The sequence below is a fragment of the Pseudomonas sp. GW821-FHT02A11 genome (assembly GCF_059421985.1).
This window is the reverse complement of sequence record NZ_JBWKWB010000024.1, coordinates 1-81,545: the sequence shown is the minus strand read 5'-3', so window position 1 is coordinate 81,545 and position 81,545 is coordinate 1. Positions and strand designations below refer to the sequence as shown.

Sequence of the window (81,545 nt, the reverse complement as noted above, 5' to 3'; positions counted from 1 at the left end):
CGATTGCGGTGTGTCAGCGAAGTATCCGGTGACAGGCAGATCGCAATCGCGGGCAAGCGCGCTCCTACAGAGAGAGCGCAGGCTACTTAATCTTCCAGCAGCTCTTCAGCCGTGCTGATGATGTTCTCCAGCGTGAAGCCGAACTCTTCGAACAGCAGGTTGGCAGGGGCCGACTCACCGAAGGTGGTCATGCCGATCACGCGGCCTTCCAGACCGACGTACTTGTACCAGTAGTCAGCATGGGCAGCTTCGATGGCGATACGGGCGCTGACTTCCAGCGGCAGAACCGACTGCTTGTACAGAGCGTCCTGGCCTTCGAAAACGCTGGTGCACGGCATGGACACAACGCGCACGTTCTTGCCTTCAGCAGTCAGCTTGTCGAACGCCTGAACGGCCAGACCGACTTCGGAACCGGTGGCGATCAGGATCAGGTCAGGCTCACCGTTGCAGTCACGCAGCACGTAGCCACCACGGTTGATGTTCTCCAGCTGCAGGGCATCACGCGCCTGGTGAGGCAGGTTCTGACGGGAGAAGATCAGCGCCGACGGGCCGTCGTCACGCTCGATTGCGTGTTTCCAGGCCACGGCCGATTCCACGGCGTCGGCTGGACGCCAAGTGTCCAGGTTCGGCGTGGTGCGCAGGCTGGTCAGTTGCTCGATCGGCTGGTGAGTCGGGCCGTCTTCGCCCAGACCGATGGAGTCGTGGGTGAACACATAGATGACGCGCTTCTTCATCAGCGACGACATGCGCACCGCGTTGCGGGCGTATTCCATGAAGATCAGGAAGGTTGCGCCATATGGCACGAAACCGCCGTGCAGGGCGATACCGTTCATGATCGCGCCCATGCCGAACTCACGCACACCGTAGTGCAGGTAGTTGCCGCTGGCGTCTTCGCCGGTGATGGACTTGCAGCCTTTCCAGATGGTCAGGTTGGACCCGGCCAGGTCAGCCGAACCGCCGAGGAATTCAGGCAGCAGCGGGCCCAAGGCGCTCAGGGCGTTCTGGCTGGCTTTACGGCTGGCGATGGTTTCGCCCTTGGCGTTCACTTCAGCCACGTACGCAGCGGATTTTTCAGCAAAGTCGGCAGGCAGCTCGCCGCTCATGCGACGGATCAGCTCGTTGGCCTCGGTCGGGAACGCGGCGGAGTAAGCCGCGAAACGCTGGTCCCACTCGGCTTCGGCCGCCAGGCCTTTTTCCTTGGCGTTCCACTCTTTGTAGATGTCAGCCGGGATTTCGAACGGACCGTGGGTCCATTTCAGCGCAGCGCGGGTCAGGGCGATTTCGTCGTTGCCCAGTGGCGCGCCGTGGCACTCTTCCTTGCCTTGCTTGTTCGGCGAGCCGAAACCGATGGTGGTCTTGCAGCAGATCAGGGTCGGCTTGTCGCTCTTGTGAGCGGTGTCGATGGCGGTCTTGATTTCGTCGGCGTCATGGCCGTCGACATTGCGGATCACCAGCCAGCCGTACGACTCGAAGCGCTTCGGGGTGTCATCGGTAAACCAGCCTTCGACTTCGCCGTCGATGGAGATGCCGTTGTCATCGTAGAACGCAACCAGCTTGTTCAGACGCAGCGTACCGGCCAGCGAGGCGACTTCGTGGGAAATACCTTCCATCATGCAGCCATCACCCATGAACACGTAGGTGTGGTGGTCAACGATGTTGTGGCCTGGACGGTTGAACTGTGCAGCCAGCGTCTTCTCGGCGACAGCGAAACCGACGGCGTTGGCGAAACCCTGACCCAATGGGCCGGTGGTGGTTTCAACGCCTGGGGTGTAGCCGTATTCAGGGTGGCCCGGGGTGCGGCTGTGCAGTTGACGGAAGTTTTTCAGGTCATCGATGGACAGGTCGTAACCGGTCAGGTGCAGCAGCGAGTAGATCAGCATCGAGCCGTGGCCGTTGGACAGGATGAACCGGTCACGGTCGGCGAACAGCGGATTGGCCGGGTTATGTTTCAGATAATCGCGCCAAAGGACTTCAGCGATATCCGCCATGCCCATTGGGGCACCGGGGTGGCCGCTGTTGGCCTTTTGCACGGCATCCATGCTGAGTGCACGAATGGCATTGGCACGCTCACGACGGCTTGGCATCGCTGATCTCCTGGGGCAGAAAGAAGTGGGATCTGAAAAAGGCGGCCATTTTCCCTCAGGCACTGCTTCGGGGCAATGACAGATACAGGCTGATGCGCGATTTTCCTGCGTTGCGCAGGTTTTTTGCCTGCCCCTGAGGGCCTTTGGCGCGCAAACGGCTGAATCACGGTGGTCCACGGTCGCCGCCCATCAAGCAATATCAAAACTTTTTGATATTGGTCTTGCGGCTCGCGCAGTCGATAACTAGACTGCCTGCCTTATGAATATCAGCGCGCCCACTTTCAGTGTCGACCAAAGCGACGAACTGGCGGCCTTGTGCAAGGCCGGCGGCGACCCGTTGCGGCTGAATGTCTTGCGCGCGCTGTCCAACGACTCGTTCGGGGTGCTGGAGCTGGCGCAGATCTTCGCCATCGGCCAGTCGGGCATGAGCCACCATTTGAAGGTACTGGCCCAGGCCGATCTGGTAGCGACCCGGCGCGAGGGCAACGCAATTTTCTATCGCCGCGCCCTGCCTCACACCGAGCAGACCGGCGGCAAGCTGCACGCAGCCCTGCTTGAAGAGGTCGACGGCCTGACGCTGCCTGACGACGTACAGGCCCGTATCGGCCTGGTGCATCGTCAACGCGCCAACGCCAGTCAGGACTTTTTCGCACGCACTGCAGAGAAATTTCGGGCTCAGCAGGACCTGATCGCAGGACTGGCCCAATACCGCGACAGCCTCTTGTCGCTGCTGGACAAACTGAGCTTCGATGCCGACGCCACTGCGGTGGAAGTCGGCCCCGGCGACGGCGGCTTTCTGCCCGATCTGGCGCAGCGTTTCCGGCATGTCACGGGGCTGGACAACAGCCCGGCCATGCTCGATCTGGCACGCAGCATCTGTGAGCACAAAGCACTGGGCAACGTGGAGCTGATACTGGCCGATGCGTTGACAGAGGCTAATGTCACCGCCAACTGCGTCGTCCTGAATATGGTGCTTCATCATTTCGCAGCGCCAGCCGAAGCAATGAAACAACTCGCCAACCTGTTGCAGCCGGGCGGCAGCCTCCTGGTGACAGAGTTGTGCAGCCACGACCAGAGCTGGGCCAGGGAGGCCTGTGGCGATCTTTGGCTGGGGTTCGAACAGGAAGACCTGGCCCGTTGGGCCATCGCTGCGGGGCTGGTCCCCGGAGAAAGTCTGTATGTAGGTTTACGTAATGGTTTCCAGATCCAGGTTCGCCATTTTCAGCGGCCGGCTGGCAACACTCACCATCGGTAACACTCAGGAAAATCGTCGAGATGAGCGAATACTCCCTTTTCACCTCCGAGTCCGTGTCCGAAGGGCATCCGGACAAAATCGCCGACCAGATCTCCGATGCGGTGCTGGACGCCATCATTGCTCAGGACAAACACGCGCGCGTCGCGGTTGAAACCCTGGTCAAGACCGGTGTTGCCATCGTCGCGGGCGAAGTCACCACCAGCGCCTGGGTCGACCTGGAACAGATCGTTCGTGACGTGATCAGCGACATTGGCTACACCAGCTCCGACGTCGGCTTCGACGGCGCGACCTGCGGTGTGATGAACATCATTGGCAAACAGTCCCCTGACATCAACCAGGGTGTGGACCGCGCCAAGCCTGAAGATCAGGGCGCTGGCGACCAGGGCCTGATGTTCGGCTATGCCAGCAACGAAACCGCAGAGCTGATGCCTGCGCCAATCGCCTTCTCGCACCAACTGGTCAAGCGCCAGGCTGAAGCGCGTAAATCCGGCCTGCTGCCCTGGCTGCGTCCGGACGCCAAATCCCAGGTCACCTGCCGCTACGAAAACGGCATCGTGGTGGGTATCGACGCGATCGTGCTGTCGACCCAACACAACCCGGAAGTCTCCTACGCCGACCTGCGTGAAGGCGTGATGGAACTGATCGTCAAGAACGTGCTGCCCGCCAACCTGCTGCACAAAGACACCCAGTTCCACATCAACCCGACCGGCCAATTCATCATTGGTGGCCCGGTGGGCGACTGCGGCCTGACCGGTCGCAAGATCATCGTCGACAGCTACGGCGGCATGGCCCGTCACGGCGGCGGCGCGTTCTCCGGCAAAGACCCGTCCAAGGTTGACCGCTCGGCAGCCTACGCGGGTCGTTACGTCGCCAAGAACATCGTCGCTGCCGGCCTGGCCGAACGCTGTGAGATTCAGGTGTCCTACGCCATCGGCGTCGCACAGCCTACGTCGATCTCGCTGAACACCTTCGGCACCGGCAAGATCAGCGATGAGAAAATCATCAAGCTGGTCCGCGAGCACTTCGACCTGCGCCCTTACGCAATCACCAAGATGCTCGACCTGCTGCACCCGATGTACCAGGAAACCGCAGCCTACGGCCACTTCGGTCGCACGCCGCAAACCAAGACCGTGGGCGAAGACACCTTCACCACGTTCACCTGGGAAAAAACCGACCGCGCCGACGCCCTGCGCGCTGCTGCCGGTCTGTAATACGCGTTAGCTGTACAGCGCGTCAGGAAAAGCCTCTGGCGATGTGAGTCGTCAGGGGCTTTTTTCATTCTGTTGAGACATCAGCCGGTATCAAATAAACGCGTCAACACCGCAAAGCACCTGTGGGAGCGAATTCATTCGCGATACGGTTTTGCACTCGACGAAGATGTGTCGGATGTACCGGCGTCTCGCGAATGAATTCGCTCCCACAGGTCTGGATTGCATTCTTTAAAGGAGTCAATCGTCGCAACTGCCGACACATTCCCCCACAAAACAAACCAGATCCTGTAGGACGCTTCTGAAATTACTCGCTATCCTCCCCGGCGCGTTGCGGCTGCGTGGTTGACGGCATAGGCTCCGGTCCGTCGCTGATTCTCAGCGACCGGTTTTGACAGGCCGATCAACAACTCTGAAACGTAACGCCCCGTGCTCCATCAGATCTGGATCTGTTGGTGTGCTATGGCGGCTGTACGCGGGGCACCTTCGGGTGCGCCAGTTTTGGGGTGTTGCTGGTCTGTCAACCCTCGTACAGCCGCCACCTTTCTGATTGACAGCAGAGGGTGTCGGCTCTGACCGAAAAGGAACCCCCATGATCAGATCCACGCCACACCCACCCGAAATCCCTGTCACCAAATCCATCCCCTTCGGCGTCAACTTCGGCAATCGCAGCCTGTTCAGCGTCCAGCCCGGCATCAACGTCGAAGACGCGCTGGTCCTCGTCTCCGAATACCTCAACTGCGCCGCAGCCACCGCCTACGAATCAGCCGACAACGCCTCCAGCGAATTCCGCCCTCTGGCCCGCTCCGTCGTGCATCAGATCGAAGCGGCAAAAGCGTTGGTGGAAGCCTCCATCGCAGGCCTGAGCGATATCCTGCGAGATCCGCAAAAAGCCTGAATCGGCTGCTGAAGCAGCACGGCTTGCCGGCGGGTGCGATCTCACGCACGCCGCCCGCTGGCCGGACTGCAACGGGTTAGCGTCACGATCAAAACCTGACCGGATATAGCGATTGGCAATCGCCCCTATCGCGAACTCAACTAGCCTGCGCGCTTCAAGCCCTACCCCCCGCTGCTAGTCTTTTATGCGAGACCCAGCACACCGCTTATCCACCGAGCGCTATGCCTGCCTGGCCGTTCATGGATAACGCCTTCTCGCCCGAATGCAAAGGACAGCATCGTCATGACCACTACGAACACGCCCGCCGTCGCACCTGAAGCCGCCACCTACGCCAAACTGTTTCCAGAACAAATCGCCGACCGCTGCGGCCCCGACGCCCTGGAATCCAACAGCGGCCCCATTGCCTATCTGCACGCGCTCTACCAACAGGCGCTGGCACTGGAAGCCACAAGCACATCGAACAAACGCTTCACCCTCGCCAATCGTCGCCCGGACATCGGTGAACTGTTGCTGGATGAAGCAGGGCTGGAAACCAGGGTCGCGCCCCTGACGCTGGCGATCAACGCCCTGACCCGCCAGGCCAGGACCCACATTGGCGAAGGCAAAAGCCTGACCGAGGTCATCAGTGAATCAACGCAGCGCGCCGGGCTGCCGTTTCATTACCCGCTCGAGCAGATTCAAGCTGTGCTCAAACACAAGAAAATTCCGCTGTTCGACTTGCTGCAACAAGCGGAATACAGCTACCCCAACTTCTGCTACGGCAACTTGCGCACTGAAGAACTTCGGCAAGTCATGCGCACTTCCACCGGCTTCAGCCCGGCGCTGCAAAACCTGCTGCTCGATAACAGCGCCGCAAGTACCGCAGGGTTTCTGAGCAAACGCTTCGGTGTTTCCGGCACCGATGCTAAGGTCTTGGAACAGCTGAGCAACGTCGAATTCTTCTGTCTGAAAACCGGCCTGACACCCGAAGAGGTGCAGGACATGTTGGCCATCGAAGGCGTGGACGACAACGCGGCCAAAGGCTTCACCAGCGTCAGATGTTCAAGCGCCTACCAGCCCTCGGGCACCAAGACAGTGGATGGCAGCGTCTATGGCGCGTCGTTCATCAACAACGGCATGGCCGCAGTGTCATTGGAAGACACATTCGCTGAGTCCGGCATCACGCTTGGCATCAAGGACGCCACGGCGGCGCACTTTGGCCGCATGAATCAGATCATCCACTTGCGCCACGCCCTGAAACTGTCTTTCGCCGAAACCGACCTGCTGGTGATGGCCGCGCTGCGAGCCGAAGGGCAAACCGAGGATTTTCACCTCACGGCCAACACCCTGCGTGCCATCGGCGTGTTCCGTTACCTCAATGAGGTGCATCAAGTCACCGCCGAACAGTTCGCAGCCCTGATCCACGAGGTCTCGCCCTACGCCGTTTCGGGCAAGGTGCCGCTGCTCGATCGTGTGCTCGATGGCCCCGGTGCGGGCGCGTTGGCGAAGACCGAAGCCGGGCTTGTCATTGACGACCGCGAGTTCGAACTGGCGGGCACCGCTGATGAACAGGGTAGAAGCCCGTCCAATACGATCATCGGTCATTTGAGCAGCGCCATGGGCACCACCGAGCGCCTCACTCGGCGCTATGTGGCTCAGGCCACCAAAGCACTGGGACAGGAAAAATCCAGCTTTTCACTGCCGCTGATCTCCGCGCTTTACCGCCTCAATCGCCTGCCGCGCTTGCTGGATCTGAGCGCGAATGAAGGCGCCGACCTGATCGCACTGGTGGCGCTCGACAACCCGCAGGTGCAGAGCATCGTCGCGGGCAAGGGGCGGATCAGCGACGACCCGGACCAGGCCGACACCCTCGACGTGCTGATTGCCCTCAGCAACGTCCGGCAATGGCTGAAACGCAACAACCTTTCCCCTTCCGCCGTCCTTGCTGTGCTGACTGTGCCTGAACAAACAAATGCTGACCTGCAGATGATTGAAAAAACGCGCGAGAACCTGCGTGAGGACAAGCCGTTCGACGTGGCAGGCGCCTGCCTGACTGAAGACCAGATCGAGAACGTGCTGCCAGCCGGCGACGCCCCTGCAACGGGCACCTGGCTGGCGTTGCTCAAGGACTACGTGTCGGAGCAGGGGCTTATCAACGCCGACCTGCCTGCGGAGGGCGATATCACCACAGCGTTGAAAACGCTGCTGGCAGACAAGCTAGAAGCCGCCAATGCAGACACAGACACAATCGCGCAAAGCCTTGCATCAGCCCTCACCAACGCCCGAATCGCACAGGAAGACCTGACCAAAGGGATTTTCGGCAAAGCATTCGGCGAGCTGCTGGGCAATGCCGCGACAGCCTCAGCTTATGCCCTGCCGCTACTGAAATGGATCGGCAAACGTCCTGATGATTTGCTCGCGGATTATCAGGCGTCTGGCGCTGTCAACACGCAGACCTTTGAATTGTGGAGAGACATGACGCGCTATGCGCTCGCGATTCGGCTGACGGGGTTGAGCCCTGCGGGGCTTGAAGCGCTGATCAGCCATCCGCAGCGATTTGCCCTCGAAGAAAACACCCGACCCAAATCGGATATAAATACAGAAAATACCAGTCCCGCAACTACACTGTCCATCGACCTGATGTACCAGTTGATGCGCTATCGCGACTGGGTCGGTATATGCCGTGAAAATAAATTTGAAGAAGATAAGGCACTCACCTACCTGACCGGATTGCGTCCCAGCCAAAAAACCGAAGACGCGGACGCGGCGGCCGCACAACTCGGCCGGTTGATCGGCTGGAGCACCAGCGAAACGTTACTTGCAACGCCCTACGTCACTCAAACAATCCGTATTAAAAAGCCGACAGAAAAAGGCTCTTTGGAAGACTTCATGGAGTTGCTGGACTCCGACGAACGCCACTATCACAACTATTGTGATAAAAACGTGGATATGAAAGGCCTCGGCGTCCTCATTTATAAATTCAACAAATCCAGCACCAGTTATCCGAACGCCAACAGTGCTTATACTAAGTTTGTAAAATTCCTCAAAGACAATCCCGGCCCGCTCAAAGTTGAAGCCAAGGACTACCTGCCCGAGACCCAGCCGGCAACATGGAAACTTCTGACTACTAACTGCAGAGCCAATCAGCCACTACTGGAGCTGCAGAAGTACGAGGCAACCGAAGAAGTGGCTGAACAGATCCTCGACGCTTATTCAACCGTAACCGATGTGGACTTTGCACTGCGGCTACAGAGCCTGAGCAAATGTACAAGCCTCTCATGCCAGTCTTTGCTCGACTTCGCCTGGTTGAACGAAGAGTCCAGCCTTTCGGAATTCCAGACTGTCGCTCAGGTGCTGGTGGGGGCTTGCTCGGACGAAGCACGTGAGGCAATCGAACCTGATCTAAACGCTAAATGGCGCGACGCACTGGCCGATTACCTGCTCGGTTATTGGGCGCCGGCGGATACGAGTCGCCAGGCTGAACTGAAAACGGTCGACGATCTTTCCAGTTACTTCCTGACCGATATCGGCCCTACGTGGGAGGCGATGCAAACAACGCCCATCACTCAGGCCATCTCCAGCCTGCAGCATTATTTGTTCCGCCTGTTCTCACACCTTGAACCCGGCTACGAAGCAGCAAAAATGCCCGAGCACGCCAACAGCGCCTGGGAGCAATACCTGAGCCAATACGGCAGTTGGAAAGTCTGGAAAGCGCAGTTCAACCACCCGGAAAACCTCATCTACTACGCCAACCGCCCCAAAAAGAGCAAAGCGTTTGAAGAGCTTGAGGTTGAAGTCAATCAGGGCAAACTGGACACCGACATTCTGCAGGCCGCGATTTGTAATTACCTGACCAAGTTTGAAAGGCTCAGCAACCTGCAAATCGTCAGCGGTTATCTGGATGGCCGCGACCCCAAGAACGATACCTATTACCTGGTAGGTAAAACCAACTCAACCCCGACCGAATATTACTGGCGTTCGGTGGATATGGGGTTGCGCGATGACCAGCAGCGGCTGAGCCCTCTGGCGTGGAGCGAGTGGCAGAAGATTGGATTGACAACCACCGGAAAGATCGTGCAGAACCGCCATGAAGCCCACGACTATGATGCTGTTCGTCTCGTGGTGATCTCAGGTCGTCTTTATGTCTTTTGGGTCGAGCGGGGTACCACCGGCCTCCCCAGTACCGAGCCCAGCATAAAAGACCCCACGCCCTACAAAAAGATATCGGTTCATTACGCTTATCTACAGAGCGATGGCTTCTGGAGTACAGCGAATGAACTGATGGCACTGGACGGTTATAAGGACGGGAAGTTGCCGACAAACAATTCAAAACCCGTTAAAGATAAAGACAATAACTTTTTGAAAACCGAAGCATGGATTCCAGGCCTTATTGTATTCGTGAACACGGAGGGCGATCGGGAACACGATCCGTGGCTAACGACGATACTTTACGATTCCAATCTTAAGCCCGACGACGCTCATGTATTCGAACAAGATTACTATATCGAAATGCGCGACTTGCTCCTGATCGAGAAAAAATCATTCTCCGCTACTGAGGTCGGAACATTTTTCGATTTAAATCATCGTTCCTATAAGGATGTTCGAAGCGTTCAGCACGTCCATCAAGGAACAGCCCCTGTGGCCAGCAAGGAAATTCGGAACACGAATAAATTGGAGCACATATTCCCGGGCGCTAGGGAGGGATTCCAAGGCGGTCTAGCCACCTCTCTTAAGGCAACAGCATTGGACAATGTACGTAAACTAGTACACCTAGAATTAAGCCTTGGACCTATGTCCACCGCGAACGACGAGCCAAAAATATCGCTGAGAAATCCTCGCGCTGAGTGCACTGCGGCAATTGCAACAATAAATGGCATCACGACCACGCAGAACTTTGCAGGCCGTATCACAACTTTAGAAAATGGAAAGTACACATTCAAAGCCGACTACAGAGGCGCTGGTATCTATAAATTCACGTTCATGGTTTGGGTACAGATCGGCTTAGCGGCCAATCACTTACGACATCGAGCTTATTATACGACCTGGACGATAGACCACGAAGTCAAAATTTCACTGGGAGACGTTAACGAAACATGGAATATTCTTATAAAACGAAACAGCGAGCAGGCACACTACTTGGACTTAACTTCAGTAGAGGATGACGATCCAAAGTTCCCATCAAATAGCGTCCGCCTGAACACTCTCTTTGGCAAACAACTCGTCGCCCGGGCGAGCCAGAGTACCAAACAGGCCCTCGACTGGGACGCGCAGTTAATCAAGGAACCTACCATTGACGATGCCCACCCAAACCCGAAAGTGGACTTTCACGGCGCCAACGGTCTGTATTTCCGCGAGTTGTTCCTGCATCTGCCTGATCTGATTGCCACGCGCCTCACCGAACAGCAGCAATTCGAAGACGCCGAGGGGTGGTATCTGCGATTCCTGTTTGACCTTTATCGAGCCACGAGTGAAGACGACGGGCGTCCTGCCTACTGGAATACTCGCCCACTGGCGGAGGTCGGGACCGGCAAGTCGGAACTGAGCAAGGCCGTCGACCCCACCGCCCGTGCGTTCATACTTTCGCGCTTCTATCGGCAATCGGTATTTTTGGGCCTCGTGGAAAACTGGCAGCTGCAGGGTGATCACTATTACCGGCAGCTCACATTAAGCAGCCTTAATCATGCATGGTTGTGCTATCAGCAAGCGCTGAAACTGATCGGGCCGCTGCCAGAACGTACGGCCGTGTCGCGCTGGACACCCGTGGCGTTGTCCGACGTCAATGAGGAAAGCTTTCGCACTCCCATCAATCAACGGGTGATCGAAGCGCGGCAGACCCTCGAACGTCGTCTGTATAACCTGCGCCACGGACTGACGCTGGACGGCAAGGCGTTGCCCGACATCGGCTGGGGCGCCGAGGGGGGTGATCCTTTCGAATCTGCCAGGGGCGGCCTGAGTATTCTTCCGAACACATACAACAGTGACCGGGTTGTCATCCCGGCCTATCGCTTTCGTGAACTGCTGCCCGCTGCTCGGTCGGCTGTCCAGCAGTTGCTGGACTTTGGGCGCCATTACATGAAGCTGATGGAAGATGAGTTCAATACCTCGCTTTCCGTTTTGCTGAAATCGCAAGAGATCAGAATTTCCGATTTCACTTTGCGTCTTCAAAAAGAAGACATGAACGCTGTCATTGCCAAGAAACGCGGTCTGGACCTGAGCAGAGAAGCTGCAACGTACCGAAAAGATTTCTATGTGGGACTTCTGGAAAACGGACGTAATTCCCTTGAGGAAGCCGCCGCCGCACTCATGTGGACCGCAAGCTACTTGGATTTGGCAGCGGCGCCTCTTTCGGTGGCAGAAGGGATCACCAAATCAACGGTGCCAAGTATTTTCGGCTTCGCAATGGGGGGTAACGATGTGGCAGCCCCAACGCATGCGGCCAAAGAAATCATTGAATGCACGGCGACATCCATGAACTTCATAGCGGGCCAGCTGTTGCGAGAGTCGGATTACGAGCGCCGTGCGACAGGTTGGAACTTCGAGATGCGTCAGGCCGAGTGGGACATCAAACTCATCGATCAACAAATCGCCGAGACCAACAGCGAGTTGAACGCTGCCATTATCAGCTTGGAGGCGGCTCAACAAGAACGGATTAACCTGAACGAGGCCTATGTCGCCATGACCACCGGTTTTACCATCATTCCGATCTACAACTGGCTCGTGGCACGCCAGGAACTGATCTATGGCAAAGCCTACGACGCCGTTCTGTCCCTGTGCCTGAGCCTGGAAGCCGCCTGGCGCTACGAGATCGGCGATTACAAACGCCACGCTTTCATCAAGACCAGCGCGTGGAGTGATACCTATAAAGGGATGCTCGCCGGCGAGTCGCTGCTGGTCGATCTTCTGGAAATGGAAAACGCCTTTTTGCTGGCCAACGAACGTCGCCTGACCATCCGTAAAACGTTTAGCCTGAAAACGGTGATGACTGGTCGCCCCCTGGCGGACGCCCAAGGGTCAAACACCGACCCTTGGCTGAACGCGGTGCAGACCCTGTCTCGAGGCGAGCCGCTGTTGTTCGACTTCAAGGCTGCGGATTTCGACCGCAATTACCCCGGCCACTATTTGCGTCAGCTGCGCTACGTGACGGTGTCGTTTGTGATGGAGGACGGCGTCAGCGCCAGCGGTCTGTGCGCCATCCTCACCCAGACCGGTAGCACCACGTTGGTGGATGCCGACAAAGCAGGCGCCGATTACTTGTACAACCCCACCGAAACGCCGCCTGCGAGCATTAAACGCAACCTGCGAGCAAAACAGGCGATCGCGTTATCGTCTGCGACAGGCGAAGACGGCTTGGGCTACAACCCCGGCGAGTCGGTGCATGAATTGTCGTTGCACGACGGGCGCTACTTGCCATTCGAAGGCACGGGGGCAATCTCGCAGTGGGAGTTGAAGATCCCCGATGCCGAATTTGCCAGGACCTTGGTCAAGGCGTCGCCCGCCAAATCGAACATCAAGGACATTCAAATCAATCTGGTATACACCGCTCGCTCGGACGAGCGCCTGACGACGGACATCGAGAAAATCAGAAAGGCCGTAGCCGAAAGAACCACAACGGCTGCAACTCAATAGCTAGGTGTCAGGAAAGCGAGAAGCGACAGAGCGGTGGCGGGTCATGAACGCCATCGCTCTCTCTTTATCGGCCGCCATTAGGCCCGCCGAGCCATCCACTAAATCCAGGCCGTCCCGCCAACGTCTTCGCCCACGCGCGATAGAACAGCGATTGTCTTTGTCAGGCGCGGGTTGAAACATCATTTTGCACTTGCACCGAACCGGCTCAAGGGACAGCTATGGCGCGAAACAGGCCCCGGCTGTACTGCCTGCGGAAAAATCCGGTAACGCCAAGTCAAAGGAAGATCAGCGCCTATCGCTCTAGCCTTGCAGGCCTCATTTCCCGGCAAGGATGCTTCGATGCTGCTCTCTTCTCGCGCTGTCGCTGGTGTACTGGCTGTGCTCTGTTTCACGTTCGGTTTCAACTTCGCCCATGCCAACAACTGCCCGGACTGGTCGCCAGTCAAGGCCAGGAGCGAGATTCTGGCCCTGCAGGACCAGATCGCGGTCTGGGACGACAGCTATCACCGCCAGGGGATTTCATTGGTCGTCGATGAGCTGTACGACCAATCCGTGCAGCGGCTGTCGCAGCTTCGATCATGCTTTGTCGCCACGCCCTCTTCAGAACCCAGTCCCCTCAAAACAGCCGCCGGCAGCCATGCCCATCCCGTGCCGCATACCGGATTGATCAAGCTGCGGGACGAGCCAGCGGTGAGCGCCTGGCTGCGAGGCAAGGAAGATCTGTGGATTCAGCCGAAAGTAGATGGCGTCGCGGTGACCCTCGTCTACGACAACGGCGCGCTAGTGAAGGCGATCAGCCGGGGCGACGGGCTCAAGGGCCAGGATTGGACGGCTCACGCGCGGCTGATCGAAGCTATTCCTGCGCAGGTGCCGTGGCAGGAACCGCTGGTGCTCCAGGGCGAACTCTATTGGCGGCTCACGGACCATGTGCAGTCAAAATCCGGGAGCCTGAATGCGCGCAGCAAGGTCGCGGGGCTTCTGGCGCGCAACAGCATCAGTCAGGCCGAAGCTGCGCAGGTGGGCCTGTTCGTCTGGGACTGGCCAGACGGCCCCCAAGGCATGCGTCAGCGGCTGGCGGGGCTACGAGCGCTGGGGTTCGAGGACAGCCTGCGCTTCAGCGAGCCGTTCGAGACCATCATGCAGGCGAAGAAATGGCGCGAATACTGGTACACCCATCCGCTGCCCTTCGCCACCGACGGCGTGGTGATGAAGCAGGGCGAACGGCCGTCTGCGCAGCGCTGGCAGGCGAAGGCCCCTTATTGGCTGGCGGCGTGGAAATACCCGTTCGCTCAGGTGCTGGGCGAGGTGCGCAAAGTGCATTTCAATGTCGGTCGCAGCGGCAAGATCACGCCGGTACTGGACATCGAACCGGTACAGCTGGATGACCGAAAGGTGACGCGGGTCAGTGTCGGCTCGCTCAAACGCTGGCAGGCTATGGACATTCGCCCTGGCGATCAGGTCGGGATCAGCCTGGCGGGTTTGACCATTCCAAAGCTGGAAGGCGTGGTGAGCCGCAGCGTCGAACGAGTGGCCTTGAACGTCCCGAACGCAGCGGATTACCACCCACTCAGTTGCTGGCAACCGGTTCAAGGGTGCGAAGGCCAGTTTCGCGAGCGCCTGAAATGGCTGAGCGGCAAGAAGGGCCTGGCCATGAACGGCGTAGGACCTGGCACTTGGGACAAGTTGATCAAAGCGGGCGCCATCAACGGATTGCTCGACTGGATGCTCCTTGATCGTGCACAACTTGCGAACATTCCCGGGCTTGGTGAGCGAAGCAGCGCTAAACTGCTCGATAGTTTTCAAGGCGCGCGCGAACAAAACTTCGAAACCTGGCTCAAAGCCCTCGGTTTACCGCCCGTGGCGGACGCGAATCTCGGCGATTCCTGGGATGTTTTGTCGGCACGTAGCATTGACCAGTGGCGTGCCGAGCCCGGAATTGGCCCGGGTCGTGCGAAGCAGTTACAGGCCTTTTTCAATGACCCGCACGTGCAAGCGCTGAGCACGCAGTTGCGCGAGCAGGGTATTCAAGGTTTTTAGTCATTTTTTCTGCCCGGACGTGGGATCGACGAACGTCCAGGCTTGTGTATTGAAGGAGTATTCATGAAACGCATTTCATCACTGGCAATGGTTGTGGCCTGTGGGCTTCTGGCGGCCCCTGTTTTCGCGGCAGAACCGTTTTGCGAGGCCAAGCAGGCCGATATCCGCACCCAGATCGAACAGGCCAAGGCCGCTGGTAACAGCGAGCAGCAAGCAGGGCTGGAAAAAGCCCTGAGCGAAAACACCGCGCACTGCACCGACAAGGGCCTGCTTAAAGAGCAGGAAAGGAAAATGCTGGACGCCAAGCAGGAAGTCAGCAAGCGTCAGGCAGACCTGGACAAAGCCATGAAAAAGGGCGACCCGGACAAGATCGAAAAGCGCAAGAACAAGCTGGCTGAATCGCGCAAGGAGCTGCAGGACGAACTGCAGAAGCTGGAAAAACTGCACCCTGACGAAGATGACGAATAAAAGCATCCCCCAGCTTCAGGCCACAAGCTGCGAGCGCGGCGCACTGATCGGCTCAATTACGGCTTGAAGCCTGAAGCTGATGTTCAATGATCCCGAAACTCCTTGTGACACGCATCACAGGCATCTTCGACGTTATTCATTGGCGGGATCATGTTGGCAGGAGTCAGCTGCAGCGCTTTAGTGGCAACCACCAGTTCACCGGTCCGGGCCTCCAGCGCCTGGGCCAGCTCCTGAAAACGGGCCTGACGCTGCCAGACTGCATCCTTCGCACTGGTGTGCTCTGACTCTTTCACCGGTGGGAAATGTTTCCAGGGCTCGTGAGAGAGCGCATCGAGCTTCACCGCGCCTTCCGCGAATCTGGCCCCGTCGAACGGCAGGCGCCCGCGCAACATGCCGCCAGTGTCTTCGCTGGTCTTGAGCATCTGCTTGAAGATCGCCTTGCGCTGCCCCAGCGGCGAGTCCGGGTCGACACCTCCGCAGGCGCTCAAACTCAAGGCTGCGACCAACAACAGGCCCGTCAACGGCCACTTCCTCAACGCTACGCTCTTCGACTTCATGGCGGCTCGGCACTGGAAAACGGCGGACAGTATCTGCGCGCGCACTTAAAAAACCAAGATGGCTTGCGCTCAGACAGAGACGCCAAACAGCGCCACCACCAGCGCCAAACCGATGAACCACACCAGCGAGCGCAAGGCAGCCAGATCGGCCAGATAGAAGATGATGTACAGCAAGCGGCTGGTCACGAACAACACGGCCAGCACGTCGATGGTGACCAGCTGAGCGACCCCGGCGATGTGGGCGATGATCACGCCAGCGGCAAAGCCGGGGATCGCTTCAAAGCTGTTCTGCTGCGCGGCATGGGCGCGACGAGGCAAGCCTTCGAGCTGATCGAGGAAGTCCCGAGGGTTGTGGTTTTGCCGGGCACTGAACTTGCCGCTGCTGAACTTGGCAATCGAAGTACACACCAGCGGCAACAGAATCACGATCAACACGCACCAGAAGGCAACGGTCATTTACATCATCCTTTTCAAAATGTGAGCTTCATCAGAAGCATTCCCAGCAGAACCAAGCCACAGGCTAAGAGCCGTGGCTGGCCAAAAGGTTCTTTCAAGTAACGCATACCGAACAACACCACCAGCACCACGCTGACCTCCCGCAGCGCCGCGGCTTCCGCCACCGAGCCCAATTGCATCGCCCACAGCACCAGCGCATAGCTGGCCAGCACGCAAAAGCCCACGCTCAGCCCCAGCTTCCACTGCTTACGCCAGAACAGCGTGAACGCAGGGCGTTTGCTCACCATCGCCAGCAGCGGGAACGGCCAGGCGCTGATGAACGTCAGCCACACCAGATAATCCAGCGGCGCGACGCCTCGCTTGAGCGCCTGCCCGTCGATGAAGGTGTAACAGCCGATGCACAGGCCGATCATCCCGACCACCGGCAGCATCGACCAAGGCAAACGATCGCCACCCCCGCCTTGCCAGAGTAGACAGACCATCCCGCAGGGGATAAGCAAAATGCCGAGGATCTGCTGGGTCGTCAGGTGCTCTCCGGCAAAAATGAGCGTCAGCGCCAGCACCACCAGCGGCGAGAGGCCGCGCATTAACGGATACACGAGGCCAAGGTCACCCACTCGATAGGCCTTGATCAGCAGCACGCGATAAAGCAGTTCGAACAGCGCCGAGGCGATCAGCCACGGCCAGATGGACAGCGGCGGTGGCGACACGAAGGCCAACGCGAGAACGGCGAGCAGAAAGGCCACGACATCCATACTGGCGATGACCAGCAAGCGTTCGCCGCTGAATTTGATGAGGGTGTTCCAGGTGGCATGCAGCACCGCCGCAAGCAGGACCAACGTTGTCGCCAGCACACGCACTCCTTGGTCGTCCGGATTAGGGCTGCGGACGATTTTTCTTCCTGTCGACCAGGGCGCTGGTGACTGCCAAAGCCCCGTGGACGCTGAGGATAAAGGATTCGCGCCAGCGAGAGACACTGTGATGGGCGCTTGATTTCGATGTTTTTCGCTGCTGCCAGCGACCGACCGATTGGCTAAGATGCCAGCCATCCCAGCCAAGACTGGCTGTACCGCAATACCCCAGGAGCTTGAATGTCCAGCGAAGAAGACACCACCGTCAGTGGTGCAGCGCCCATGATTCCCGATCAGCGCCGTGAGCTGATGCTGCGTCAGTTACGCAAACACCAAGTGCTCAGCGTGCATCAGTTGATGGAGATGTTCGACTGCTCGCACATGACCATCCGCCGCGACATCGCCCTGCTCGAACAGAGCGGTCGCGCGTATTCCGTGACCGGCGGGGTGCGTATCGCAAGCCAGGTGCACAGCGAACCCAGCCATCAATCGAAGGCCGTGGTCGAGTTGCCGCACAAACAGGCCATGGCGCGATTGGCGGCAGGCCTGCTGCACCCGGAGATGACGGTGTACCTCGACGCCGGCACCAGCACCCTGGAAATCGTGCCGCACATCGTCGCGCTGGCGGGCATGACCGTGGTCACCAATGACTTTGGCGTGGTCAACGCACTGGCCGATGCCACCCACGTCAACGTGATCCACACCGGCGGCCTGCTCGATCACCCAAACCGCTCTTGCGTTGGGGGCCTTGCTGCCGCGACCTTGCGACACCTGGCAACCGACGTTGCCTTCATGTCCACAAGCTCTTGGGATTTACAGCGGGGCACCACTACGCCATCGGCACTCAAGGTCGAAGTCAAACAGGCCGCCATGCAGGCGGCTTCGCGCAGTGTGCTGCTGACCACCAGCTCCAAATACGGCACGTTCGGCATGTACAAGGTCGCCGGTCTTGAGCAATTCGACGCGATCATCAGCGACGACGGGCTCGCCCAAGCGGCGGCTGACAGTATTCGGGCGCAGGGAGTGGAGTTGATGCTGGCGTCGGTGCAGAAGCGTTGAGGTCATGACCTTCCCTGCAACGGCGCAGCTTGCCCGCGGTGAGGTTGATAGCCACCATTGGCAAGCCGCGCTGCTACAGCGAAAGCGGCGAGTCATATGCTCTCTCGTCAATTAGCCGCCTGGATTACAATACCGGCAACCACTCATTCCTCATTGTTTGGTTGAATGTCCACATTATTATTTTTAAACGGTATGTTACTTAGTTTCAACTCTTTTTCCCACGGTACTTCGTCCAAGCTGTAAGTCGACTTTTCTCCATCGCTGAACTGACCACTTGAACCTTCTTTAAATCCCAAGCGAAAATCCACCTTCTCCTCCTCTTTTCTTTCACCGTTGCCCGTCACTGCAAAAGTGTTATCGCCCGAGCCTTTCAAGGTGTATTCCAGATATGAATAGGCGCCGGTATTGCCGCCGTGCCCCAACCGCACGACAAATACGGCGTCGGGTTTGTTCAACGGCGCGCGCGCGACAAGCGTGCCGGAAAACGTATAGTCGTACGGCCCTGCCGCGCTGACCACACCCTCGAAGCGAAGCTCTGGTTTGACATTAGCATTGAGATCCAACTTGATATCCGTCATAGCAATAATCTCCGTATTAAGCGGTACTCCAACTGCCGAGAAATTCGGTCAGTCCTTTCACTATCAACCCAACCTTCAAAACATCAAGTCGAGATATAATAAATCCTGACGGACGGCGTATTAACAGGCGCATTAATGAGAAGTCGCAATAAACCGCACTGTGCATATAGCGACTCATAAAGTACATATGCATCCTGGCCAGAAGATCCTCACTTAGGGAAATGTTTGCGATTTTGGTACTACGCCATCGGCGCTGAAGCTTGAGGTCAAACAGGCACGCGAAACTCTGTAGGAGACGCCGGAGGTCACGACGGCAGCGAATGCGGCGGGTCAGGTAAACGTATATAGGCTGGCCGACCGCCTTCGCGGCCGTCGTACCTCCGACTGCTCCTACACTGAATGCGCGGCGTACCCAGCTTGATCAAAAAACGATCAATGTTAACTTTTGTTAAATCGAGAAAACACTTCACATTATACGCTCACGGGTTCACTATCTTTAACAGATCATAACAAACACCGTTCGAGTGCCTGACGTAGCGATGATGGCGCTCAACCCGAGGAGAGCTTCATGAATAACAAGAACGTCGGCGTCATTGGACTGGGTGCCATGGGTTTGGGCATCGCACGCTCCCTGTTGCGCAGCGGTTTCACTGTTCATGCCTGTGATGTGCGCGCAGCCGTTACCGAGCAGTTTGCCAGCGAGGGCGGTGTTGCCTGTGACTCCCCGGCCACCATGGCCGCGGCCTGCGACGTGATCATCACCGTTGTCGTCAACGCAGAGCAGACCGAAACCGTGCTGTTCGGCGAGAACGGCGCCGTTGCCGCCCTCAAGCCAGGCAGTCTGGTGATCGGTTGCGCCACTGTCGCGCCCACCTTCGCCATCGAGCTGGGCCAGCGTCTGACCGAAAAAGGTCTGCTGTACCTCGATGCGCCGATCTCCGGCGGTGCTGCCAAGGCCGCTGCCGGTCAGATGACCATGATGACCAGCGGCCCTGCCGACGCCTACGCCAAAGCCGACGCCATCCTCAACGGCATGGCGGGCAAGGTCTATCGCCTGGGCGACGTTCACGGCCTGGGTTCGAAAGTCAAAATCATCAACCAGTTGCTGGCTGGCGTGCACATCGCTGCGAGCGCCGAAGCCATGGCCCTGGGCTTGCGTGAAGGAGTCGACGCCGACGCCCTGTATGAAGTGATCACCAACAGCGCCGGTAACTCGTGGATGTTCGAGAACCGCGTGCCGCACATTCTCAAGGCTGACTACACGCCGCTGTCGGCGGTGGACATCTTCGTCAAGGACCTGGGCTTGGTGCTGGATACCGCCCGCGCCAGCAAATTCCCGCTGCCGCTGTCGTCCACCGCACACCAGATGTTCATGCAGGCCTCGACCGCAGGCTTCGGTCGCGAAGACGACTCGGCCGTGATCAAGATCTTCCCGGGCATCACCCTGCCGGGCGCCAAAGCAGCCAACGACTGAGGATTCGCACATGAGCACTACCACTGCGCGCCCTCTGTTGGGCTGCATCGCCGACGATTTCACCGGCGCCACTGACCTGGCCAACATGTTGGTGCGCGGCGGCATGCGCACTGTGCAGAGCATCGGCATTCCGAGCGCCGACAGCCTGGCTGAACTGGACGCCGACGCCATCGTCATCGCCCTGAAATCCCGGACGACGCCCGCTGCCGAAGCCATCGAAGAATCCCTTCAGGCGTTGCAGTGGCTGCGTGATCGCGGCTGCGAGCAGATTTTCTTCAAGTACTGTTCGACCTTCGACTCGACCGCCAAAGGCAACATCGGCCAAGTCAGTGAAGCGCTGCTGCAGGCGCTGGGCAGCGACTTTACCCTGGCCTGTCCGGCCTTCCCGGAAAACGGCCGGACCCTTTTCCGTGGCCATCTGTTCGTGCAGGACCAACTGCTCAACGAATGCGGCATGCAGAACCACCCGCTGACGCCGATGACCGACGCCAATCTGGTGCGCGTGCTGCAATCGCAGACCGACAAGAAAGTCGGCCTGCTGCGCTACGACAGCATCGCCAAGGGCGTTGACGGCGTGCGTGCGCGCATCGCCGAACTGCGCGCCGATGGCGTGACCATGGCGATTGCCGACGCGTTGTCCGATGCCGATCTGTACACCCTGGGCGAAGCCTGTGCCGACCTGCCGCTGCTGACGGGCGGTTCGGGTCTGGCGCTGGGTTTGCCGGGCAACTTCCGCAAAGCGGGCAAGTTGCGCGACATCGACGCGGCTCAGCTGGAGCAAGTCGATGGCGGCGAAGTGGTCCTGGCCGGTAGTGCCTCTGTGGCCACCAACGGTCAGGTCGCGGCCTGGCTCGACGCCAAGCGCCCTGCCCTGCGTATCGATCCGCTGGCCCTGGCCGACGGCAAACCGGTGGTTGAAGAGGCGCTGGCTTTCGCACGCGATGCGGGCCAGACCGTGTTGATCTACGCCACCAGCAGCCCGGAAGAAGTCAAAGCCGTGCAGCAGAAACTGGGCGTCGAGCGCGCAGGCGCAATGGTTGAAGAGGCCCTTGGCAAGATCGCCAAAGGCCTGCTGGAATCGGGCGTGAAACGCTTTGTGGTCGCAGGCGGCGAGACCTCCGGCGCTGTGGTTCAGGCCTTGGGCGTGCGCCTGCTGAAAATCGGCGCACAGATCGATCCGGGCGTTCCGGCGACCATCAGCAGCGGCGATCAACCGCTGGCTTTGGCGCTGAAATCCGGCAATTTCGGCGGTCGCGACTTCTTCGACAAAGCCCTGAAGCAGTTGGCTGGTTCCGTAAAAGGAGCTGCGCAATGAGTGCCGAAAACAAACTGCGCGAAGAGATCTGCGACATCGGCCGATTGCTGTTCGGCCGTGGCTACACCGTGGGCAGCGCTGGCAACATCAGCGCTCGCCTGGACGATGGCTGGCTGATCACCCCGACCGACGCGTGCTTGGGTCGCCTCGATCCGGCCACTATCGCCAAGGTCAATCTGGCCGGTGAATGGGAGTCGGGGGACAAACCGTCCAAGACACTCATGCTGCATCGCGAAGTCTACGACCGTAATCCGGGCGTCGGCGGCGTTGTGCACACCCACTCCACGCATCTGGTGGCCCTGACCCTCGCGGGCGTCTGGCAGCCGGACGACATCCTGCCGCCCATCACGCCGTATCAGGTGATGAAGGTCGGGCACATTCCCCTGATTTCCTACGAGCGCCCCGGCTCGCCGAAAGTCGCCGAACAGGTGGCGAAACTGGCGAACAGCGTGCGCGGCGTAATGCTTGAACGGCTGGGCCCGGTGGTCTGGGAGAGCTCGGTAGCCAAGGCGGCCTACGCCCTGGAAGAGCTCGAAGAAACCGCGCGCCTGTGGCTGATGAGCAACCCCAAACCCGAGCCGCTGGACGCAGCGGCACTGGAAGATCTGCGCCAGACCTTTGGCGTGAAGTGGTAATCCCTGAAGCGCTTTGATCGCAGGCCGTTCTACGGCCTGCGACGACCCGCTTTTGTCGGAAACAATAACAACAGGACGCACACTCAACATGACCCCACTTTTTCTCATGATCATCGCCGGAGCCGGCATCGCGCTGTTGCTGCTTCTGGTCCTCAAATACAAGTTCCAGCCGTTCGTGGCCCTGATGCTGGTCAGCATCATCGTCGCGCTGGTCGCCGGTGTGAAACCGGGTGATCTGGTGGCGACCATCGAAGGCGGCATGGGCAAGACCCTGGGCCACATCGCGATCATCATCGCTTTGGGTGCCATGATCAGGCGCATCATCGAGCTCTCGGGCGGCGCCGAGGCGCTGGCCAAGACCCTGATCAACCGCTTTGGCAACAAGCGCACGCCGCTGGCGTTGACCGTAGCCGGTTTCATGGTCGGCATTCCGGTGTTCTTCGAAGTGGGCGTGATTATTCTCATGCCGCTGGCCTACGGCGTCGCTCGCGCGGCCCGCAAGCCGCTGCTGATCTTCGCCTTGCCGATGTGTGCCGCGCTGCTCTCTGTGCACGCCTTTCTGCCGCCGCATCCGGGTGCTGTTGCGGCTGCCGGTCAACTGGGCGCGGACCTGGGCCGTGTGCTGATGTTCGGTATTCCGATGGTCGCGGTGCTGTGCCTGATCGGTTACGTGATCGCCGGTCGCATGACCCGCAAGACCTACCCGATGACCGACGACATCCGTAGTGAAGTCTACGGTCCGCACATCACCAACGAAGACCTGGTGGCGTGGGCGAACAACGATTACTCCAACACCAAGGAAGCTACTCACACTCAGTCACTGGGCCTGGAAGAAAGCGCCAGCAGCCTGGCAGCAAAACTGCCAAAGGCTCCGGCACCGGGTGCGGGGATCATCGTTGCCCTGATTCTGCTGCCCATCATCCTGATCCTGCTGGGCACTCTGGCGACCACCCTGCTGCCGGTCGATTCGACGCTGCGCAGTGTGCTGACCGTGCTCGGTGCGCCACTGGTTGCACTGCTGATCGACACCCTGCTGTGCGCCTGGATTCTGGGTTCGCGCCGTGGCTGGAGCCGCGGTCAGGTCTCTGACGTGATCGGTTCGGCACTGCCGGGCGTGGCGATGGTGATTCTGATTGCCGGTGCTGGCGGCGTGTTCGGCAAGGTGCTGGTCGATACCGGTATCGGTGCGGTCGTCTCCGAAGCGTTGCGCAACACCGGTCTGCCGGTTCTGGCGCTGGGCTTCATCCTGACCCTGCTGTTGCGCGCCGTTCAAGGCTCGACCACAGTGGCGCTGGTGACCACTGCCGGTATTCTCAGCCCGCTGATCGCGACCCTGAACCTCTCCGCCAACCACATGGCCCTGCTGTGCCTGGCCATGGGCGGTGGCGGTCTGGCGATGTCGCACATCAATGACGCCGGTTACTGGATGTTCACCAAGCTGGCTGGCCTGAACGTCGGTGACGGCCTGCGCACCTGGACATTCCTGGTGACCGTTCTGGGCACATTGGGCTTCCTGATGACCCTGCTGATCTGGCCTTTCGTTTAAGCCTTTCTGGAGACAAACATGCCTCGTTTCGCTGCCAATCTCAGCATGCTGTATCCGCAACACGAATTCCTCGATCGATTCGCTGCCGCGGCGGCAGACGGTTTCGAGGCCGTTGAGTACCTGTTCCCGTACGATTTCACAGCGGCCGACATCAAGCAGCGTCTGGTCGACAACAACCTGACGCAGGCGCTATTCAACGCCCCGCCCGGTGACTGGGCCCAGGGCGAACGCGGGATTGCCTCGCTGCCGGGCCGCGAAAACGATTTCCGCAGCGGCATTCAGAAGGCGCTGGAATACGCAGCGGTGCTGGGCAACGATCGCATCCACGTAATGGCGGGTCTGTTGCCAAGCGAAGACTTGCGCCAGAAGCACCACGCGGTCTACATCGAAAACCTGCGCTATGCGGCGCAGGAAGCGGCCAAGGCAGGCGTCACGATCTTGATCGAGCCGATCAATACCCGCGACATGCCGGGCTTCTTCCTGAATCGTCAGGATCAGGGTCAGGCGGTGTGCAAGGAAGTGGGCGCTGACAACATCAAGGTGCAGTTTGACTTCTATCACTGCCAGATCGTCGAAGGCGATGTGATCAGCAAACTGCGTCGCGACTTTGCAGGAGTCGGCCACATCCAGATCGCAGGCGTGCCGGACCGTCACGAACCGAATCTGGGCGAAGTGAATTATGCGTGGCTGTTCGAAGAGATCGACCGTCTGGGCTATACCGGCTGGGTCGGTTGCGAATATCGCCCGAAAGGCGATACCAGCGAAGGTTTGCAGTGGTTGCGGGACTGGAAGGCGACCAACCCGGCTTGAGCAACGCCCGAAATATGATGTGAAGACTCCTGTGGGACCTTCTGGAGCTGTGCGACAGTGGCGAAGGCGGTGTGTCAGGTATATCGCCTTCGCGAAGGCGCCCGAAATATGATGTGAAGACTCCGGTGGGAGCTACTGGAGCTGTGCGACAGTAGCGAAGGCGGTGTGTCAGGTATATCGCCTTCGCGGCTGTCGTAACCTCCAGCTGCTCCTACAGGGTTTGTGCAAGGCGCGAGAGTTACTCGTTGATCACGTCTTCCTTGAACTGGTCCTTCACATACGTGATCTCGGTCTTGCCGTGCGGTGCTGGCAGGCCATCTTCTCCCAGGTTCACGAACACCATCTTCTCGACCGTCAGAATGCTCTTGCGGGTGATCTTGTTGCGCACCTGGCAGGTCAGGGTGATCGAGGTCCGGCCGAATTCGGTCGCCGTGATGCCCAGCTCGATGATGTCGCCCTGGCGCGACGCGCTGACGAAGTTGATCTCGGAAATGTACTTGGTCACCACCCGCTGATTGCCCAGCTGAACGATGGCGTAGATCGCCGCTTCTTCGTCGATCCAGCGCAGTAGGCTGCCACCGAACAGCGTGCCGTTCGGGTTGAGGTCTTCGGGCTTTACCCATTTGCGAGTGTGGAAATTCATAAGGGGGCTCCTGGGCGTTTGGCAGATCGTGGCGTTTGTGCCCCCAAGCTTCAAGCTTCGAGCCACAAGCTGCAAGTAAAAGCAGATCTGCCTTTCACTTGTAGCTTGCCGCTTGCCGCTTGCCGCTTGCAGCTTGCAGCTTGCGGCTCAAGCCTTATAATCGGCACCGCTTCAAAAAACGGTCATCACCGCTTGATACCGTTCTCCCGCCACCTGTCCGAGGGGCGCTGCAGCAGGTCAGACCTGTCAGGCTCGGATGGGGCGTTGTCTGTTCAAGGCTCATGCAGCCGGACAGGCCTTAAACGCACAACGGCGCCCATTCGCACACTACGAATGGAGACTCTTTATGAGTGCTGTACTGACGCCCAACGATTTCAACGACTACAAGGTCGCCGACATTTCCCTGGCTGCATGGGGCCGTCGCGAAACCATCATCGCTGAATCCGAGATGCCAGCCCTGATGGGCCTGCGTCGCAAATACGCTGGCGAGCAACCGCTCAAGGGCGCGAAAATTCTCGGCTGCATCCACATGACCATTCAGACTGCCGTGCTGATCGAAACCCTGGTTGCCCTGGGTGCCGAAGTACGCTGGTCGTCCTGCAACATTTTCTCGACTCAGGACCAGGCCGCTGCCGCCATCGCCGCTGCCGGCATCCCTGTTTTCGCCTGGAAAGGCGAGACCGAGCAAGAGTACGAGTGGTGCCTGGAGCAGACCATCCTCAAGGACGGTCAGCCATGGGACGCCAACATGATCCTCGACGACGGCGGCGACCTGACCGAGCTGCTGCACAAGAAATACCCGGCGATGCTGGAAAAAATCCACGGCGTCACCGAAGAAACCACCACAGGCGTTCATCGCCTGCTGGACATGCTGGCCAAGGGCGAACTGAAGATCCCTGCGATCAACGTCAACGACTCGGTCACCAAGAGCAAGAACGACAACAAGTACGGCTGCCGTCACAGCCTGAACGACGCCATCAAGCGCGGCACCGACCACCTGCTGTCCGGCAAGCAAGCGCTGGTCATCGGCTACGGTGACGTGGGCAAGGGCTCGGCTCAGTCGCTGCGTCAGGAAGGCATGATCGTCAAGGTCACTGAAGTCGACCCGATCTGCGCCATGCAAGCGTGCATGGACGGCTTCGAAGTGGTTTCGCCGTTCATCAACGGTGAGAACGACGGCACCGAGGCGAGCATCGACAAGGCCCTGCTGGGCAAGATCGACCTGATCGTGACCACCACTGGCAACGTCAACGTCTGCGACGCGAACATGCTCAAAGCACTGAAAAAACGCGCCGTGGTCTGCAACATCGGTCACTTCGACAACGAAATCGACACCGCTTTCATGCGCAAGAACTGGGCATGGGAAGAAGTGAAACCTCAGGTACACAAGATCCACCGTACCGGCGCTGGCGAGTTCGACCCGCAGAACGACGACTACCTGATCCTGCTGGCCGAAGGCCGTCTGGTGAACCTGGGCAACGCCACCGGTCACCCAAGCCGCATCATGGACGGTTCGTTCGCCAACCAGGTGCTGGCCCAGATCTTCCTGTTCGGCCAGAAGTACGCCGACCTGAGCCCTGCTCAGAAAGCCGAACGCCTGACCGTTGAAGTTCTGCCGAAGAAACTCGACGAAGAAGTGGCCCTGGAAATGGTACGCGGCTTCGGCGGCGTCGTGACCAAGCTGACCAAGACCCAGGCGGACTACATCGGCGTAACCGTCGAAGGCCCGTTCAAACCGCACGCTTATCGCTACTGATAAGCCTGCTGGAGGGCGTGCCCCGTTGTGTCGGGCACGCCACTTTTGCAAGAACGACCGCAGCTTTGTAGGAGCGCGCTTGCCCGCGATTGCAGTGTGTCAGACCAGAAAATGTTGCTGACACACCTCAATCGCGGGCAAGCGCGCTCCTACAGGGCACGCACAAGGCTTTTGAGCTTCCAAGGTTATGACTATGTCCCAAGACCGTCGCTACAGCTTCGAGTTCTTCCCGACCAAGACCGACGCTGGTCACGAAAAACTCCTCGCCACCGCTCGCACGCTGGCCGGCTACAACCCCGATTTCTTCTCCTGCACCTACGGCGCTGGCGGTTCGACCCGTGACCGCACGATCAACACCGTGCTGCAGCTGGAAAAAGAAGTAAACGTCCCGTCCGCGCCGCACCTGTCGTGCGTCGGCGACAGCAAGTCCGACCTGCGTGGTCTGCTGAGCCAGTACAAGGACGCGGGCATCAAGCGCATCGTTGCCCTGCGCGGCGACCTGCCATCCGGCATGGGCATGGCCAGCGGCGAGCTGCGCCACGCCAATGACCTGGTCGAATTCATTCGCGAAGAAACCGGCAGCCACTTCCACATCGAAGTTGCCGCGTACCCTGAGATGCACCCGCAGGCGCGCAACTTCGAAGACGATCTGAAGAACTTCGTGCGCAAGGCCAACGCCGGCGCGGACAGTGCGATCACCCAGTATTTCTTCAATGCCGACAGCTACTTCTACTTCGTCGAGCGGGTGCAGAAGATGGGCGTCAACATCCCGATCGTGCCGGGCATCATGCCGATCACCAACTACAGCAAGCTGGCGCGCTTCTCCGACGCCTGCGGTGCGGAAATCCCACGCTGGATTCGCAAGCAGCTGGAAGCCTACGGCGACGATTCGGCGAGCATTCAGGCGTTTGGCGAACAGGTCATCACAGATATGTGTGAGCAGTTGTTGCAAGGCGGAGCCCCGGGTTTGCACTTCTACACGCTCAATCAGGCTGAACCCAGTCTGTCTGTCTGGAATAACCTCAAGCTGCCCCGCTGAACGGTTGAATCTGTCTCGGACATCCCGGTCACTATAGGGTAATGTTCGCTCGGCAGGCTGATGTCAAATAGCCTGCCCAAGCCTTACCGAGACGGATATCCAAGCAGTTGACTTCAATCAGTACGATCACCCCCCGCCCCCAGCTGGTTTATCTGGTATTCGGCGCCGAAACCTACCACCAGGAAGCCGTGTTCAGCATCGCAAGCGCTCTCGCGCAGACCGATGCAGGCATCGAACGGCCTTTCGACATTCAGGTGTTCAGCGACAATCCCGAACCCTACCGCCATTTGCCCGTGCGCATTCGCCCGCTCGACGCCGAGATCCGCCACGAATGGGGCGGGCCGCACAACTACCACTTTCGCTGCAAGCACGTCGTCGCGCGCCAAGTACTGGAAGAGTCGGAAAAAGCGATCCTGATCGACACCGACACCTTCTTTCGCGCAAGCCCCATGACGCTGTTCGACCGGGTTCGCCCGGATACCCTGCTGTGTAACGCCTTCCGCCTGCGCTATGAGGATTGCAAGGACACGGTGCTTTACACCGCTTTGGCGGGCGTGCTGGCAGAACGGGGCCTGGCTGACGACAGCATGCGCCTGGTGAATTCGGGAGTCATTGGCCTGACCCGCAACAATGTCTCGGTGCTGGACACGTCGATCGCGCTGATGGATGAGTTCTTCCCGCTCACGCCCGGTGCCATCACGCTGGAAGAGTTTTGTCTGGGCGTCGCAGCGTATCGCTCGCTGGCGCTGGAGCAGTGCCCCGACCTGATCCATCACTATTGGAGCCGCAAGCAGCTGTTCCGCGCCAAGGTGCGCGCGTGGTTGCACAAGCACGGGCATGATCCGATCAGTGCCGAAGCACTGGCCGACACCCGCAATGTCTCGCCACACTTGCCACGCCCCTCCACCTGGCAGCGGCTGGTGTACAAGAGCGCGACGTTGGCGGTGCCACGACCTCAACGTCAGTTCGTGCGCGAAGTGCTCTACGGCTGCTGCAATCACCCCAACGAGTTTGATCGTGCGTGTTCGGCCGTCTGGTGGGAAAAGGCATTCGATAATGCCCAACAGCGCATGAAGCAGCCGATAGCCCCCGACCAGCTGCATGAATGGCTGGAGCATTGGGCCGTGCGCGGGCTTCTGGGTCGTCAACGCGTGGCGATCTATCAGCATCTGATCCAGAAGCAGACCTCGCAATAACCCGCGGGCCAGAGCGGCAGGTTTCATGTTTCACATGGGCCTGCCCTCTTCTATTTGCCGAGCGCGCGTCGTACTCTCGCCCCATGCCGCTGACTTCCCGCCTATTGCTTACCCTTGTACTCGCCTGCCTGAGTTTCAGCGCGCTGGGCGAACGGATACGCATCGTCACCGAGCCTTGGGCGCCTTACGCGATGGTCGACAACGGCCAGGCTTCAGGCCTTGACTACGACACCACGGCGATCGTCTTTCAGCGGCTTGGGATCGAGGTGCAGTGGCAGTTTCTGCCCTGGAAGCGCTGCCTGATGATGCTTCAGCAAGGCGAGGCCGATGGCGCGCTGGACATCTTCAAGATCAGCGAGCGCGACGCCCTGCTGCTCTACCCCAGCGAGCCACTCTCCGACGTCAACTGGGTGTTTTTTCAGGCCAATGCCCGGCCCCATTCATTCAATACCCTTGATGACCTCAAAGGCCTGACGGTCGGCATCTCGCCCGGCTACCTGTATTCGCCGGAATTCGACAGCTCGACATCGTTCATTCGCGAACCGGCTCCCAGTCATGAAGCCAATTTCGGCAAGCTGATTCGCGGACGCATCGACCTGCTGGTCGCGGATCGCAGACAAGGGCAGCAGATGCTCGATCAACTGGGCCTGCGCGATCAGGTCAGCCAGTTGCCGACGGTCTTGAGCACCCGTGAGCAATTTCTTGCATTACGCCGCAATGCCGGTATGGATTTACTGGTACAACGGTTCAGCGCCGAACTGAAACGCTTCAAGCGCGAACCGGCCTATGCGCAACTGGTTGCGCGCTACACCGGCGAAACCGTGGCGGGGACACTAGACGCCCAACCCTCGGCCAGCGCCGAAAAAACCGTTGAGCAGCACGAAAGCAGCGCATTGTGATTGCTCTGTTATACTCCGGCGTTCCCGCCAGGCTTACGCCCGGATGCTCGGTCTCCCAGAAGACTTCTCGATCACGTCAGTGGCGCATTTTCGTTCACGCGCCCATGCCACGAGTTGAACTTACAGACCCCGGGATCACGCGACTATTCGCGCTGCGCAGCTCACTCCTATTCGGGCCCATTGGCCCCAACTTAAGACAGGATTACTCATGTCCTTTGCTTCCCTCGGTCTCTCCGAGGCTTTAGTCAGCGCCATCGAGGCCGCTGGCTATACCCAGCCTACTCCGGTGCAACAGCGGGCCATTCCCGCCGTGTTGCAAGGCCGCGATCTGATGGTCGCCGCTCAGACAGGTACTGGTAAAACCGGTGGTTTCGCCCTCCCGATTCTGGAGCGGTTGTTCCCCAACGGTCACCCGGACAAATCCCAGCGTCACGGCCCGCGCCAACCACGCGTACTGGTCCTGACCCCCACACGTGAACTCGCCGCTCAAGTTCACGACAGCTTCAAGATCTACGCCAAGAACCTCAAGTTCGTCAGCGCCTGCATCTTCGGCGGCGTCGGCATGAACCCGCAGGTGCAAGCCATGGCCCGCGGCGTCGACGTGCTGGTAGCCTGCCCTGGCCGCCTGCTGGACCTGGCCGGTCAAGGCAGCGTCGATCTGTCTCACGTTGAAATTCTCGTCCTCGACGAAGCCGACCGCATGCTCGACATGGGCTTCGTTCACGACGTGAAAAAAGTCCTCGCACGCCTGCCTGCCAAGCGTCAGAACCTGTTGTTCTCGGCAACGTTCTCGGCCGACATCACGGCCTTGGCCGGCAAGCTGCTGCACGATCCGGAACGCATCGAAGTCACGCCGCCCAACACCACGGTCGAGCGTATCGAACAGCGCGTTTTCCGCCTGCCTGCCAACCACAAGCGTTCGCTGCTGGCGCACCTGATCACTCAGGGTGCGTGGGAGCAGGTGCTGGTGTTCACCCGCACCAAGCACGGCGCCAACCGTCTGGCTGAGTACCTGGACAAACACGGCCTGAGCGCTGTGGCCATCCACGGCAACAAGAGCCAGAACGCCCGCACCAAAGCCCTGGCCGACTTCAAGGCCGGTAGTGTGCGCATCATGGTCGCCACCGACATCGCCGCGCGCGGTCTGGACATCGACCAGCTGCCTCACGTGGTCAACTTCGAGCTGCCTAACGTCGACGAAGACTACGTGCACCGCATTGGCCGCACCGGTCGCGCGGGCCGTACCGGCGAGGCGATCTCGCTGGTCGCGCCCGACGAAGAGAAGCTGCTCAAAAGCATCGAGCGCATGACCAAGCAGAAGATCGCAGACGGCGATCTGATGGGCTTCGACATCAACGCAGTCGAAGCCGAGAAGCCGGAGGTGCGCGAGCGTCCGGACGTGCGCAACCCGCGCAACGCCCGTGGCCCGCGTGGCGATGGGCCCAAAGGCGGCGGCGGTGGTCGCAAGGACAAAGGCAAAGACAAGGGCAAGGAAAAAGAAAAGCCGGCAGCTGCAGCAGCCACCGGTAGCGGCGACCGCCCTGCAAGCAATCAGCAACGTCGGCAGAAGCCTCGCCAGGGCACGCCGTCCAGCGAGTCCCGTCAGGCGCAACCGTCTGCGCCACGCGCCGACCGCGATCCGGAGGAGTTCCTGGATGACGAAGTCGACAACTTCGGTAACCGCGCCGATTACGTGAGCCCTTATCAGGGCAAGAACCAGCAGGGTCGCAACCGTCGCCCTGGTGCCCCTGCCACAGGCGCCGCTCCGGCTCCTCGCGGCCAGGCGCCGGGCCGCAGCGGCCCACGCGGTGGCTCGGGGAGCGGCACCAGCAATGGCGCAAGCGCTCCGGCCAAACGCAGCGGCCCACGCAACGGTTCCGGCCGTGATGGTCAGGCCCGTCGTGAAGACCAGCCCCGCAATCGCCGCCCGGCCCGCGACGAGCAGCCAGCGCGCCAGGAGCCAGCGGTTCGCGGTCCTCGTGACGGTCAGCCAGGACCGAAGATCATGCACAAGGAATCCAAGACCGACCGTTTCCCTTCCCCCGAGCTGCTCGATCAGCTGCCCAGCCGCCCACGCGGTGAAAAACCGGCCCTGCTGACCCGCAATCGCGAAGGCTAAGCTGCGTTAAAACAAAAACGCCCCGACTGGTTCGGGGCTTTTTATTGATGATGAGTTAAATAAAATTCCCTTTTTAGATAATAGGCACTTCCAGCAGACCAGAGGAGCAAGCAATTCCCTAACCCGAGTAAGTAGCAATGTAATTGCAGAGCCACCACTACAAATTCCCTACAGCGGTTTTGTGGCTAGCGATATGAGCCCAATAATTTAATCTCCTGGTTTACACCAGAATTTTAGTTTCTCAACAACGCGTTCGATATCGTCCATATCATCGTCACCTAGCCCGTCATCAAAAGGCTCGGAAAGAATTCTTCTGATTTTATTTAGCCGATCATTTATCCGGTTCTGATCTATGAACCGTGTGGTCTCTAGCGCATAATCGATATCTGTTTCAGGCGTCACTTGCCTATCTGGATGTACATAGTAGTAATTTGCGATATCTCTGAGTGAAATCAGGATATATTCGACCTCACAAAGAACTTCGATAACATCTTGGCCTTTGAAAGTGACTTGCTCGTTTTCTTTTTTCATCTCACTTACTAACGGTGAAGGTTGGATTTTTCAGAACCAGATCACCTTTAACGGCGAGTTCGTCTAAATGGTACTTAGAATTTATCAACCACGGCATGCGCTCCTCAAAATCACCAGTGTCAACGTATTGTTAGGAGTGCCGTTTGCAGGAGGGCCGCTTCATATATACGAGGATATCCATATCGTCTTTATGTCATGGAAGAGTTTCTTCGAACAAATCAATCGCCCAAGATAAAGCGCTGCTGAAAATCGTTATAGTCTGCAGATCCTCCAATGTCATGGAGGACAGGTAGTGCGCAGCTTCTTGGCCTGTGCATTGAAATATGTAGCTCTTCTTTTTTTTGAGATTTTCTCTTCTGTATATTGAGGCATAAAATAAACCTTCGGCTCTTCGAGAATAAATTCCTCGAACCATAGCCCTTCCAGTTTTTCAACATGCTTATCGTTATGGTATGAGCCCGACAGCGGACGCCATGTATTGAACCAAAAATATCTCTTCGTATTTAAGCCGTTTTCCTCCGCGTCGAACCTCGGTCTCCGATCAATTCTGTGCCTTATAAACTTATAGATATAGCATTTCAAAATCCTGAAGCCCGTTTCGTCATCAATTAATTTCCCTGGGTAGGAAGTCATTACGAACATCCTCTATTAAACATCTCACTCAGAAAACTAAAGGTCGGGAGTCTACGAATCGTTAATCGCCAGGCCGCTCCCAGTACTTGAGCAATTCCAGCTCCCGCTCAATATCGTCCATTTCATCGCCGCCCAACGTGCTATCAAACTTTTCCGAAACTATGCGTCTTACCTTGGCAAGGCGAGTGGTTATCAAATTCTGATCAATAAACCGCGTTGTCTCGAGGGCATAATCCATCTTTTTTTGCTCTTCTGATTGCATACATTCATTATTGTGGTAAAAGTGCTCAGCGATCTTATTCAGAGAGATTAAGATATATGCCATTTCTTTTATAACTAAAATACCTTCCGAACCGGAAAGCTCAATCACCTCATTTTCTTCAAGCATGCTGTTACCTTTTAATGAGTTTCGGGTCGCCTAGTTTTGGCCCGCTGCATCGTCAGCGTTAGTCACCAGGTTGCTCCCAGTACTTGATCATTTCCAACTCTCGCTCTATATCATCCATTCCATCACTACCCACTGTACCATCGAATTTCTGCGATACTATTCGCTTTATCTTCGCGAGACGCTGTGATATTTGCTGTTGATCTATAAAGCGGGTTGTCTCTAACGCATAATCAATAGCCTTTTGCTCCGGAGATTTTATATACTCGCCATGATAGTAGTGCTCAGCTATTTTGTTCAGGGAAATCAATATGTACTCCACCTCCCTGATAATTAAAAGAGCCTCCCCACCGGAAAGCTCAATCATTTCGTTTTTTTCAAACACGCTACTTCCTCTTTATAAACTCGGGGTTACTGAGTTGCAAATCCCCTTTTACCGTAAGTTCCAGCCTGTGATATCTAGGATTCATCACCCATTCGAGCAGCTCTTCGGGCGCGTCAGTTTCCACATAATCCCTACCCTTATTCTTCGAAATTTGGTACTTTTCTCTCACCGCGACGTCGCTGAGAGGCTTCTTGCTAGCGGGTTCAAGATACACTTTATTATTATCATTTGCCTTTATATACCCGCTCTCCTCAATTCCCCTTAAACCTTTTCTACTTGTGTAATGCCGCACCCGAACACAAGCCCACCCCCACGGATCCACCCACCCAATCGGATTCGGCGCGTACTGATATAAATTCAGCCCGCCCGCCAAGCCAATGGGATCAGGGGTCGTGAACCTTCCGACATCCGGGTCGTAGTACCTGAAGGTGTTGTAGTGCAGTCCGGTCTCGCGATCAAGGTATTGGCCCTGGAAGCGAAGGTTCTGGTTTTCGACGAAGTAGGGTTCGCGGGTTTCTTCGGTGGTGTTGCCCCAGACTTGGTAGCGGGCCTGCCAGACCAGGTGACCATCAGGTTCGGTGAGTTGTTCGGGCAGGCCGTTGAGGTCGTTGTGGTAGTAGCGGATTTTCTGGTGTTCGCCTCGGCCATCGACGCGGGCCATGGGTTCGTGGCTGTCGTGTACGTAAAGGTAAAGGCTGGAAAACCCGTTCTGCTCTTCCTGCAGCAAGCGCAGGCCATCCCAGATGAATCGGGTTTCACAGAGAACACGGCCATCGGGGTGATGCAGGGTTTTGCGGGTGCGACGACCGAGGGGGTCGTAGGTCAGGCGCACGACGTGGCGGTCAGGGTTCTGGACTTCGATGAGTCGGCTATCGGCGTCGTAAACAAACCGCTGCAGACCGCGGCGGTTGCTGTGTTTCTCGATCAGGCGGCCAAACGGGTCGTACAGGTAGCGGTTGTCCCTGTAGCTCAGGAGCCTGTTATGGCTGACTCGATCGCCCTGGCCCTGCAAACCATCCATGAGGTTGGCGGCGGGGTCGTAGGCGAACTGCTCCGACACCCCGCTCAGGCTGTCTTGAGACGCCATGATCCGGTTGCTGGAGTCATAGGCCATCAAACTTCGGGATTGCCCATGGAAACCACGATCAATGCGCCCGGTCAGATTGTCCGCGAGGTCATACTCGTAGGTTTTTTCATCTTCGGCTGGCAAGTGACCGGGACGGTTGTCCCGCCGACGGCTGCGCGAGCACAAACGACCACTTCGATCATAGGCATTGCGCGTGCGAATCTGCCCTTGGGTCCGCAGCACTTCACAATGCAGCCGATCACGCTCGACGTCGCAAATGACCAGACCGTCGAGATTGATCTGGTGCAGGTGACCGCTGCCATAGAGCACCCGATTGATCCAACGCCCGTCAGGAGTTTGGGTCTGGATCAGGTTGCCCAGTTCGTCATAACGGTGGTGAATCGCGCCCAAGGCCGTCGTTTCGCCGAGCATCCGGCCAAGGGCGTCATAGTCGAAGCAGACGCTGGTTTGCTCGCCATCGTGGGACGTGAACGTGGTCTCAACCAGGTTATCAAGAGCGTCGTAACTGTATGCCGTACGCCCGTCTTCGGTCAGTTTTGCAATCAGGCGCCCAACAACATCTCGCTCGAAGCGGTGCACGATTGCATCCGGCTCCGACAGCTGAGTTGTACTGATCACATCACCGAGCGCGTCGTACGCGTAGCACTGTTGGCTCCCGTCCAGACTCTGGTGGGCCGAAAGCTGATCCCCCGCGTCCCAGGCGAACCGATAGCGCTCTCCGTTTTCGTTGGTCAGTGTCTCCAGCCGGCCATAGGGGTCGTAGCGAAACTCAACCGCTCGTTCATGAGGGTCCAAGCGTCGATGAACACGCCCCCGCAGGTCGTACTGATATCGCGTGACATCTCCGGCGGGATTGATGTAGCCGATCAGCAAGCCACTGTCGTCACGCTGGAACCGCTCGATGCGCCCAGCGGGGTCTTCACGCTGTTGCAAGCGGCCTTGAGCGTCGGACTCATAGCGCGTCCGCTCGCCAAGAGCGTTTGTGCGCTGATCCAGAAATCCGCGCCGGTCATAGCGAAACTCGGTCTTGTAGCCCGAACAGTCGACGTAATCCGTCAGCTGCCCGAACTCATTCCAGCGCAATGTTTTGCTTTTACCGCTGGCGTCGATGACTTCGACAATGCGGCCCCGCTCGTCGAACCGGTAGCGGGTAACCTGGCCCAGCGGATCGACGTCGTGGGTGCGATTGCCCCGCGCGTCGTAGCGGTAGCGCCATTGATTGCCCGCCGCATCGATTTCCACTTTGGGCAACGACCAATGCTCCAGCCAGTGCGTTGATTCGATGCGGCCAAGGGGGTCTTCAGTCGTCGCAAGGTTGCCTGCTTCGTCGTAATCAAAGCGCCAGCGCCCCTGACCAGGATCGATAGCACCGAGCAATTGGCGCTCATCGTTCCAGGAAAACTGCCACGTCCGGTCAAGGTTGTCGGTGTATTCAGTGATCTGATGCTGGCTGTTCCAGCAGCGAGTGCTGCGACGGTCAAGGCTGTCGGTGATGATCGTCTTGCCGGCGCTCAGGTCATACGCGAACCGATAGTCGTCTCCCTCATCAGTCCAGTGATGAACGACCCGCCACTCGCGATCCTCGATCAGCGCCCATTCATAGAAACAACGCAGCCCCGTGGGCAGCTGGTGCTCGACCATTCGGCGATTAGAGTCGTATGAGAAGCGTCGCTGAACCTTGCCCAGCGCATCTCGTACTTCGCTCAGATCGCCGCAGGTGTCGTAGGCATAACTGCCCAATACGGTGTGTGATCCGCTGTCGAACACACGCTCGATACGCTCTACCCGTGTTGGCCATCGCGCCGAATACGCCAGGTTCACGCGAACGACGTCTAGCGTGTCATGCACATGAACGAGGCGCCCGTGCGCGTCGTACACCAGATGAATGCGGTTGTCGTTGCGGTCGCCCAGCTGACTCAGGCGTAACCGGAATGGATCAACCAGATTCGGCTCGAACAGCCGATAAACCCCATCCTCACTTTCGATCAATACCCGCCCATCTGCATGACGCTTGACCGCCAGCCCCTCACCGGCGCTGAACACCGCGTCGCCCAGGGCAAGCGTACCCATGTCGATCCGCCGCCCTTGTTCATCGATGTAGATCAGCCGATCATCACCTTGCGCCGAAGCTTCGATCTCGACACACACCTCAAACGCAACGCTCCAGCCCGCGCCAAACATTCCGTCACGTCGTTGATCACAGCTGCTGTAAAACCGTTGCCACTCGATCGGCAACATGCCCGGCAACACGAAATCCAGCTCTTCAGCGTTGCCGAGCACCTTGGCTCCCGTGGCCGCATGCACCGGATTTGGTGCTCCAGACACCGCTCGACCCAACGCGTCCGCCACCGCCCCGACCACATAACCCGCAGCGCCGCCCATCAATAGGCAGGGAAGATTGCTCATGAATTTCGAAGGGCGACCGCGCAGCATCATCAGCGCCGAAATGGCCAGCCCTATACCCGGCGTCTTGCCGCTGCGAATAGTCCGAACAATCGCCTTGCCGCCGCCGATGCGGACGTCGGGTGAAATCAGCCCGGATGAAACCACTGACGCATCGCAGGTGCTGCGATCCCCGCTGCGCACAGCGGGTTGGCCGTTGATGAACACGCTGCTCGACCCTTCGGCCAGATACTGGCCTGGCATGCCAGGGTGTTTGTCGCAGATGATCTGATCGTTCGGCAGCGACGATGCGCCGGGATCCGGCGTTGCTACGGTGGGGCGCCACAGCTCCGAGAAGAAGCCCTTCGCCATGTCGAGGAAGGTGCCTTCCGGGGCTGAGTCATCAGTCAGCTCAGAAGGCGCGCCCGAAATGGCACCAGCAGCGCGCGCTGCTGGTAAACCATTGATGAAGACGTTATGCGATCCGCTGGTGATGTGCGCGCAGACCGTTGGGGGGAACAGGTCGTTGGCCAGGCCCTCACAGAAGTCGCTGAGCGTGCTGTCGGCACCCGTAAGTTGGATTCCCACGGTGACAGCGGCGCCCACAACGGCGCCCAACATACAGGCGCCGAGCCCGCCCGTGGCGACAGTCAGTCCTGCTGAAGCGATGATCGCCGACGTAACCAAAGCACCGGCGGCCACTGTGGCGACCACCTCCAAGGCACCGCCAAATACATCGGCCATCACCGAACTGTGGGCTAGGGCATCGCCCTGACGAGCAGCCCAAAAGGCGTCAGACATTCCATGATCCGCGCTGAAAAAAGCGAAATCTAGAGACTGAATACGCCGCTGTCCGAGCGCTGAAACACAATAAATGAGGACTGCGAGAATTTCGGAAAGGGACTACACCAGAGAGTCTGCTAGTCCTATCCGACCAGTGGAAATTACTGACTTATTGACTGTTTACACGCGTGCCCTCTTGTAGCAGTCCTGCTTGCCGGCGGCAGCGATTTCGAAAGCGCCACCGCCGGCAAGCCGTGCTGCTACAGACAGGCGCGGACATCCGGATCAAAAAAAAACGCCGACCCCAAGGTCGGCGTTTTCGTTGTTGCAGCCTGTGTTACTTGGCTTTGACGCCTTCGAACGAGATGTCGAAGGTGACGGTGTCCGACTGTGGACCCAGGTCCATCATCTTGCCGAAATCAGAACGCTTGATGGTGGTGGTACCGTTGAAGCCCGCGCGGTAGCCGCCCCATGGATCCTTGCCTTCGCCGTTGAACACAGCCTTGATGACGATTGGCTTGGTGACGCCGTGCAGGGTCAGGTCGCCGGTCACGTCGGCAGTGTCTTTGCCGTCGGCGTTCTTGCCGGTGGACTTGACGCTGGTGGAAACGAACTTGGCGTCAGGGTAGGTCGCGACGTCCAGGAAGTCCTTGCTGCTGATGTGCTTGTTACGCTCGGCGTGGTTGGTGTCGACGCTGGCGGTCTTGATGTCGATGCTGATCTTGCTGTCTTCAGGCTTGGCAGCGTCGAAGCTGAAGGTACCGCTCCAGTCCTTGAACGTACCGGTGATGAAGCTGTAGCCCAAGTGGCTGATCTTGAAATCGATGAAGGCGTGCTGGCCTTCCTTGTCGATGGTGTAGTCAGCAGCCATTGCCTGACCGGCCGACAGCAGCGCGGTACCCAGAGCCAGTGCAGCCAGTGTCTTTTTCAACATACGTCATCTTCCTGTGTAGTGAGTCGAATTCAGGCCTTGCGGCCAAGCATGCGAATGAGTGTGGCATCACGATCGATGAAGTGATGCTTCAGGGCGGCCAGACCATGGAGAACCGCAAAGATCACCAGGGTCCAGGCCAGGTACAGGTGCACTTCGCCAGCCACGTCTGCCTGGTCGGGCAGTCCGCTGATCAGCGCAGGCACTTCAAACAGTCCGAACACCGGAATCCCGACACCTTCTGCGGTGGAAATCAGGTAACCGGCAAACATCACCAGGAACAGATCCAAATAAAGGAACGCGTGCCCAAGTGTTGCAGCAATGCGCACGAAGCGCGTGTGATTGGCCGGTGCTGGCGGCGGTGGACTGACAAAGCGCCAGACCACACGAATGAGCATGAACAAGAACAGCGTGATGCCGATGCTCTTGTGCAAGTCAGGACCCGCCTTGCGCCAGGTGTCGTAGTAACCCAGCCCAACCATCCACAACCCCAGTGCGAACATACCGAAAACGGTCAACGCGACGCCCCAATGCAGAACGATGCTGACCCAGCCATAGCGTGAAGAAGAGTTGCGTAACTGCATGCTAGCGTTCCTGTAAGAGCAGCCCGTAAAAGCTGAGAGAAGACTATCGGTTTACCTATCGAAAGAAAGCGCAAAATTTCGCTATGAAATATCGGGAAATACGATTGAAATTTCCCGTCATATTTTTCTTCGATGAGTATTAACGCAACGTTATCTCTGTCCACCAAGACAATCATGGACACCTGTGGGAATGAGCTTGCTCATGATAAGGCCGGAACATGCAGCCCCTCAGCGCCGGCAGCTCAGCCTTCGTCAGCAAGCTCACTCCCACAGGATCGCATTCGCAGCATACTTGCTGCATCTGTCTTCCCCACCTGTACAACACTCTAGACGCTGCAGTTATTCGCCAGACGAAAAAAAAGGCGCGGTATTTAAACCGCGCCTCTTTTTACTCAGCCGTCAACGATCAGTTTTTGCTGTCTGCTGCTGGCGTTGCCGCTTTATCGCTGGCGGCTTTGGCTGGCGCTTTCTTCGCGGCGTCAGCCTTGGCAGGGGCCTTGTGGGTGGCTGCCGGTTTGGCTGGGGCCTTTTTGGCAGGCTCTTTTTTGGCCGGTTCTTTCTTGGCAGGGGCTTTTTTCACAGGCTCTGCAGGCTTGGCTGGCTCGACCACCGGTGCAGGCGGCGGTGTGACAGGCGCCGGAGCAGGTGCTGGAACCGGAGCGGGCACAGGCGCAGGCTCTGGCGCTTTTTCAGCCGGTTTCGGCTCAGGCTTGGAGCCGCCGAACATGTTCGAGAAGAAGCCGCCAATGCCGCCGCTGCTTTCCTTGGCAGGCTCAGCCGCTTTCGGTGGTGCGACCTTCACAGGCTCGAACGACTTGCCCGCTGCCAGATCCTGAACTTGGCTGGCTGCGCGCTGACCGGTGCGCAAGGCGCCTTCCAGCGTACCCGGGTACAGGCTATCGGTGTGCTCACCGGCAAAGGCTACGCGCTGCAGGGGTTTTTCCCACAGACGCCAGTATTTGCTGATCTGCCCAGGACCGAACGCCAGGTAGGCGCCGCCGGTGGACGGGTCGACGCTGGAACGACGGATTTCATAACCGGTGAACGCGCCGCGCGCCTGTGGATAGAACGCGTGCAGACGAATCAGCACTTGATCGACCATCTGCTTGTCGCCAAACGCCTGCATGATGCGGGCGTTGTCGCCAGACAGGTTGATTACGGCATTGGCGCCGCCTTTCAACGCAGGCTCGATCCACAGCATGCCCAGACCGGTGTTGCTGTAAATCTCACCGGACATGCGCGCCTTGCTGTCCCAGACCGGGTTCTTGAACTTGAGCATGATCTGGTCATGCCAACCGTAGTTGGTGCTCTTGATCGCGCCCTGATGCTGAGCGTCCAGCGCCGGGGTCAGCTGGATCTTGCTCAGCGCGCGCAGCGGCACGGCGAGGACCACGTACTCGGCCTCGTAGCCCACCGATCCGACCTTGACGGTCACGCCGTCCTTGTCCTGATTGATGGCCGACACCGGGGAGTTGGTCTTGATGATTTTCAGCTGCTTGACGAACTCTTCGGCCAGCACCGCGCTGCCACCGGGCAGGCGTGCAGCGCGACGATCACGGTCATCGACGTTGCGATTGACCCGCGACTGCTGTGCGAGATACAGCAAGGAAAGGCGCGAAGGTTCGTCGTAACGGGTACGAATCTGCTGGTTGATCAGCTGACGCGCAGTCGGCGGCAGGCTCAGACGGTCCAGCCAGTTGGCGACGTTGATCTGGTCCAGCGCGAACAGCGTGCTGTTGGCGGCTGGGTTTTCCGGATCGGTGATGGATTTGGCCATGTCATCGAGCGCCGCTTCGTAGCGCTTGATCGCTTCGGCGGTGGCCGGTTGCTTGGCCGCCAGATCCGCTGCCGAGAAATACTCGCCTTCGATCAGGTAACCTGGCGTACGCACGAACTCAGGCGCGGGCACCGGCTTGAGCTTGAAACGATCCAGATACTGGTTGAGCACCGGCTGCGCCTTGGCATTGCCGATCCACTCGCTGCCGGCCAGGGCCGAACGGCCGCCCACAAGCGGTTTGGCTTCCAGCAGCGTGACCTGCCAGCCTTTGTTTTGCAGCTCATAGGCCGCTGTAAGTCCCGCCAGGCCGCCACCGACGACAATCGCCGTATGCGGCTTATCAACGGCCAACGCCTGCGCGCTGACCAGCCCAACCATCACCAGCGCACAGGCGCGCAGCCAACCAGAAAGCATTCAGCGAACTCCGGAACTAACGTGGGAATTGTCGGATTTTGTAATCCGATTCTTCAAAGAGCGCGCAGGATACGCCAGCCGTGAAAGCCCCGCCAGCAATGTCCGTCGACCTTATTTCTGGCGTCAGACAGATGAGAAAAGAAGGCGCTAAAGGTTGTCCCGTTGCCATGCAGCGCATAGGCTTGCGCGATTGTTTTGCCCTCGCCTTGCGCGAGCCGTACCTGGAGATGAGCAATGGGCCTGAATGATCAGTGGATGCAACGCGACCTCAAGGTTTTGTGGCACCCCTGCACCCAGATGAAAGACCACGAAAAGCTGCCGCTGATCCCCATCAAGCGCGGTGAAGGGGTTTGGCTGGAAGACTTCGAAGGCAAGCGTTACCTCGACGCCGTCAGCTCCTGGTGGGTCAACGTGTTCGGCCACGCCAACCCGCGCATCAATCAGCGCATCAAGGATCAGGTCGACCAGCTGGAACACGTGATTCTCGCCGGCTTCAGCCATCAGCCAGTGATCGAGCTGTCAGAGCGTCTGGTGGCGATGACGCCGGAAGGCCTGACGCGCTGTTTCTACGCCGATAATGGCTCGTCCTGCATCGAAGTCGCGCTGAAAATGAGCTTCCATTACTGGCTCAATCGCGGCAAGCCGAACAAGAAGCGCTACGTCACCCTGACCAACAGCTACCACGGCGAAACCGTGGCGGCCATGTCGGTGGGCGATGTGCCGCTGTTCACCGAGACCTACAAAGCGCTGCTGATGGACACCATCAAGGTGCCGAGCCCGGACTGCTACCACCGCCCGGAAGGGGTGAGCTGGGAGGAGCACACCCGCACGATGTTCGCGGTGATGGAGCAGACCCTGGCCGACAATCATGAAACCGTCGCAGCGGTGATCATTGAGCCACTGATTCAAGGCGCGGGCGGCATGCGCATGTACGACCCGATCTACCTCAAGCTGTTGCGCGAGGCCTGCGATCGCTATGGCGTACATCTGATTCACGACGAAATCGCCGTGGGCTTCGGCCGCACCGGGACGATGTTCGCCTGCGAACAAGCCGGTATTCGTCCGGACTTCCTGTGCCTGTCCAAAGCCTTGACCGGTGGTTACCTGCCTCTGGCGGCGTGCCTGACCACCGATGACGTCTACGCTGCGTTCTATGACGACTACCCGACCCTGCGCGCCTTCCTGCACTCGCACAGCTACACCGGCAACCCGCTGGCGTGTGCGGCGGCACTGGCGACACTGGACATCTTCGAGCAGGACAACGTCATCGAGAACAACAAGGCGCTGGCCCAGCGCATGAAGACCGCGACGGCGCATCTGGTGGACCACCCCACCGTCGCCGAAGTGCGCCAGACCGGCATGGCGCTGGCCATCGAGATGGTGCAGGACAAAGCGACCAAAGCGGCTTATCCCTGGCAGGAACGTCGCGGCCTGAAAGTGTTCGAACACGCCCTGACCCGCGGAGCGTTGTTGAGACCGTTGGGCAGCGTGGTGTATTTCCTGCCGCCGTACGTGATCACGCCGGAGCAGATCGATTTCCTGGCAGAGGTGGCCAGCGAAGGCATCGACATCGCGACCCGCAGCAGCATCAGCGTGGCGGTGAGAGCGAATTTCCATCCGGATTTTCGTGATCCGGGTTGATGCCTTCCCGCGGACAAAGACTGTAGGAGTGAGCTTGCTCACGATGCGTCGTTTCAGACAGTTGGATGTTGACTGACACTCCGCTATCGCGAGCAAGCTCACTCCTACAAAGGTTGCGTTGCACTCAACGAATACAGAGACACGATCATGAGACTCTCCCGCTTTTTCATCGATGCCACCCTGAGCATCGGCGAACACCAACTGCCCGAAGCCCAGGCCCATTACATCGGGCGCGTACTGCGCATGGCCGAGGGCGATGCGGTGCAGCTGTTCGACGGTTCGGGGCAGGAATTCCGCGCCACGCTGGTGGAAGTCGGCAAGAAGCAGGTGCGCGTACAGGTGACTGAAAGCTTCGCAGGCCTCGTTGAGTCGCCTTTGCAGATTCACCTGGGCCAGGGTCTGTCGCGCGGCGAGCGTATGGATTGGGCGATTCAAAAAGCCACTGAGCTAGGCGTGGCGCAGATCACCCCGATCGTCAGCGAGCGCTGTGAAGTGCGCCTCAAGGACGAACGCGCCGAGAAGCGCCAGGCCCACTGGCAGCAAATCGCGATCAGCGCCTGCGAGCAATGCGGTCGTTCAGTGGTGCCGGTGGTCAATCCACCTGTGACGCTCAGCGACTGGCTCAAACACACCGAAGCCGACCTGAAGCTCGTTTTGCATCCGGTCGCTGAACCGCTGGTGAGTCATGAAAAGCCCGGCACCCTGGCGTTTTTGATCGGCCCGGAAGGTGGCCTGAACGACACAGAGGTGGACCAGGCGCAGGACGCTGGCTTCCACGCCGCCCGCCTCGGCCCGCGCGTGCTGCGCACCGAAACCGCCCCGGTTGTTGCCCTGAGCGTGGCGCAGCAGTTGTGGGGGGATTTCTAAGGGCCGAGTGTTTAACCCCGACATCGGCAGCAACACTGCATCCGATGGTGATGTGCCGTCTGGCACATCGATTCGCGAATGAATTCGCTCCCGCAGGTTTGCGACCGGCCGCGAGAGCGGATACGGACGCTTAAAGGACATACCGCGTGATCGCCACAAAATGGAGCAAACTGCCGGCGATCACGAACAGATGCCAAATGCCGTGCCAATGGCGGAAACGCTTGTCGTAGGCAAAGAAGATAATCCCTACGGTGTACAGCACGCCACCCAGCGCCAGCCAGGTAAAGCCTGCCGTGCCCAGAGCCGCCATCAGCGGCTTGACCGCCACCAGCACGATCCAGCCCATCACTGCATAGATCACGATAGACATCACCCGCGCTTCCGAACGCGGCTTGATCTCTTGCAGGATGCCGATGATAGCCAGCCCCCAGACGATCCCGAACAGCGTCCAGCCCCAGGGCCCGCGCAGGGTCACCAGACAAAACGGCGTGTAACTGCCTGCAATCAGAAAATAGATCGAAAAGTGATCAACTTTCTGCATGATCGCCTTCGCCCGACCGCGCACGCTGTGGTAAACGGTCGAGGCGCTATACAGCACCACCAACGCCACGCCATACACCGCCACGCTGACGATCTTCCACACATCACCGGCCATGCTGGCGATCACCAGCAACCACACAGCGCCGATGGACGCCAGAACCGCACCCACCAGGTGGGTCCAGGCGTTGAATTTCTCTCCGTAGTACATCCGCAAAAAACCTCTCTCAGTTGCACGACAAGGGTCAAGGCTCCAGCTTATGACCCAAAAGCGCAATGCATGTGTCAGTGTTAATGAGAATTTAATGCAGCCAGCCGCTGACGACTTGGGCACAATCGAGCCCTCGAACAACAAGAATCCGCTGCGGAACAGACGATGCAGATCGACGAAGAACTGACCCTCAAGAAGCTGGAAATCTTCCTGGCGTTCATGCGCACCGGCAATCTGGCGCGCGCGGCAGTGGAGCTGCAAACCAGCACGGTCAGCGTTCATCGGGCGATTCACTCGCTGGAAAACGCCCTGCGCTGCCCACTGTTCAAGCACGAAGGACGCAACCTGACGCCCCTGGAAAGCGCCTATGTGCTGGAAGAAAAAGCGCAGAAACTGGTGCAGGACGTGCTCAGCACCGTCGAGCAAACCCGCGCGGCAGCAGGCTTTTCGGCGGCGCGCTTCAAGCTCGGGGCGCTGTACTCGCTAACGGTCAAAACCGTGCCGCAGCTGATCATGGGCCTGAAAATTCGCCGCAGCGAGCTGAATATCGATCTGATCCTGGGCTCGAACATCGACCTCTTCTACAAACTGAAAAACATGGAAGTCGACGCGATTCTGGTGTCGCTCAACGAAAGCGTGAACGACCCGGATTGCGAGCACCTGCCGCTGTTTTCCGACGACATCTTCCTCGCCACCCCGGCCGATTCGCCCTTCGCACAACAGAGCGAAGTGGACCTTAGCGACCTGCGCGAAGCGACGTTCATCACCCTGACGCAGGGCTTCGCCACTCATCGAGATGGCACGCGAGTGTTCGAGCAGGCGGGGTTCGAGCCGAAGGTGGCGATGCAGGTCAACGACATCTTCACACTGCTGAGCATGGTCAGTTCAGGCGTGGGGTATGCGCTGCTGCCTGGGCGCATTGCGGCGGTGTACGAAAACCGCGTGCGCCTGATACCGCTGCAAGCGCGGTATCGCATGCAGCAGCACATCGGGTTGGTGTTTCTCAAGGCCCGCGAACGCGACCCGAATCTGCTGGCGTTGCTGGCGGAATGCCGGATGTATTCGAATCGGTTGGAGCAGGGTTAGAACGCATTTCCGATGCAGTGATAACCTGTGGGAGACGCCGGAGGTTACGACGGCTGCGAAGGCGGTGCGTCAGTCATGGATGGATTATCTGACACAACGCCTTCGCGGCCGTCGTAACCTCCGACTGCTCCTACAGGGATTGCGGTGATCCGGGAAACCGTGTCAACCCAAAATCCCGCGCACAATGAAATACAGCAGCGAAGGCCCAAGCAAACAGCCCAACCCGGTATGGAACGTCGCGGTCAATGCGCCGTACGGCACCAGCCGACGATCCGTCGCGGCCAGCCCTGCCGTCACGCCGCTCACCGTCCCGGCCAACCCGCCAAACACCATCGCCGAGCGCGGGTTATCCAGGCCCATCCAGCGCGCCGCCATCGGGGTGCCGACCATTACCAGAATCGCCTTGATCAACCCGGTGGCAATCGACAGCGCCATCACATCCGAGCTTGCGCCCAGTGCCGCACCGGTCACCGGCCCGACGATGTACGTCACCGCGCCCGCGCCAATGGTGGTGATGCTCACGGCATCGCGGTAACCAAACGCATAGGCCACGCAGGAGCCGACAATGAACGGCATCACGGTGCCGAGGAACAACGAGAACGCACCAATCAACCCCGCCTTTTTCGCCTCGGTGGCTTGTACTTCAAACGCCGTGGCAACGATGGCGAAGTCACGCAGCATCGCGCCGCCCATCAAGCCGATGCCGGAAAACAGCGCCAGGTCCGCCAGGCCTTTCTGGCCGCCGGTCATCACCCCGCCGACCCACGCCAGCACCAGGCCGATCACGATGGCGATGGCCGAGCCGTGAATGCGCCCGAAGGTCAGGCGCTTGGACAGCACCACGGAAATCCACATCACCACGCCGACCGCCGCGAAGGCAGTGACCAGGCCCTGGCTGATCAGGTCTTTCTGAATGAGATCCCACATATCAGCGGCCTCCGGCTGGCGAAACGGTCGGCGCGATCAACGAGGCCTGGGTGACGGGTTCGTCTTCCCGAGGCAGCGGCTCGCCCTTGTTGATGCGGCTGATCACGGCAATGGTGCAGCCACAGACAATCACCGAACCAATCGCAGCGATGACCGCAATCGGACCGCCTTTCAAGGCCGTGACAACGTTTTGCTGTGCAGCCATGGCCACGACCACCGGAATGTACATCGCGCCCCAGAAGCCGACGCCCATTTCACAGCCTTCGCTCATGCCACCGCGTTTTTGCATGTAGAGACGGGCGCAGATCAGCAGGATCATCGCGATCCCCACCCCGCCCACGTTGGATTTGACGCCCAGCAGCACGCCGAGCAGGTCACCGAGAATCACCCCCGCAAGGGTGCAGATAGCGAGTAATGCAACGCCGTAGATAACCATTGTTCTTGCCCTCAATCGTCGAAGTTGTTGTTTTTGTGTTCCTTCGAAAGCAGCAACCGTTTTAGGGGTGGCGACGTTCCTCCTCTCGCGACAGCGCGCTCAGCGTATCCAGCCGGGCGCCCTGGAAGGCGACAGCCGATCCTGTTTCAAACACTCTTCGCGCCAGCCCGGTGAGCACGGTGCCGGGCGGCAATTCGATCTGCAGACGTGCGCCGCGCTCGTAGGCGGTCTGCACGGTGCTGCGCCAGTCAATGACCCGGCACATATTGAAGGCCAGGTCTTCACGGATTTTGTCGGCAGTAAACAGCGGGCGGGCGGTGCTGCCGCTCAGGTATTTCAAGGTTGGCGCCTGAATCGAGACGAGCGCGAACGCCTCGGCCAAAGTCTGTGCAGGTTCACTCAACAGCTCGCAGTGAGACGGTACGCTGACCGCCAGCCGTTTCGCTGCCGCCGCGCCCTGCTCTTTCGCCAAGGCCGCAACGCTGGCCATGGCCTCATCGCTGCCAGCGATGACGAACTGGTTGTCGGCGTTGATGTTGGCCAGGTACACCGGCGTGCTTTCGCCGTGTATTTGTTGCACCAGCGTCTCGACCGCACCCTGATCCAGGCCAATCAACGCGGTCATGCCGTAGCCCTGTGGATAAGCGTTTTGCATCAACTCGCCACGCAGCGCGACCAGGCGCACGGCATCGGCAAAGCTCAACGCCCCGGCGGTGACGGCGGCCGGATACGCACCAATCGACAGGCCTGCGACGAAATCAGGCTTGATGTCTTGAGCCATCAACAACCGCGAGCAGGCGACTCCGGCAATCAACAGACACAGCTGAACCGCCCGAGTCGACTGCAGCGCGTGGTCCGAGTCCAGATCGAGCACGTCTTCGTTCAGCGCATCACTGGCTTCACGCAGGCACTCGCCAATCAAAGGGTCGCTCGGCAGCGCGTGCAGCATGCCCGCCTGCTGCGCGCTTTGACCCGGAAACGCCCAGAAGCGGCTCATGCTGCGCACGCCTGCAGCTGCCAGGGGTTGCTCACCAACCGCGCGCCATCGTCGGCCTTGAGCAACACTTGCCGTGCCACACCGGCCCATTCGCGCAAGGCGATGGCGCCGAATGGAGTTTGCAGTTGCAGGTCGATTCGGCAACTCGCGCCTTCCAGCGCTTCAACCACTTCAGCCGCCTGCACACGACTGAAGAACCGGTTGGCACGCAGGATCAAATCCAGATCGCTGTCCTGGTGCAGCACCTTGATGCCGGTCGCCAGCTCAAAACCCGCGCTGCCCGCGATACCCCAAGGCAAGCCCATGGCATCCAGCACCGGGCGAATCTGTTTCAGTGCGCGCAAGGCGGGCCAAACAGGCTCAACCTTATCCACAGCCTCCACCAACTGCTCAGGCTTAACCTGCCGGGTGATATCGGACAGTTTCATCACCGCAGCGAAACGCTGATCCCGAGAACGCCCACGCACGCCCACTGCCACAAGGCGTTCATCGACCTGCGCCCGACGCACCACGAGCGGATGCCCCATGCTCACCACCTTGATCACCCACGCCGGAGCGTCGGCAGGCAAGGCAGCCGCAGGCATACCCCACAACAGATCGTGTGGCTGCACAGGCAGGTTGATGCTCATTACCACTGCGCCCGCAGCAGTTCGCGCACTTTCGACGACGCTGCACGATTCGGCGCGCCCAGTCGCGAACTCAGGTCGTTGCCGCTGCCTTGAACGTCTTTGACTGCGGCGATCAGGCATTCCTGCACAGCGGTGATATCGCCTGCGGAGGGCTGCTCGATCTGACTCACCGAGAGGGTTTCCCAGAGCAGGCCAAGGCCTGCGTAGCTGTCGATGTCGTAGGCCATTGGCGGAATGCTGGCGGCGAGTTTTTCCAGTTCTTCGACGCTGCGCAGTGTCACCCGCGCCGCCGACGCCTTGCCCATCGCATGCACCATCACGCCCGGATCGCGCAGGGCAATCAGGCGATTGGCCTGATAACCATGGGCGAGAAACGCGCCGGACATCGCCTTGCCCACCAGCAAGCCGATCACCGGATGCCCCGCCAGACGCGCGCGCGCGTAAGCATCGACCGCCCCGGCCAGCGCCTGATGTATGCCCAAGACTTCTTCGCGCCGACCATAGGCCTGGCTCGGCACATCAATGATGGCGATCAGCGAACGCTTTTGTGGATTTTGCCGATCCAGCTCGATGGCAGCGTCTACCGCCTTTGCCAGACCCCAGCCTTCGAGCAGTCCGACTTCGCCGTTTTGTGCGCGAGGAAACCGGTTGTCCGCATCAGCGACAACGGCCAGGAATCGCGCAGGCTGATCATCCAGTTGTCCGTCAGCGGCTTTCACCGATGTGGGTAGGCCGACCACCTCGGCAGCGCCCGCGCTCAACGCGTTGAACCAGTTCAAACCACGGCTCGATGCACTCATGGCTGTTCTCCTTGATACAGGCTGCGCACGGCGGCAGGGTCTATCTGCGACGTCGTGTCCAGCGCCGACAGACGTTGCAGGAACACGCCATATTGGCTGCTGCGTTCCTGCTCGGGTTTGCCTTTTTGCAGCAAGGTTTCGACCTGCTGCGAAATGGCCGCGATGTCGTCGGCAACATAGGCGTCCACCAAGCCACTGGCGAAACGCTGTTCGCCGCCGGTCAGGCTCCAGATGAATGGCCGGTCGCGGGAGTCGTACTCTTCGATGCCCGCTTCCTGCTCGATCACCTGCGGGCCGTTCAGGCCCAGACGCGCTTCCTGAGTCACCACCAGATAACTGCACAGCCCAGCGGCGATGGACATGCCGCCAAAGCAACCGACGCTGCCCGCCACCACGCCGATCACCGGCTGATAGCGACGCAAATCGACGATGGCCGCATGAATCTCGGCAATGGCGGCAAGGCCCAGATTGGCTTCCTGCAAACGCACGCCGCCGGTTTCCAGCAGCAGCACGGCCGCCGTGGGGATGCCCTTGCGATTGTCTTCGGCTGCCAATTCCAGCGCGCCAGCCATTTTTGCGCCGCCAACTTCGCCCATGCTGCCGCCCTGAAACGCACCTTCGATGGCGCAAATCACCACAGGCCGACCACCTATGGCGCCCTTGGCGACCACCACGCCGTCATCGGCCTGGGGTACCACGCCTTGCCGGGCCAACCAGGGCGAGGTGATGCGCGCGAAGGGGTCGATCAATTCGCGAAAGCTGCCTTCGTCGAGCAAGGCGCGGGCGCGTTGCCGGGCCCCGAGCTCGACAAAGCTGTGCTGTTTCAACAAGCGGGTGCTGTCAGTCATGACCGATCTCCTCGAAGCCTTGCTCCAGACGCAGACGCACAACGCCTGGTGTCGCGCCGAAATCGTGGATGTCGATGCTCAGCGCAGGCGGGGTCTGGCCGTCGAACATGCGCGCGAACAGATGCTGCCAGCGCGCCGCACTGCCGTTTACCGACGTCAGCACCTGAATCGTCAATTTGCCTGGCACACCGGGTTCGAGCAGCACTTCCAGATCGCCCGAGCCGACACAGCCCACCAACGCGCGGCCCAAGGGCGGCTGCCCGGCAGGAAATTCAAAGGACAAGGTTTCCATTTCAACTATTCCTCGTTTCATCGCCGAGCGCAGGCTCAAGGCAATCGACAAACAGGCACGCGGCGAGCAGATCGGCCGCGCCGCCAGGGGATGCGTTCAGGCTCAACAGGTGTTGATCCAGTTCATGCAGGGCGCGACGTCCGCTGAGGGTCGCGCTGCCGCCAGCGTCCAGCACCTTTTGCGCGCCGTGCTGCATGGCCTGCAAACCCTGCTCGCCCGCGCGATACAGCACGCAGGTGTCGGACAGCGTGGTCATGATCGCCAGCAGCGCGTCGAGGCGGGCGTTCTGTTCGCCGTGGCCGGTCGCGCGGCTGCTTTTAAGTTGCGGCAAGCCGGTTTGCGTAACTGCGGGGAAGCCCATTTGCGCTTGTTCACGCGCGCCCATCGTGCCGAACTTGCGCGCGACCTGTGCACCGTGGCTGTTGCTTGCGGGCTGATGGCGATCCTCGATCAAGGCCAGACACCCTGCGCGCAAACCCAGCCCGGCTGGCGACAAGTCAGACGTATCAAGCGCAGCCGCGGTGACCAGCAAACCCAGCGCCCAGATCGCGCCACGATGGGTGTTCACCCCCCCGGTGGTGCGCATCATCGCGGCTTCGCCTTCACGCCCGATGCGGCCGATCGCTTCACGCAAAGGCTGGCCGATTTCGCCGATCTCGATGGCCGCCTCAGCCATTTCCTTGAAGGCAGGCCACAGCGACAACGCCGACGCGTGCATCAGGCCCAGGTGCAGGTCCTTGTGCGCGCCGCTGCTGCGACGGTCCACCAATGCGGGTTTGGGCGAGAGGTCGGCCTCGTCGATCAGCGCATCCACCGCCAGATCCGCCAGACGCTCGGCCAGTGGCAGCGAACGCGGTGCTTCGTTGAATGCAACGTTGAGTGCGCGCATCACCAACTCCTGAATTTCGCAGGCGGGTTGTACAAACCACCGGACCACTCCACCAGCTCGGCGATGCTCTTGGCGGCCAGCAGTTCGCGGCTGGCGTCGGTGCGACGGATACCCAAGTCTTCAGGCAGCGCAATCAAACCTTCGCGGCGCATACGGGCAGTGTCTTTGGGGTTGTGGCGCAGGCCAATCGCCGTGACGCCCGCAACGGCTGCGATCATTGCCTGACGCTCTTCAAGGCTGCGCGCCTTGTAGAGATAGGCGATACCTTCTTCGGTCAGCAGGTGGGTGACGTCGTCGCCGTAGACCATGATCGGCGCCAGCGGCATGCCACTTTTCTTCGCCACATCGATGGCGTCCAGAGTCTCGACGAAGGTCGGTTTACCGCCTTCCTGAAAGGTCTCGACCATCTGCACCACGAGCTTTTTGCCGCGCTCGAGGTAGGCGTCGGTGTCCGGGTTCTGCTGACGCATGTCCAGCCAGGCCGGGGTGCTGTGGCGACGACCGCGCGGATCGTGACCCATGTTCGGCGCGCCGCCGAAACCGGCGAGCCGACCACGGGTCACGGTCGACGAATGACCATCGCCATCGACCTGCAACGTGGCGCCTATGAACAGGTCCACCGCGTATTGGCCCGCCAATTGGCACATCATGCGGTTGGAGCGCATCGAGCCGTCGTGGCCGGTAAAGAACACATCCGGACGCGCAGCGATGTAGTTCTCCATGCCCAGCTCGGTGCCGAAACAATGCACGCTTTCGACCCAGCCGCTTTCGATGGCTGGAATCAGCGTTGGATGGGGGTTGAGGGTCCAGTTGCGACAGATCTTGCCTTTCAGGCCCAGGGATTCGCCGTAGGTCGGCAGGATCAACTCGATGGCGGCAGTGTTGAAACCGATGCCGTGGTTGAGCGACTGGACGTTGTGTTTCTCGTAGATGCCGCGGATCGCCATCATCGCCATCAGCACGTGCACCGGCTTGATGTGACGCGGGTCGCGAGTGAACAACGGCTCGATGTAGAACGGCTTGTCGGCCACCACCACGAAGTCGACCCACGAGGCGGGGATGTCAACGCGCGGCAGGTCGCTGACGTCGTCCACCAGTTGATTCACCTGGACGATGACAATGCCATCGCTGAACGCGGCAGGCTCGATCAGGGCGGGAGTGTCTTCGGTGCTGGCGCCGGTGTAGATGTTGCCCGCGCGATCTGCCATGAAGCCTGCAGACAACACGACGTTGGGAATCAGGTCCACCAGCAGGCGGGAATACAGCTCGATGTAGGTATGAATTGCGCCGATTTCCAGCAGGCCGTCTTCCAGCAACTGGCTGATGCGCAGACTTTGCGTACCGGCGAACGAGAAATCGAGTTTGCGGGCAATGCCGCGTTCGAAGAGATCCAGATGCTCGGCGCGCCCGACGCTGGGCATGATCATGTGCAGGTCGTGCAGCTTGCCGGGATCGGCCTTGACCAGCGAACGTGAAAGGAAATCCGCCTGCTTCTGGTTGTTGCCTTCAAGCACCACGCGATCACCGGGCGCGATCAACGCTTCCAGCGCTGCGACGATCTTGTCGGTGGGCAGAACCACGCCATCGGCGAGGGAACGCACTTGCTCGAGCCGCCGCTGCTTTTCGCTGCGACGACGCGACCAGCGCGGGTCAAGGTTTGTTGTAGTCGTCATGCTGACTCCACGAGTTCGCTGTCGTGGTTCACCTTAGGGCGAGTGGGTTGAGTGCATCAATCAAGCAAAGGGTCGGATCGTTACGGTTGGAGTAATGATTTGTTTGGAAACGCGGGATGGGGCCGACAACGGTTTGCGAAACGGGTGCTGGAAATGACGATTCGGCTCATTGGGCGAGCCGAATCGGCTGTTTATTCGGCTCACGAGGTTTAAATGAGCGTGCATAAATATGTACCAGCTCCGCTTGGCACCGCCAGATAACCTTTCTGTCTCATGAATGTGTGATCCCCATCCAATGTCGCGACCAACCGAATTGCCTTCTCTGCCACACGCCCCTACCTTCATGACAGCTGTATACGATGTATACATCCACCAACTCTCTGGGGGCCTCATGTCATCAACCGTATTGTCATTTCGAACCGATGAAGAAATGGTGAGCACGCTCGACCGTCTGGCTGCAGCCACCGAGCGCGACCGTCAATATCACCTGAAACGAGCGCTAGGCCAGTATCTGGAGGCTGAGGTCTGGCATCTGCAGGCGATTACGGAAGGGATCGCTGACGCCGATGCCGGGAACCTGACCGATCTGGAATCCGTAAAAGAGAAGTGGGTAAAGCGTGCTGAAAATAGCCCTGACTGATAGAGCACAAAGCGATCTGGAGGGCATACATGAGTACTGCACCGCCTGTTCGGGCTTGGAAGCGGCCAACCGCATCGTGATCGAAATGCTTGAGGCACTGGAGCCCCTGATGACATTCAGTGGGTTGGGCCGCCCCTCTCAAGCACCAGATATCAGAGAGTTCGTTTTTTCCAGACACCCCTATGTAGCACCTTATCGAGTCAAAAATAGTCAGCTTCAGATTTTGAGGGTGTTGCACCAACGCGCAAATCGATAGCGCTGGCAGCTGGAATCCGCACCTATGGTTTAGCTCAAATCCCCGGCCCCACCACCTGCACCAACCCTGCATCCACCAGCCACTGCTCCAGCGCCACCAGATCGGGAATCTTGGCCATGGTCTCGCCCACCTGCACCGCCGCAAGCTCTAGCTCGGACAGCGGCACGTCGACGTAGCTGAGCTGGCTGTCCAGTTTGCAGGAGCGGGGAATGCCTTGGGTCAGCAGGGCGATGAATTTCAGGTCGGGTCGGCCGCCCAGGGCATTGAGCACGACGATTCGCGCGCGACCGCCAACGCGGGCGCGGCTGCCGCAGGCGGCTTCGAAGCTGAGCAGCGGCAGGCTGCGGTGGCGCCAGTTGATCGGGCCCAGATACCACTGGGGTGCGGCGGGGTCGGCGATGCTGTCCTGGTAGTCGATCAGTTCGGCGACGGCGACGTTGGGCAGCAGCAGGTGCCGGTCGCTCAGGGGGATGAGCAGGCCGGTGAGGCTGGTCAGGCGTGCGGTCTGGGTGGTGGTGTCAGACATGGGCGTGGCTCCAGTGGGCGATGCTCGCGAGCAGTGCCGCTTCCTGATAGGGCTTGCTCATGTAGTCGTTCACCCCGAGGGCCATGGCGCGATCGCGGTGTTTCTGCCCCGAGCGGGAGGTGATCATGATGATCGGCAAGTGCTTGAGCGCTTCGTCTTCTCGCACTTTACTCGCGACTTCAAAGCCATCCATGCGCGGCATTTCGATGTCCAGCAGCATAACGTCGGGCGTGTGCTCTTGCAGCAACGCCATGGCGTCGACACCATCCTTGGCGGTCAGCACGTTCATGCCGTTGCGCTCCAGCAAGCGCCCGGTGACCTTGCGCACCGTGACCGAATCGTCGACCACCATGACCAGCAACGGCCGCGCCTGTTCGGCCTCGACGTACCGCGTCGGCGCCTGTCCTGAGACATGCAGCGCCAGCATCTGCGCATGCAATCGGCGGATGTGGGCGAACAAATCGAGAATCAGCACCACGCTGCCGTCACCCAGAATCGTCGCGCCGGTAATCCCCTGCACGCCCGCAAACTGCGGCCCGAGGTTCTTGACCACGATCTCCCGCGACCCCGCCAGCGCGTCGACCTGCACCGCCACCCATTGGTCGTGCACATGCACCAGCAACACCGGCAGCGGCTGAGTCTGGCCGATCAGCTTGGGTGGCTGGCCGTTGTTCAGCAACTCGCCCAGGTAACGCAACTCGTACGTCCGCTCGCCGTATTGATAACGCGGCGGCGAGGACTGGTAATACGCCTCAAGCTCGCTGGGCATGACCCGCACGATGCCTTCGACGCTGTTCAGCGGCACCGCGTATTGCTCTTCGCCACACTGCACCATCAGCGCGCGGTTGACCGACACCGAGAACGGCAGACGAATGCGGAAGCGCGCGCCCTGCCCCGATTTCGAATCGATGACCATCGAGCCGCCCAGCTCCTTGACCTCGGCGTGCACCACGTCCATGCCCACGCCACGCCCGGAGATCTGCGTGATGGTTTCTGCGGTCGAGAAGCCCGCCTGCAGGATGAATTGCAGCGTATCGTGCTCGCTCAGCTCGGCATCCGGGGCGATCAGGCCGCGCTTGATTGCCTTGCGCCGCACGGCTTCAAAGTCGACACCGGCGCCGTCGTCACTCATTTCGATAACGATGTCGCCGCCTTCGTGGGCCAGGCTCAGGGTGATGTGGCCGGTTTCGGATTTGCCCTTGGCCAGGCGTTTTTCGGTCGTCTCAAGGCCATGGTCGACCGCGTTGCGCAGCATGTGCTCCAGCGGCGCGACCATGCGTTCAAGGACGTTGCGGTCCATTTCGCCTTCGGCGTTGACCACGTCGAACTTGACCTTCTTGTTCAGCTCGCCCGACACCTGCCGCACGATCCGACGCAGGCGCGGCACCATGCGTTCGAACGGCACCATGCGCGTGCGCATCAGGTTTTCCTGAAGCTCGGTGTTCACCCGCGCCTGTTGCTGCAACAAGGTTTCGGCGTCGTGGGTGCGGGTATCGAGGGTTTCCTTGAGGTCCATCAGGTCGGACGCCGACTCGAACAGCGCGCGCGACAGCTGCTGCAGCTGCGAATGCCGGTCCATTTCCAGCGGGTCGAACTCCTCGTAGCCCGAGCGATCGGCGTGATGATCGCGACTGAGAATGCGCCCCTGCGTCTCGATGTCCAGGCGTCGCAACTGATCGCGCATCCGCTCGATGGTGGTTTCCATCTCGGCCAGGGTGACTTTCGCGTCGCTGACCTGCTGTTCAATACGGCCGCGAAAGATCGATGTTTCGCCCGCGAGGTTGACCAGATCTTCCAGCTGATCGGCAGGCACCTTGACCATTTCCGGCCCGGTACGCTCGGCGTCCGCTTCGGGGGTCGCCGGCGCGGGCTCAGGCGTGGGTGGCGGCACCAATGCAGGTTCTTCCAGCGGCTTGCTGACCAACTCGTGAATGGCGCCGGAAGCCGAATACTGCGCGATGCTGTCGATCAGCAACGCAGGGTTAGGCAGCGGTTCATAACCACGCACCGCGTCGACCATGTCGGCAAGCATGTCGTGACCGCTTTGCAGCAGGCCATTGAGCAGCGCGCTGTTTTTCAGCGTGCCGGACGACAACCCTTCGTACAGCGACTCCAGCTCATGGGCCAGATCGCCAATCGGCGCGATCTCGACCATGCGCGCGCCGCCCTTGAGGGTGTGCAGGTCGCGCAGCAGGTTTTCCACTTCGACGGTGTTCTGCGGCTCGGCCTGCCAGCGCACCAGTGCAGCGCTGGAACTTTCGATGATGTCGTCGGCTTCTTCGAGGAAGATTTCCAGCAGCTCGGGGTCGCGCTCGTCCAGCGGCTGAATCATCGAGCCGACATTGCGCGGCTCGCCATCCTGAGGGAGCACGTAGCAATGGTTTTGCCGAAACTCGCGAATCTCCTCCACCAACTCGTCAGGGCTGACCAGTTCGGTACGGTTTTGCAGCTGTTCGAGCATCAACGCCAGTTGATCGTGACTGCGCATCAGCAGCGCCGCCAGTGGCGCCGAGTAGCTGCAGCGCCGATCAATCAGCGCCTCATACAGCGATTCGAGTTCATGCCCCAGATCGCCCACCGGGCCGATTTCGGCCATGCGCGCACCACCCTTGAGGGTGTGCAGATCCCGTTGCAGCGACGACAGCGGCAGCGGGTTCTCCGGATCGTCCAGCCAGCGCTGCAAGGCTTGTCCGGCGATGTCGAGGATATCGACGGCTTCTTCGAGGAAGATGTCGACGATTTCCTGATCGATGTCATCCCGTTCCGGCTGTGCAGTCTGGGTTTCGAGGTGTTCGGTGGCCTGAGCCAGCTCGGTGACGCTCGTGGCCACGCCGCCATCGCCCTTGATGACGCCCATGGCGTTGGGGTCCAGCGCCTCGTCGAGCAACGCGCGCAGTGCGTGAATGCGCTCGGGACACGCCTGAACGGCCTGCGCGGCGGCAACCTGATCGAGCATGTTGATGAGCGCTTCATGAGCCGCTTGCGCCTCATGGAAAAACCGCTCGCTGACCGCCAGGCTGCTTTCTTCCACAGCGCCATAGAGGTCGAGCAGGGCTTCGCACAGCTCGTCCACCTGGGGCAGGTCGGCCATGTGTGCGCCCTGGCCGAGCATGGTCAGCTCGTCGAGCAGCGCATTGAGTTCCTGACGCTCGCCGGGGTGTTTGCGCCAGCGATTGAGCAAGGTCTCGGCGTCAAGCAGGATGTCCATGCCCTCGGACAGAAAGCTGGCGATCAGGTGCGGGTTACGACGAATGCGCAGGCCGTTGCTGTCGGCCCTCAGGGCTTCGGCCAGTTGTTCGTCGAGCCTTTCCTGCGCGGCCTTGATCAGCGGCGCAGCGCCTTCGATTGGCATCAGCGGATCGGTCTTGAGCTGCGCCAGGCCCTGATGAAACAGCGGCTCGGCCGCACGCAGCAGCTCGACTTCCGGCTGACCAACCGCCATCAGGTTGGTTTTGTACTCGCGCACCAGCTGATCCAGCGGGCTCGCCAGCTCGGCCATCGGCAACACGCCCGCCATGTAGGCGCTGCCCTTGAGGGTGTGCAACGCGCGCAGCAATTCATCGCTGAACGCAGGGGATTCGTCGTGTTGAACCGCATTGAGGTAGCGATTCAAGGTGTCCAGATGCGTCAAGGCTTCCTGGCGGAAGATTTCCAGCAACTGCGGGTCGAAACCCTCGTCTTTATGTTCCTCTGGCTTCGGCTCGGCAGGTTGTGGCTCTGAGGTGCTGGCAGGCGTGGGCGACTGAGCAATGTCTTCACCCTGAGCCAACGCATGGGCGCGGGTCGCCAACCGGTCGACATCGTCGCGCTGGCGCTGCACGTCTTCGGCGAAATCGCGAATCACATCCGGCAACAGTGCCTGGATGTCTTCGAGCAGCTGCTGCACCTGCGCGCCCGGCTCGACGTCGCCTTCCAGCACGCGGTTGAGCAGGTTTTCCACGGCCCACGCCAGCTCGCCGAGAATCAGCGCCCGCACCATGCGCCCGCTGCCCTTGAGCGTGTGGAACGCACGACGCATTTCGCTCAGCGCCGAGATGTTCTGAGGATCGCTCACCCAGCGCGGCAGGTATTCGTGCAGCGCTTCAAGGACCTCATCGGTCTCTTCCAGAAACACATCACGCAGCTCGTCATCCACAGCGGGCTCGCCCTTGGGCGGCGGCAACAGGCTGGTGGGGACATGCCGCGCCGGCGGGTTGACCGCCGACAGCGGGCTGGCCAAGGCTTCGGCCAGCGTCTGAGTGTTACCGGCCGGGGCCTGCTGGCCGTGCAGCGTTTCGTGATCGACGATGTCTTCGAGCATCGGCACATCCACTTCATCCGCGACTGGGGAATAACCCAGCCGCGCCAGGCTTTCTTCGGCCAGATCCAGCACATGCTCGCCCGGCGCTTCCGGGTCCTCGGCCATGCGCTCCAGGTAATACTCGACGCCGATGATGACGTCGGCCAAATGATCGAGCTGCGACCAGGCGGGCCGCTGCTCGTCGCTCAGCAGGTGTTCGATGATGTAATCGTTGCAGGCCGCCAACAGCCCCGCCGCGCGGGCCAGCGGAATCATCGCCAGCGCGCCGCGCACCTGAATCAGCTGCGCTGACAACGGCGCCAGACGCTCGCGGTCCAGTTCACCGTCGACGTACTCGTCGATGACGTCCTTGGCCTGCTGCAGCACGATGCGCGCTTCCTTGATCACCAACTGGTGGATCTGACTCAGGTCGGTGGTGGGCAGGCGGCTTTCTTCGGGGCTGCTCTGATCGACTGTTCCGGCCATGCCCGCCAGTGTCGCTTCGACATAGAGCAAGGCGCCCGCGACGTCCATCAGGGTCGGATCGCTAGGCTCGCGCTGCCCCTGGGCCATGCCCTGAACCACGCTCAATTGATCGATGATCACCTTGCGCGGCTGGCCGAAACCCAGCACCGCCAAGGTATCGGCGATCTGCCGAAGGGGCGGCAGCAAGGCATTGAGTTCGCTGACATGCTGACGATTGCCGCGCACGAAGACGTCCAGCCGTTCCTTGGTGCGCACCAGTTCATCGCACAGTGCGATGATCACCGAGCGCATGGCGTCACGGTCAGGGCCCGCCATCCGCGCGCGCTCTTCATCCACCAGCGCGCTTTCGGGGAGTGCCTCGGCGAGGCCGTACTGGTCCTTCAAATCCATCATCCTCTGAGCCTGACTGTCAGATTTGGCGATATAAAACAGCAGACTTTTCAGCAGCTCATCCGGAGCGGGCTGGTTGATCCCGGCAATGCCTTGTTCCAGCAGGCGCTTGAGTTCCTTGTCGGCATCCTTGAACAGGCTGCGCAGGGCCGGGCTGTTGGTGAAATTGCCGCAGGCCATGCCCTCGACCAGACCGCTAGCGATACGCCACAAAGGTTCGAGGGGCGCATCCTTGCACAGGGTTTCCAGACGCGCGAAGACCTTGGTCATGTATTCGAGCTGCGTCTGCACATCCTGTTCGCGCAGCAGGCCAACAAGGGCGGTTTGCAAGGTCTGACGCCATTTACGCAACTTGGCGGGCAACTCGGGCATATCGCGTTGGGCCAAAGTCCGAGCATCGAGTTCGGGCACCGACAGAAGCTGCGGCGAGAACAGGCTGGTTTCCGAGAGCAGGCTTTCGCCACGGGCGCTGCGCAGGTCATTGAGCAGCGGCAGCACCACCAACGGCAGGTCGCGTCGGGCCGAATGCACGCGCTCCAGATACACCGGCAGCTGGTTCATGGCCTGATGCAACAGCTGCACGGCTTCAGCCTCTTGCGCCACGTGGCCTTGCTGCAGCGCCAGCGCCAGTTGCTCGATTTCCTCGGCGAACAGCGCGGCGCCGTAGAACTCGATCATCTGCAGGCTGCCGTGCACTTGATGGATGAAGCCTAGGCAGACCTCCATCGTCGACGGATCGTGGGGGCGCGACACGAACGCGTCCAGCGCCTGCCGGGCGTGCTTGAGGGTCTCGCCTATTTCGCCCTTGACCCACTCCAGGGCCACGTAGTCGCGACGGTCAGCCATGATGGCTCCAGTTGCCCAAGTCGTGAGGCCTGACGATCAATGTGAATCCCGTGATGCCGGCAATGTAAAGCCGGACACCGAACGACGCATCTCGCTGGCCATCTTCGCCAGGTTGCCCATGCTTCGCGCAGTGGCCGCCGTCCCCGAGGTGGTCTGGGTGGTGGTCTGCTGAATCACGGTCATGGTCGCGGAAATCTGCTGGCCCAGCGCGGCCTGTTGCTGCGCGGCATTGGTGATGCTTTCAACCAGAGCCGCCAGCACTTTGGACACGCCTTCGATTTCCTCCAGCGCCACACCGGCATCCTGCGCCAGCCGGGCGCCGCGCACCACTTCCGTGGTGGTTTGCTCCATGGAGATTACCGCTTCGTTGGTGTCATTTTGAATCGCGCGGACCAATGTCTCGATTTGCTTGGTCGCCGACGACGAACGCTCCGCCAGGCGCTGCACTTCGTCGGCCACCACCGCAAAGCCGCGTCCGGCATCGCCTGCCATGGATGCCTGAATCGCCGCGTTGAGCGCCAGGATGTTGGTCTGATCGGCAATGTCATCGATCAGGCTGACAATATCGCCGATTTCCTGAGAAGACTCGCCCAGACGCTTGATCCGTTTGGAGGTGTCCTGAATCTGCTCGCGAATGTTATCCATGCCATTGATGGTGTTGTGCACCACCTCGTTGCCCTTGTTGGCAATCGCCACCGAACGCTCCGCCACCGCCACCGATTCCGAAGCGTTGGCCGAGACCTGTTCGACCGAGCGGGACATGTCGTTGACCGCATTGGAGGCCGCGGCAATCTGCAGCGCCTGGTGCTCGGACGCCGCAGCCAGCTGTGTTGCGGTGGTCTGGGTGTCCTTCACGGCGCCGAAAACCTGCTCGGCGGTGAGATTGATGGTCGCCACCAACTCGCGAAGTTGGTCGATGGAGTTGTTGATGGAATCGGCGATAGCGCCCGTGAAGTCTTCGGTCACCGAGGCCGACACGGTCAGATCGCCGTCGGCCAGGTCTTCGATTTCGTCGAGCAGGCGCATGATCGCGGTCTGGTTGCGATCATTCTTTTCGGCGGTCTCGCGCAGCTGGCGGTTGGTCTCGCGAACCATCACCAGGCCGATGAGGATGATCGACGCCAGCGCCAGCAAGCCCAGGATATAGCCGCCATAGCTGTTGGTGGTCCGGCCACCGGCCATGTGCTCGAAGCTGTTGGCCAGTACCGAGGCCTCGTCGAGCAGGGTTTGCGAGAGGGTGAAGATGTTTCCGGCGGCTTCGCGCACTTCGAGCAATTCCGGCGACGTTTCCAGAATTTCGTCTACCGATCCCGACACGAACTGGAATAGCTCGGCGATTTCGGCCAGTCGCGCGCGGGCGTCACGGTCTTCGACCTGCGTGATCTTCAGCGTCGCGTTGCCTTCGAGCATGCCGTTGAGCACGCGCCCGAACTGAGTGGCGTCGCGGCCGAAGGCATCAGCGGCCTGAACGGCGGTTTCATCGCCCGACAGCACCGTGTTCACCGCACCCAGAATCCGCTCGGCCAGCAACGACTGGCGTTGAGCGAGCGCCACCTGACTTGCGGGCGCTCGGTTCTGCAGAAGGATATCGACCACCTTCTCGGACTCGATCTGCAGTTGCGGGATGGTTTCGGCGAGTGTGGCCGCGACCTGATGCAGCGACAGCACGGTCTGCTCACGCGAGAGGATCACATCGGTGCTTTTTCGCAGATTTTCCCAATCGTTCTGTACCGCTTTCAGCTCATCAGTGACCGCTGCCGGCGCGGCAGGCAGGCCAGTGTTCTTGTCGCCTTTCTTCAGGTACTGCCAACGGGTGTCGAAGTCGTTGCGTGCGTCTGCCAGCAATTTGAAGGCTGCGGTCTTGCCCGCTGCGGCTTCGGTGGCGTTCTTGGCGATGCGCTGGGACAGCACGCGCAATTCACCGGCGTGGCCGATGTACTGTTTGTCGTAGTTGGACTGCGTGCTCAAGTACGCGAAATTCACGAACAGCAGCATGATCAACACGATCAGGCCGATGAACAGGACCACGATCTGCGAACGGCTGCGCAGGCCTTCTTGGGACTTGCCGGTTTTACTCATTTCTCAGGGCTCCGCCTGAAGATCAGTGTGCATTGCGGATGCCCAGATACTCGTCACCAAAAACTGTGGGAGCGAATTCATTCGCGAGGCGTGGGTACATTCAACAGAGATGGGTCGAGTGTACGGCCCTCTCGCGAATGAAATCGCTCCCACAGGCTGGTTGAATGGGTTGGAAAGAATCACAGCGCGACATCCATGAAACCCGGCGACTGCACCAGGCTTCGAGGACTGAAAACCCGCCACGCCTGTTCATGCAGGAAACGGCCCTGAATATAAGGCGCGATGTCGGGATCGCTGTCGCCCAAAAGCTCCGGCATCAGGCTGCGCTCGCTGAAATGCTGCATGCCCAGCACCTCATCGACCAGCAGGCCGACGAACACGTCCTGATGATCGATCACCAGCACGCGGCGCTGTTTGCGCAACGGCGACAGCTCATGACCAAAAAAGGCGTACAGGTCCATGATCGGCAACAACCGCCCACGCAGGTTGGCGATGCCCTTGACCCAGGGTTTGACGCCCGGCATCACGGCATAGCGCGGTTCGTGGAGGATTTCATCGACCTCGCCCATGGGCGCGACGTAATAGCGCTCGCCCATGCGAAAACCGATGCCGCTCCAGCCTTGCTGCCGGGTTTCCTGCAACGGCAGGCCGGCAGCCAGCGAGCGGCAACGCTGGTCGATGTCGAGCAGCAGCTGAAAGGCGGTTTGCGACTGGGCCATGAACGCGGATCGGGCTTCAGCCCGCCAGGACCGCGTTCAGGGTTTTCAGGAGGGTTTCTTCATCCACAGGCTTGGTCAGGTAGTCCCGCGCGCCCTGGCGTTTGCCCCAGACCTTGTCGGTTTCCTGATCCTTGGTGGTGATCATGATCACCGGGATGGTGCTGGTGTCGGCATCCTTGGTCAGCTGACGGGTCGCCTGAAAGCCGTTGAGGCCCGGCATGACAATATCCATCAGCACGGCGTCCGGTTTTTCCTGACGCGCCAAGGCCACACCATCGGCACCGTTTTCGGCCTTGAGGACCTGATGGCCGTGTTTCTCCAGCATCCCGGTCAGCTTGTACATTTCAGTCGGCGAGTCATCGACGATCAGAATTCGAGCCATGGTGCTTCCCCATAGAAACAGCCGTCCCCGTGCAAGGGCCCGGCATCAAGATAGTTGTTGTTCTACTGCAACGAACTCCGGCACATGGGCCTTGATCGCATTGAGCAGCTCATCCTTGCTAAACGGCTTGGTCAAAAACTGATCGGAACCGACGATACGCCCCTTGGCCTTATCGAACAGCCCATCCTTGGAGGACAACATGATCACCGGCGTAGACTTGAATGCCCGGTTGTTCTTGATCAACGCACACGTCTGATACCCGTCCAGCCTGGGCATCATGATGTCGACAAAAATGATTCTTGGATGATTATCAGCGATCTTGGCCAGGGCATCGAAGCCGTCCACGGCGGTGATCACCTCACAGCCGACGTTCTTCAACAGGGTCTCGGCGGTACGACGAATCGTTCGGGAGTCGTCGATGACCATGACTTTCAATGGGGCGCAGTGCTGTTCCATATCTGCTCTACCATCGCCGCGGCGAATCAGATGGGTTTGCCTTCGGCCGTCTGGTTTGGATCGGGATCGCTGAACCCCCATCTAGAGGGGTGTATGACAACGGGTCATGCGCGAGATGCCGAGCCTTTTTAGCACACTCTAAAGACGCAATCCATAAAGCATATGCGCCACGCTGCCCCTTGACCCGAAGCCTGCGCAGCGCCACCCTGACGCGTATTTTGAGGCCCGTACCGGCCATTACCGAACAGAGGATATTACCCATGAGCGTTCGCGTTGGCATTGTCATGGACCCCATCGAGCGCATCTCCTACAAGAAGGACAGCTCGCTGGCCATGCTCCTGGCGGCGCAAGCGCGCGGCTGGTCGCTGTTCTATATGGAGCAGCAGGATCTGTATCAGGTTGCCGGCCATGCCCGCGCCCGCATGAAACCGCTGAAGGTCTTCGCCAACCCTGAACACTGGTTCGAATTCGAAGACGAAATCGACAGCGGCCTGGACGATCTGGACGTGATCCTGATGCGCAAGGATCCGCCGTTCGACATGGACTTCATCTACACCACCTACCTGCTGGAGCAGGCCGAGCGCGCAGGCACGCTGATCGTCAACAAGCCGCAAAGCCTGCGCGACTGCAACGAGAAGCTGTTCGCCACGCAATTCCCGCATTGCACTCCGCCGACGCTGGTCAGCCGCCGCGCCGACATCCTGCGCGCCTTCGCTGCCGAGCATGGCGATGTGATCTACAAGCCGCTGGACGGCATGGGCGGCACGTCGATCTTCCGCCATCGCGCCGAGGACCCGAACCTGTCGGTGATCCTGGAAACACTGACCGTCAACGGCGCGCACCAGATCATGGCCCAGGCCTATCTGCCGGGGATCAAGGACGGCGACAAGCGCATTCTGATGGTCGATGGCGAGCCGGTGCCTTACTGTCTGGCGCGTATCCCGGCCGCAGGCGAAACCCGCGGCAACCTGGCCGCCGGTGGCCGTGGCGAAGCCCGTCCGCTGACTGACCGTGATCGCTGGATCGCCGCCGAAATCGGCCCGACCCTGCGTGAAAAAGGCCTGTTGTTCGTGGGTCTGGACGTAATCGGCGAGCACCTGACCGAAATCAACGTCACCAGCCCCACCTGCATCCGTGAAATCGACAACGCGTTCGGCACCAATATCGGCGGGATGCTGATGGATGCGATCGAGAAGAAGCTCAAGGCCAAGTAAATCGCATCAAACCTGTCATGGGATTGCCCGACCTTCTGCGGGCGGCGCAATTCCTGTGGGAGCGAATTCATTCGCGAGAGGCCAGTACATCCACAGGATTCCCGTCGGATGTACGCCTGCATCGCGAATGAATTCGCTCCCACAGGTGATCCGCCCTCACCATAGAGCGCGTCACCGCCCACTAATCGGCCAACCCGCATCAAAGCCCAAGTCAGGACCGACATTGCGTTATCATGCCCGCCCCGAATTTCCCAACCAGGCTGATTTTGCAATGCTGGCTCATGTGATTCCGGAGCGTAGATGAACGCTGCGCTCGACAGTGATCTCCCGATGGCCCTGACCCGCAACCACGTGCGCCCGGCTGATCGTCTGGGTTTTACCCTGTTGATCGCCGCCCTCGTGCACCTGGCCATCATCCTTGGCGTGGGCTTTACCTACGTCAAACCGGAAAAGATCAGCCAGACGCTGGAAATCACCCTTGCCCCATTCAAAAGCGACATCAAGCCCAAAGACGCGGACTTCCTCGCGCAGGAAAACCAGCAAGGCAGCGGCACCCTCGATAAGAAGGCCGTGCCCAAGACCACTGAAATCGCGCCCTACCAGGACACCCAGATCAATAAGGTGACTCCGCCGCCCGCCGCCAAGCCGGTGGTCAAGCAGCAAGCGCCGAAAACTGCCGTGGCTACCAAGGCACCCGCGAAGGAAAAAACCGTCGCCAAGCGCGAAGAAGTCAAACCGGACGAGCCGAAAAAGGCCGCGCCGACATTCGACAGCACCCAGCTCAACAGCGAGATCGCAAGCCTTGAAGCGGAGCTTGCCGATGAGCAACAGGCCTACGCCAAACGGCCAAAAATCCACCGCCTGAGCGCGGCCTCGACCATGCGCGACAAGGGCGCCTGGTACAAAGAGGACTGGCGCAAGAAGATCGAGCGCATCGGCAACCTGAATTATCCCGAAGAAGCCCGGCGCCAGCAGATCTACGGCAGCCTGCGAATGATGGTGTCGATCAACCGCGACGGCTCTTTATATGAAGTGCTGGTGCTGGAGTCGTCTGGTCAGCCATTGCTGGATCAGGCCGCGCAGAAGATCGTGCGCCTGGCCGCGCCCTTTGCGCCGTTCACCGGCGATCTGTCGGACATCGACCGACTGGAAATCATCCGCACCTGGAAATTCGCCCGCGGGGACAAGCTTTCCAGTAATTGACACCGCATAATTCTGCAGGCGCCACACATCCACCCTGTAGGAGCGAATTCATTCGCGATGCGTCGGCACATCCCATAGAGATGGCTCGACTGTACCGCCCTCTCGCGAATGAATTCGCTCCCACGGTTCATGCATTCCAAAGCAGCATCCAATTTTTCCCGATGCATCCTCCGCAACATGAAACCTGACCCACGTCGCGATTTATCTCCCCTGAGTCGGTTCTGCCAGTTGTCACAACAGCCCCGCGGCGCCACACTAGGGCTCATGAAAAACGTCACCCCGTCGTACCTCAAGCACCAATTTCTGATCGCCATGCCCCACATGCACGATGAGAACTTCTCCCAGACCTTGACCTACATCGTCGAGCACAACGCCAATGGCGCCATGGGCCTGGTGATCAACCGACCGCAAAGCCTGTCGCTGGCCGATATTCTCGAGCAGTTGCGCCCGGAAATGACCCCGCCGGCGCGCTGTCAGCACATCCCCATTCATGTCGGCGGCCCGGTGCAGACCGATCGCGGCTTCGTGCTGCATCCGCCAGGGCAAGTGTTCCAGGCGACGGTCGATCTGGGTGGGGTGGCCCTGTCCACCTCACAAGACGTGCTGTTTTCCATCGCCGACGGCTATGGCCCTGATCAAAATTTGATCACCCTCGGCTACGCAGGTTGGGATGCGGGCCAGCTGGAGGCCGAACTGGCCGCCAACGCGTGGCTCAACTGCGCGTTCGACCCGGCCATTCTTTTCGAGCTCGACAGCGACCAGCGCCTCAACGCTGCCGCAGCCAAGCTGGGCATCAACCTGAATCTGCTCACCAGCCAAGCGGGCCACGCCTGATGGCCGGATTGCGACTGCTGCTGGGTTTCGACTACGGCACCAAACAGATCGGCGTAGCCGTTGGGCAGGTGATCACCGGCCAAGCTCGCGAACTGTGCACCTTGAAGGCGCAAAACGGCGTACCTGACTGGGACAAGGTTCAGGCCCTGATCACCGAATGGAAGCCCGACGCCATCGTCGTCGGCCTGCCGCTCAACATGGACGGCACGCCGAGCGAGATGAGCGCCCGCGCCGAGAAATTCTCGCGCAAGCTCAATGGCCGCTTCAATCTGCCGGTCTACACCCACGACGAGCGCCTGACCACGTTCGAAGCCAAAGGCGAGCGCATGTCCCGTGGTGGTCAGCGCGGCAGCTACCGCGACAACCCGGTGGACGCCATCGCCGCAGCGCTATTGCTGCAAGGCTGGCTGGAAGCCAACGGCGCATTGTTTGAAAGCTGAGCGCCTTACACTGCATCGAATCTGAGTTTTGGCCCTGCCGTGCGCAACCCGCGCGGCGGGGCTCTTGAAGGAGCGACCATGACCCTGCCCAATCCCGCCGAACTGATCAGCCAGATGGCGATCGATCTGAACGCGCACCTGAATAAACGCGGCATCAGCGAGCCTCGCTTCATCGGCATTCGCACCGGTGGCGTGTGGGTCGCACAGGCCCTGCTCGAAGCGCTGGGTAGCCAGTCCCCGCTGGGCACGCTGGACGTTTCCTTCTACCGCGACGACTTCAGTCAGAACGGCCTGCACCCTCAGGTGCGCCCTTCGGAGCTGCCGTTCGAGATCGAAGGCCAGCATCTGGTACTGATCGATGACGTGCTGATGAGCGGCCGCACCATCCGCGCCGCTCTCAACGAGCTGTTCGACTATGGCCGCCCGGCCAGCGTGACCCTGGTGTCGCTGCTGGATCTGGACGCCGCCGAGCTGCCGATTCGTCCAAATGTGACCGGGGCGACGCTGGACCTGTCTCCAGACGAGCGCGTCAAGCTGTCCGGCCCGACGCCGCTGACACTTGAACTGCAAGACCTTTCCACCGATTCCGCCGCCCTCTAAGAGTCCCTAGCGATGACGCCTCTCGACGCCAAGCGCCCGCTGCAGCTGAACCACCAGGGTCAACTGCAACATTTCCTCTCGCTCGACGGTTTGCCCCGCGAACTGCTCACCGAAATCCTCGACACCGCCGACTCGTTCCTCGAAGTCGGCGCGCGAGCGGTGAAAAAAGTCCCGCTGCTGCGCGGCAAGACCGTGTGCAATGTGTTCTTCGAGAACTCCACGCGCACACGCACCACCTTCGAACTCGCGGCCCAGCGGCTGTCGGCGGACGTCATTACCCTGAACGTGTCGACCTCCTCGACCAGCAAGGGCGAGACCCTGTTCGACACCCTGCGCAACCTCGAGGCCATGGCCGCCGACATGTTCGTGGTGCGTCACGGCGACTCCGGCGCGGCGCACTTCATTGCCGAGCACGTCTGCCCGCAGGTGGCGATCATCAACGGCGGCGACGGGCGTCACGCGCACCCGACCCAGGGCATGCTCGACATGCTGACCATTCGCCGCCACAAGGGTGACTTCAAAAACCTCTCGGTGGCCATCGTCGGCGACATTCTGCACTCGCGTGTGGCGCGCTCGAACATGATCGCGCTCAAGGCGCTGGGCTGCCCGGACATCCGCGTGGTGGCGCCAAAAACCCTGCTGCCGATTGGCGTCGAGCAGTACGGCGTGAAGGTCTACACCGACCTTGCCGAAGGCCTGAAGGACGTCGACGTGGTGATCATGCTGCGTCTGCAGCGCGAGCGCATGTCGGGCGGCCTGCTGCCGAGCGAGGGCGAGTTCTACCGCCTGTTCGGCCTGACCACCGCACGCCTGGCCGGTGCCAAGCCTGATGCGATCGTCATGCACCCCGGCCCGATCAACCGCGGCGTGGAAATCGAGTCGGCAGTAGCCGACGGCGCGCATTCGGTGATCCTCAATCAAGTGACCTACGGCATCGCGGTGCGCATGGCCGTCTTGTCCATGGCCATGAGTGGCCAAACCGCCCAACGCCAGTTCGAGCAGGAGAACGCGCAGTGAAGTTCAGCATCATCAACGCTCGCGTCATCGACCCTGTCAGCGGTCTGGATCAAGTCATCGACGTTCATCTGGAAGCCGGCAAGGTCCTCGCCTTGGGCGCGGCCCCTGCCGATTTCTCCCCTGCGCAAACCATCGACGGCACCGGTCTTGTGGCAGCGCCGGGCCTGGTTGACCTCAACGTCTCACTGCGCGAACCGGGTTACAGCCGCAAAGGCAGCATCGCCAGCGAAACCCGCGCTGCAGCTGCTGGTGGCGTGACCAGCCTGTGCTGCCCGCCACGCACCAAGCCGGTTCTCGACACGTCGGCCGTGGCCGAGCTGATTCTGGATCGCGCGCGCGAAGCCGGTTACAGCAAGGTGTTCCCGATTGGCGCACTGAGTAAAGGCCTTGACGGCGAACAACTGGCCGAATTGATCGCCCTGCGCGACGCCGGCTGCGTGGCCTTCACCAACGGCCTGACCCAGTTCGGCAGCAATCGCACGCTGTGCCGCGCGCTGGAATACGCCGCGACCTTCGACCTGACGGTGATCTTCAACTCCCAGGATCATGACCTCGCTGCAGGCGGCCTGGCCCACGACGGCCCGACGGCAGCCTTCCTCGGCCTGCCGGGCATTCCGGAAACCGCCGAAACCGTGGCCCTGGCTCGCGACCTGCTGCTGGTCGAGCAGAGCGGCGTGCGCGCGCACTTCACGCAACTGACCAGTGCCCGTGGCGTGGAGTTGATCGCTCAGGCACAGGCTCGCGGCCTGAAAGTGACGGCGGACGTTGCGCTGTATCAGTTGATCCTGACCGACGAAGCGCTGATCGATTTCTCCAGCCTTTATCACGTGCAACCTCCCCTGCGCACCCGCGCCGACCGCGACGCGCTGCGTGAAGCGGTCAAATCGGGCGTGGTTCAGGCGATTTCCAGCCACCACCAGCCCCACGAACGCGACGCCAAGCTGGCCCCGTTCGGCGCGACCGAGCCAGGCATCAGCAGCGTAGAACTGTTGCTGCCACTGGCGATGACCCTGGTTGAGGACGGTTTGCTGGACCTGCCGACGCTGCTCTCGCGCCTTAGCGCAGGGCCTGCTGCGGCATTGCGCCTGCCTGCTGGTCAACTCGCGGCGGGCGCTCCGGCGGACCTGGTGCTGTTCGACCCTGCGGCCTCCACAGTGGCTGGCGAGAAGTGGCTGTCGAAGGGCGAAAACTGCCCGTTCCTTGGCCATTGCCTGCCGGGTTCGGTGAAGTACACCTTTGTTGATGGGCGGATCAGCTATATCGGCTGACTTGAATCCCACATTGTAGGAGCGCGCTTGCCCGCGATTGCGATCTGTCTGTGACATGCATGCCACCTGACACACCGCAATCGCGGGCAAGCGCGCTCCTACAGTTGAGGGCTCAACGACGCTCGGTGTTCTTCACCGAAATCTGGTCATTCAGCGTCCAGAAGTCATACAAAACTCCCAAAAACGCCAACCCGCCCGTCAGCAGGTAAAGGAGTCCAGTGATCCATTTGCCTTGATACATCCGGTGCACGCCAAACACGCCGAGAAATGTCAGCAAAATCCAGGCAAGGCTGTAATCGGTCGGTCCTGCGTTGAAACGCAGGTCGGCTTCGCGATCCATCGACGGGATCAGGAACAGATCGATCAGCCAGCCAATCCCCAAAAGCCCCAAGGTGAAGAACCAGATCGTTCCGGTCACAGGTTTCCCGTAATAGAAGCGGTGAGAACCGGTGAAGCCGACGATCCATAGCAGATACCCCATCACTTTGCTGTGGGTGTCGGGGCGCTGATCGTCAGGGTAATAGGTGTTCATCGGGTACCTCGTTTGCAACGATAGAAAAAAATATGCGTAAGTTTTGTGACTTTCGTACTGCCGTCCGACGTATGGCTTGAACCTCTGAGCTTCTCTGCAAACCCTTGTTCTACAAGGGGAAGGCAATGCTCGGATGGCAATTTCGCTGCTGAAATTGACTTCGCGGCCAGTAAATTGTTCGACAAATGGGCTTAGAAACACTGAAAAAGCTGTTATAAAGTTGCGCGCTGACCAACATGAGCCCTGCCTAATGCGTCCATTTTTAAAGACATGGCTGACAATTTGTCTCTTTATGCCACTGGCCGCTCACGCCACCAATCGTGAGCAAACGCTACCACCGAGCTTCACCGGCTTTACAGCGAAAAGTCACTCTTCGCCAACATCGGTAGCCAGTAACACAGACACTCAAGAGGCCATCGAAGAAACGGCAACGCCGCTTCAGACCTCCAGCAAGAAGAGCCGAGCGACCAAGGGCAAGAAAGCCCAAAGCACTCGCAAGATTTCGAAAAACACCGTCGCGCTGGCCTCTGTCGGCCCCGCGGGGACCAAGCAAAGCAGTAACGTGGTCAACCGGGCCGTCAAGGCCATCGGCACCCCGTACCGTTGGGGTGGCACCAGCCCTACCAAAGGCTTCGACTGCAGCGGTCTGGTGAAATATGCGTTCAACGACGTGAGTGAAGTGGACCTGCCACGCACCTCCAACGCCATGGCCGAAGGTCACGGGCAGAAGGTCGATCGCAAGGACCTGAAACCGGGCGACTTGCTGTTCTTCAACATCAAGAGCCGCAAGGTGAACCACGTTGCCATTTACCTGGGCGACGACCAGTTCGTTCACGCGCCGCGTCGCGGCAAGTCGGTGACCATCGACACGCTGAAAAAGCCGTACTGGGACAGCCACTACGTGGTTGCCAAACGCGTCCTGCCCAAGCAGCCACCAAGCCACAAAGGCACAGTGCGGATCGCGCAGCGCTGATACGCGGCGTTCTGTCTGAGGACGAAAAAACCTGTGATTGCAATCCCTGTGGGAGTGAATTCATTCGCGATTGGCCGGTACATCCGATAAATCTCTATCGGCTGTACGACAGTCTCACGAATGAATTCGCTCCCACAGTTGTTTTCACATCAAGGTTAAGTACAGCGCCTGACTGTTAAAAATTGTCAGGCGTTTTTGCTTTCTCGCGAGCACTGTCCCGGCTGATCAGCCCCTTGCTCACCAAATCCTTCAAGCACATGTCCAGTGTCTGCATCCCAAGCGCCCCCCCGGTCTGAATCGAGGAATACATCTGCGCCACCTTGTCCTCACGGATCAGGTTACGGATCGCCGATGTGCCGATCATGATCTCGTGGGCCGCCACGCGCCCGCCGCCGATCTTCTTTAGCAGCGCCTGAGAGACGATGGCGTGCAGCGACTCGGAGAGCATCGAGCGAATCATCGATTTTTCCTGGGCCGGGAAGACGTCCACGATCCGGTCGATACTTTTCGCCGCCGACGTGGTGTGCAGCGTGCCGAACACTAGGTGACCGGTTTCCGCAGCGGTCAGCGCCAGGCGGATGGTTTCAAGGTCGCGCAGCTCGCCCACCAGAATCACGTCCGGGTCTTCCCGCAGCGCCGAACGCAGCGCTTCGGCGAAGCCGTGGGTGTCGCGGTGGACCTCACGCTGGTTGATGAGGCTCTTTTTGGACTCGTGAACGAATTCGATCGGGTCTTCGATGGTCAGGATGTGATGGTGCTTGTTGGCGTTGAGGTAATCGACCATCGCTGCCAGCGTCGTCGACTTACCGGAACCTGTGGGGCCTGTGACCAGCACAAGCCCGCGAGGGACGTCTGTAATCTTCCGAAACACTTCCCCCATGCCCAGCTCTTCCATGCTCAGAACCTTGGAGGGAATGGTCCGGAACACCGCGCCCGCGCCACGGTTCTGGTTGAACGCGTTGACCCGGAAGCGCGCCACGCCCGGCACCTCGAAGGAGAAGTCCGTTTCCAGATCTTCCTCGAAGTCCTTGCGCTGGCGGTCGTTCATGATGTCGTAGATCAGCGCCTGGACCTCTTTCTGGTCCAACGCCGGCAGGTTGATCCGTCGCACATCGCCGTCCACACGGATCATCGGTGGCAGGCCAGCCGAGAGGTGTAAGTCCGACGCGCCTTGCTTGGCACTGAAGGCAAGCAGCTCGGTAATATCCATACAGCTCCTCATCACATAGAATGCCGCAGACTTTAGCCCTGCTGGCGCAAATCAATGTCCACGATAGCAGAGAACATTTCAACGCTCGCAGAGCGAATTCGCAACGCAGCGCAGGCCGCGCAGCGCGACCCGGCTTCCATCGGGCTGCTGGCTGTGAGCAAGACCAAACCGGCCAGCGATTTGCGCCAAGCGTATGCCGCCGGCTTGCGCGACTTCGGCGAGAACTACCTGCAGGAAGCCCTCGGCAAACAGACCGAATTGAGTGACCTGCCCTTGATCTGGCATTTCATCGGCCCCATCCAGTCAAACAAGACTCGCGCCATCGCCGAGCATTTTGACTGGGTACATTCCGTGGATCGCCTGAAAATCGCACAGCGCCTGTCCGAACAACGCCCCGCCGAACTGCCCCCGCTCAACATTTGCATTCAGGTCAACGTCAGTGGCGAAGCCAGCAAGTCCGGCTGTACACCACACGACCTGCCAGCGCTGGCGCAAGCGATCAGCGAGCTGCCCAATCTCAGATTGCGCGGTTTGATGGCAATTCCCGAACCCACAGAAGACAGCGACGAACAGAACGCTGCCTTTGCTGCCGTGCGCAGCCTGCAAGACCAATTGAACCTGCCGCTGGACACCCTTTCCATGGGCATGAGCCACGACCTGGAAGCCGCCATCGCCCAAGGCGCAACCTGGGTGCGGATCGGCACTGCCCTCTTCGGCGCCCGTAACTACGGGCAGCCCTAACCTTTGCATCACAGGAAGCCGTTCATGAGCAAAACCCGTATCGCGTTCATCGGCGCCGGCAACATGGCCGCCAGCCTGATTGGCGGCATGCGCGCCCAGGGCGTCGACGCTGATTTGATCCGCGCCAGCGACCCAGGCGCTGAAACCCGCGAGCGCATCGCCAAAGAACACGGCATCAAGGCCTTCGCCGACAACGCCGAAGCCATCGAAGGCGCCGACGTCGTGCTGCTGGCCGTCAAACCGCAAATGATGAAAGTCGTCTGCGAAGCGATCAAACCTGCGCTCAAGCCGAACCAGCTGATCGTCTCGATCGCCGCCGGCATCACCTGCGCCAGCATGAAGGCCTGGCTGGGCGATCAGCCGCTGGTGCGCTGCATGCCCAACACCCCGGCGCTGCTGCGCCAAGGCGTGAGCGGGCTGTACGCCACCGACGACGTGACCCCGGCTCAGCGTCAGCAGGCCGAAACCCTGCTGTCGGCCGTGGGCATCGCCCTGTGGGTGGGCACCGAAGCGCAGATCGACGCCGTAACCGCCGTTTCCGGCAGCGGCCCTGCGTATTTTTTCCTGTTGATCGAAGCCATGACCGCCGCTGGTGTGAAGCTCGGCCTGTCGCCTGACGTGGCCAAGCAGTTGAGCCAGGAAACCGCGCTGGGCGCTGCGCGCATGGCCACCACCAGTGATGTCGATGCCGCCGAACTGCGTCGTCGCGTCACCTCGCCTGCGGGCACTACGGAAGCGGCGATCAAATCGTTCCAGGCGGACGGTTTCGAAGCGATCGTTGAAAAGGCGCTTGGCGCCGCTGCACACCGCTCGGCCGAACTCGCCGAACTGCTGGGCAAATAAGGAGCGATCTATGAATGCACTCACCGGCGCCACGATTTTCGTCATTCAGACGCTGATCAGCCTGTACCTGACCATCGTTCTGCTGCGTTTCGTGCTGCAACTGGTCAAGGCCAACTTCTACAACCCGCTCTGCCAGTTTGCCGTGCGCGCAACCCAGCCCTTGCTCAAACCGATCCGCCGCATCGTGCCAAGCGTGCTGGGGCTGGACACTTCCTCGCTGTTGCTGGCGATCGTGATCCAGGCGCTGCTGATGGCCTTCGTACTGATGATGACCTACGGCACGATCGGCGATGTCCCACATTTGCTGATGTGGTCGATCATCGGCATCACCTCGCTGCTGTTGAAGATCTTCTGGGTCGCAATGATCATCATGGTGATCGTCTCCTGGATCGCGCCGGGCACCCACAACCCGGCTGCCGAACTGGCCTACCAGATCAGCGAGCCGATCCTGGCGCCCTTCCGCCGCATCATCCCGAACCTCGGCGGCCTCGACATCTCGCCGATCTTTGCCTTTCTGGCGATCCAGGTGCTGCAGTCGTACGTGATGCCTGAGCTGGCTGCCTACGCGGGCATGCCGCAGGAGTTGTGGCGGTTGATCTGATGCTGCACAGATAGCCTCTGTGGGAGCGAATTCATTCTGGGCGGCATCCCGACGATGCGTAGCCACATCCGACCTATCTCTATCGGATGTACGGGCCTCTCGCGAATGAATTCGCTCCCACAGGAAACCAGCATGCCCTCCCATCTGCCACCCGCCCCGTTGTTTGCTTGCCGCTACCCCCCGTGATCTTTAGACTTACGCCTCATTTCAGCGAGAGCAGGGTCGATGTCCACGGTCTTTCCCGAAGATTCTGTCGGTCTAGTCACGCCGCAGACGGCGCATTTCAACGAGCCACTGGCTCTGGCCTGCGGTCGTTCGCTGGCCGATTACGACCTTGTCTACGAAACCTACGGTCAACTCAACGCTGCCAAAAGCAACGCGGTGCTGATCTGCCACGCCTTGTCCGGCCATCACCACGCTGCCGGCTACCACAACACTGAAGATCGCAAGCCGGGCTGGTGGGACAGCTGCATCGGTCCCGGCAAGCCGATCGACACCAATAAATTCTTCGTCGTCAGCCTGAATAACCTCGGCGGCTGCAATGGTTCCACCGGCCCCAGCAGCATCAACCCGGAAACCGGCAAGCCGTTCGGCGCCAACTTCCCGGTGTTGACCGTCGAAGACTGGGTGCACAGTCAGGCGCGACTGGCCGACAGACTCGGGGTCATGCAGTGGGCCGCCATCGTCGGCGGCAGCCTGGGCGGCATGCAGGCGCTGCAGTGGACCATCACCTACCCCGATCGCGTGCGTCACTGCCTGGCCATCGCCTCGGCGCCCAAGCTGTCGGCGCAGAACATCGCGTTCAACGAAGTCGCGCGTCAGGCGATCCTGACCGACCCGGAATTCCACGGCGGCTCGTTCCAGGAAATGGGCGTGACCCCCAAGCGCGGCCTGATGCTGGCGCGCATGGTCGGCCACATCACCTACCTGTCCGACGACTCCATGGGCGAGAAATTCGGCCGTGGCCTGAAGAACGAGAACCTCAACTACGACTTCCACAGCGTCGAGTTCCAGGTCGAAAGCTACCTGCGTTACCAGGGCGAGGAGTTCTCCGGGCGTTTCGACGCCAATACCTACCTGCTGATGACCAAGGCACTGGACTACTTCGACCCGGCAGCCAACTTCAACGACGATCTGGCAGCCACGTTTGCAGGCGCCACCTCGAAATTCTGCGTGATGTCGTTCACCACCGACTGGCGCTTCTCCCCGGCCCGCTCCCGTGAGTTGGTGGATGCGCTGATGGCGGCGAAAAAGGACGTCTGCTACCTGGAGATCGACGCACCGCAAGGCCACGACGCCTTCCTGATGCCGATCCCGCGCTACCTGCAGGCCTTCTCCAGCTACATGAACCGAATTGCACTCTGAGGACACCATGAGAGCCGACCTGGAAATCATCCAAGACTGGATACCGGCAGGCAGCCGCGTGCTCGACCTCGGCTGTGGCGACGGCGAATTGCTGGCCTGGCTGAAGGACAACAAACAAGTGACCGGCTATGGCCTGGAAAACGACGCCGACAACATTGCGCGCTGCGTGGCGCGGGGTGTCAACGTCATCGAGCAGGACCTGGACAAGGGCCTGGGCAACTTCGCCAGCAACAGTTTCGACATCGTGGTCATGACCCAGGCACTGCAGGCCGTGCATTACCCCGACAAGATCCTCGACGAAATGCTGCGCGTGGGCCGTCAGTGCATCATCACCTTCCCCAACTTCGGCCACTGGCGCTGCCGCTGGTACCTGGCGAGCAAGGGCCGCATGCCGGTCTCCGAGTTCCTGCCGTACACCTGGTACAACACACCGAACATCCACTTTTGCACCTTCGAAGACTTCGAAGAACTGTGCCGGGGTCGTTCGGCCAAGGTCATTGATCGGCTGGCGGTCGATCAGCAGCATCGTCACGGTTGGGCGAGCAAGCTATGGCCTAATCTGTTGGGTGAGATCGGCATCTATCGGGTCAGTAGCCCCGGCTTGCAGGACCACCAGATCGCCGTGTGATCCCTACAAGAAGGAGAATGATCATGGCTCGTCTGATTGCAATGCTGGGCGTGCTGCTGGCACTGGCCTCGCCCGTAATGGCCGCCGACAGCGCCAGCCTGAACCGCCAGCAACAGTTCGGCGACCTGATCATTCACTACAACGCCCTCCCCTCGGGGCTGCTACCGCCGGGGATCGCCAAGGACAACGGCCTGATCCGCAGCAAGGGCCAGGGCGTGATCAACATCACCGCGATCAAGGGCGGCAAAACCATCCCCGCCAGCGTCGATGGCTCGGTCGCTGACCTGACCGGCCGCAAGAAAGCCCTGAGCTTCAGGCCCATCAGCGAAAACAGCTCGGTCAATTACATTGCCCAGTTCGACGTGGAGCCCGACACACAGGCCACTTACGTCTTCACGATCAACGTCAAAGCGGGTGACGGCGAAAGCCATACGCTCAGCTTCAACCAACAGATTTTCTCGGACGAATGATGAACTTTTCCCAACTCGTACTGGCCAGCCACAACGCCGGCAAACTGAAGGAACTCCAGGCCATGCTCGGCGGCAGCGTGCAGCTGCGCTCGATCGGCGAGTTCAGCAGCGTAGAGCCTGAAGAAACCGGCTTGTCGTTCGTCGAGAACGCAATCCTCAAGGCCCGCAATGCCGCGCGCATTTCCGGCCTGCCAGCGCTGGCCGATGATTCGGGCCTGGCGGTGGACTTTCTCGGTGGCGCGCCGGGCATTTATTCGGCCCGTTACGCTGACGGCAAAGGCGACGCAGCGAACAACGCCAAACTGCTGGATGCCTTGAGGGACGTGCCAGAAGACCAGCGTGGCGCGCAGTTCGTCTGTGTGTTGGCGCTGGTGCGGCATGCCGATGACCCGCTGCCGATCCTCTGCGAAGGCCTGTGGCACGGGCGCATTCTGACGGCCGCCAGTGGCGAGCACGGTTTCGGCTACGACCCGCTGTTCTGGGTGCCTGAGCGCAATCTGTCCAGCGCCGAGCTGACCCCGGCCGACAAGAACCAGATCAGCCACCGCGCTCGCGCCATGGCCATTCTGCGTCAACGCCTGCAGTTGGATGCAGCATTGACATGACTCAGGACTCTACCACCCGGCCGCTGATCCTTGGCGCGGCCGGTTTCAGCTCCGAGCAACCGAGAAGCCCGTTGCCCGAGCTGCCCCCGCTGTCGCTGTACATCCATATTCCGTGGTGCGTGCGCAAATGCCCGTACTGCGACTTCAACTCCCACACCGCCAGCGCCGTGCTCCCCGAACAGGAGTATGTCGACGCGTTGCTCGCCGATCTCGATCAGGACCTGCCCCACGTCTACGGGCGCGAGCTGAGCACGATCTTCTTCGGCGGTGGTACGCCCAGCCTGTTCAGCGCCGATGCCCTTGGGCGGCTGCTGAAGGGCGTGGAGCAGCGCATTCGCTTCGCCCCGGACATCGAGATCACCCTGGAAGCCAACCCCGGCACCTTCGAGCAGGTCAAGTTCAGCGCCTATCGCGGTTTGGGCATCAATCGCCTGTCCATCGGCATCCAGAGTTTTCAGGAAGACAAGCTCAAGGCTCTCGGCCGCATTCACAACGGCGATGAGGCCGTGCGTGCAGCTGACATGGCGCGCCAAGCGGGCTTCGATAACTTCAACCTGGACCTGATGCACGGCCTGCCCGATCAGTCTCAGGACGACGCGCTGGGCGACCTGCGCCAGGCCATTGCCCTCGCGCCGACGCACCTGTCCTGGTACCAGCTGACCCTGGAACCGAACACGGTGTTCTGGAATCAGCCGCCCACGCTGCCGGAAGACGACATCCTTTGGGACATTCAAGAGGCAGGTCAGACGCTGCTGCGGGAAAACGGCTACGCACAATATGAGGTGTCGGCCTACGCGCAACCGGGACGCGCCGCACGGCACAACCTGAACTACTGGAGTTTCGGCGACTTCATCGGCATCGGCGCGGGCGCTCACGGCAAGCTCAGTCATCCAGACGGGCGCATCATCCGCACCTGGAAAACCCGGCTACCCAAGGATTATTTGAATCCTGCCAAGGCGTTTCAGGCGGGCGAAAAGCTGCTGCCGCTGGACGAAATGCCTTTTGAATTCCTGATGAACGCCCTGCGCCTGACAAATGGCGTCGACGCTGCATTATTTCAGCGCCGCACCGGTCTAAGCGTCGATTCGCTCGCAAGCGCCCGTCAGCAGGCCGAACAACGGGGCTTGCTGGAAGCCGATCCGACGCGCCTGGTGGCGACTGCCCGGGGTCAACTGTTCCTCAATGACCTGCTGCAGTACTTTCTTCTTTAAGGCTTAACGCAAAGGAAACTGAATGGACCTCGTACTCGACCTGCTGGCCACTGTCTCTCGCTGGAGTCGCAGCAACCTGTCGGAAATCGCACTGGCGTTGGTGGGATGCCTGCTGATCCTCTTCGGCGCAGACATCAAGGGCTGGATCGAAGGTCGCCTGAGCAGCTTTGCCGGAGCTTTGCGCGTACCGGTCATGGCCCTGCTGTGCACCATCGGCAGCGGCGCTGCACTGATTTACGCCACGCCGTGGGTCGTGCGCGGGCTCAGCCAGTTCAACAACTACAGCCTGGCGCCGGTGTTATTGGTGGTGCTGGTGTTGATTGGGGTTGTTGCGGACCGCAAGTGACCCGCAACCCCCGCCAAACGAGCTGTGGGAGCGAATTCATTCGCGATTGGACGGTACATCCGATACATCTTTATCGTCCGTACCACCGCCTCGCAAATGAATTCGCTTGTATGTTTAGACTTGATGGGGCGGGCAGGACAGGAAATTCGAATCTGACTCTAGCCAGTACAGA

71 protein-coding genes and 1 riboswitch are annotated in these 81,545 nt (G+C 59.9%); of the genes, 39 read left to right on the top strand and 32 right to left on the bottom strand.

Annotated elements, in window-relative coordinates:
- Positions 1–86: 86 nt before the first annotated feature.
- Complete coding sequence (tkt, locus tag AC07V9_RS24540) at positions 87–2,084, bottom strand: transketolase (protein WP_495018227.1); 1,998 nt, start codon at positions 2,082–2,084, stop codon at positions 87–89.
- Between the two features lie 259 nt (positions 2,085–2,343).
- Here tkt and AC07V9_RS24535 point away from each other — a divergent pair, with 259 nt between their 5' ends.
- From AC07V9_RS24535 to AC07V9_RS24510, 6 genes are all read left to right on the top strand, one after another.
- Positions 2,344–3,339 carry an ArsR/SmtB family transcription factor gene (locus AC07V9_RS24535; protein ID WP_495018226.1) on the top strand — a complete coding sequence of 332 codons (996 nt, stop codon included), beginning with the start codon at positions 2,344–2,346 and terminating at the stop codon, positions 3,337–3,339.
- A 20-nt stretch (positions 3,340–3,359) separates the two neighbouring features.
- Complete coding sequence (gene metK, locus AC07V9_RS24530; RefSeq protein ID WP_495018225.1) at positions 3,360–4,550, top strand: methionine adenosyltransferase; 1,191 nt, start codon at positions 3,360–3,362, stop codon at positions 4,548–4,550.
- Positions 4,551–5,139: 589 nt separating this feature from the next.
- Positions 5,140–5,445, top strand: coding sequence for a DUF6124 family protein (locus AC07V9_RS24525; protein WP_495018224.1), 306 nt, complete (start codon positions 5,140–5,142; stop codon positions 5,443–5,445).
- A gap of 282 nt (positions 5,446–5,727) precedes the next feature.
- Positions 5,728–13,050: a Tc toxin subunit A-related protein gene (locus AC07V9_RS24520; protein WP_495018223.1), complete on the top strand. Its 7,323-nt coding sequence runs from the start codon at positions 5,728–5,730 to the stop codon at positions 13,048–13,050.
- A gap of 339 nt (positions 13,051–13,389) precedes the next feature.
- Positions 13,390–15,087, top strand: coding sequence for an NAD-dependent DNA ligase LigB (gene ligB / locus AC07V9_RS24515; RefSeq protein ID WP_495018222.1), 1,698 nt, complete (start codon positions 13,390–13,392; stop codon positions 15,085–15,087).
- Positions 15,088–15,150: 63 nt separating this feature from the next.
- Entirely contained in the window at positions 15,151–15,555 is a 405-nt protein-coding gene (locus AC07V9_RS24510; protein ID WP_495018221.1) for a DUF1090 domain-containing protein, read from the top strand.
- Positions 15,556–15,638: 83 nt separating this feature from the next.
- Here the strand turns inward: AC07V9_RS24510 and AC07V9_RS24505 are convergent, their stop codons facing one another.
- The 3 genes from AC07V9_RS24505 to AC07V9_RS24495 all read right to left on the bottom strand — a co-directional run bounded on the left by AC07V9_RS24505 (position 15,639) and on the right by AC07V9_RS24495 (position 17,422).
- Positions 15,639–16,112: a c-type cytochrome gene (locus AC07V9_RS24505; protein ID WP_495018220.1), complete on the bottom strand. Its 474-nt coding sequence runs from the start codon at positions 16,110–16,112 to the stop codon at positions 15,639–15,641.
- A gap of 69 nt (positions 16,113–16,181) precedes the next feature.
- On the bottom strand, positions 16,182–16,568 hold the full coding sequence (locus tag AC07V9_RS24500; RefSeq protein ID WP_495018219.1) for an MAPEG family protein: 387 nt from the start codon (positions 16,566–16,568) through the stop codon (positions 16,182–16,184).
- A 14-nt stretch (positions 16,569–16,582) separates the two neighbouring features.
- Positions 16,583–17,422 (bottom strand): EamA family transporter, encoded by an 840-nt coding sequence (locus AC07V9_RS24495; RefSeq protein ID WP_495018218.1) that lies wholly within the window; start codon positions 17,420–17,422, stop codon positions 16,583–16,585.
- Positions 17,423–17,659: 237 nt separating this feature from the next.
- Between AC07V9_RS24495 and AC07V9_RS24490 the strand changes: the two genes are divergently transcribed.
- Positions 17,660–18,478 carry a DeoR/GlpR family DNA-binding transcription regulator gene (locus AC07V9_RS24490; protein ID WP_495018217.1) on the top strand — a complete coding sequence of 273 codons (819 nt, stop codon included), beginning with the start codon at positions 17,660–17,662 and terminating at the stop codon, positions 18,476–18,478.
- Between the two features lie 143 nt (positions 18,479–18,621).
- Here AC07V9_RS24490 and AC07V9_RS24485 read toward each other — a convergent pair whose 3' ends face one another.
- On the bottom strand, positions 18,622–19,056 hold the full coding sequence (locus tag AC07V9_RS24485; RefSeq protein WP_495018216.1) for a hypothetical protein: 435 nt from the start codon (positions 19,054–19,056) through the stop codon (positions 18,622–18,624).
- Positions 19,057–19,624: 568 nt separating this feature from the next.
- Between AC07V9_RS24485 and ltnD the strand changes: the two genes are divergently transcribed.
- The 5 genes from ltnD (at position 19,625) to otnI (ending at position 24,836) form a co-directional block, all read left to right on the top strand.
- Entirely contained in the window at positions 19,625–20,530 is a 906-nt protein-coding gene (gene ltnD / locus AC07V9_RS24480; RefSeq protein WP_495018215.1) for an L-threonate dehydrogenase, read from the top strand.
- A gap of 10 nt (positions 20,531–20,540) precedes the next feature.
- Entirely contained in the window at positions 20,541–21,845 is a 1,305-nt protein-coding gene (otnK, locus tag AC07V9_RS24475; protein WP_495018214.1) for a 3-oxo-tetronate kinase, read from the top strand.
- A complete protein-coding gene (otnC, locus tag AC07V9_RS24470; protein ID WP_495018213.1) occupies positions 21,842–22,480 on the top strand; it encodes a 3-oxo-tetronate 4-phosphate decarboxylase in 639 nt (212 codons plus the stop codon). The genes otnK and otnC overlap by 4 nt, the downstream gene beginning before the upstream one ends.
- An 88-nt stretch (positions 22,481–22,568) precedes the next feature.
- On the top strand, positions 22,569–24,026 hold the full coding sequence (locus AC07V9_RS24465; RefSeq protein ID WP_495018212.1) for a GntT/GntP/DsdX family permease: 1,458 nt from the start codon (positions 22,569–22,571) through the stop codon (positions 24,024–24,026).
- Positions 24,027–24,044: 18 nt separating this feature from the next.
- On the top strand, positions 24,045–24,836 hold the full coding sequence (gene otnI, locus AC07V9_RS24460) for a 2-oxo-tetronate isomerase (RefSeq protein ID WP_495018211.1): 792 nt from the start codon (positions 24,045–24,047) through the stop codon (positions 24,834–24,836).
- 238 nt (positions 24,837–25,074) lie between these two features.
- On the opposite strand, the gene AC07V9_RS24455 is transcribed toward otnI, so the two are convergent.
- On the bottom strand, positions 25,075–25,479 hold the full coding sequence (locus AC07V9_RS24455) for an acyl-CoA thioesterase (protein WP_133775566.1): 405 nt from the start codon (positions 25,477–25,479) through the stop codon (positions 25,075–25,077).
- A 213-nt stretch (positions 25,480–25,692) separates the two neighbouring features.
- Positions 25,693–25,804, top strand: a riboswitch (S-adenosyl-L-homocysteine riboswitch).
- 21 nt (positions 25,805–25,825) lie between these two features.
- On the opposite strand from AC07V9_RS24455, the gene ahcY reads away from it, so the two are divergent.
- From ahcY to rhlE2, 5 genes are all read left to right on the top strand, one after another.
- Positions 25,826–27,235: an adenosylhomocysteinase gene (gene ahcY / locus AC07V9_RS24450; RefSeq protein ID WP_495018210.1), complete on the top strand. Its 1,410-nt coding sequence runs from the start codon at positions 25,826–25,828 to the stop codon at positions 27,233–27,235.
- 193 nt (positions 27,236–27,428) lie between these two features.
- Complete coding sequence (metF, locus tag AC07V9_RS24445; RefSeq protein ID WP_495018209.1) at positions 27,429–28,274, top strand: methylenetetrahydrofolate reductase [NAD(P)H]; 846 nt, start codon at positions 27,429–27,431, stop codon at positions 28,272–28,274.
- A 116-nt stretch (positions 28,275–28,390) separates the two neighbouring features.
- Positions 28,391–29,470, top strand: a complete 1,080-nt coding sequence (locus AC07V9_RS24440; RefSeq protein ID WP_495018228.1) for a hypothetical protein — start codon at positions 28,391–28,393, stop codon at positions 29,468–29,470.
- Positions 29,471–29,553: 83 nt separating this feature from the next.
- Positions 29,554–30,369, top strand: a complete 816-nt coding sequence (locus tag AC07V9_RS24435) for a substrate-binding periplasmic protein (protein WP_495018208.1) — start codon at positions 29,554–29,556, stop codon at positions 30,367–30,369.
- Positions 30,370–30,577: 208 nt separating this feature from the next.
- Positions 30,578–32,488 carry an RNA helicase RhlE2 gene (gene rhlE2 / locus AC07V9_RS24430; RefSeq protein WP_495018207.1) on the top strand — a complete coding sequence of 637 codons (1,911 nt, stop codon included), beginning with the start codon at positions 30,578–30,580 and terminating at the stop codon, positions 32,486–32,488.
- Positions 32,489–32,695: 207 nt separating this feature from the next.
- Here the strand turns inward: rhlE2 and AC07V9_RS24425 are convergent, their stop codons facing one another.
- The 8 genes from AC07V9_RS24425 to AC07V9_RS24390 form a co-directional block, all read right to left on the bottom strand.
- Positions 32,696–33,019: a hypothetical protein gene (locus AC07V9_RS24425; RefSeq protein ID WP_495018206.1), complete on the bottom strand. Its 324-nt coding sequence runs from the start codon at positions 33,017–33,019 to the stop codon at positions 32,696–32,698.
- A 276-nt stretch (positions 33,020–33,295) separates the two neighbouring features.
- Positions 33,296–33,652, bottom strand: a complete 357-nt coding sequence (locus tag AC07V9_RS24420) for a hypothetical protein (protein ID WP_495018205.1) — start codon at positions 33,650–33,652, stop codon at positions 33,296–33,298.
- A 61-nt stretch (positions 33,653–33,713) separates the two neighbouring features.
- Positions 33,714–34,040 carry a hypothetical protein gene (locus tag AC07V9_RS24415; RefSeq protein ID WP_495018204.1) on the bottom strand — a complete coding sequence of 109 codons (327 nt, stop codon included), beginning with the start codon at positions 34,038–34,040 and terminating at the stop codon, positions 33,714–33,716.
- Between the two features lie 58 nt (positions 34,041–34,098).
- Complete coding sequence (locus AC07V9_RS24410; protein ID WP_495018203.1) at positions 34,099–34,422, bottom strand: hypothetical protein; 324 nt, start codon at positions 34,420–34,422, stop codon at positions 34,099–34,101.
- 1 nt (position 34,423) lies between these two features.
- Complete coding sequence (locus AC07V9_RS24405; protein WP_495018202.1) at positions 34,424–38,692, bottom strand: RHS repeat-associated core domain-containing protein; 4,269 nt, start codon at positions 38,690–38,692, stop codon at positions 34,424–34,426.
- Positions 38,693–39,011: 319 nt separating this feature from the next.
- The gene (locus AC07V9_RS24400; RefSeq protein ID WP_074752346.1) at positions 39,012–39,608 is read right to left on the bottom strand and encodes a YceI family protein; all 597 of its coding nucleotides are present in this window, start codon (positions 39,606–39,608) and stop codon (positions 39,012–39,014) included.
- A 29-nt stretch (positions 39,609–39,637) separates the two neighbouring features.
- Positions 39,638–40,189: a cytochrome b gene (locus tag AC07V9_RS24395; RefSeq protein WP_495018201.1), complete on the bottom strand. Its 552-nt coding sequence runs from the start codon at positions 40,187–40,189 to the stop codon at positions 39,638–39,640.
- Between the two features lie 406 nt (positions 40,190–40,595).
- On the bottom strand, positions 40,596–42,380 hold the full coding sequence (locus tag AC07V9_RS24390) for a flavin monoamine oxidase family protein (protein WP_495018200.1): 1,785 nt from the start codon (positions 42,378–42,380) through the stop codon (positions 40,596–40,598).
- 234 nt (positions 42,381–42,614) lie between these two features.
- Between AC07V9_RS24390 and AC07V9_RS24385 the strand changes: the two genes are divergently transcribed.
- Together AC07V9_RS24385 and AC07V9_RS24380 are read left to right on the top strand one after the other, a co-directional pair.
- Positions 42,615–44,021, top strand: coding sequence for an adenosylmethionine--8-amino-7-oxononanoate transaminase (locus AC07V9_RS24385; protein ID WP_495018199.1), 1,407 nt, complete (start codon positions 42,615–42,617; stop codon positions 44,019–44,021).
- A gap of 147 nt (positions 44,022–44,168) precedes the next feature.
- Positions 44,169–44,888, top strand: a complete 720-nt coding sequence (locus tag AC07V9_RS24380; RefSeq protein WP_495018198.1) for a 16S rRNA (uracil(1498)-N(3))-methyltransferase — start codon at positions 44,169–44,171, stop codon at positions 44,886–44,888.
- Positions 44,889–45,018: 130 nt separating this feature from the next.
- Here the strand turns inward: AC07V9_RS24380 and trhA are convergent, their stop codons facing one another.
- A complete protein-coding gene (trhA, locus tag AC07V9_RS24375; protein WP_495018197.1) occupies positions 45,019–45,636 on the bottom strand; it encodes a PAQR family membrane homeostasis protein TrhA in 618 nt (205 codons plus the stop codon).
- Between the two features lie 165 nt (positions 45,637–45,801).
- Here trhA and AC07V9_RS24370 point away from each other — a divergent pair, with 165 nt between their 5' ends.
- Positions 45,802–46,722 (top strand): LysR family transcriptional regulator, encoded by a 921-nt coding sequence (locus tag AC07V9_RS24370; protein WP_495018196.1) that lies wholly within the window; start codon positions 45,802–45,804, stop codon positions 46,720–46,722.
- 162 nt (positions 46,723–46,884) lie between these two features.
- Here the strand turns inward: AC07V9_RS24370 and madM are convergent, their stop codons facing one another.
- From madM to mdcA, 9 genes are all read right to left on the bottom strand, one after another.
- Positions 46,885–47,649, bottom strand: coding sequence for a malonate transporter subunit MadM (madM, locus tag AC07V9_RS24365; RefSeq protein ID WP_495018195.1), 765 nt, complete (start codon positions 47,647–47,649; stop codon positions 46,885–46,887).
- A 1-nt stretch (position 47,650) separates the two neighbouring features.
- Positions 47,651–48,085, bottom strand: coding sequence for a malonate transporter subunit MadL (gene madL / locus AC07V9_RS24360; RefSeq protein ID WP_495018194.1), 435 nt, complete (start codon positions 48,083–48,085; stop codon positions 47,651–47,653).
- A gap of 61 nt (positions 48,086–48,146) precedes the next feature.
- The gene (gene mdcH / locus AC07V9_RS24355) at positions 48,147–49,082 is read right to left on the bottom strand and encodes a malonate decarboxylase subunit epsilon (protein WP_495018193.1); all 936 of its coding nucleotides are present in this window, start codon (positions 49,080–49,082) and stop codon (positions 48,147–48,149) included.
- Positions 49,079–49,717: a malonate decarboxylase holo-ACP synthase gene (locus AC07V9_RS24350; protein ID WP_495018192.1), complete on the bottom strand. Its 639-nt coding sequence runs from the start codon at positions 49,715–49,717 to the stop codon at positions 49,079–49,081. Before AC07V9_RS24350 ends, mdcH begins: the two co-directional genes overlap by 4 nt.
- Positions 49,711–50,511 (bottom strand): biotin-independent malonate decarboxylase subunit gamma, encoded by an 801-nt coding sequence (gene mdcE, locus AC07V9_RS24345; RefSeq protein ID WP_495018191.1) that lies wholly within the window; start codon positions 50,509–50,511, stop codon positions 49,711–49,713. Before mdcE ends, AC07V9_RS24350 begins: the two co-directional genes overlap by 7 nt.
- Complete coding sequence (locus tag AC07V9_RS24340; RefSeq protein ID WP_495018190.1) at positions 50,508–51,359, bottom strand: biotin-independent malonate decarboxylase subunit beta; 852 nt, start codon at positions 51,357–51,359, stop codon at positions 50,508–50,510. The genes mdcE and AC07V9_RS24340 overlap by 4 nt, the downstream gene beginning before the upstream one ends.
- Positions 51,352–51,651, bottom strand: coding sequence for a malonate decarboxylase subunit delta (locus AC07V9_RS24335; protein ID WP_495018189.1), 300 nt, complete (start codon positions 51,649–51,651; stop codon positions 51,352–51,354). Before AC07V9_RS24335 ends, AC07V9_RS24340 begins: the two co-directional genes overlap by 8 nt.
- A 1-nt stretch (position 51,652) precedes the next feature.
- On the bottom strand, positions 51,653–52,540 hold the full coding sequence (locus AC07V9_RS24330; protein WP_495018188.1) for a triphosphoribosyl-dephospho-CoA synthase: 888 nt from the start codon (positions 52,538–52,540) through the stop codon (positions 51,653–51,655).
- Positions 52,540–54,213, bottom strand: a complete 1,674-nt coding sequence (mdcA, locus tag AC07V9_RS24325; protein WP_495018187.1) for a malonate decarboxylase subunit alpha — start codon at positions 54,211–54,213, stop codon at positions 52,540–52,542. Before mdcA ends, AC07V9_RS24330 begins: the two co-directional genes overlap by 1 nt.
- A 391-nt stretch (positions 54,214–54,604) precedes the next feature.
- Between mdcA and AC07V9_RS24320 the strand changes: the two genes are divergently transcribed.
- Complete coding sequence (locus AC07V9_RS24320; RefSeq protein WP_495018186.1) at positions 54,605–54,853, top strand: CopG family ribbon-helix-helix protein; 249 nt, start codon at positions 54,605–54,607, stop codon at positions 54,851–54,853.
- Entirely contained in the window at positions 54,831–55,109 is a 279-nt protein-coding gene (locus AC07V9_RS24315; protein WP_495018185.1) for a type II toxin-antitoxin system RelE/ParE family toxin, read from the top strand. The genes AC07V9_RS24320 and AC07V9_RS24315 overlap by 23 nt, the downstream gene beginning before the upstream one ends.
- A 34-nt stretch (positions 55,110–55,143) precedes the next feature.
- Here the strand turns inward: AC07V9_RS24315 and AC07V9_RS24310 are convergent, their stop codons facing one another.
- The 6 genes from AC07V9_RS24310 to pilG all read right to left on the bottom strand — a co-directional run bounded on the left by AC07V9_RS24310 (position 55,144) and on the right by pilG (position 65,272).
- A complete protein-coding gene (locus AC07V9_RS24310) occupies positions 55,144–55,635 on the bottom strand; it encodes a chemotaxis protein CheW (protein WP_495018184.1) in 492 nt (163 codons plus the stop codon).
- Complete coding sequence (locus AC07V9_RS24305; protein ID WP_495018183.1) at positions 55,628–61,636, bottom strand: Hpt domain-containing protein; 6,009 nt, start codon at positions 61,634–61,636, stop codon at positions 55,628–55,630. The genes AC07V9_RS24310 and AC07V9_RS24305 overlap by 8 nt, the downstream gene beginning before the upstream one ends.
- Before the next feature lie 36 nt (positions 61,637–61,672).
- On the bottom strand, positions 61,673–63,715 hold the full coding sequence (locus AC07V9_RS24300; RefSeq protein ID WP_495018182.1) for a methyl-accepting chemotaxis protein: 2,043 nt from the start codon (positions 63,713–63,715) through the stop codon (positions 61,673–61,675).
- A gap of 179 nt (positions 63,716–63,894) precedes the next feature.
- Positions 63,895–64,434 carry a chemotaxis protein CheW gene (locus AC07V9_RS24295; RefSeq protein WP_495018181.1) on the bottom strand — a complete coding sequence of 180 codons (540 nt, stop codon included), beginning with the start codon at positions 64,432–64,434 and terminating at the stop codon, positions 63,895–63,897.
- Positions 64,435–64,450: 16 nt separating this feature from the next.
- Positions 64,451–64,816, bottom strand: coding sequence for a twitching motility response regulator PilH (gene pilH, locus AC07V9_RS24290; RefSeq protein ID WP_495018180.1), 366 nt, complete (start codon positions 64,814–64,816; stop codon positions 64,451–64,453).
- A 45-nt stretch (positions 64,817–64,861) separates the two neighbouring features.
- On the bottom strand, positions 64,862–65,272 hold the full coding sequence (pilG, locus tag AC07V9_RS24285; protein ID WP_495018179.1) for a twitching motility response regulator PilG: 411 nt from the start codon (positions 65,270–65,272) through the stop codon (positions 64,862–64,864).
- Positions 65,273–65,532: 260 nt separating this feature from the next.
- Between pilG and gshB the strand changes: the two genes are divergently transcribed.
- The 7 genes from gshB (at position 65,533) to AC07V9_RS24250 (ending at position 71,848) form a co-directional block, all read left to right on the top strand.
- Positions 65,533–66,486, top strand: a complete 954-nt coding sequence (gene gshB / locus AC07V9_RS24280; RefSeq protein WP_495018178.1) for a glutathione synthase — start codon at positions 65,533–65,535, stop codon at positions 66,484–66,486.
- Between the two features lie 300 nt (positions 66,487–66,786).
- Complete coding sequence (locus AC07V9_RS24275; protein WP_495018177.1) at positions 66,787–67,689, top strand: energy transducer TonB; 903 nt, start codon at positions 66,787–66,789, stop codon at positions 67,687–67,689.
- Positions 67,690–67,953: 264 nt separating this feature from the next.
- Positions 67,954–68,523, top strand: a complete 570-nt coding sequence (locus AC07V9_RS24270; RefSeq protein WP_495018176.1) for a YqgE/AlgH family protein — start codon at positions 67,954–67,956, stop codon at positions 68,521–68,523.
- Complete coding sequence (ruvX, locus tag AC07V9_RS24265; protein WP_495018175.1) at positions 68,523–68,963, top strand: Holliday junction resolvase RuvX; 441 nt, start codon at positions 68,523–68,525, stop codon at positions 68,961–68,963. Before AC07V9_RS24270 ends, ruvX begins: the two co-directional genes overlap by 1 nt.
- Positions 68,964–69,041: 78 nt before the next feature.
- Positions 69,042–69,563, top strand: a complete 522-nt coding sequence (pyrR, locus tag AC07V9_RS24260) for a bifunctional pyr operon transcriptional regulator/uracil phosphoribosyltransferase PyrR (protein ID WP_495018174.1) — start codon at positions 69,042–69,044, stop codon at positions 69,561–69,563.
- Positions 69,564–69,575: 12 nt separating this feature from the next.
- The gene (locus AC07V9_RS24255; protein ID WP_274131649.1) at positions 69,576–70,580 is read left to right on the top strand and encodes an aspartate carbamoyltransferase catalytic subunit; all 1,005 of its coding nucleotides are present in this window, start codon (positions 69,576–69,578) and stop codon (positions 70,578–70,580) included.
- Positions 70,577–71,848 carry a dihydroorotase gene (locus AC07V9_RS24250; RefSeq protein WP_495018173.1) on the top strand — a complete coding sequence of 424 codons (1,272 nt, stop codon included), beginning with the start codon at positions 70,577–70,579 and terminating at the stop codon, positions 71,846–71,848. The genes AC07V9_RS24255 and AC07V9_RS24250 overlap by 4 nt, the downstream gene beginning before the upstream one ends.
- A 112-nt stretch (positions 71,849–71,960) precedes the next feature.
- Here AC07V9_RS24250 and AC07V9_RS24245 read toward each other — a convergent pair whose 3' ends face one another.
- Positions 71,961–72,380 carry an NINE protein gene (locus AC07V9_RS24245; protein ID WP_495018172.1) on the bottom strand — a complete coding sequence of 140 codons (420 nt, stop codon included), beginning with the start codon at positions 72,378–72,380 and terminating at the stop codon, positions 71,961–71,963.
- A gap of 250 nt (positions 72,381–72,630) precedes the next feature.
- On the opposite strand from AC07V9_RS24245, the gene AC07V9_RS24240 reads away from it, so the two are divergent.
- Complete coding sequence (locus AC07V9_RS24240; RefSeq protein WP_495018171.1) at positions 72,631–73,353, top strand: C40 family peptidase; 723 nt, start codon at positions 72,631–72,633, stop codon at positions 73,351–73,353.
- Positions 73,354–73,528: 175 nt separating this feature from the next.
- Here AC07V9_RS24240 and AC07V9_RS24235 read toward each other — a convergent pair whose 3' ends face one another.
- Positions 73,529–74,563 carry a type IV pilus twitching motility protein PilT gene (locus AC07V9_RS24235; protein ID WP_495018170.1) on the bottom strand — a complete coding sequence of 345 codons (1,035 nt, stop codon included), beginning with the start codon at positions 74,561–74,563 and terminating at the stop codon, positions 73,529–73,531.
- 54 nt (positions 74,564–74,617) lie between these two features.
- On the opposite strand from AC07V9_RS24235, the gene AC07V9_RS24230 reads away from it, so the two are divergent.
- The 9 genes from AC07V9_RS24230 (at position 74,618) to AC07V9_RS24190 (ending at position 81,373) form a co-directional block, all read left to right on the top strand.
- Positions 74,618–75,304: a YggS family pyridoxal phosphate-dependent enzyme gene (locus tag AC07V9_RS24230; protein WP_495018169.1), complete on the top strand. Its 687-nt coding sequence runs from the start codon at positions 74,618–74,620 to the stop codon at positions 75,302–75,304.
- Positions 75,305–75,328: 24 nt separating this feature from the next.
- Entirely contained in the window at positions 75,329–76,147 is an 819-nt protein-coding gene (gene proC, locus AC07V9_RS24225; RefSeq protein ID WP_495018168.1) for a pyrroline-5-carboxylate reductase, read from the top strand.
- Positions 76,148–76,157: 10 nt separating this feature from the next.
- Positions 76,158–76,748: a YggT family protein gene (locus AC07V9_RS24220; protein WP_341961357.1), complete on the top strand. Its 591-nt coding sequence runs from the start codon at positions 76,158–76,160 to the stop codon at positions 76,746–76,748.
- Positions 76,749–76,973: 225 nt separating this feature from the next.
- Positions 76,974–78,113: a homoserine O-succinyltransferase MetX gene (gene metX / locus AC07V9_RS24215; RefSeq protein WP_495018167.1), complete on the top strand. Its 1,140-nt coding sequence runs from the start codon at positions 76,974–76,976 to the stop codon at positions 78,111–78,113.
- 7 nt (positions 78,114–78,120) lie between these two features.
- Positions 78,121–78,741: a methionine biosynthesis protein MetW gene (metW, locus tag AC07V9_RS24210; protein WP_495018166.1), complete on the top strand. Its 621-nt coding sequence runs from the start codon at positions 78,121–78,123 to the stop codon at positions 78,739–78,741.
- A 23-nt stretch (positions 78,742–78,764) separates the two neighbouring features.
- Positions 78,765–79,211 carry a DUF4426 domain-containing protein gene (locus AC07V9_RS24205; protein WP_495018165.1) on the top strand — a complete coding sequence of 149 codons (447 nt, stop codon included), beginning with the start codon at positions 78,765–78,767 and terminating at the stop codon, positions 79,209–79,211.
- Positions 79,208–79,816: an RdgB/HAM1 family non-canonical purine NTP pyrophosphatase gene (gene rdgB / locus AC07V9_RS24200; RefSeq protein ID WP_495018164.1), complete on the top strand. Its 609-nt coding sequence runs from the start codon at positions 79,208–79,210 to the stop codon at positions 79,814–79,816. The genes AC07V9_RS24205 and rdgB overlap by 4 nt, the downstream gene beginning before the upstream one ends.
- Entirely contained in the window at positions 79,813–81,027 is a 1,215-nt protein-coding gene (hemW, locus tag AC07V9_RS24195) for a radical SAM family heme chaperone HemW (RefSeq protein WP_495018163.1), read from the top strand. Before rdgB ends, hemW begins: the two co-directional genes overlap by 4 nt.
- Positions 81,028–81,049: 22 nt before the next feature.
- Positions 81,050–81,373: a DUF3392 domain-containing protein gene (locus AC07V9_RS24190; protein WP_062385487.1), complete on the top strand. Its 324-nt coding sequence runs from the start codon at positions 81,050–81,052 to the stop codon at positions 81,371–81,373.
- Positions 81,374–81,545: the final 172 nt, after the last annotated feature.

Excerpts from the sequence above, each read along its gene's own strand:
- AC07V9_RS24435 (WP_495018208.1), top strand. The coding sequence starts at position 29,554 with ATGCCGCTGACTTCCCGCCTATTGCTTACCCTTGTACTCGCCTGCCTG.
- AC07V9_RS24485 (WP_495018216.1), bottom strand. The coding sequence starts at position 19,056 with ATGACGGATATCAAGTTGGATCTCAATGCTAATGTCAAACCAGAGCTT.
- rhlE2 (WP_495018207.1), top strand. The coding sequence starts at position 30,578 with ATGTCCTTTGCTTCCCTCGGTCTCTCCGAGGCTTTAGTCAGCGCCATC.
- proC (WP_495018168.1), top strand. The coding sequence starts at position 75,329 with ATGAGCAAAACCCGTATCGCGTTCATCGGCGCCGGCAACATGGCCGCC.
- AC07V9_RS24320 (WP_495018186.1), top strand. The coding sequence starts at position 54,605 with ATGTCATCAACCGTATTGTCATTTCGAACCGATGAAGAAATGGTGAGC.
- AC07V9_RS24520 (WP_495018223.1), top strand. The coding sequence starts at position 5,728 with ATGACCACTACGAACACGCCCGCCGTCGCACCTGAAGCCGCCACCTAC.
- AC07V9_RS24400 (WP_074752346.1), bottom strand. The coding sequence starts at position 39,608 with ATGTTGAAAAAGACACTGGCTGCACTGGCTCTGGGTACCGCGCTGCTG.
- AC07V9_RS24380 (WP_495018198.1), top strand. The coding sequence starts at position 44,169 with ATGAGACTCTCCCGCTTTTTCATCGATGCCACCCTGAGCATCGGCGAA.
- ligB (WP_495018222.1), top strand. The coding sequence starts at position 13,390 with ATGCTGCTCTCTTCTCGCGCTGTCGCTGGTGTACTGGCTGTGCTCTGT.
- AC07V9_RS24500 (WP_495018219.1), bottom strand. The coding sequence starts at position 16,568 with ATGACCGTTGCCTTCTGGTGCGTGTTGATCGTGATTCTGTTGCCGCTG.
- ltnD (WP_495018215.1), top strand. The coding sequence starts at position 19,625 with ATGAATAACAAGAACGTCGGCGTCATTGGACTGGGTGCCATGGGTTTG.
- AC07V9_RS24255 (WP_274131649.1), top strand. The coding sequence starts at position 69,576 with ATGACGCCTCTCGACGCCAAGCGCCCGCTGCAGCTGAACCACCAGGGT.
- AC07V9_RS24335 (WP_495018189.1), bottom strand. The coding sequence starts at position 51,651 with ATGGAAACCTTGTCCTTTGAATTTCCTGCCGGGCAGCCGCCCTTGGGC.
- trhA (WP_495018197.1), bottom strand. The coding sequence starts at position 45,636 with ATGTACTACGGAGAGAAATTCAACGCCTGGACCCACCTGGTGGGTGCG.
- AC07V9_RS24275 (WP_495018177.1), top strand. The coding sequence starts at position 66,787 with ATGAACGCTGCGCTCGACAGTGATCTCCCGATGGCCCTGACCCGCAAC.
- AC07V9_RS24300 (WP_495018182.1), bottom strand. The coding sequence starts at position 63,715 with ATGAGTAAAACCGGCAAGTCCCAAGAAGGCCTGCGCAGCCGTTCGCAG.
- AC07V9_RS24310 (WP_495018184.1), bottom strand. The coding sequence starts at position 55,635 with ATGTCTGACACCACCACCCAGACCGCACGCCTGACCAGCCTCACCGGC.
- AC07V9_RS24385 (WP_495018199.1), top strand. The coding sequence starts at position 42,615 with ATGGGCCTGAATGATCAGTGGATGCAACGCGACCTCAAGGTTTTGTGG.
- AC07V9_RS24510 (WP_495018221.1), top strand. The coding sequence starts at position 15,151 with ATGAAACGCATTTCATCACTGGCAATGGTTGTGGCCTGTGGGCTTCTG.
- otnK (WP_495018214.1), top strand. The coding sequence starts at position 20,541 with ATGAGCACTACCACTGCGCGCCCTCTGTTGGGCTGCATCGCCGACGAT.
- AC07V9_RS24295 (WP_495018181.1), bottom strand. The coding sequence starts at position 64,434 with ATGGCCCAGTCGCAAACCGCCTTTCAGCTGCTGCTCGACATCGACCAG.
- AC07V9_RS24235 (WP_495018170.1), bottom strand. The coding sequence starts at position 74,563 with ATGGATATTACCGAGCTGCTTGCCTTCAGTGCCAAGCAAGGCGCGTCG.
- otnI (WP_495018211.1), top strand. The coding sequence starts at position 24,045 with ATGCCTCGTTTCGCTGCCAATCTCAGCATGCTGTATCCGCAACACGAA.
- AC07V9_RS24190 (WP_062385487.1), top strand. The coding sequence starts at position 81,050 with ATGGACCTCGTACTCGACCTGCTGGCCACTGTCTCTCGCTGGAGTCGC.
- AC07V9_RS24240 (WP_495018171.1), top strand. The coding sequence starts at position 72,631 with ATGCGTCCATTTTTAAAGACATGGCTGACAATTTGTCTCTTTATGCCA.
- AC07V9_RS24465 (WP_495018212.1), top strand. The coding sequence starts at position 22,569 with ATGACCCCACTTTTTCTCATGATCATCGCCGGAGCCGGCATCGCGCTG.
- AC07V9_RS24455 (WP_133775566.1), bottom strand. The coding sequence starts at position 25,479 with ATGAATTTCCACACTCGCAAATGGGTAAAGCCCGAAGACCTCAACCCG.
- tkt (WP_495018227.1), bottom strand. The coding sequence starts at position 2,084 with ATGCCAAGCCGTCGTGAGCGTGCCAATGCCATTCGTGCACTCAGCATG.
- metW (WP_495018166.1), top strand. The coding sequence starts at position 78,121 with ATGAGAGCCGACCTGGAAATCATCCAAGACTGGATACCGGCAGGCAGC.
- mdcA (WP_495018187.1), bottom strand. The coding sequence starts at position 54,213 with ATGACGACTACAACAAACCTTGACCCGCGCTGGTCGCGTCGTCGCAGC.
- AC07V9_RS24420 (WP_495018205.1), bottom strand. The coding sequence starts at position 33,652 with ATGACTTCCTACCCAGGGAAATTAATTGATGACGAAACGGGCTTCAGG.
- AC07V9_RS24405 (WP_495018202.1), bottom strand. The coding sequence starts at position 38,692 with ATGTCTGACGCCTTTTGGGCTGCTCGTCAGGGCGATGCCCTAGCCCAC.
- AC07V9_RS24305 (WP_495018183.1), bottom strand. The coding sequence starts at position 61,636 with ATGGCTGACCGTCGCGACTACGTGGCCCTGGAGTGGGTCAAGGGCGAA.
- hemW (WP_495018163.1), top strand. The coding sequence starts at position 79,813 with ATGACTCAGGACTCTACCACCCGGCCGCTGATCCTTGGCGCGGCCGGT.
- AC07V9_RS24245 (WP_495018172.1), bottom strand. The coding sequence starts at position 72,380 with ATGAACACCTATTACCCTGACGATCAGCGCCCCGACACCCACAGCAAA.
- AC07V9_RS24535 (WP_495018226.1), top strand. The coding sequence starts at position 2,344 with ATGAATATCAGCGCGCCCACTTTCAGTGTCGACCAAAGCGACGAACTG.
- pilH (WP_495018180.1), bottom strand. The coding sequence starts at position 64,816 with ATGGCTCGAATTCTGATCGTCGATGACTCGCCGACTGAAATGTACAAG.
- AC07V9_RS24340 (WP_495018190.1), bottom strand. The coding sequence starts at position 51,359 with ATGACTGACAGCACCCGCTTGTTGAAACAGCACAGCTTTGTCGAGCTC.
- AC07V9_RS24490 (WP_495018217.1), top strand. The coding sequence starts at position 17,660 with ATGTCCAGCGAAGAAGACACCACCGTCAGTGGTGCAGCGCCCATGATT.
- AC07V9_RS24205 (WP_495018165.1), top strand. The coding sequence starts at position 78,765 with ATGGCTCGTCTGATTGCAATGCTGGGCGTGCTGCTGGCACTGGCCTCG.
- madL (WP_495018194.1), bottom strand. The coding sequence starts at position 48,085 with ATGGTTATCTACGGCGTTGCATTACTCGCTATCTGCACCCTTGCGGGG.
- AC07V9_RS24525 (WP_495018224.1), top strand. The coding sequence starts at position 5,140 with ATGATCAGATCCACGCCACACCCACCCGAAATCCCTGTCACCAAATCC.
- pilG (WP_495018179.1), bottom strand. The coding sequence starts at position 65,272 with ATGGAACAGCACTGCGCCCCATTGAAAGTCATGGTCATCGACGACTCC.
- gshB (WP_495018178.1), top strand. The coding sequence starts at position 65,533 with ATGAGCGTTCGCGTTGGCATTGTCATGGACCCCATCGAGCGCATCTCC.
- AC07V9_RS24220 (WP_341961357.1), top strand. The coding sequence starts at position 76,158 with ATGAATGCACTCACCGGCGCCACGATTTTCGTCATTCAGACGCTGATC.
- mdcE (WP_495018191.1), bottom strand. The coding sequence starts at position 50,511 with ATGAGTGCATCGAGCCGTGGTTTGAACTGGTTCAACGCGTTGAGCGCG.
- madM (WP_495018195.1), bottom strand. The coding sequence starts at position 47,649 with ATGTGGGATCTCATTCAGAAAGACCTGATCAGCCAGGGCCTGGTCACT.
- metK (WP_495018225.1), top strand. The coding sequence starts at position 3,360 with ATGAGCGAATACTCCCTTTTCACCTCCGAGTCCGTGTCCGAAGGGCAT.
- AC07V9_RS24370 (WP_495018196.1), top strand. The coding sequence starts at position 45,802 with ATGCAGATCGACGAAGAACTGACCCTCAAGAAGCTGGAAATCTTCCTG.
- ahcY (WP_495018210.1), top strand. The coding sequence starts at position 25,826 with ATGAGTGCTGTACTGACGCCCAACGATTTCAACGACTACAAGGTCGCC.
- metF (WP_495018209.1), top strand. The coding sequence starts at position 27,429 with ATGTCCCAAGACCGTCGCTACAGCTTCGAGTTCTTCCCGACCAAGACC.
- AC07V9_RS24390 (WP_495018200.1), bottom strand. The coding sequence starts at position 42,380 with ATGCTTTCTGGTTGGCTGCGCGCCTGTGCGCTGGTGATGGTTGGGCTG.
- AC07V9_RS24330 (WP_495018188.1), bottom strand. The coding sequence starts at position 52,540 with ATGCGCGCACTCAACGTTGCATTCAACGAAGCACCGCGTTCGCTGCCA.
- mdcH (WP_495018193.1), bottom strand. The coding sequence starts at position 49,082 with ATGAGCCGCTTCTGGGCGTTTCCGGGTCAAAGCGCGCAGCAGGCGGGC.
- otnC (WP_495018213.1), top strand. The coding sequence starts at position 21,842 with ATGAGTGCCGAAAACAAACTGCGCGAAGAGATCTGCGACATCGGCCGA.
- ruvX (WP_495018175.1), top strand. The coding sequence starts at position 68,523 with ATGGCCGGATTGCGACTGCTGCTGGGTTTCGACTACGGCACCAAACAG.
- pyrR (WP_495018174.1), top strand. The coding sequence starts at position 69,042 with ATGACCCTGCCCAATCCCGCCGAACTGATCAGCCAGATGGCGATCGAT.
- rdgB (WP_495018164.1), top strand. The coding sequence starts at position 79,208 with ATGATGAACTTTTCCCAACTCGTACTGGCCAGCCACAACGCCGGCAAA.
- AC07V9_RS24270 (WP_495018176.1), top strand. The coding sequence starts at position 67,954 with ATGAAAAACGTCACCCCGTCGTACCTCAAGCACCAATTTCTGATCGCC.
- AC07V9_RS24415 (WP_495018204.1), bottom strand. The coding sequence starts at position 34,040 with ATGCTTGAAGAAAATGAGGTGATTGAGCTTTCCGGTTCGGAAGGTATT.
- metX (WP_495018167.1), top strand. The coding sequence starts at position 76,974 with ATGTCCACGGTCTTTCCCGAAGATTCTGTCGGTCTAGTCACGCCGCAG.
- AC07V9_RS24230 (WP_495018169.1), top strand. The coding sequence starts at position 74,618 with ATGTCCACGATAGCAGAGAACATTTCAACGCTCGCAGAGCGAATTCGC.
- AC07V9_RS24505 (WP_495018220.1), bottom strand. The coding sequence starts at position 16,112 with ATGAAGTCGAAGAGCGTAGCGTTGAGGAAGTGGCCGTTGACGGGCCTG.
- AC07V9_RS24395 (WP_495018201.1), bottom strand. The coding sequence starts at position 40,189 with ATGCAGTTACGCAACTCTTCTTCACGCTATGGCTGGGTCAGCATCGTT.
- AC07V9_RS24425 (WP_495018206.1), bottom strand. The coding sequence starts at position 33,019 with ATGAAAAAAGAAAACGAGCAAGTCACTTTCAAAGGCCAAGATGTTATC.